Here is a 115,343-nt window from a genome sequence, read left to right as displayed (position 1 = left end):
TTGGATAGTGAGCGAGGTGGCAAGGATTCACTTCATGCTGTATGGGATGATGTAATGAAACACCTGATCGAATATCCACAAAACAGTGATGGCTTTATGATTGCCAGAGATGTAGCTTATGATGAATCGCACCGACATTATTCTCATCTGATGATGATCTATCCTTTTTATGATGTAAACTGGGATCAAAAGGAAAACAGGGCGCTCATTGAAAAATCTATCGCACATTGGCAGAGTAAAAAACAATTGCTTCAGGGTTATTCTTTCTCAGGGGCTGCCTCCATGTACGCTATGATGGGGCGCGGCGATGCTGCTCTTGCCTCGTTGGATATTTTGCTGAACAAGTATATTAAACCGAATACCTTATATGCTGAAAGCGGTCCAGTGATCGAAACTCCCTTAGCAGCCATGGCAAGTATTCAAGAGCTATGTTTGCAATATTGGAATGGGGTATTGCGGATATTTCCGGCTGTTCCCAGCAAATGGAAGGATATTTCGTTCAGTAATTTTTTGGCAGATGGTGGCAACTTGATTTCAGCTCAACGTAAAAACGGAAAGACAATAGCTGTAGAAATTACAAGTCAATATGGAGGGGTATTGAAAGTCAAACTGGATATGGTGGCGCCAATTGTTAAAATACATGGAAAGGGTAGTTACACAGAGGAAGCAGATGGTCTAATGATGTTGGTTTTAAACAAAGGAACTAAGGTCTCCATCAATGCGCGTAAATAATAAAGTTACGCACAGCAATATTAAAAATGATAACGAATAAAAGGGAATAAAAAATAATGAAACTTAAAAAGCAAATTTTTATGATTTTATGGGCTGCAATGGGGACGTGTACCCTGGCTCAGGCTCAAACGGCAAAACTGAAACTGTCGAATGATTTTGTACAACAGCAGCTTGACGCAGCCGCCAGACAGATTAAAGTTTTGGATAAGGAAACCCCAGCGGATAAGTTTCCGAAAACATTTGAAAATGGCAAGGAGGTTTTTTCGTCATCAAGCTGGTGGTGTTCGGGATTCTATCCAGGAACTTTATTTTATCTATATGAAGGAACCAAAGATCAGGACCTATTAAAGAAAGCGGAGGCTAAATTAACCTATCTGGAAAAGGAAAAGAATAACAAAGGGACGCATGATCTGGGCTTTATGTTATTCTGTAGCTTTGGAAACGCCCTTCGGTTGACTGGGAACACGCAACAATATAAGCCGGTTTTAACAACTGGGGCCAATTCATTGGCATCACGTTATAGTCAAAAGACAAAAACCATCCGTTCATGGGATCACGGCTCTTGGGATTACCCTGTTATTATAGACAATATGATGAACCTGGAATTTTTGACTCAGGTATCCAGAATAACAGGGGATAAAAAATACTATGATATTGCGGTCACCCATGCTGAAACTACATTAAAAAACCATTTCCGGAAAGATTATAGTTCTTACCATGTGATCGACTACGATAAGAATACCGGCAAAGTACGATCCAAAAAGACACATCAAGGTGCATTTGACGAGTCAGCCTGGTCCCGGGGACAGGGTTGGGCCCTATACGGTTATACGATGATGTACCGTGAAACCAAGAAAAAAGAGTTTTTAAAGCAGGCTCAGCAGATAGCGAAATATATTCTTGATAATCCAAATTTACCATCCGATCTGATTCCTTACTGGGACTTTGATAAGGATAAGATTGCAGCGTCTGATAAAATGTATCCGAATAAAGATCTAAGGGACGTTTCTGCTGCTGCGTTGTATGCTTCGGCCTTACTGGAGCTTTCGCAATATACTAAAGGCAGTGAGTCGGCACTTTACCTCGACAAGGGCGAGACAATAATTAAAAATCTATCGCAAGCACCTTATTTGGCTCCCTACGGACAAAACGGAGGCTATATTCTTCAGCATAGTGTAGGGGCGCTTCCTTTAAATTCGGAAGTTGATGTACCATTAACCTATGCCGACTATTATTATGTGGAAGCATTGATCCGTTATAAAAGACTCTTGGATGGCGAACCCATAATTAAAGAAATCGCTAAATAAATTCAATAAAGATTTAAGGTCATATTAACAGGGGAAGTCTAGTTCGGACGCCCCTGTTTTTTTTATTCGCGTTGCCCTAGGCTCTTTTCGGCTAGTGAATGTAATAGTGCCCTTATAGGCGCAATTGGTTTGCCCAATTTTGTTCATCCCTTTATTTTAGGGTTCGGTATTTTAGTTATCTTCGCGAGAATCGGCTAGCTGTTCCGAAGGGTTATACCCAAATTGTTTCTTGAACTCCCTGCTAAAATACTTTCGTTCAGAAAATCCAACAGCATAGGCGACTTCACTGACATTCATTGAGGACTTTAACAACTCCTTAGCTTTATTAAGCCGGTACATCTTGACATAGTTATTGATAGATAGGCTGGATATTGCGCGCAGCTTTCGGTAAATAATAGGTGTACTCATTCCCATCTTTCGGGAGATAAAGTTCACATCAAAGTCATCCGACTGCATATTATCTTCAATCAGTTTATCCAACGTTGCAATAAATTGGGCATCTAGTTCATTGTCGAAATCTGTTTTTTTAACCTGAAATTCCCTACTCTTTTTATGACTGATTGCGATGAGGTTCTGTACAGATAGGAACAGCAGTCTATTGTCAAAAGGTTTTGTTAAATAGATGTTAGCTCCATATTGCAGAGCCTGTGTCTGAGAGTCACTGTCTGTCACTGCTGTCAATAAGATAACAGGAATATGGCTGGTTGCGATGTTTGTCTTTACCGCCTGACATAATTGAGCTCCATTCATATAAGGCATCATTAGATCGGATAAAATCAGATCTGGTATATATTCTTGCGCTTTTGATAGGGCATCTTCTCCATTGAGAGCCGTGATGATGTTATAACTCTCCTGAAATAAATGGACGATGGTGTCGAGGAGCTCTTTATTGTCTTCTACAATGAGAAGAGTTTGTTGCAAAGATCTATCCAAGACAGCCGGTTCTGAAAAATTGGATTCATCAATTACGGTTACTGGGGAATCAGTAGGAGAGGATATGTGGGTTTTCGAGTGCTTTGGTAAGCGTAGGCTGAACACCGTCCATTCTTCTTTTTCATCTTCTAGCGTAAAGCAACGGATTTCACCCTGATGCTGTAGGACAATCTGTTTGGTTAAGGCTAACCCGATACCAGTACCTATACTGTCGCTTGCTTGTTCTTCCCGATAATATTCCTCAAAGATCTTGAATTGACTATCTGTGGCAATGCCGATCCCGTTATCAACAATGTTGATAATGACGCTGTCTCCGTTCTCCAGCAGTTCAAGATAAACTGTGCCATATTCAGGAGTGTATTTGATGGCATTTGACAATAGATTGAACATGACTTTGTCAAATTGAACAGCGTCTACAGACTGTAAACCTACTGCATCCAATTGTCGGATATAATAATTGATATGTTTATGCTGTGCAAGATCATTGAGGAGATAGAATGTATCTTCAATATATTCCCTGAAAGGGATATCGTTCCGTTTCAAGATAAAGTGTTTGTCATCAAATTTTTTGAAATCAAGCAGTTCGTTAACAACCCCCAATAGCTTAGCCGCATTCTTTTTAATCCGTTTTATTTTCGATTGAGTAGAGGATAAGTTGGCAGTTTCGCTGATGATTTCATCCAATGGCGCAGTGATCAGTGTTAATGGTGTACGTATCTCGTGCGAAATCTGTGTGAAGAATTTAATTTTCTTTTCCTGTTCCCGTTCTGAATTGATCAGCATTTGGCGTTCAACGACAAATTGAATAACAAAGTGCACTCCCAATGTAAAGATCCCTGCGTATAACAGGTAAGCCCACCAGGTTCTCCAGATAGGTGGTTTTATATCGATGTGTATTTGCAGCGGCGTGCTGCTCCAGATACCATCGTTATTGCTGGCATATACTGTAAGTGTATGTTGTCCTTCAGGTATATTGGTATACCTGACACTCGGGGTGCTCGTTTCTATCCAATCTTTATCAAAACCTTCTAGTTTATAGCGATATCTATTTTTCTGGGGCTTGATAAAATTGGAGCTTGAAAAATTAACGGTGATAAAATTCTCGTCATAACGCAATTGCAACTGATAATCATTGGGCTTATCACTTTTCTGAATACGGCCATAGTTTAAGGGAGTATCTTCAAGAAATATATTTCTAAAAAGCACACTTGGTTTTTTCTGATTGAAAGTGATTCTGCGGGTGTCGATCGAAACCAAACCGTTCAATGTTGTCACGAATAAAACACCAGCTTTGCTGCTATAAACCTTAGCTCCTTGCATATTTTTAACGGGAAGATCGTCGTACTGATTGAGAACAGTATGAAACTTTGTCGCTGGATCGAAGAAAATTAGCCCATTTTTGCTGCTGATCCAAAAATGTTTGTCGATTATAATAGGCCAGCCTAGCGTGTTATTGTGAAAATGAGCCAGCGGTCTGCTATCGCCCCAACGATACAATCCCGTTGCAGTTGTAAACCAGATATCACCATCAGGGTGGACATAAAATCCTTGAATGGATAATTTTGGATCGGTAAAAAGTCGAATCACTTTTGTCGCGGGATCTTGTTTGTAAATCTTCCCTCCTAATAGAAAATAAACACAATTCTTGTTATCCGCTTGGATATCCGTTAATGTAGTAGAAAGCTCTTTGATGGGATATGCGGGTTTCCCGGGAGGTACAATATATAAACCTGCATTTGTGCCCAGGTAAAGATAATTGTCTATTCCGGCGTAGATGCTATAGATATTATTTTTTAAATGAAGGGGATTCTTGTCCAATAGGAAATGGCGCGCAGTTTTGGTCGTTACATCAATGATGGAGTAGCCACCGCCATGTTGCGCCGCATAGAGGAGGTTGTTGCGTATGGACAGATCCTTGACCAGATTGGACCGTGATAGTTGAGGTAGGGACTGTATTGTTCCTGTCTTTTTATCCAAAAAATTTATTCCCTCCTCCTCGGTTCCAATCCAATAAGCATCTTGAGACTCTGCAAAACTACCAACAATATCACTATTTAGCCTGTTTTGAGACGAACCCCGACTTGAATATACATGCAGGGGAACCATGTTCGGATAAATAGCGTTGATCCCTCCAAAATAAGTGCCTAACCAAATAATTTGCTGATCGTCAACAAATATATCATAAATGGAATTTTGGCTTAACGAATGCGGCACCAAAGTGTTGTGTTTGTAATTAGTAAAAGTTGTACTACCCGTAAAAACAGAAAGTCCCTTTAGTGTGCCCAGCAACAAGGTGTTATTAGGGCCTTTATTGATTTTTCGAATATTATTACTCAAAAGGTTGCTGTTGGCCTCGTGAATATGCTGCCAGTGCTTGTTCGATAGTCGATATTGAAGTAAGCCCTGCAGTTTTGTTCCTATCCATAATAGGCCATTTTGATAATACAAAGAGCTGACAATACCCTGATCTTTTAGTGGTAATGAGATACGCTCGATGCGTATTATTTTATTCTCTTTGAGTGTACAGAATTCAATACCGCTATCGCTGGCAATTGCATATGTTGTCGAATCAATAGCTATAATAGCTTGGACATGGCTGCGGGTCAGGATCGGTTGTATGCTGTAGGAATTTCCTAAAGGTGTGACAAGATAAAGTCCCTTATTGCCACAGAGGATCGTCCGTTCATCTTGAACATAAATATCATGAATCACTAAAGGGGAAGTAAATGGTTTGTTTCGTTGGTAGACAGGTTTTCTTTTGTCGATATTAAAAATGAAGATCTTCGTTGCGGTTGCGATAAAAAGATCATTCCTTGCATTGATATTAATCTTATTGATGTAATCTACATTTTTGAAAATTGAATCAGAAACTAAGACATTCGTCACATTTCTGGAGTCGTATATAAATAGGTTGCTTCCCCCGCCAAACCAGAGTTTTCCCTGTCTATCCTGAGCAATTGTCAGTACCGCCTGTTTGTCCAGGACATTATCCTGTGTCAGTGTTTCAAAACTGAAGCTCTGGGCGAAACAGGACAAAAATGGACAAAGTAGCCATACAATAATGACCATGTTTTGGATCTGTTTTACTGGAAAATTCATAGATAAATAGGGTTTACAACATCAAATTTAAGATTTTACCCCTTAATATTTATAAAAATCACCCTACTAAATAGTTGTTCTTGCTCAATTTTGACATAGTTAAGTAACCATTTTTAATTATAAAACCAATTTCCTAAGTATGGCTAAGTTTTACGCAATTGGATTGTCCGCGATGACTTTGTTTTCTGTAGGTGCAGTTCATGCCCAGCAGAAAATAAATGTAACGGGACAAATCAAAGACAGTCAGGGAACACCATTATCAGGTGTTACAATTCGAGAGAAAGGAGGGACGATCTCGACCTCTACAAATGCATCGGGAACCTATTCCTTGTCCGTTAACCCTAATGCTACGCTAGTAATCTCTTATGTGGGCTATCAAAACCAAGAGATAGTGTTAAACAATCGCAAAATAGTTAATGTCACGATGGAGAGTGGCAATTCGGCACTTGATGAAGTTGTTGTTGTCGGATATGGGCAACAGAAGAAATCCAAACTATTGGGTTCTGTTGCAACTATCGATGGAAAAAAACTGGAGAGTAGGGCTGTGACGAATGTATCCTCTGCCTTGTCGGGGCTCGCTGCTGGTGTTCAGGTGAAAGTTGGTAATGGTAAGCCTGGTAGTGATGGAGCAACCATTCGCGTACGTGGCACAGGTACCATGAACAATAATGATGCTTTGGTGATTATTGACGGTATTCAGGGGGTAATGGACGCGGTAAATCCAGAAGACATCGAAACGATATCAGTATTAAAGGATGCTTCATCTGCAGCGATATATGGTGCGCGGGCAGCAAATGGTGTTATATTAATTACAACAAAAAAAGGAAAGGGTGGACAAGCTCCGCAAATAAAATACTCAGGTTTGTTTTCCCGTACGACACCGAGTGTCAAACCTGTATTTCAAAGCGATTATCTGAAGCATATGCTTTTGTTCCAAGAAGCGGCTGAAAATATTGGCGAAAAAGGTCCTTACACCCAAAGTGCTATTGATGCTTGGACAGCAGCTAACGCAGATCCAAATGGTTTGACTCCACAGGGTACGCCAAATTACGTCGCATACCCAAATACCAATTGGGGTGATTGGATTTATGAGAATGGCTGGCTTAAGAGTCATAATGTAAGTGTATTGGGGGGAAGTGATAAGATCCGATATAACCTGTCTGGAAGAATACAGGATAATCCTGGTATTATGCACAACACGGGAATGAAACGATATGAAGGACGGGTCAACTTGGAAACTGATATTACGAACTTTTTAACGGTTGGTACACAAACATTTGTTGTTAAAGAAGATCGTTCTATGGCTTCGGATGCGAACCTTTATAATTATTTGCGTCAAACTACCCCGGGAATTTATCCGATGTATGATGGGAAATTTGGAGGGGCAGTTCTGAGTTCGGGCGAATCCTCTCAATTAAATAACTTATTGACCTATCTTTATGATAATAAAGGAAGCAATGAACGTACGCGTTTGAATTCAACGTTGTTTGCCAATATTAAACTTTGGAAGGGTTTAACTTTTGAGACTAAATTTAACTATCAGAGCCGCTTTGATGAAGTGAAAAGCTGGTCAGATCCAGCTCCACGATATGATTTTTCTACAATGAATATCATCACCAGTCCTATTAATCTTGCGCAATCGACGACTGGACAATCCTATGAAAAAATTTATCGAAAATCCTTTGATAATGTTTTACGTTATAATTCCACAATTGATAAACATTCGATTAGTGCGCTAGTTGGCCACAATGAATTTTATTATAATGATTCAGGATTTAATGCTTCAACAAAGGGTTTGATAGACGCCACTATTACAAATATTGGTACAGGAACAGAAATGAACAGCATTGGAGGATTCGAATCTGACAATTCAATGCGTTCCTTTTTCGGGCGCTTTAGCTACGACTATGATGGAAAATATTTAGCCGAATTTAGTTTACGCAGAGATGGTTCTTCAAAATTTGGCCTTGGTAAGAAATATGGTACTTTCCCTTCTGCTTCGTTAGGGTATATATTGTCCAAGGAATCATTTATGAAGGCAGTAAATCCTTATGTGCAAGATATTAAAATTCGTGGATCATGGGGTAAACTGGGTAATGATGGAGGGGATGACCTGAACGTATATGGATGGCATGGTGTGTATGGTCAGGTAGGTTATTCCTTTAATGGAGCTCAGGCTAATGGTCTAAGACTGTCTCGATTTGGAAATAATGTATTGCAATGGGAAGACTCTGAAAACAAGGAGTTGGGTTTGGAATTTGCCACGTTAAATCGTCGTGTCTTTGTGGAGTTTAATTTATATGATCGTAAAACTTCAAACATCATTCGTACAGCACAGATGCCGATTACGGCTGGTACAGCTAGTCCGCCATATTATAATCAAGCTTCTATGCGTAACAATGGTATTGAGCTCAATTTGAATTGGCGGGATAATATTGGAGATTTCCATTATAATATAGGTGGCAACTTCGCATATAATAAAAATAGGGTTACGGAATATGAAGGTAAATTGATACAAGGGATGGTAGACGATGGATCTGGAAAAATGGTTTGGCAGACTAACTTAGGAGATGTATCTACTGGAGGGGTAAATCGTAGACTTGAAGATTATCGTTTAGATGAGTTTTACTTGCGTCAAGTGTACAAGGGTAATGGAACTTATTTTAATGCAGATGGCTCTGTTGATATCAATGGTGGGCCAACAACAGGTATGATCCGAACAGATAAGGATTATGAATGGGCAAAAGCAATGAAGGCTGCAGGTTATTCCTTTTTATCTTCCTCACAAGCAATTGGTGATAGCTATGGTACGACCAGAATGTATTATGGTGATTTGATTTATGCTGATTTAAATGGGGATGGTATTTATGGAAATACTGCAGATCAATATTTTACCGGAACGTCTACAAGTCCCAAATACATTTACGGCTTCAATTTAGGATTTTCATATAAAGGATTTGATATGTCTATGATTTGGGCAGGAGAAGCAGGTGGCCAGTATTATTGGACTGACCATGGCTATAATAGCAATATTTTAATAAGTGGAAACCAAGTGACAACACGAGTCGCGGAAAATCATTATTTCTATAATCCGGCAGCGCCCGATGACCCGCGCACCAATCAAAATGGCTATTTACCAAGATTAAAACTAGGCACCTCTGCTGAGAATATAAATAATCAATCAAGTGATTATTGGTTGTATAATGCAAATTTCTTAAAGCTTAGAAATCTACAAGTAGGTTATACGGTTGATAAGAGATTAACTGAAAAAATCAAAGTACGTAGTTTAAGGGTGTTTTTCTCAGGCGAGAATCTACTGATGTTTACAGACTTTCCAGGGTTAGATCCAGAAGTTGGGGCGGGTGCAGAATATCCAACAATGAAACAGTTTGCTTTTGGTTTGAATATTGGATTCTAAAAATAGAAAGATCATGAAAAATAATAAAAAAAAATATAATTTGTGGAGTAAAAAAATATTGCTTGGCCTGACTCTCGGTTCAGCAACATTATTTTCTGCTTGTCAGAAGGATTTATTGGATACCGTACCGAAAACACAGGTATTGACCAATAATATGTGGCTAACAGAAAATCTTACAGACCAAGGTGTGAATGGTGTATATCAAGGTTTGCGCCTCGGTCAAATGCTATATGTATACGATACCTATGTCACCCTACAAGGTAGAGACAATTCAACCTTGATGAATGCGACTGCAACAAGTTCATCGGGTATTTTCTCCTCCACTTGGCAAAATTTATATGAGGGGGTTCACCGCAGTAATAATGCGATCTATGGTATAACCAATGTGTCACCTGTGGGAGCAGAAAAGAAAGCAAGACTACTTGCAGAAGTCAAATTTTTGCGCGCGTTCTATTACTATCGGTTAAATCAGCTGTATAAAGGAGTACCTATTTATACCGAACCAATCGAATGGGATAAGGTCGATAAACCAAGAAGTACAGAACAAGAAGTTTGGGCCCTGATTATCAAAGATCTGACGGATTGTATCAATGAGCCGTTATTGCCAAACCGTTATGATAAAGGAAAAGCCGAGTTTGGTCGGGCGACTAAATCTGCAGCGTATGCGCTTCGCGGTAAGGTGTATATGTATACGCAAGAATGGGCAAAAGCTATTGCGGACTTTGAACAAGTCAAAAATATGGGACATACCTTATTTGGTAATTATGCCGATCTCTTTAAAGGAACTAACGAACAGAGCCCTGAAATTATATTCAGTATTCAAAATATAGCTTTGGCTGGGTATGGCTCCGATTATCAATTCAGATTTGGATCACGATCAGCTTTTGGATCCAATTGGAATACCTATTTGGTACATCCCGATGCAGTAGATCGCTATCAGCGTAAAGATGGGTCTAAGTTTAATTGGGATGATTACCTGCCAGGTTATAATCAGATGGCACCGAGCCAAAGGGAAGTGTTTTTCTTAAGGAATAATTTGACCCCCGCCGAAATATCGAACATTGAAAAACGGACTACAAATAAGCTTGATATGTCCTTGTATTTGCCTACGGGTAATGAAGAACGCCTTAAGAAAGCCTATGAAGATAGAGATCCGAGGCTAGTAAGCAACGTGATTTTACCTTATTCTACTTTTGTAGGAGCAAATGGTGCGACAGACCAAACGTTTACCTCTAGATGGCCGTATCGGCAAGAATTTGGAGGTGTGTTTGACTTGAGAACGGATATTGTCCCTAATTTTTACTATTACCCACGTAAGTTTGTTTACGAGGGAGCTAACCCAGGAATTCCCAATAGAGAGGCAGGCGCTTATGATTATATTGTGATGCGATATGCAGATATTCTTTTATTATGGGCAGAAGCACTGAATGAATCGAAAAAGCCTGGTGAAGCTGCGTTAAAAGTAAATGAGGTAAGAAAACGTGCCGGAGTTGGAGAATTAACGTTAGGGATAGGTGAGCAGGACCTCAGAAAAGAAATTCGTGAGGAACGCCGCCGTGAATTGATGTGTGAAGGTGTTATCTACTTTGATGAGTTGCGTTGGAAAACATTGAAAGAAACATCGTTTTATACAGGAAATGGTATTAGACAGGCATGGGGAGGAGTTGTTTCACCGTATGACTGGCGAGGTGACCAACTTTATACATGGCCAATCCCACAAGTGGAACGGGAACGAAACACATCTTTAACACAAAATCTGGGTTGGGATGATTAAAAAGTAGTGAAAGACTTTTATTCTTGTGTAAAGAAGCTGTTATCAATCGCTCGCGCAATCGTTTGCTAGAGCGATTGATTCTTTTTAGTTTGTTTTTCTGTATTAAAATAAAGATTTTTAATGTTTTGTGTGCATGTTGAGTACACATTATTTATAAACCATTATCGATGAAGAGAAGATCTGTATTAAAATTGTTAGGTGGTGCTGGTGTTGGCGCATTGTCGGCCTCGTTACCAATGAGCGCGAAGGCAAGTGTTTTATATGATGAAAGTATAAGCTATACAGGGAATGACCGTGCCTATTGGGTTTCAATACTAAGCAAGATGGCCACTCCTATACTGGATAATATAAGTAAGCAGCAATGGCGCAAAAATATGCCGATGGAAGTAAGTCCTACTTTTGATAGCAGAGATCCAGGGGTGGGTTACCTAGAGGCTTTTGGTCGATTGCTGGCAGGAATGGCTCCTTGGCTAGCTTTACCCGATGACGGCAGTGAAGAAGGAAAACTGCGTAAAAAATTACGTGATCAAGCTTTATTGGGTATAAAATATGGTGTGGATCCAAAATCTCCGGATTACTTTACATGGCGAGGTCCTTCATCGCAAACGCTGGTAGATGCAGCGCATTTAGCTTTGGCGTTTCTGAGAGCACCCAAAGCGCTATGGGAACCATTGGATCAGGTAACCAAAAAAAGGGTTATCGAAGAATTCAAACTATTGCGTAAGATCAAACCGAATGAAAGCAACTGGTTACTTTTTGCTGCAATGACCGAAACTTTCTTATATAGTGCTGGCGAGGAATGCGCGCGTGAGAAAATAGACTATGCGGTCAATAAATTTGATCAGGAATGGTATGTTGGCGATGGCTGGTATAGTGATGGGGCACGTTTTAGCTTTGATCATTATAACGGCTATGTGATCCATTGTATGCAAGTGGAATCACTACGCCATAATATCCTCGCTGGTGAGAAATACAAAGAAATGTATGAACGTGCCTATAAGCGCATGCAGCGCTATGCACATCATCTGGAACGTATGATATCGCCTGAAGGGCATTATGTGGTTGTTGGACGTTCATCTACCTATAAAAACGCCGCATTTCAGCCTTTGGCAACTGTAGCCTTAGAAAATAAATTACCTGACGATATTTCAAAGGGGCAGGTAAGAGCAGCATTGACTGCGGTACTCCGGCACATCTATATCGACAAAACGTTTGCTCCTTCTGGATGGCTTCGTATGGGTGTCGTTGGAGATCAACAGTCTAATTTGGCCGATTACTATACCAATGCCGGATCAATGTATGTGGCTTCACTGTCGTTCCTACCGTTGGGATTACCTGCTACAGATGAGTTCTGGACCTGTGCTCCACAAAAATGGACTTCGCAGAAATGCTGGAATGCGGAACAGTTTCCCAAAGATTATTACGTCAGTTACTAATCCCTTGTTCTTTTATTCATAATCTAAATACTAAAAAATTCAATACGCAAGTCTCAATACTAAATAGATAACAGATAGAATTTAAAAAAAATAGAGATACTAGGTAGGTCTTAGACGTGTATAAGTAAAATCTTGATACTCATATCTCAATACTCAATACTAATATGAAGCTACAACACTATATTTCAGGAGCATTAATGATCGGGCTTGGTCTACAGGCAATCTCATGTTCCAGTCAGAAGAATTTAACAACAGCCAAATTGGGACTTAACAAGGAATTTGTCCAAACCAATCTTGAAGATGCACATAAACAGATTACCTATCTGGCTGCGTCCATAAAGGAGTCGGATATTCCCACCACGTATAAAGATGGAAAATATGTCAATTGGGGTTCTAGTTGGTGGTGTTCCGGATTTTATCCAGGTACAGTGCTCTATCTTTATGAATATACAAAAGACGAGAAGTTGTTGGATGAGGCAAAGCGGAAACTAAATCATTTAGAAAAAGAGAAGAACAATAAAGGAACACATGATCTTGGGTTTATGCTATATTGCAGTTTTGGTAATGCATTGCGGTTGACAGGTGATTCTACAGCTTACAAAGAAGTGCTAAGTACTGGTGCGGCTTCATTGGCAACACGTTTTCACGAAGCTCCGAAAACCATCCGCTCATGGGACGGTGGTAAGAATTGGGACGGGCAACCGTGGACATATCCTGTTATTATCGATAATATGATGAACCTGGAATTTCTGACCGAAGTATCCAAAATGACGGGGGACAAAAGGTTTCGGGATATTGCTATCCAGCACGCGAATACGACCATGGTCAATCATTATCGAAAAGATTACAGTTCTTATCATGTGGTGGATTATAATCCGGATAATGGAAGCATAATCGCGAGAAAAACAGCGCAAGGAGCATTCGATGAGTCTGCTTGGGCAAGAGGACAAGCTTGGGGATTATATGGCTATACCATGATGTACCGAGAAACCGGTGAAAAGAAATATCTGGAACAAGCGCGGAACATCGCTAAGTTTTACCTTAATCATCCCAATCTTCCAGAGGATCTGATTCCGTATTGGGATATGGACCAAAATAAACTGACCAAGGAAAGTAAGTATTATAATCAAAAGGATCTGCGAGATGTTTCTACTGCTGCGGTTACCGCTTCTGCATTGTTGGAATTGGCGCAATATACACAGGGTAGCGAAAGTCAGTTGTACATTTCCAAAGCTGAGCAGATGTTAAAGTCGCTTTCTTCTAAACCTTACAAAGCAGATTACAAAGAAGCTGGTGGTTATATATTGAAACACAGTGTCGGTTCTATTCCGCATAAAACGGAGGTAGATGTACCATTGACTTATGCGGATTATTATTATGTAGAGGCACTGATCAGATATAACCGGATGCTCAATGGTGAAAAAGTGATCAAGCAATAGAGATATTATCTATGTGCAAGGAACTAGGTCAACTAGTTCCTTATCAAAATAAATACTTCCAGTCATATGAACTATAAAAAGTTAATCATTATCGCATTAATATTGCCACAGGTATTATTTGCTCAGAAAAAAGAGGTACATAGCGGTTTGCAGCAACGAGCATATTTGGTAAAAACGCTTACCAAAATTGCAGATCCTGTATTAACGTCATTGAGTAAAGGCGAACTGGTAAAAACAATGCCTGTAGAATCGCGCAATAATTCAGATCGTACAGGCGCTACTTATTTAGAGGCATTTGGAAGATTGCTGGCTGGAATGGCGCCCTGGCTCGAGCTAGGACCGGATGAAACACCTGAGGGTATGCTGCGTAAGAAATACATCGATTTGTCGGTTACTTGTATAAAAAATGCAACGGACCCCAATAACCCGGATTATATGAACTTTAGAAAGCATCCCAAAACACAGAGCCAAGCGTTGGTGGATGCTGCATTTTTGGCGCAGGCGTTCCTGAGGTCACCAAATCAACTTTGGGGTAAATTGGATGATCAGACAAAAAAAAACGTACTTGCCGCCTTCAATTTAACGCGTGAGATGGACGCATACAATAATAATTGGGTATTGTTTAGTTCCGAAATCGAGGCCTTTTTCTTAAAATATGATAAAGTTGTTGATAAAAGTCGGTTGGATAGAGCGATTGATCTGATGGTGAGGTGGTATAAAGGTGATGGCATTTATGGCGATGGGCCGAATTTTCATTATGATTACTACAATAGCTTTGTAATACATCCGATGCTTTTAGAAACTAGTCTGGAGCTGAAGAATGCTAATTTGGATACAGCAAACCTCTATTCGATATTCCTAGATCGCGCCAGAAGATATGCAACCATACAAGAACGTTTAATCTCTCCAGAAGGAACTTATCCGCCAATCGGACGTTCATTGAGTTATCGTTTCGGTGCTTTTCAGCTGCTGTCGAAAATTGCGTATATGCATGAATTGGAAAAAGGAATCGAACCTGCTCAAGTGCGATGTGCACTTTATACGGTGATAAAAAGACAGATTGAAATGCCGGGAACTTTTAATAGCTCCGGTTGGTTAAATATCGGTTTTGCTGGCCATCAACCAGAAGTGGGCGAGGCCTATATTTCTACCGGAAGTGAATATCTATGCTCAGAAGCTTTCATTATTCTGGGCTTACCACCAAACGATCCACTGTGGACTGCTCCTGATACAAGTTGGACAGCTAAAAAGGCGTGGAATGGTGAAACAATGATTATAGATCACACCTTGACGCCGGATATTATTGGAGCAGATGTTTACAAAGAACAGAAAAACAATGACTAGATATTATTTAACCGTCAATAGCTTATTAGAAAGACAAGCTTCAAATTTGAAACCATAGTAATGGTATTCGTGAACGTGAGAATAGCAATGATTGGCAGGGTAAATCAACGTATAAGAATGACTATTTACGCTGTATCCATGTAGGTAATAATAGAAGATACAATAAATTAATGGTTTAGTTTGGTGATAATCATGAGTCAAAAACAGAATAGCATATTATCTGCAATCCGTAGGGCAGCATTGCTTAGCATGCTAGGTTGTAGCGTTAGTTTAATGTCCTATGGGCAACAAAATAATCCATTCCATGGTAAAATGGAAAAGGTAAAATATAGCAATGGGTTTGCGATGGAGGATTATTGGGTGTGGTGTGGCTCAGTGATGAAAGATGAACAGGGTAAATACCAGCTATTTGCCTCACGCTGGCCGAAGAAATTTCCATTTCATCCCACCTGGATGGTCGCATCAGAGATCGTAAGAGCTGAAGCTGAAAAGCCGGAAGGCCCTTATGAATTTAAAGAAGTAGTCCTACCAGCCCGCGGGCCACAATATTGGGATGGTAGATCGACCCATAATCCAAGCATAACCAAATATGGAAATAAATATGTGTTGTTTTATATGGGCTCTACACATCCCTTTGATGATCCCTCAGATGCTGAACAATTGGGAGTGAACTCGGTCTATGCCACTGTAGGAAGGTCAAATAAGCGAATCGGCATTGCAACGGCTGATGCATTAACAGGTCCCTGGACGAGATACGATGATCCTATATTAAATACTAAGCCAAATACTTTTTATAGTTTCCTGACATCTAACCCAGCTCCATTGATTCGAAAGGATGGTTCTGTATTGCTAATTTTCAAAGGACGTAGCTATGGACAGAAATATCCTTTTCAGAGCAAGCAAAGGATCGGAATAGCCTATGCAAAATCTATTCAGGATACTTTTTCAGTCTTAAATCATAACCTTCCCTTATTTAGCGATCAGGAATATAGTGAGTTCGAAGATCCTTTCCTTTGGGAGGATGAAGGAGGACTACATCTTTTAATGAAAGATATGTCCAGCAAGATGACAGGGGAGCACCATGCGGGAGTTCTTTTTCACTCATCGGATGGTATTCATTGGGAAATGGACAAGGACAGGAAAGCTTATTCCCGGACATTAACGTTTGAGGATGATAAGAAAATAATAATGGGTCAATTAGAACGTCCCTTTGTGCTATTTGAAAAAGGAAAACCTGTCTGTATGTTTTTTGCAACCATGGACGGGAAAGGAGGATTTGAAAATGGGACAAAGTCCTGGAATATTGCTATTCCTTTGATAGATTAATGAATCAGAAGTGTTCTTCGCAACTGATCTACTCAATCTACACTGTTAGTAAAGATAAATTTAACAATAGGTGGCGGAATATCCATATGTCTTGGCCACCTTTTGATTCAATTATAAATAACCAATATAATAAATCTAACAATAATGAGAACAGCAAACAGTAAAATCAAATGGGCCTCAATCGTATATTTAGGCGTCATTTTGGCAATGACCGGTTGCCAAAAAGATTTGTTAAGGAAAGAAACTCTTTCGTCCGCTTTGACCAAGAAAGCTTTAGCAGCAAATATAGCAGAGGAAATTGATCTTGTTCCGGCGGGAGATGCTTATGTACAGGATGGGAGCAGTGCGGGTACAAACTATGGAGGTAATACTTGGTTGATCGCCAAAGATGATGCGCCCGGCTATCGGAGAGTTATTTATCTTCGTTTTGACCTTACCCCCTTGTCCGGAGCTTCAACTATTCAAGCCGCACGGATTGAATTGGTTGGAGGAGTTTCCAATGCCGCAGATACAGCTAATGCAAAATGGAGTTATTATACAACAACGGACAAAGATTGGGACGAAAAGACAATTAATTGGAATAATGCGCCAACGGCGGGTACTAAAATAGGGGAAGTGAATGGCAAGTTTAAAGTGAATAACAGTGTCGTTTATTTTGATATTCCGGCTTCGGTACTTCAGAATGCTTTGGATACTGATGGAAAGTTATCTATTAAAATCGAAGCGCAACGCAAAGTGGCTGGCACGCCGTCATTCTATTCTGATTTTCAATCAAAGGAAACACAGAATGTTGATCTTAGGCCCCGATTAAAAGTAAATTATATAGGGACGAGTTCGGGGTTCTATAGTAATCTTGTTATGGATAAAGTGACTTTTGACTCGATTCAGTTTGAATTGTCCACCTCAGCACAGGCGCAAGCCTTAATAAATGACCAGGTCACTTTGAAAGCAAATCAGGCATTGAGTGCGGCTCCAGCTCCTGTAACTAAAATTTCAGATCCCGATGGCAAAAATAAAGTGCAGACTGATGCCGCTAAGGTATATTCGTTGGCGCTACAATATTTTTTGTTTCAGGAACAGGCAAATGCAGGGCAATATGTTGATAAGGCGAAGGAATTTCTTCTTTCTTGGGCAGCCGTTAACGCAGCAACAAGCCAGACTCCCGATGAAAGTATATATCTTCCATTTCTTACTGGATATTCGCTTATTCGTGCAAAAATTGATGCTAATAGTAGGATGACGATCGACAATTGGTTACGGACAAGATATAACTTTTATAAAACTCAATCGGTCAGAACCAATAATTGGGAAACTATCCGTAATCTGTTGATGATTGATATCGCTTATATACTGAATGATGGAACGCTTATCAACCAAGCGACTTCAGATTTTAGTACTCATCATAATAAAAATTATCGTGCGGATGGGGCTAGCGTAGATTTTCTTGGCAGAGATGCCTTTGCCTATCATGTGTATGATATGGAGTTTATCGGACAGATTGGTCGCACTTTTTATATCAAACGCGGCCGGCATATGCTTGATAGTTTGGTAAATCACCGTGCTACAAAATGGGTGAATTTACGGATTAATCCCAATGATACGCCAGTCTTGGGTGGATCTATTAGGGACGCGGTCTCTTTTATGGCCCCTTATGTCTTGGATCCTGACAATAATGTTCATCTTGAATTTGTCAACACCGAATGGGCTCCTGACAAAACTAGATCTGATTATAATAAACCATTTAATGCAGCAGGATCCAGCTATGCTTTTGTTCAGATGGCATCGATTATGAAGAGCGAAATGTTCGGTTTCCTGAAAAAGTTAAATCCTAGTTTCAACAGATATACTGACTTGCGTTACTATATTAACTCTTATGGGCCATCTTTAAGTACTTCGCCTATGGCCAATGTGACATTGTACGGCGATATTCCTTTCCGTGGCTGGTATAAACAGCTTGGCATTGGAAGTTACAGTCTTACTGATTTGCAAGGACTGGGCGTTACGAACGACCAATTGAGCAGTATTAGTATTCCAAAAGGCTTTAAGGTTACACTTTATGAAAATGGAGATTTTACAGGAAATTCGGTGCTGTTAACTGGACATACCATTGATTTGTCAATCTTAAACTTTAACGATAAGACATCTTCGCTGTTGATTGAATATCTTTAGTCAATTCATCTGAATGAAAGGAGTCTCTTGTAATGATAGTATATTGTAAATAAGATATTTACAATATATTTCGAATTATGTTAAAAAATCACTTATAACAGCCTTTGTATTATTTATTGTTACTGGTTCGTCAGGCCAATTCCACATAAAACAGAGGTGGATGTACCTTTAACCTATGCTGATTTCTATTATGTAGAGGCCTTGGTACGGTATGACCGATTGCTCTGTGGAGAAAAAGGTAATCAAGCAGTAACGGTAGGTTTTTTGAGTTCTCAACAAAGTTATTAACATCCTGTGGAAAAAGTGAAGTGCAGACGTGCTTCACTTTTTTTGTTTATTAGGCTTGCGTTGTATTACATCTGTTTCGCTCAAAATGAGGTTAGTCATTTCGGGTTTGATTGTATTCCCTGTTGAAAATAATCGGCCTCGTCTAGTATACAAATAAATACCTGTTGGGTACCAATTCTTATATTAACAAGGAAATTATAGGGGAATAACTGGGGGATAGCAGGGGGTTAACAGGGGTATTACCCCTGTTAACCCCCTGCTATTACTTTATAAAAGTGATGTCACTCCTCTTTTAATAGGGAATTTGATATTAACTTAGTAATAAGTTATATACCATCAATTATAAATAAAAGGAGAAAAATAAGATATACCCCCCAGATAATGGGCAATACATTCATAGTTGAAACTTTATTTAAGGCGGAGCTGGATAAAGAGCTGCTCGCGAGTGAGCACCATTGTTTATGCTTTATAGCATTCAAACAAGAGCAAGCCCATATTGTGTATGCTCAAAGGCAGTTCATGTTTTACTATAGCACTATCTTACCTAACCTTCAAAATTTGCACACGGAGCGAGCTCAGTTGTGTGCGTTGACTGCGTTGTTGCGTCTGCCTATAATACTCAATTATGTGCAATCTATCGCTCTGTTACAATAACTAAAAAGTATTTGATGAGTAAAGGTAAAGGAGACATAATTGAGATTAAATCAGATGGTGGATTCTCTATTTTTCTTCGAAATTCTGAAGAACTTTTTTTTACAAAGAAATAATAATGGAGGATTACTTAATGATGTTCAACAATACGATTGAGTTCTTGAAAATAATAATGTAAAGTATGAATATATGAAATTTTCATTCATTTAGAAAGGTGATTAAAGCGTAGCTCGGTGTATTTTTTTGTCGTACCTTTATCCCTATGACCGATATTCAGAAAAGATTCGACCGTATTCTTGCTATTTATATGCATTTGCAGGCGAAACCTGTAGTGACAGCCGCTGCGCTGGCGGAGAAATATGAGGTAAGCTTGCGGACAATTTATCGCGATATCCGATCGCTGATGCAGGCAGGAATACCGATTTATGGGGAAGCAGGAAATGGCTATTCCTTAGTCGAAGGTTATAAGATGCCGCCATTGCAATTTAGCCGCGAGGAGGCTCTGAGTTTTGTCGCGGCGGAGAAATTGGTCGAAAAGTATACGGACAAGAATCTTGCTCATCATTTTGCAACTGCAATGCTTAAAATGAAGGCTATTTTAAGAGGGAATGAAAAGGAACATGTCGCCTTGCTGGGGGATAATTTTCTGGTGCGGGGCCAAAGGCATCAGTTCAATGAAAAATTAACCCATGGAACCAATACGCTTATTGAGAGTATCGCAGCAAAAAAATGTGTAGAAATCTACTATTCCAAGCCGTCAGACAAAAGCCCAGAAAAACGCGAAATCGAAGCTGTCGGCATTTTTGTGGAAAGTAAGTTCTGGTATGTACTCGCATTTTGTAAACTCCGGAAAGATTATAGGCAGTTTCGTCTGGACCGGATCAGCAATATCCGTATACTCGATGAGGGTTTTGGAAAAGAACATCCTGAACTTTCATTTTTCCTGAATAAGAAACATGAGCTGCCAACAACGAAGGTCGTGGTGCAGGTAGACAAGGAGATGGCGCGCTATATGGAATGGGATCGCCATTACTTCGGATTTCAAAAAGAGGTGGTGACCGATGATTATGTCGAAATGCATTTCGAAAGCATTCATGTTGAGGGCGGGTTTGCCCGTTGGTATCTGATGTTTGCGGATAAAGGAAAGATTATAGAGCCGGAATCATTGAAAGGTACCGTGAAGCAATTGCTTGCTGCCGCGATCGAACAGGTTTAATCTGGGGATAGGAGCCTTGGGTCTCCCCATCATGAGATTAAAAAATACTTGCCCGGTATCTGAGTTGAACCCGAACAAGTATCTTTATATTATATAAATTTTACGATGCCAGTGATAATAATGCGGCGGTCTCCAATATTATATCGTACGTCTTCGACTAGTAATACTAGAATCTCAAATCTCACATCTAATATCTCTCATATAACAACTAATCCCGCTCCCAAAAGAATGGAGGTTGGATGCCCAGCAGGCGTAAATAGACAAATCCCTGTCCGCGATGATGGATTTCATTGTCGATGAAATAGAGTATACTGTGGATAATCGGTGACTTGTATTGGCCGAATAGGTTAAATTCTTCGGAGAAGCGTTCTTCCGGAATTTTGTCAAATAGCGCGCTGATCTGCGGAGTAGCTTCATCCCAGGCTTGCAACAGTTGCGCTTTGGTTGTATAGTTGAATTTCTCGTTAAGTTCACCGCTTTCGTTAGCGACAATTTCCTGTAGACCGGGAACCGCGATACCCAAAAGTTCCTGGATCATTTCGGCGAATGTCCGCATACCTTCTACTTTATAATTGAAAAGCGCTTCTTCTGGAAATTTTTCGATTGCTTGTCTTGTTAAGTTTCTGTGACCTAGCCAATGTGCTAGGAGTTCGTTCTTGGAAATGATTTCTTTTTTCATGATTATCGTATTTAACTGTATTTAATTTTAGTCTATATGATATGCCTTTATCTTGCTAAGACAATTCAAAATTAAACCAGTCTATGACAGCTGTATGGCAGTATTAAGCTGGATATATATTTTTTTATTTTTTGTGAGGGCGGTGGTAATAGGGAAAGAGCGTCTTTAAATAGGGAGATCGAAACCCGGAGCAGAATAAAATAGAAAATAAAAAAAATAATTCACTAATTATTTGACAGTTATAAAAATGTTTGTAACTTTGCAGTCCCTTAATGGGAATAGTATGTCTTGAGCGAAGCCCTACTGCTTCGAAGGACTTTTAATTAATTAATTTACAACATGTCAGGTATTATTGGAAAAAAAGTAGGAATGACGAGCCTGTTTAACGCTGAAGGGAAAAATATTCCTTGTACAGTGATTCAGGCCGGGCCGTGCGTGGTTACGCAGATACGTACGGAAGAAAAGGATGGCTACTCGGCAATTCAACTTGGTTTCGACGAAGCTAAGGAGAAAAACACGACAGCTCCTTTGAAAGGGCACTTTGCGAAAGCAAACACAACGCCTAAGCGTAAGTTGGTAGAGTTTAAAACTTTCCCGGATGCAAAACAACTTGGTGACGTAGTTGACGTTACACTTTTCGAGGAAGGCGAATTCGTAGATGTAGTCGGTACTTCAAAAGGTAAAGGTTTCCAAGGTGTAATGAAACGTCATGGATTTGGTGGTGTAGGTGGTGCGACTCACGGTCAGCACAACAGATTACGTGCTCCAGGTTCATTAGGTGCTTCATCATGGCCTTCACGCGTATTCAAAGGTATGCGTATGGCTGGTCGTACAGGTGGTGACAGAGTTAAAGTTCAAAACTTACAGGTGTTGAAAGTTTACGCTGAGCAAAACCTTATCGTTGTTAGTGGTTCCATTCCAGGAGCTAAAGGTTCTTATGTAATCGTAGACAAATAGTAGAGATGGAAGTTAAAGTTTTAAATTTATCAGGTAAAGAAACAGGTGCCAAGGTGCAACTTCCTGAGTCGGTATTTGGGTTAGAGCCTAACGATCATGCGATCTATTTGGATGTGAAACAATACTTAGCGAACCAACGCCAAGGAACTCACAAATCTAAACAACGTAATGAAATCGCGGGTTCAACTCGTAAATTACACAAACAAAAAGGTACTGGTGGTGCTCGTGCGGGTTCTATCAAATCTCCATTGTTTAATGGTGGTGGTCGTGTATTCGGTCCTCAACCTCGTGACTACTCGTTCAAATTGAACAAAAAATTGAAACAAGTAGCTCGTAAATCAGCGTTGTCTTACAAAGCAAAAGATAATAACATTGTCGTATTGGATGAAGTAAAATTCGATGCGATCAAAACTAAAAACTATGTTGCTTTGATAAATGCGTTGAACGTAGCTGATGAGAAAACCTTATTGGTATTGCCAGCTTACGATGAAATTGTTTATAAATCAAGCAGAAACTTGAAAAAAGCAAAAGTTATTGTTGCTTCTGATTTGAATACATATGATGTATTAAATGCAACAAAATTATTGTTAACAACAGATTCTGTTAAAACTTTGGAGGAAGCATTAGCTAAGTAATATGGAAATTATCAAAAAACCTATCTTGACTGAGAAAGCTTCTATCTTAACGGAGAAATTAAACCGTTACGCTTTCAAAGTAGATCACAGAGCAAACAAAATCCAGATTAAATCAGCTGTTGAAGCTATGTTCGGTGTGACAGTTCTTGCTGTAAACACTGCAGTTGTAGCAGGTAAAGCGAAAAGCCGTTACACAAAAGCAGGTTTCGTATCTGGTAGAGCTCCTAAGTATAAAAAAGCTATCATTACTATTAAAGATGGCGAAACTATTGACTTTTACAGTACTATATAATTTAAGATGGCAGTTAAAAGATTCAAACCGGTAACCCCTGGTACTCGTTTCAGAATAGGCGCAGATTATTCTGATGTTACTACAAACGTTCCTGAAAAATCGTTAGTAGTAAAAATCAACAAGAAATCAGGTGGTCGTAATAACTCCGGTAAAATGACTATGCGTTATCTCGGTGGGGGACATAAAAAAGTATACCGATTAATTGATTTCAAACGCGATAAAAAAGATATCCCTGCAAAAGTAGCTACTATTGAGTACGATCCAAACCGTACTGCTCGTATTGCATTGTTGCACTACGCTGATGGTGAAAAACGCTACATCATTGCTCCAGCTGGTTTACAAGTTGGTCAAACTGTAGTTGCAGGAGATAAAGTTGCCCCAGAAGTTGGTAATACATTACCATTAGCAAACATTCCATTGGGTTCTATCATCCACAACATTGAATTAAATCCTGGTCAAGGTGGTTCAATTGCTCGTTCGGCTGGTACTTATGCTCAATTGTCTGCTCGTGATGGTAAATATGCCATCATCAAATTGCCTTCAGGCGAAACACGTATGATCTTATTGACTTGTGTTGCTACAATTGGTTCAGTATCGAACCATGAAAGATCTAACCAAGTGTTAGGTAAAGCAGGTCGCAAACGTTGGTTAGGTCGTCGTCCAAGAGTTCGTGGTGTTGCGATGAACCCAGTAGATCACCCAATGGGTGGTGGTGAAGGCCGTACTTCAGGAGGTCACCCACGCTCACGTACAGGTGTATTAGCTAAAGGCTTCAAAACACGTTACAAGAAGAAAACATCGAATCGTTACATCATTGAGAGAAGGAAAAAATAATGGCTCGTTCAATTAAAAAAGGTCCTTATATCGATCACAACTTAGAAAGAAAAGTTCTTTCTATGAATGAAACTAACAAAAAGTCAGTTATCAAAACATGGTCTCGTAGATCAATGATTTCACCTGATTTTGTTGGCCATACCTTCGCAGTGCACAACGGGAATAAATTTATCCCTGTTTATGTAACAGAAAATATGGTAGGTCACAAGCTTGGTGAATTCGCGCCTACGCGTACATTCAGAGGCCACGCAGAAAAGAAAAAATAATAGGTAATGGAAGCAACAAAAAAACTTAAAAAGTCTGTCTTAATTAGACAACGCAAAGAGCAAGAGAAAGCTCAACAAGGTGGAGCTTCGGATGCCAAATTATTGAACTGCCCTACTTCGCCTCGTAAGATGCGTTTAGTGGTAGACTTAATTCGTGGTCAGCGTGTTGAAAATGCATTATACATTTTGAAACACTCAAGTAAAGAAGCTGCTGCTCGTGTAGAAAAATTATTATTATCTGCAATCAAAAACTGGGAAGCCAAAAACGAAGGTAAATCAGTGGAAGAAAGCGAACTTATTGTAAAAGAAGTATCAGTAGGTGGAGGTCGTCAATTGAAAAGATTGCGCCCAGCTCCTCAAGGTCGCGGATACAGAGTTCGTAAACGTTCAAATCACGTTACGTTGGTAGTTGATAGCAAATTAAACGTTGAACAAAACTAATTTATTGAGAAATGGGACAAAAAGCAAATCCAATAGGTAGCAGATTAGGAATCATCAAAGGTTGGGATTCTAACTGGTTCGGAGGTAAAAACTATTCCGATAAATTAGTTGAAGACGAAAAAATCAGAAAATATCTTTCTGTTCGTATTGCAAAAGGTGGTGTAGCTAAAGTTGTTATCGAAAGAACTTTAAAACGTATCACTGTTACAATTCACACTGCTCGTCCAGGTATCGTTATCGGAAAAGGTGGTCAAGAAGTTGACAAGATCAAAGAAGAGTTGAAAAAACTGACTAAAAAGGATGTTCAAATCAATATTTTCGAGATCAAACGCCCTGAGTTAGATGCTAAGTTAGTAGCTGAAGGTGTCGCTAAGCAATTAGAGGCGCGTATTTCATTCCGTCGTGCAATGAAAACTTCAATCGCTTCTACGATGCGTATGGGTGCAGAAGGTATCAAAATCATGTGTTCTGGTCGTTTAGGTGGTGCTGAGATGGCACGTACTGAACAATACAAAGAAGGAAGAACTCCTTTACACACATTGCGTGCTGATATCGACTATGCTCTAGCTGAGGCATTGACTACATACGGTAAAATCGGTATCAAAGTTTGGATCTGTAAAGGTGAGGTTTACGGTAAACGTGACTTATCTCCAAACATTGGTCAGGCATCTGGTGTAAAATCACGTGGCAACCACGAAGGTGGTGGCGAACGTCGTGACAACCGTAACAAAGGTGGTCGCGGTGGGAATAACCGTGGTGGAAACAACCGTGGTGGAAACAACCGTGGTCCGAAAAAAGATTAATAGTTTTATTTAGATTACAACAAAAACCTGCTGAAGAAGCAGATTTAAAAAGTATACGAACATGTTACAGCCAAAAAGAACGAAGTTCAGAAAGATGCAGAAAGGCCGCATGAAAGGTAACGCTTCTCGTGGAGCGGAGTTAGCTTTCGGTTCTTTCGGTATCAAAACAATGGAGCAAGCATGGATCACTAGCCGTCAAATCGAGGCAGCTCGTATTGCGGTTACACGTTATATGAAACGTGAAGGTCAAGTTTGGATTCGTATTTTCCCTGACAAACCTGTTACGAAAAAACCTGCAGAGGTACGTATGGGTAAAGGTAAGGGTGCTCCAGAATACTGGGTAGCAGTAGTACGCCCAGGCCGTATGTTATTTGAAGCAGAAGGTGTGCCTTTGGAAATTGCCAAAGAAGCTTTACGCCTTGCAGCTCAAAAACTTCCGGTTCAAACTAAGTTTGTGATTCGTAGAGACTACGTTGAAGCATAAAAATCTTGGTAATGTCATCATTTAAGCGTTAGGGCCGTTACCCCTAACGCTATAAATAAACTGATGATAACCCAAATAACAACTGAAAAAACATGAAAAATTCAGAAATTTTAGAATTATCTAATGAGGACTTAGCAGCTCGTCTTGTAGAGGAGAAAGCAGCCCTTACAAAATTGAAATTTGCACATGCTGTTTCAGCTATTGAGAACCCTAACGTGATCAAAGCAGCACGCAAAACTATCGCTCGTATCAGTACAGAGATCAGTGCACGCAAAGCTGCAGCTAAGAATGAAACAGCCTCTGAGGCGTAAAATTTAAAGTCGAAATGGAAAGAAATTTAAGAAAAACAAGAATCGGCTTAGTAGTTAGCAACAAAATGGACAAGTCTATCGTCGTAGCTGTTGAACGTAAAGTAAAACACCCTATCTACGGTAAGTTCGTTAAAAAAACTACTAAATTCAAAGCTCATGACGAAACTAATACCTGCGGTATCGGCGATACGGTATTAATCATGGAAACTCGTCCGCTGAGTAAAACAAAAAACTGGAGATTAGTTGAAATTATAGAAAGAGCTAAATAACATGGTACAACAAGAATCAAGACTTAATGTAGCTGACAATAGCGGTGCTAAAGAAGTTTTAGTAATCCGTGTATTGGGCGGTACGCGCAAGCGTTATGCATCAATCGGAGATAAGATTGTTGTATCGGTGAAAAGCGCTTTGCCTTCTGGAAACGTGAAAAAAGGTTCGGTTTCCAAAGCAGTAGTAGTTAGAACTAAAAAAGAAATCCGTCGTAAAGATGGTTCTTACATCCGTTTTGATGACAATGCTGCTGTATTGTTAAATAATAATGATGAGCCACGTGGTTCACGTATCTTCGGCCCTGTTGCCAGAGAGTTGCGTGAGAAACAGTTCATGAAAATTGTATCATTAGCACCGGAGGTTTTATAATTATGGCACAGAAAACAAAAACAACTACGCACAAAATCAAAATTAAAAAAGGTGATTTAGTGAAAGTTATCGCTGGTAACTCTAAAGGTGTTCAAGGAAAAGTATTAACTGTTTTAGTGGATAAAAATAGAGCTATCGTTGAAGGCGCTAACATCGTAAAAAAACACACTAAACCAAGTGCAGCTAATCCTAATGGTGGTATCATTGAGAAAGAAGCTGGTATTCACATCTCTAATTTAGCTGTTATCGATCCTAAAACAGGTGAAACTACCCGTGTAGGTCGTAAGTTGAATGCAGATGGTAAATTAGTTCGTTACGCTAAAAAATCAGGGGAGGAAATTAAATAATGACTTACGTACCAAGATTAAAAGTGAAATATGCGGAGGAAATCCGTAAAGCACTTCAAGAAAAATTTCAGTATAAAAGTATTATGCAGGTTCCCAAACTTGAGAAAATCGTTGTTTCACAAGGTGTAGGAGCTGCAACAGCTGATAAAAAATTAATCGATAACGCTATCGCTGAATTGACTTTAATCACAGGTCAACAAGCCGTTGCTACAAAATCGAAAAAAGATATTTCAAACTTTAAATTACGTAAAGGTATGCCTGTAGGGGCACGTGTTACTTTGCGTGACAATAACATGTTTGAATTCTTGGATCGTTTGGTAGCAGTATCGCTTCCACGTATTCGTGACTTCCGCGGTATCAACGATAAAGGTTTCGACGGACGTGGTAACTATAACTTAGGTATCACTGAACAAATCATTTTCCCTGAGATCAACATTGACAAAATCAACAAGATCCAAGGTATGGATATCACTTTCGTGACTTCTGCTCAAAATGATGTTGAAGCTTTAGAATTGTTGAAACAATTCGGTTTACCATTTAAAAATCAAAATACAAATAACAATGGCTAAAGAAGGATTAAAAGCACGCGAAGTAAAACGCGCTAAATTGGTAGCTAAATATGCGGCAAAACGTGCAGAATTAAAAGCTGCTGGCGATTACGTTGCATTAGATAAATTACCTAAAAATGCTTCTCCGGTACGTTTACACAACCGTTGTAAATTGACTGGTCGTCCTAAAGGATATATGCGTCAATTCGGTATCTCTCGTGTAACTTTCCGTGAGATGGCTTTAGATGGCAAGATCCCAGGGGTGAAAAAAGCTTCTTGGTAATTTAAAAAAAATACTTAATTTTGCCCGGGCAATTCAATTTAGGATTGCCGGGGTTTTTGCATTTTAAAATTGTTTAACAGATAGTAGGTCCCATACCAATGGTTGGGAGGGAAACCGCTGTCACAAATTTTCATATATAATGACTACAGATCCAATTGCGGATTACCTTACACGAGTAAGGAATGCCATCAAGGCCAACCACAGGGTTGTTGAAATTCCTGCATCGAACCTTAAAAAAGAAATTACTAAAGTTCTTTTTGACAAAGGTTACATTGCTAATTACAAATTCGATGAGAATGGCGTACAGGGTACGATCAAAATCGCATTGAAATATAACCCAATTAGCAAAATTCCGGCTATTCGTACGTTGACACGTGTGAGTAAACCTGGTTTAAGAAAGTATGCAAGTGTTGAAACTATGCCTCGTGTTTTGAATGGTTTAGGTATCGCTATCTTGTCAACATCTAAAGGTGTAATGACAGACAAAGAAGCTAGACTTCAAAATGTTGGTGGTGAGGTTTTATGTTACGTTTATTAATCTAGGTAAAAACACAAAGAAATGTCAAGAATTGGAAAAGCGCCTATCGCTATCCCTGCAGGGGTAACTGTTACTATTTCAGACAAAAACTTAGTATCAGTAAAAGGTCCTAAAGGCGAATTAACACAACAAGTTGATCGTGACATCAATGTTGCTCAAGAAGAAGGTAACATCGTTGTAACACGTCCAACTGATCAAAAGAAACACAAAGCATTACACGGTCTATACCGTTCCCTGTTGGCTAACATGGTTCAAGGTGTGACTGAAGGTTACAAAACTACGCAAGAATTAGTGGGTGTAGGTTACCGTGCGACAAGTACTGGTAACGTATTAGAGTTAACTTTAGGTTTCTCTCACCAGATTGTCTTTGTATTGCCAAAAGAGGTTAAAGTATCAACTACTGCTGAAAAAGGTAAAAACCCTACAATCACTTTAGAATGTGCTGACAAACAATTGATCGGTCAGGTAGCGGCTAAAATCCGTGGCTTCCGTAAACCAGAACCTTACAAAGGAAAAGGTATCAAGTTTGAAGGTGAAGTGTTGAGAAGAAAAGCAGGTAAATCAGCTAAAAAATAATAATCATGGCAGGACAAAAAGCATCTCGTAGAGAGAGAATCAAAAAAGGAATCAGAAAAAACCTTGCTGGAACGTCTGAACGTCCACGTTTATCGGTTTTTAGAAGTAACAAAGGTATCTATGCACAAATCATTGACGACAATGCAGGTAAAACATTAGTTGCTGCATCTAGCTTGTCAAAAGAATTTGTTGCATCTGGTAACAAAGTTGAGCAGTCTAAAGCTGTAGGTAAATTGGTTGCTGAGAAAGCATTAGCAGCAGGTATTAATAAAGTAGTTTTTGACCGTAATGGGTACTTATACCATGGCCGTATCAAATCTTTGGCTGAAGGTGCTCGCGAAGGCGGTTTAGACTTTTAATCATAGAAAGAAATGGCATTAAGCAATATAAAAAGAGTAAAATCAAGCGAAATCGAATTAAAAGATCGCTTAGTAAGTATCCAACGTGTAGCGAAAGTTACTAAAGGTGGTCGTACTTTCAGCTTCTCTGCAATTGTTGTAGTAGGTGATGAAAACGGTATTGTTGGTTACGGTTTAGGTAAAGCTAAAGAGGTAACTGAGGCAATTACTAAAGGTATCGACGACGCAAAGAAAAATTTAGTGAAAGTTCCTGTAATCAAAGGTACTGTTCCTCACGAGCAATATGGTAAATATTCTGGTGGTTCAGTTTTGATTAAACCAGCTATCGCCGGTACAGGAGTTTTGGCAGGTGGTGCAATGCGTGCAGTATTGGAGTCTGCTGGTATCAAAGACGTATTGGCTAAATCATTAGGTTCTTCTAACCCACACAACGTGGTAAAAGCAACTGTAACTGCCTTAGCAAATATGCGTGATGCATATACAGTGGCACAACACCGCGGTGTCGATTTAAATAAAGTATTTAACGGTTAATTATCATGGCAAAAATCAAAATCACCCAGATAAAGAGCGTTATCGACAGAAGCGAGCGCCAAAAGAAAACTATTGAGGCATTGGGTTTGAAAAGAATCAACCACTCAGTAGAAGTTGAAGCTACTCCAGCAATCATTGGAATGGTACGTAAAGTAAACCATTTAGTAGCTATCGAAACTATTTAATATTAGCTTATGGAAAGGGTCTTTGGGCTCTTTCCATTACTTGTATTTATAATAATTATTTTTTAATCGCTAGTACCTGTTTAGTGAGAGCGAAGGGCTAGCACAATTTAGTTTAAAAATGAACTTAAGTAATTTAAAACCTGCAAAAGGTGCAGTAAAAAGTAGCAAACGTATCGGTCGCGGTACTGGTTCTGGTCGTGGTGGTACTTCTACACGTGGCCACAAAGGGGCTGGTTCTCGTTCAGGTCACTCTACGAAAATCGGTTTCGAAGGTGGTCAGATGCCTTTGCAACGTCGTGTACCTAAATTTGGTTTCAAAAACATCAACCGTGTTGAGTACAACGGTGTCAACCTAGATACTTTACAAGCGTTGATAGAGAAGCACAATTTGACAGCTGTAGATTTCGATGCATTGAAAGCTCATGGATTAGTGTCTAAAAATGACAAAGTAAAAATCTTGGGTCGCGGTGAATTGAAAGCTAAAGTTGAAGTAACAGCGCACGCGTTTACTGCTTCTGCTCAAAAAGCTATTGAAGCTGCAGGCGGTTCTATCGTTAAAATTTAATAAATGAAGAAACTAATCACAACCTTAACCAATATTTGGAAAATCGATGATTTACGTACGCGTATTCTAAATACCTTACTTTTTCTTTTGATTTACCGTATTGGATGTCACGTGGTATTACCAGGTGTAAATCCTCATGCTTTGGCTTCCGGTCAGAAAGAGGGTTTATTGGGCTTATTGGATATGTTTGCGGGGGGATCATTCTCTCGTTCGGCTATCTTTGCTTTAGGGGTAATGCCATATATCTCGGCATCCATTGTTGTTCAATTGTTGGGCATCGCGGTTCCTTACTTCCAAAAGATGCAGAAAGAAGGGGAAAGTGGTCGTCAAAAAATGAATCAGATTACTCGCTATTTAACATTAGGGATTACGCTGCTTCAGGCTTTTGCTTATGTACGTACTCAGATCGAGCCAAGTGCTAAGACAATTGCAGACCCATTGTTCACGATTCTGACTGCCATAGTTTTGACAGGCGGTACTTTATTTGTGATGTGGTTAGGGGAAAAAATTACTGATAAAGGTATTGGTAATGGTATTTCTTTGATCATCATGACTGGTATTATCGCTCAATTGCCAAGTGGTATCACTGCGGAATGGGTTTCTAGAATGGCGAAAGGTGGTGGTGGTCCAATTCCATTGTTGCTTGAATTTGTGGCTTTGTTCTTCGTTGTGATCTTTACGATCTTGATCGTACAGGGGGTTCGTAAGATTCCTGTACAATACGCGAAGAAAATTGTCGGAAACAAGCAAGTCGGTGGAGTACGTCAGTATATACCGTTAAAGGTAAATGCTGCAGGTGTAATGCCGATCATTTTTGCACAGGCGATCATGTTTGTGCCAATGAGTTTAGGACAGTTCTTCCCAAATCTTCAGTCGGAATTTTTGACTTCGTTGAGTAACTATACCTCTGTAGCGTACAACGTGACTTTTGCGGTATTAATTATCGCATTTACGTTCTTCTATACAGCGATCATGGTTAATCCGCAACAGATGTCAGATGACATGAAGAAAAACGGAGGTTTTGTTCCAGGTATTAAACCGGGATTGGAAACTAGTAATTTTATAGACCGCGTAATATCAAATATTACATTTCCAGGTGCAATTTTCTTAGCGATTATTGCTATTCTACCTGCTATTGCAAGTTTGTTTGGTATTAATAATCAATTTGCGCACTTCTATGGAGGTACGTCCTTATTGATTTTAGTAGGTGTGGTGTTGGATACTTTGCAACAGATCGAATCTCATTTATTGATGCGTCATTATGATGGATTGATGAAAACAGGTCGTATTAAAGGCCGTTCGGCTGCGTCTGTTGAGGGAATGGATCATTCGGCAATTTAATTTCTTTAGATGTCTAAAGTATTTTATAAGTCAGCAGATGATATAGAGCAATTGCGGAAGTCAGCAGATGTGCTTTCGCAATTGCTTGGTGAAATCGCAAAAGTGATTAAACCTGGGGTAAAAACTATATCTCTTGATAAATTAGCTTATGAGTATATTCACGATAACGGTGGAACGCCAGCGTTCTTAAACTATCATGGATTTCCATACTCTTTGTGTATCTCTGTCAACGATCAGATTGTACACGGTTTCCCAAGCGATTATGAAATTAAAGATGGTGATCTTGTTTCAGTCGACGGGGGTGTCAATTTAAATGGTTTTATCAGTGACTCAGCTTACACTTTCGGTGTTGGCGAGATTTCTGAGGAAGCGCAGTTGTTGTTGGATGTCACAAAGGAATCATTGTACAAAGGTGTTGAACAGGCTGTGGCCGGTAAACGTGTTGGGGATATCTCTTCTGCTGTTCAGGAATATGTAAGCAAGTTCGGTTTCGGAATTGTGCGCGAACTTGTGGGACACGGAGTTGGATATCATTTACATGAAAAACCAGAGGTTCCAAATTATGGAAAACGTGGTGCAGGCCCGAAATTGGAAGAAGGTTTGGTTATTTGTATCGAGCCGATGATCAATGCGGGACGTGCTGGTGTTCGTTTTTGGGATGATGGTTGGACAGTAAGTACAGTAGATGGGAAATTATCGGCGCACTTCGAACAAATGGTTGCTATCCGAAAAGGAGAACCAGATGTGTTGCTGACATTCGAACATGTAGAGAAAGTTTTGAGTAAAAAGTAGTTGGTTTTCAATTATTTTTATTTATCTTTGCACTCCTGTTCGCAGGCTTTTAAATTAAATTTAATCGAGAATATATGGCTAAACAAGCCTCAATAGAACAAGACGGTATAATTAGAGAGGCACTTTCTAATGCTATGTTTAGGGTAGAATTGGAAAATGGACATGAAATCATTGCCCATATTTCTGGTAAAATGCGTATGCACTATATCAAAATTTTACCTGGGGATAAAGTTAAATTGGAAATGTCTCCGTATGATTTGACTAAGGGAAGGATTACTTACCGCTATAAATAGTCGTAAGCCTTTTTACTTAGCGCAAGCTTTTGAAAAAATAAATATCATGAAAGTAAGAGCATCAATAAAAAAACGTAGCGCGGACTGTAAGATCATCCGTCGTAAAGGTAAAGTTTTTGTAATCAACAAAAAGAATCCTAAGTTTAAACAACGTCAGGGTTAATTCATTAAAAAAATAATAGCTTAATATTATATGGCAAGGATAGCAGGTATTGATTTACCTAAAAACAAAAGAGGTGTGATCGGCCTTACCTATATTTTTGGTATCGGTCGTACAAGAGCTCAATATATCTTGGAAAAAGCTGGTATCAGCGAAGATGTGAAGGTACAAGAGTGGAATGATGAACAATTGGCAGCAATTCGTAGCATCATCAACGATGAATTGAAAGTAGAAGGTGCATTGCGTTCAGAAATTCAATTGAACATCAAACGTTTAATGGATATCGGTTGTTACCGTGGATTGCGTCACCGTAAACATTTACCAGTTCGTGGTCAACGTACTAAAAACAACTCACGTACTCGTAAAGGTAAACGTAAGACAGTTGCAAACAAGAAAAAAGCTACTAAATAATAAATAAGAAATGGCTAAAACTAAAAAAGCTGCAAAAAAGCGTATCGTTGTTATTGAACCTGTAGGTCAGGCTCACATTAACGCAACGTTTAACAATATCATTGTAACTTTGACTAATAATCAAGGACAAACTATTTCTTGGTCTAGTGCTGGTAAAATGGGTTTCCGTGGTTCTAAAAAGAACACTCCATATGCTGCTGGTCAAGCTGCGCAAGACTGTGGAAAAGTTGCTCATGACTTGGGTCTACGCAAAGTTGAAGTGTTTGTTAAAGGACCTGGTGCTGGTCGTGAATCTGCAATCAGAACATTACAAACTGTAGGAATCGATGTGACTACTATCAAAGACATCACTCCACTTCCTCACAACGGTTGTCGTCCTCCAAAACGCAGAAGAGTTTAATTAATTTAAAGATAAGATTCATCGGCTATAGGCTGATAGATACTTTAATTGTAAAAGAAAATGGCTAGATATACAGGACCTAAGTCCAAAATTGCCCGTAAATTTAGAGAGCCGATCTTCGGCCCAGATAAAGCGTTAGAAAAGAAAAATTACCCTCCTGGACAACATGGAGCTTCTAAACGCAGAGGTAAACAATCTGAATATGCTATTCAGTTGTTAGAAAAACAAAAAGCAAAATACACTTATGGTGTATTGGAGCGTCAGTTCTCAAACTTATTTGTTAAAGCTGCCTCTAAACAAGGTATTACAGGTGAGATCTTCTTGAAATTATTGGAAGCTCGCTTAGATAACGTAGTTTACCGTTTAGGTATCGCTACTTCTCGTGCTGCTGCTCGTCAGTTAGTATCTCATAAACACATTACTGTTAACGGAAGTGTTGTTAACATTCCATCATATAGCTTGCGTCCAGGTGACGTTGTAGCAGTTCGTGAACGTTCTCAAACACTTGAAGCCATCACAAATTCAGTTGCAGGTCGTACTGTAAACAAATTTTCTTGGTTAGAGTGGAATGCGAAAGAATTGACAGGTACTTTCTTAAGCTATCCAGAAAGAGCTGATATTCCTGAAAACATTAAAGAGAACTTAATCGTTGAGTTATACTCTAAATAATAAATAAAATAGAAGTATGCATAGTCCAATTCTGGGTTATGCATCTTTCTATTGTATTACAATTATTATTACAAATAAAACATTAAAAGAAAATAAATGGCAATTTTAGCATTTCAAAGACCGGATAAAGTTATCATGCAGAAATCTACGGATTTTGATGGTACGTTTGAATTTCGTCCATTGGAGCCTGGTTTTGGTGTAACCATTGGTAATGCTTTGCGCCGTATTCTATTGTCCTCGTTAGAAGGATATGCAATTACGTCGATAAGGTTTTCTGGCGTTTCGCACGAATTTTCAACGATCAAAGGTGTTGTTGAAGACGTAACTGAAATTATCTTGAACTTGAAACAGATCCGTTTCAAAAAAACAGGTGAGATTGGCGACAACGAAAAGGTATTTGTAGTAATCAATGGTCAAGAACAATTCTTAGCTGGTGATATCACAAAATTCTCTAATAACTTTACTGTCTTAAATCCAGACTTAGTAATCTGTAACATGGATAACGCAGTGACAATTGAATTGGAATTGAGTATTGCTAAAGGTCGTGGATATGTAAATGCAGATGAGAATAAAGTGACTGACGCTCCAGTAGGTGTTATCGCTATCGATTCGATCTTTACTCCGATCAAGAATGTTAAATATACCATTGAGAATTACCGTGTAGAGCAAAAGACTGACTACGAGAAATTGTTGTTGGATATTTCTACAGATGGCTCAATTCACCCCGAAGAAGCTTTGAAAGAGGCTGCTAAGATCTTAATTCAACACTTTATCTTATTCTCGGATGAGAATATGCTTCTTGAGTCTCAAACAAAAGAAGAAACTAAAGTTGTCGATGAGGAGATCTTGCACATGCGTAAGATTCTGAAAACAGAATTAGTAGACCTTGACCTTTCAGTGCGTGCATTGAATTGTTTGAAAGCTGCTGACATTCGTACGTTAGCTGAGTTGGTAACTTACGACGTTGCGGATATGTTGAAATTCAGAAACTTCGGTAAAAAATCGTTAAGCGAAATCCAAGAATTGGTTAAATCGAAAGGTTTATCATTCGGAATGAACTTAGCGAAATATAAATTAGACGAAGAATAATAATTTATTAAGCGACCACTATATGTAATTCCTCTTGAAACGGACAGCCGGATGATACGGGCAGTTGCCTTTGAAAAATCTGACAGTTTAGGTAAAGCAAGAACGGTATATATAGTATAATAAAATCAAAATGAGACACGGAAAAAAAGTAAATCACTTAGGCCGTACGGATAGCCATAGAAAAGCAATGTTGGCTAACATGGCAACATCATTAATCCTACACAAACGTATCACAACTACTTTGGCTAAAGCTAAAGCATTGCGTACATACGTTGAGCCGTTGATTACTAAATCTAAAAACGACACAACACACTCTCGTCGTACAGTATTCGCTTATTTGAAAGATAAAGACGCAGTTTCTATCTTGTTCCGCGAAATTTCTGAAAAAGTAGCTAACCGTCCAGGTGGTTACACGCGTATCATCAAAATGGAAAACCGTTTAGGTGATAACGCTGAAATGGCTTTCATCGAGTTAGTTGACTACAACGAAATCTACGGTAAAAAAGCTGCTGCTGCTGAGAAAAAAGCTACTCGTCGTCGTGGTGGTGCTAAAAAAGCTGCTGCTCCTGCTGAAACTGAAGCTCCTGCTGAAGTAAAAGCTGAAGTAGAAGGTGAAGAAAAAGTTGACGGAGAATAATATTGTTCCCGTTATCATAGAAAAAGTCCTCTTTTTAAGAGGACTTTTTTTATTTTATGACCATTCCTACCGTTATAACTGATATATTTGTAATGCTAAAATCTGATAGCTTTTTCTATTACAAGCTATTTCGTTTATCAATCTATAATTCATTAAGATGAAACCATTTGATGTTTATCCCATTAATCCTATTAACATAGTTAAAGCTAATGGATCTACGGTGTGGGATGCCGAAGGAAATGCTTATTTGGACTTGTATGGTGGCCATGCCGTGATATCGATCGGACACACGCATCCACACTATGTACAACGTATTACAGAGCAATTGAATCGTATCGGATTCTACTCTAATTCTGTTGAAATTCCAATTCAGCGTGAACTTGCACGATTGCTGGGCGAAGTATCTGGTAAGGTTGATTATGACTTATTTCTCTGTAATTCTGGTGCTGAAGCAAACGAAAATGCTTTGAAGCTTGCTTCTTTCTATAATAAGAGAAAGAAAATCATCGCATTTTCTAAATCTTTTCATGGTAGGACCTCATTAGCGGTGGCTGCTACAGACAATCCAAGTATAGTTGCACCTGTTAATGAAACCGAGAACGTTGTTTTCCTTCCGTTCAATGATGAGACAGCTTTAGAAGAAGCATTTGCTGCTTATGGCGAAGAAATCTCTTCTGTTATTATCGAAAGCATTCAAGGGGTAGGCGGAATCAGAGAGGCGTCGATCAGTTTCCTCCAGCTGATCCGTTCGCTTTGTGACCAATATAATGCTGTATTTATTGCGGACGAGGTCCAATGTGGTTACGGAAGAACAGGTCTGTTTTATGCCCAGGACTATTCCGGCGTAAATGCAGATATTTATACGATGGCAAAAGGGATGGGAAATGGTTTTCCTATCGGAGCAATCAGTATCTCCCCTAAGTTTAAAGCTTCACATGGTAGTTTGGGGACAACGTTTGGAGGTAATCACCTGGCTTGTGCCGCTGCGCTAGCTGTATTGGAGGTCATTCAACAAGATCGCCTGATGGAGAATGCACAACTTGTAGGACAGTACCTAATTGACGAACTGAAGAAAATCGAAGAGATCGTAGAAGTAAGAGGGAGAGGGCTAATGATCGGAATAGAACTTCCAGCTTCATTAGCGCATGTGAAAAAAGATCTTCTGTTAAAGAATCGTATTTTTACAGGTGAGGCAAAACCGTACGTTATTCGATTGCTACCAGCATTGAATATAACCAAAGAACATGCTGATCAATTTTTATTGGCATTAAAAGAACATATAAAAGCGGTTGCAATCGCCTAAGATAATAGATGAAATAATAGCAATGATTGATCCCTGATATCATAGCGGATCAATCATTGTTATTCCAACAGCATACATGAACAAAGTGGGGAGCACGGCGCGTTGTGCCATAGTAAAAACCCACATAAATGATTTATATAGATGAAAAAGTTTTTCTCTGTAAAGGACGTATCCAGTGTAGCAGAGGTTGTCCAAGAGGCGTTAGCTTTAAAAGCAGCACCATATGATAACCGAGATCTTGGTAAAAATAAGACCTTGGGTCTTGTGTTTTTAAATCCTAGTTTGCGTACACGTCTAAGTACCCAAAAAGCAGCAATGAACTTGGGTATGAATGTAATGGTCATGAATATGGACAAGGATGGCTGGGCCCTAGAAACGCAAGACGGTGTCGTGATGAATGGCAGTACTGTTGAACATATCCGCGAAGCAGCAGCAGTCATGGGAGAATATTGCGATATCCTTGGCTTACGATCCTTTCCGAAATTAAAAGACCGGGAGGAGGACTACAGCGAGGATTTATTTAATAAATTTATTCAATACTGTGGTGTACCTGTAGTTTCTTTGGAAAGTGCCACCCGTCATCCATTACAGAGTTTGACGGATATCATTACCATCACTGAGCATAAGAAGACCGTGAAACCAAAGGTGGTATTGGCTTGGGCCCCACATGTGAAAGCTTTGCCACAAGCAGTACCGAATTCTTTTGCGGAATGGATGTGTAAGGCACAGGAAGAAGGTCTTGTGGAGTTTACCATTGCACAGCCTATGGGGTATGAGCTCAGCAAGGATTTTACGAAGGGGGCGACAATTTCAACAAATTTAAATGAAAGTCTAAAAAACGCTGATTTTGTTTATGTGAAGAACTGGTCATCCTATCAAGAATATGGTGAGGTGTATACGGTAGATGAAGATTGGATGATGGATAATGAAAAGTTGTCTTTGACAAATGATGCCAAGGTCATGCATTGTTTGCCCGTAAGACGGGATCTGGAGTTGTCATCTGAGATTTTGGATGGACCAAACTCATTGGTTATTAAAGAGGCTAGTAATCGTGTCTGGGCGGCACAGGTTGTTTTAAAGCGAATGCTGGAAGATCTGGTATAAGTTCGGTCTTCGATTATTGAGAAACTATTTTTATTTGGGAAAAGTTGCGTAATGGCTAATAGTGTATTAAATATTATAAAAATTGGCGGAAATATTATCGATGATGAGGGTCTGTTAGATTCTTTTTTAGAGAAGTTTTCCGCATTGTCCGGGAAGAAGATCCTCGTCCATGGCGGAGGTAAAATTGCAACACGTTTGGCGAGTGAGCTTGGTTTGCAGGCGCAAATGGTAGAAGGCCGCAGGGTAACTGATGAGGATATGCTGAGGATAGTGACAATGGTATATGCTGGACTAACAAATAAGACCATAGTTGCTAAATTACAAAAATTGAAATGCGATGCTGTTGGCTTATCGGGGGCAGATGGGGATGTGATTAAGGCTATAAAACGTCCCGTTAAAGATATTGACTATGGTTTTGTTGGAGATTTATTGCATGATTCGGTAAATACATTGGCGATAAAGAAGTTTTTAGAAGCAGGATTTGTTCCGGTATTCTCTGCTATCACACATAATGGTTTGGGACAGTTGCTCAATACCAATGCAGATACCATCGCATCTTCTTTGGCAGTCTCTCTGTCCTCATTATATGAAACTTCATTGGTTTATTGCTTCGAAAAGAATGGTGTATTACGGGATGTAACGGATGAGAATTCAGTGATACCAACGATTAAATACGAGGAATTTGAATATCTTAAAGATTCGGGCGTCGTCAACGATGGTATGATACCAAAACTACAAAATGCATTTAATGCAATAAATAAAGGTGTACAAGAGGTGTATATTGGTCATGCCAATAATTTACATCTATTTCAACAAGGGCAGTTTGGCACCTGTTTGACATTAAAATAATCATGTAATCTAAATCTAAACCCCACTATGAAAAAGGTCACTATTATCGGAAGTGGCAATATCGGTCTCTCCTTGGCAAAAGGGCTTGTAAAAAGCGAATTTGCCAGTGCTGCCAATATTACATTGACCCGCAGAAATCTGAACGCACTGTCTGAGGAGGCAAGCCAGGGTTTCTCTGTAAGTAATGACAACAAAGCTGCTGTTAAAGGCGCTGATATTGTTGTTTTTGCAATATTACCACAGCAATTAAAAAAGGTACTGGTTGAGGTCGCTCCCGAAATAGACAAGAAAAATCAGATTTTTGTTTCTATCGTATCTGGTGTTTCCTGTGCTGACCTTAAAGCGGTATTGGGTGAGGATGCGACGGTAGTACGTGCTATGCCAAATACGGCAATCGCTATTGCTCAATCGATGACCTGTATCGCAAGTGATCACGCTTCAGATGGTAGTCTTGCTGAAGTAGAAAAGATGTTTGAGACCGTAGGATCGGTTGTCATTATAAATGAAGACCTGATGACTTCAGCAACTGCCTTGTGTGCTTGTGGAATAGCCTTTTTCCTGCGTGCTATACGCGCTGCGTCACAAGGTGGGGTTGAAATAGGTTTCCATGCGCATGACGCCTTAAAAATGGCTGTTCAGACCGCTAAGGGAGCTGCAGATTTATTGTTGCATACAAATGCGCATCCGGAAGGGGAGATTGATAAGGTAACATCGCCAAAGGGATGTACCATTGCTGGGTTGAACGAAATGGAACATAATGGTTTTAGTTCAGCTTTTATTAAAGGGATAAAATTGTCTGCGGATAAAGCAGGAGGATTATATCATGAAGGATAAGGATAGCTTATTCAAAGATAGCTTAGTTTTATTGAAAAAGTTGATCGCTCTTTCCTCTCTAAGCCGTGAGGAAATACGAACAGCTGACCAGATTGAGGAATTTTTCAAAGAACGGCTCGTCAAAACCTTTAGAAAGGGCAATAATGTTTGGGTATATAATAAGCATTACGCGGTGGATAAGCCAACTATCCTGCTTAATTCGCACCATGACACAGTGAAGGCTAACCCTGGTTACACCCGCGATCCATTGGCTCCGACGGAAGAAGAGGGGAAGCTCTACGGCTTGGGTAGTAATGATGCTGGCGGATGTCTGGTCTCACTGATTGCAACCTTCTTACATTTTTATGAACGGGCTGACCTAAACTATAATTTTTGTCTGGTTGCGAGCGCCGAGGAAGAAATCTCGGGCAGAAACGGCATTGAATCTGTACTCGAGGATATCGGACCTATAGATTTTGCCATCGTCGGCGAGCCGACCCTGATGGATTTAGCTATTGCGGAAAAAGGTTTGATGGTATTGGACTGTAATGCGATCGGAATTGCAGGCCATGCTGCACGTGATGAGGGGGATAACGCAATTTATAGAGCGATAAGTGATATTCAATGGTTCAAAGATTATGCTTTTGAAAAAACATCCGCGACTTTGGGTCCCATAAAAATGTCCGTGACAATGATTCAGTCGGGTTCACAGCACAACGTAGTACCTGCTAGCTGTAATTTTGTCGTTGATGTGCGCACAACGGATGCTTATACCAATGAGGAAACCCTAGCGATTATCAAATCTCATGTATCTTCGGAAGTTTCGGCTCGATCTACTCGTTTAAAATCTTCTTCTATTCCCGAAGAACATCCTATTGTACAGGCGGGAATTGCGCTGGGCCGTAAATTATATGGATCCCCGACGATGAGTGATCAAGCGCTTATTCCGGTTCCTTCGTTAAAACTGGGGCCAGGGGATAGTGCAAGATCGCATATGGCGGATGAATTTATCTATATTGATGAAATTAGAGAAGGAATTGATTTGTATATAGCTATGCTACAAAAGATCGTATAAAAAAAGCTTCCAACTGTTGGAAGCTTTTTTTATACTAGACTAAGCTGATCTGACGCTTAATACTTTCTTCAAGGGAGATAATTGTCTCTGTACGCTGGATACCAGGTACAGATTGGATATCTTCGTTCAATACTTTTCTGAGGTGGACAGTGTCCCTACAGATAATTTTTGCAAAAATACTGTATTGGCCAGTACAATAATGTAACTCAACCACTTCTTTGATTTCTTTCAGTTTATCTACCGCATCTGCATATTGTGAACCTTTTTCTAGATAGATACCGAGAAAGGCAGTGATGTCAAATCCAACTTTTTGGGGATTGATAATGAGATTTGAACCTCTGATGATACCTAACTCTTCCATCTTCTTCATTCTAACGTGGATGGTACCACCTGATACGATTAGTTTTTTCGCTATTTCAGTATAAGGAATAGAAGCATCGTTCATTAGAATAGACAGGATTTGGATATCCAAATTGTCTAGATCATAGTTTGCATATTGATTTTCCATTAACAATGGGTTTTGTGTTTCATTCATTGGTCATACATCAAATCTGACCAACAGCTAAAATAATTAAATTTATTTCAAAATTACTAAGAATTTTCGGTTTATAGATGTAAATTTAATAAAAAATACTTATTGATATTGATAATGTTATATGTTTTTGATTGAAAGTGCTTATAATTGTTTTGGAGGTGATTTTATTGTAAGGTTATCAGATCGTTTCGTTATCTTGTTATTCATGTCATTGAGACGATAAAGATGTAGGATAAAGATCAAAAACAAAAGACAAGTAAGCAAGCGACAGGTGTATGTTAAACCAAAGTCTCAGTACGCATATCTAATATCTCAATATTTCAAGACTAAAATAAAGATGGAAGAAGTTCAGGATGTAAAGATTTCGAGGAAGAAGCCGATCTTTGAAGTGGGAGAAGGGCTTCATAAATATCTTAAGCTATATCAACGGGATGAAAAGTTACCCATCGGTTATAAGGATCTATTGAATTTTACAGAGACCGTACCGGTCATGGACAAATTTGGTAATGATACATTTTGGGAGACACCACTCTATCCTCAGTATCTCATTGATCAGCTATATGACGGGTTAAAGGTCATCTATGCAAAGCTTAAAGCTTCGGGCAACACACGTATTGTACAGCACAAATATATCGACCGCGTGGAGTACTGTGGTTTTGGTAATACAAGACCATTTCGGATCCGTATCGTAAACCGATTAAATGACGTTTATGATTATTTTTATATCAAACAGGCGGATGCATCACGGATCTACGGATTGGAACTGGAGGAAATATTATCTCCGAATCAGGTCAATTATATGGTGGATCAGGATACATTGGTAGAAGAACATATTGTTGGTATTCCCGGCGATATATTTTCCCAAACAAGGATGTTCACGCCGGATTACAATTTGACACGGATTTCGAAGGAATTTGTCAAGTTTAATGAGCGTTGTATCATCACCTTGCTGGGGGATATGCGGGCTTATAATTTTGTCATGCAGATTACGCCTGACTTTGATGATTTTCAGTTTAGGATCAGGGCAATCGATTTTGACCAACAGTTTTATGAGGGGAACCCAAAAGTATATATGCCCCAATTTTTTAAAGAGAACTATCCATATGTTAAGCTCGCGATGGAGCATTTGACCGAAAAAACGGTATTGCAATACCAACAGGAGGAGCGGTCTTCGATTGTGCATAGGGTACGGAGTGAGCGGCACCGGATCGCTGACCTTAGAGATGCTTCGCAGATGCAGGTTCTCTCAACTCCAGAAAATATTAAGCAATTGCGTGAGGGTTACGCGGAGTTTTATCAGAATAATTCTTATTTGAAATGTAAGACAATGACTGATATTGTCGAATTAAATGTGAAAAATGTCATCCGGCAGGTGCAGATGTAACTACTTAATCCGGTCTTTGTTTTCTTTGATAAAAGAGGACCAGCCGGAATAGGATTTTCCGCTACCAGTAGCACTATTTTTTTGAAACGAATGGCAAACAGCAATTGCCAGTCCATCTGTCGCATCAAGAAACTGAGGTGTTTCCTCAAATTTTAATAGATTTTTGAGCATGGCAGAAACCTGTTCTTTCGTAGCATTTCCATTTCCGGTGACTGACTGTTTTATTTTTCTGGGTGAATACTCAAAGATCGGAATATCCTGGGCCAGTGCAGCTGCCATAGCAACCCCCTGTGCCCTTCCCAGTTTGAGCATAACCTGAATATTTTTGCCATAGAAAGGAGATTCCAGCGCGACACAATCTGGATTATATTCTTGCATTAATGCAGAGGTCTTTTTGAAGATACGTTGCAATTTTAATGCATGGTCATCGAGATGGCCCATTTTGATGACACCCATTGAAATAAGGGAGATGGTATTGCCAACTTCTTTGATAATTCCATATCCAAGCACTACTGTCCCTGGATCGATCCCTAGTATGATTCTTTCTTTCGCCTTTTCCTTCTGCATGTACAATATTACAAATTTTGCTTTTTATAAGTGGATTGCTGCACACAAAACTTAATCATTTGGCTAAAATTTAGTAACATTGCTCTCTAATTATCAAACGTTGACTGGGAGACAAAAAAAATACATCAGTCTTTTATTGAAGATACTGGTTTTTGCACTTGCCACATGGTATATCATTACCAAGGTATCCGATAAGAGCAATATCGATAAATTTAAGACACTGATCACTGGATTAGAACAACATTCTGTTGTCTGGACATTGATATTGATCGTTGTTTTAATGCTCGTAAACTGGCTACTGGAAGTTGTCAAATGGCGTTATCTCGCCTCTAAGTTGGAGCATATATCTTTTTGGAAAGCGTTTCAATCCGTTTTTTGTGGACTTACATGGGCGATTTTTACCCCAAATAGGATTGGGGAGTATGGAGGTAGGGTATTATTCCTTACGCCGCAGAACAGGGCCAAAGGGGCTGTAGCGATGGGAGTTGGGTTGTTTGCCCAATTGGTTTTGACAAGTGTTGCAGGCTCACTGAGTATAGCCTGGTTTGTCTGTAAATTTTTATCTACGCCTTTATCTGTCCAATTTGGAGTATGGTTGCTCGCCCTTATTTATGCTGCTGGATTTGTCATCTTGTATTTTAATGTGAGATGGGTGGATATACTTGTGGGGCGAATTAAGTTTTTGGCGAAAATCAAACCTTTTTTTGAAGTACTTGAACATTATTCCACGGCGGAACTGAGTATTGTTTTGATAAACTCACTAGCAAGGTTTATTATTTTCACTTCGCAATATATTATTTTGATGAAGCTGACCTTACCAGAGTTGCCTCTTGTCTCCATGGTTTTGATGATCTTTATCCTCTTTTTCGTTCAGGCGGCCCTGCCCACCTTGGATATTTTTGATTTTAGTGTGCGGAGTTTTGTGGCAAGTAATCTTTATAGCTATATTACAACACAGGAAATTGCGGTGATGGCTATTGTATCGTGTATCTGGTTTGTCAATTTGATTCTCCCGGCGATATTTGGTTCTATTTTTGTTTTTAAGATTAATTTTTTCGGTGATACAAATTCTTAGTTATTTATTGATCAGTTTTGCCTGTGTCTATGGTATTCTCGTATTGTGGATGCGGAGGGGCTGGGCTCAGATCCAAGCGCCTCATGGTAATTTAATTCCCACCAAAATGGTATCCGTAATTATTGCCGCCCGTAATGAAGAATTAAATATTCGAAGAACGATTGAATGTATCTTAAATCAGGCTTTTCCAAAAGATCTTCTCGAACTTATTATTATTGATGATCATTCGGACGATAACACCTCAGCAATTGTGAAAGAATTTACCGAACGAGGAGTCAAGTTAATTCAGTTAAATGAGAATGGCCGGATGAATTCCTATAAAAAGCTGGCGATTTCAAGGGCAATTGACTGCTGTAAAGGGGAGATTGTTATAACGACTGATGCAGACTGCAGGATGGGGCCAAACTGGCTAAAGACTGTAATCGGAACCTTTGAAAAAGAGGATGTTTACTTGCTGTCTTCACCGGTGCTGTATTCCGAGGAGAAAAGCTTTTTCGAACGCTTGCAGACATTGGAGTTCCTATATCTCATTGGTCTTGGCGCTGCGGGTATAGGTAATAGAAAGCCAACAACCTGCAACGGCGCGAATTTAGCTTATCGAAAAGATATATTTAGGGAAATGGGCGGGTTTAGAGGCATTGATGAACTTGCTTCTGGGGACGATGAGCTATTTTTGCATAAGGTGGCAGAGAAATATCCTGAACGGATCGCATTTTGTAAATCGGAGGATGCTATTGTGTATACAGATGCCAAACCTGATCTTCGCTCATTTATAAGCCAAAGAAGACGTTGGGCCTCTAAAAGTACCAAGTATAAAAACAAGGGAGTTATCGCTTTGGGAATCGCAATCTGGCTGTTTAATGTGCTTTTATTGGTTGGAGTAGCCCTTGCTATCGCTGGCATTAAAACACTTGGATGGGTCGTTTTCTTCGCATTATTACTTAAAGTAGTCGTGGAATTCCTATTTATCCAACCCTTAACTACTTTTGCGAGGCGCACTACTTTGCTTTGGTATCTCCCAATATTGAGTCTGGCCCATATTCTATATTTAACTTATATTGGAATATTAGGGAATATCGGGAAATACGATTGGAAGGGCAGACAAGTCAAATAAACCCGGTTTAATTTTCTACTTTTCGCTTAATTGTTTCCTCAGCTAATTTTACGATTTCTTCAATATTTTTATCCGTTGTATCCAAAGGGTCCAATACCTCCCATGTCATATGTAAAAAAGGAGTTAGCGGATACATACCATACTGTACCATTTCGTAAGATCCTTTAATCGCAATAGGGACAACCAATGCATTTGGATTTTTCTTTAATAATGTTGCAATTCCGCCAACGTGAAATGCTTTCATCTTGCCTGTTTTTGATCGGGTCCCCTCTGGAAAGATAAAGGCGGACCAGTTCTTTGTTTTCATATTGTTGGCAAGTTTGAGGATCTCAGCTATAGACTGTTTGGGGTCATTCCGATCGATATTGGCTGCACCACCATGTTTTAGGTTGAACGAAATACTGGGTATACCACTGGCCAGTTCAATTTTCGAAATGAACTTACCATGAAACCTCCGTAAAAAATAGATGAGCGGCGGAATATCAAAAGTACTTTGATGATTGGCAACAAATATAATTGGCTGCCCCAATGGGATGGATTTATTGTCGATAAAAGTGACCCTATTGAATAAGGTATAGTAGCAAGCAACCAAACATGCATTTAAGATGTCAACACTTTTTTTATGCGCACTATAGCCACCTAATTTTAGGCATAGCCATTGGATAGGGTGGAATATAATTAAAGATAAGCCAAAACAGAACCAAAATATAATAGATAGGATATAGCCTAAAAACTTTTTCATACACTTTATTTATTGTTTACAAATATATCATTAAGCAACGATTTTTGGAAGATATTCATAATATTGTATTTCATTTTAATAATATTAATATTATATTTAACATTATTTACTTTTGTTTTGTGGAATGAAAAAAATACCTGTAAATTGTCCATGTTGTGATGCGAAGTTAAAAGTCTCCAAGCTGGTCTGTGATTCCTGCGATACTGAAGTTGTTGGTAAGTTTACTTTACCCTTACTCATGCAACTGACAGTCGAAGAGCAGGAGTTTGTTCTGAATTTTCTAAAGTATTCAGGTAGCTTAAAAGAGATGGCCAACCAGATGGGTAAATCTTATCCTACTGTTCGCAATATTCTAGATGATCTGATTCATAAGTTAAATACGTTTATCAATGAAAATTAAGCAGTTGTTATTAAATCCTTTTGTGGATTTTTCTGAACGGGTACTGTTTGTTGTAGGTATCGCAGGCTTTTTGTTTTCCAGTTATCTTGTTTATCTGTCTGGGGAGCAGTTTAATGGCTTTATGCATTTCTTTAGACCCCATGTACCGGTTTCCTTTATTACGGTGTTAAAAGTACATGTTTATATGGTTTTGGCTCCTTTAATTTTATTATATGTAGTAGGGAGGATATTAAACCATAGGACCAGAATCATCGATGTATTGAATGTCATTTTGATTGCACCATTTCCGCTTTACTTGGTTCTGCTACTGGGTAAACTACTGAATCAGGATGAATTTACCAAACAGATTGATGAAGCCTTAAAAAATGGTGATCATACTTTATCGACTATAGATAAAGGCCAAATGATATTATTTGCTGTATTTGGAATATCTGCGCTATTTCTGCTGTTTTATCAATTCTATTTATTGGTCAAAGGAATGAATGTTGCCGTAAACAATAAAAAGATTTGGATAAGCATATTGTTTGTGGCATTATATTTTATGCTTGATTTAGGTATACAGTATTATTTTTGATAGCAAAGAAATGATGAAGAAAATTCTCTATTTATTTTTGATCTGTTTGCAGTTCTCATGTGCGGATGCACAGACCTTTGATGGTTCATGGAAAGGTGAGGTGAGCGTGTCTGGGCAGAAATTACTTTTGGTATTCAATCTAAAGCAGGATAGCAATGATAATTGGGCTGGAACTTTTGAAAGCCCCATGCAGACCTCCCTAAAGTTTCCTATTAATGCAATAAAAGTGGACAAGGACTCGATATATATCGATGTCAAAGCAATAGGTCTATATTATACTGGCTACCTGGATCGGGATAAAGATGTGTTGAAAGGTGTAATGAAACAGGGAAGTTTTGAATCTCCTATGTTATTGGTCCGCAGTGAGAGCGAGCAAAGTGGGCTTTCGCGTAAGCAGGATGTCTTTCCTCCATATGATTACATTGAAAAGGAGGTTATGTTTCAAAATGTGAAGGGCAATGCTACCTTAGCGGGAACACTTACTTATCCCAAAGCAGGAGGACCTTTTCCGGCTGTTATTCTGGTTAATGGAAGTGGACAACAAAATAGAGATTCGGAAGTTTTTGGTCATAGACCATTTAAGGTACTGGCCGATCACCTCAGTAAAAACGGTTTCGCGGTGTTGCGTTACGATGACCGCGGTATCGGTGGCTCCAAAGGGGAGGTTAACTTGGCAACAACAATTAACTTCGCATCAGACGCAAATGCCGCCGTGGATTTTATGAGCACGCAGCAGATGGTCAGAACCGATAAAATAGGCGTCATTGGACATAGTGAAGGGGCTTTGATAGCAGACATGGTGGCAGCGGAGAACGATAAAGTCAACTATATTGCTTTACTGTCTGGTCCTATCCTCAAAGGAGACTCTCTATTGATCCTACAAAGTTACGCTTTGGGAAAAGTGGCTGGATTAGCTGAGCCTGCTCTAGAAGTAAATAAACGCAATAACAGAAAGCTATATGACATTCTATTAAGGGATGAGCCGCCGAAGGTTTTGGCAGAATCATTGGAAACAGAACTTATCCGTCAAAACAACGGGAATGCATTAACAGCTGACATGAAAATTAAATTGAGTCCTATGCTGATTCCATGGTTTAAAACTTTTATACGTATCGATCCAGCTTATTATCTGAAACAGGTGAAAGTGCCTATTTTTGCTTCTTTTGGAGGAAAGGATATTCAGGTTCCTGCAAATGAAAATATCTACGCACTTCAACGCCTGCATTTGAATACGACAGATGTCACTATCAAAAACTATCCAAATCTGAACCATCTTTTTCAAAATGCACAAACAGGAAAAATCGAAGAATATTTTGAAAATCCGGAAAGTTTCAACGTGCAATTGATGAATGATCTCACCAATTGGCTTAAATTGAAAGCAAAGTAATTGGATCAAAATATTCGTATGAATGACAGCGATTGTTTAATAACCTTAAACAGCAGCTGTTTATTAAAAGTTCAGCGTCCTATCTAAAGATCTATATCCGATAGATCTTTAGATAGGACGCTGATAAGTGAATATTTTAGCAATAGGTTACTTTCTGCTCGCTACTTATTAGGGAGTTGTATTGGCAACAGGAAGGATTTTGCCATTGAAATATTTATGCCCATTCTGTGCAAAATCAGCAATATATCTGCCCATTTCAAACGCTAGCGTACCAGCCTCCATGCCTGGGAATGCAGCTTCAAACATTTCAGTTTGTGACGATCCCAAAGCTAAGCAGTTAACCTTGATCCCTCTTTCCTTAAATTCTTCCGCCAGGCATTCCGTTAAAATAGCCAATGCGCCTTTACTGGCAGAGTAGGCTGCTAGACCGGGGAACTTCATCGAGCCCTGAAAACCGCCCATACTACTGATGTTAACAATATGGGAACCTTCATGCATGAATGGAACAACCTGTTGTATCATATTGACATGACCGATGATATTTGTCTGAAGCATCTCTGCAAAGTCCTGCCCACTTGTCTCCATAAATGGTTTATTCACTAAAGCACCGGCATTGTTAATCAGGATATCAACAGTATCGAATTTGGATTGTATAAAAGGTACTAATGTTGCGTAGTCATCATAAACAATATCAAATTGAGCAGGGAAGAGTGTTCCGCCATCATAATTGAGCTGACTTGCGATTTCGTGAAGTTTCCTCAATTTGTCTGCTGATCGGGCCAATGCGATAACCTTGTTGTCCTTTTTTGAGGTCAAATCAAGCACTGCCTCGAATCCGACTCCACTACTTGCTCCTGTGATAATAATATTCGCCATGTTTATTCTTCTAGTTTTTGACTTTGTTCAACTTCCTCTGCAGACGGTAGTTTATCCTCTCCGATTGCCTTCGGATTGAAGATAAAATAAATTCCTGAGAGTGCGACGATCGCTGAGATAATATAAAATAACAACGTGATCAATACGGCATTGTGTGAATCTACATGAAATATGCCCGCTCCCCACATGATGACCAGCTCCCGCATACCTAATCCACCTACTGAAAAAGGAATGATAGATACTAACGAAGATGCGAGAAATAGAAATAAATATGGTGAGAACTTCCCATTGAACCCTAATGCATAAAGGATCAGAATTGCGGCAATTACTTGCATGGATTGTACACCTATAGCTTTTAAATGTGCCTTTAAAAAAGTTGCCTTATATTCTTTGAAAAATTTTGTGACGATAAAATAATAAAGGATACTACCCAATATAAATAATATGATCGTTAAGTAATTTGGTATGCCCAACTGCGGCATGTAGGTAATTAAAGCTGCAATGATTAGGCATAAGGCCCATAGACCACTTAGCCGATCTAAGAATAGGGCTGTAAATAATTTCCTGCCTTTGATACTGAACCTTTTCCGAAGAAAGAATATCTTGTAGCCATCTCCACCTACACCTCCTGGTAGAATAAGGTTGTAGAATAGACCCAATTGGTAGAGCTTTAAATTATATTTCTCTGATACATCCAGGCCGATTGCCCGTAGAAAAGTCAATAAGCGGGAAGAGGAGATAAAAATTGAGACACTATAGGCTAAGAGCGCTAGAAATAAATAGATGGGATTTGAATTAATGACAGCTTCTTTGAGATCTTTGAGTGAAACTTTGCTGAAAACCCAATATAAGGCTCCTACAGTAACGACAATCTTTAGTATGTTTTTTAGGATTTTTAAACCTTTTTTTTTATCCATAGAAGTTTATTTTTCCAATCTTGATCGATTATACGATTTTGGAAAATTCAAAGTTAGGAACTTTGTCGAATTGTGCAATTTAACTTAGGCAATACTTGGGTAAATTCTTGAATACAATAAGATCAAATATAAAATACCAAATATAGTAGCCAGGGAAAATAGCCAATTTAGGTCAATTCTATTATATTTGTGCTTAAGCACGGCAATCATTAATCCAACGATAAAACAAAATAATAAAATAGGGGCAATGAATGAAACCTTATTTGTAAAAGCGAGACTGATTTGGCTTAATTTTGCTTTCGCTTCTTGTCCCAGGAACAGGGGATAGGCAGCGAAGGCCAGGAGGATAATGAATAACCTCAAAAGAGTTTTTGCAATTATTTTGCTTATGGTATGATTTTTGGCTGTAACCTTCATGAGCTGTGGATTAATTTACCCCAAAAATACAATTTGAAATTAAAATTTAAACATATGAATCGATTCGTTTTATCATTAGCAACTGTTTTTGCTACGGTGACTTTGTTTTCTTGTGGTGCACAAAAGCAAGGTACATCATCTGGAAACCCTGGTAATGGTTCTTCCAATACAAGTGCAGCGTCTGGACCGAGCGCCTCAGAGTGGAAATCTGCTGTGAAAGGAACCTGGACACTAAATTCAATCGATAGAGAAAATTTGCCTTCTACTTTCACGATTAAAAGTGTCTTTGAAGAAGCTCCGGCTGAGTGTTTTGTTGGTAGTAACTGGAATTTTATTGGCAATGGGAAGGGATCAATCACGTTCAATGCTCAAGGTACGCTATGTGCTCCGGGCGCATCACGTGAGATTTTTTGGTCTATATATAATCCGGGAAAAGGTCTAGGTGAGCCGCAATTCCAATTTAAAAAAATCTACGCAGGAGACAAAGCTAAGAATGTAACAACAGGTTACCGCCTGGATTTGTCTTATTCTGATGGGAACAAATTGGTCATGAAAATGCCGTTGACAGTCGCCAATGGTGAAGCTTATTTAGTATTTAATTTCTCGCGTGTAAACTAAGGTCAAACGAGAAAAAATGAATAACAAAAAGCTATAGGAATTCCTATGGCTTTTTTTGTTGAAAATTTAATACTTTTACAGTCCGAATCCGTCCTGATTTATTCAAAGTGGAAGCGAGCGAGTTGATGGATGAGACTGAAAAGCAAGTTCTGAATGGATAATCGCTTTTTGAAGTCCATAAATCGGATTGCTTCATTACCTTGTAAAAACAGATTGATCGGATGCTAACAGTATGATACCCAGGATTAGGAGGGGAGATGCTTAATATAAAATAGAAATATGGCTGAACAAAACACGAAAACTGCATTGATAACAGGTATTACAGGTCAAGATGGTGCCTATTTAGCAGAATTCCTATTGAAAAAAGGTTATAAGGTTCATGGGCTAAAGCGCCGTAGCTCCCTGTTCAATACTGATCGTATAGATCACCTTTATCAAGATCCCCATCTTGACAATAGAAATTTTACATTGCATTTTGGTGATTTGACAGACTCAACCAATTTGATCCGTGTTATTCAGGAAACTCAACCGGATGAAATTTATAATCTTGCTGCCCAATCCCATGTAAAAGTAAGCTTTGATACACCTGAATATACAGCTAATGCTGATGGTATCGGTACGCTCCGTATATTGGAAGCAGTCAGATTGCTTGGAATGATTGAGAAGACACGTATTTATCAGGCATCGACCTCCGAGCTATATGGTTTGGTGCAAGCGGTACCGCAAAGTGAGACAACTCCCTTTTATCCAAGAAGTCCTTATGCCGTTGCCAAAATGTACGGCTATTGGATTACGGTAAACTATCGTGAAGCTTACAACATGTATGCCTGTAACGGAATTTTATTCAATCACGAAAGCCCGGTCAGAGGGGAAACTTTTGTGACCCGTAAAATAACGCGGGCAGTGGCAAAGATTGCATTAGGACTACAGGACAAACTTTATCTTGGAAACCTGTCTGCTCAGCGCGACTGGGGACATGCAAAAGATTATGTTGAAGCAATGTGGCTGATCCTGCAACAGGAAAAACCTGAGGATTTTGTAATCGCAACGGGAGTTACTACAACGGTTAGAGATTTTGTTCGTTTGGCTTTTGCCGAATTGGGGATAGAAATAGAATTTAGTGGGAAAGGTGAGCAGGAAAAGGGTGTTATAATTGATGTGGATGAGGAGCGTCTAGCCGCATTAAATATTGATAGATCATTGATTAAATTCGGACAAACCGTTGTTAAGGTAGACCCCGCTTATTATCGGCCAACCGAGGTTGATTTACTTATTGGAGATCCAACAAAAGCAAATACCAAACTGGGCTGGACACCTAAATATGATCTGCAAATGTTGGTAACGGATATGGTACAATCCGATCTTCATTTGATGAGGAAGGAAGAATACCTGAAACAAGGTGGTTTTGAGACCCTGAACTATTTTGAATAATTCATAATTAATAAAGAAAAAATAAAACTGGAATAATTTTTGTTTAAACATTCAAATGGTATGAATCACTAAGTTCATATGATGAAAATGACAGTGCATGTATTATGATGAATTCAGAAGTTGTTTCGAGTAAAAAGGAAGACGAAAAGAAGAAAGATTCTTCTAAGGTGTATTTCTTCATCATCGCGATAGCGGCATTACTCGCAACGAATATATATTTTTATGTTAAGTTTAAGACGAACGGAGAAAAAGTCTATGCCTTAACAGTGGAAAAAGAAAACCTTCAGGTACAGATCGATCGGATAGAAGCCGAATTGGATAAGATTGATATTGAAAATGTTCAATTGACTCCAGAAATGACTGTACAAAAAGAGGATTCGCGAGCAGAGATTGCAGAGCTCCGTAAGAAACTCGAAGATAAGAGTATAAATTCTAAGGATATTGATGACGCTCAACGCAAAATAAACCTGTTAAAAAAGCAGGTTGATAACTATCGCGTAGATGTTCAGCGATTGATTCAAGAGAATCAGATTTTATCGAAGCAAAATTCGAATTTGAATGAGTCTGTAGTCGAGAAAAATAAACAAATTAATTCTTTGACCACGACTAATTCTGAATTGAAGGAAAAGGTGACCACAGCATCTGCGTTGAAAGTGTCAAATATAAGTATCAACGGGCTTGAAATTAAAAGAAATGGAAAGGAATCTGTTGAAGAACGTGCGAAGCGCGTAGATAAATTAAAGATCAATTTTACTGTCGCAGACAACCCGCTTGCTAAAATTGGAGAACGTGACATTTTCATAAGAATCATCGACCCTCAAGGGAATCTTGTCGTGCAGGGAGATAATATTTTCTTGGTGCATGGCGAAAAACTACAGTATACGTTTAAGCATAATATTTTGTTTACGAATAAGGGTGAAGATTATGTCGTATATTGGGCTGCTGAAGATGGTTTTGCTAAAGGAGCATATACCGTATTGCTTTATGAGGATAATGCGATCATGGGTAGATCAGCTGTCGTATTACGCTAAGGATATACTTTACTAAATTAAAAAAGCGGCAGTCCAAATACGGGCTGCCGCTTTTTTAATTTAGTATAGGCACTTTCCACAGAAATTTTAAATATTCATTGCTGGGCCTAGTGCTACATTTTGCTGGCTTCCATTATTCTGCAAATCAATTTCATATCGGTCTTTCACCCTTGTTTGCTTGAGGAATCGAACTAACCGAGACTCGCGGACTAAGCTTCAAAATAGATCACAACGGATAGAATTATTTGCTTAATCAAGTTTTCCTGGCAATTCTTGTTTTCTCGGGATCTCGCTTCCTATAGCCCTCAGCGCAAAGGGACTAAAGGCATGCGGAACATATAAGCGATGTAATTTCTATAAATAAGGATTTACGGAAGCTTTTGATGGTATTCCTTGCCCTTGGATCATGGTTTTTCGATAAATACCCAGGGCTCTTTATGAGGAAAGTTTTGATCGTGGATATTCTAAAATCCACGATAACTAAGACTCTATTTGTTGCAGGGGCAGTAAAATATGGAATGTCGTGCCTTCACCCTCCGTTGTCTCAAAATATATCTGCCCATTACTCGCTTCAATAGTTTTCTTCACAAGCACCAAGCCAAGACCATTTCCAGAACTTTTTGTCGTAAAGTTGATCTGGAATATTTTATCTTTCATTGCTTCAGGAATGCCATAGCCATTATCTTTGACATCTATTTTGACAAATTTATCGGAGTATCGTTCGATAGAGATGTCTATCTTCATGTTTTTTCGTCCATAACCTCCTTCAATGGCATTTTTTATCAAATTATTGAACGTGCGCAATAACTCATTTCCATCTGCCTTAACAATTAAGGTTTTCTGATCAGCGTTATTTATTAATCGGATATTGACATTTGGTGTGTTATCGTATACTGATATCGACTTCGTTATCTTCTCCACAATATTAATATTTTCCATTACTGTCGTTGGAAATTTTGCAAAATGAGAAAACTCCGAAGCGATTTGTGTTAAAGCATCGATTTGTTCAATAAATGAAGTTGAGAATTTATTGAAGCGATCTGGGAATCTCGGATCATCATCTTTGTATGATCTTCTGAGCTGCTGTATGCCTAATTTCATTGGCGTTAGCGGATTTTTGATCTCATGTGCAATCTGCTGAGCCATTTCCCGCCAGGTCGATTCACGTTCGGTATCCTTTATTTTATTGGCGTAGTCTTCCAGCTTGATGATCATGAGGTTGTACTCTTTGATCAATGTACCTATTTCGTCATTTCGTTGCCAGAATAAAGGTTCGTTGGGTTGTCCTAATCGTAATTGGGATATTTTTTTACTGATTATACTGAGTGGATTGGTAACACTATTGGCCACGAAAGTTGCATAAAAACCAAAGCCAATGATAATGAGTGAATAAATATTGACAATGGTGTTTAATAATAGATTTTTATTGATATTCTCTTCTTTTTGAAGGGAGAAGTTCGGGATGCCGATATAGGCCAATGTACTATAATCTTTGTCTCTTATTGTGGCATAACTCGTCTCAAACTGGAACGTTCCGATACGCTCATCTTCTATTGTTTCTGATTTTTTGAGTAGGGAGAGGTTTTTGAGCGCTGCCGGATTAATAAATGTGGAGAAAAGTTCCAGATCATAAATTCTGCGCTGGGAACTATAGAGTAACCTGCCCGATTTTGAGTATAAGTTGAAATCCTTGGATATTGTTTCCGATAAAGTCTTTAGAATACTAATAAGCTGATTTTCATTAGAAACCTGGTCGGTATAAGTCAACATATTTTCCATCCGTTTACCTAGCTCGATGATAAAGCGCTCTTTGCTATTTCTGTTATTGTTGTAAAGCTGTTTATTTATGCTGATATATGAAATTACAGCTGATATCAGAATGGCTAATATAACCGAAGAAATAATAGAGGTCTGAATACGTGTAGAATACTGTATTTTGTTGATGATTTTATAGAACTGATATTTTAAGTTACGGACGGTAAGTTTCGTATTCTTGAGAAAGATATAAAATGATGTCGCATAATGGAAAACCATGAAGATCATGAAAAAAATCAAAAACAGAAAGGAGGTTGTAGCTATATAATCCCAGAAAGAAGGCTTTTGTTTACTAATGATATAAGTTGAAAAGCTATTAGCCACATACGCAATGTGCAGGTACGAATCTCGATCCAGTATTTCAATATATTTTCCTGGTGTAGCATTTAATCCCCGGAGGTTATTTTCATACGTATATTTTCCAAACTGGGTAACCAACGAACCACCCTTATACAAAGCAATCGAATAGTCGTCCTTATTATAGTATTGCGAATTATTAATCCGCATATCTGTTAATATCTCGGGATAGGGTACCGTGTAGCTAAAATCCTTATTTGAAAGATTGATGATTACGTTGATGATCCTATTTTGATCAATTGCCACTGGAATGATCGAAAAGTATTCATGGGTTCCCAGTTCAGCACTGGCACGGTAGAAATTTTGAGTAACTTTTATCGACTTGTTGATTACTTTTTCCCTATACTCATTAATTCTGTTTTGATCATTTGGATTTATTGGAATATTATTCTGATTATAGTAATAGGCCTTAAATTCATATTTGGAGAGGTATCCACTAAAGTATTTCTTCTTGATGAAGTCATTGATTCCCTCTGTATTGGTATTGGGAAGACTGATGTTAAAGAGGTGTTTTAATTCTTTATCATTGGAGATACCACTTTCAATGTCCGAAAATAGTGAAACAGCATTTAGATCGTCTTCTGACTGTAGATTGTTCAATAATATCTTCATGTCAATAAGATCCCGTTCTTGGTAGAAACGTGCATGAGTAATTGTACTTATGATAGCCCAAAGAATCAAAACAGCAATGTAGTTCGTCAATATATGCCTGTCGAAATATTTCTCGCCAAAGGATTTTATTAGAATAATTAAAGCTAAAAGCAGATTAACAAGGCTGTTTTTTTCAATGTAGATTGAAATAACGAGAATGACAAAAATGACACTTGCTAATTGAATATTTAATAGTTGGGTGGGCTTTAATTCTAACTTTTTAAGAAAGAATAATACGAGGTCAATATAAATACTCAATGCTAAAATCCCCATGCCAACGATACCAAGATCCACCCAGCTTAGGAAATGTAGATCAACGAGTTTGGTAAAGTCAAAATAGATATTATTTGAATGGGTAATTAACGTACCGGCTATATCATATAAAAGCGCAAAGAATAAGTATATACTTAGGACAAATCCAATCGCAATAGGGAGTTTAAAGATCCGGAGGGCTTTTATTTTATCGAAATTGAGTTCTTTACGAATAGAATAGATAAATAGTATGAGCCAGAGGATCAATATTGTGGTTGATAAAACGGACCAAATATTAGGGAAGAAGCTATTGTAAGCATAGTTGCGGGAATCGAATATAGCGAACGTCGCATTTTCAGAAAGCAAATTCCATTTCAGATCCGCGAATTTGACAAGAATAAATACGCCTGCGAGTAGTGCTACCGCTGCCCAAGCTCTTCTGGTCTTAGCCATGTGTAGACAGAGGCTATTGAAGAATATCAATAGAGCAATCCATGCCAGTAACCAGCAGAAGAACTGCAAAATGGTATAGATATTTTCGTGATCACCTTCTTTGAGCTTAACGGAAAACAGATAGGATCCCTCCGAACTATAGATATTTTTGATTGCAACCGTATCGGTATAAGATGCAATGTCAATATTTCGTGTGTCGAAGAAATTTCGTCGTAAAGAAGAGTTTAAATACGGATTATTGTTATTGGTATAAGGCTTAACAAGGACATAGGCAAGTATACTTATATTTCCAATTGTTTTTTTACGAACGATGTAGGAACGATTATCATCCTGTACAAAATTGGACTTTTCCAGAAAACCCTGATCAGTAATGGGAACAAATAAATGTGTGCTCCACATTTTCGGTTCGTGATCCTTAAATAGGAATAGATAAACCTTTTCATCATTTTTATACCTTTCAAAAGCTTGATAGACAGCTATAGGATATTGATCGTAATTCTTGAATGTTTTTAGCAGCAGTGAGTCCTTAAAAATGCGGTCTACTTTTTTCTCTTGTTCGGTTATATAATCATTGAGCGATTTTGTATCAATATCAAGTATTTCTTTATTTGTAACAGATTCTTTGATGGTGATCGCTGTTCCTATAAAGCAAAGTGTTAAGATCAGTAGTAGTAAACGAATTTTTATACCAGAATTCACGTGAGTCAATTTACATTATTGTAAATATAAAAAAAAGTCCTTGCTTTCTTAGGGCAAGGACTTTTATATTATTTTATGCTAAACGCGCTATTATGCGTGTGGTTCTTCTTGTCTGAAGATTTTAGCAGTCAAATACTCGCGGTTTAAACGAGCGATATTCGTTAATTTAATACCTACCGGACATTCTGCTTCGCAAGCACCGGTATTCGTACAGTTACCAAAACCTTCAGCATCCATTTGATCTACCATTGCTTGTGCACGTTCGTAACGCTCAGTTTGACCTTGAGGTAACAATGCGAATTGAGATACTTTAGCCGAAACGAATAACATTGCAGAAGCATTTTTACAAGCTGCAACACAAGCACCACAACCGATACATGTAGCCGATTCGAAAGCTTCATCAGCAATACGTTTAGGAATAGGAATTGTATTGGCGTCAGGAACACCACCTGTATTGATATTTACATATCCACCTGCTTGTTGAATGCGGTCAAAAGCCGTACGATCAACTGCTAGGTCTTTCAACACTGGAAATGCCGCAGCTCTCCAAGGTTCGATGACGATCGTCTGTCCATCGTGGAAGCTACGCATGTGTAATTGACATGTTGTCGTACCTTCTTTAGGACCATGTGGACGACCGTTGATAACTAATGAACACATTCCGCAGATTCCTTCACGACAGTCGTGATCGAAATATACAGGGTCTTCACCTTTACGTGTCAATTCCTCATTCACAATATCAAGCATCTCTAAGAAAGACATATCATCAGCGATGTTATTTGCCTGATAAGTTACAAATTGACCTTTATCTTTATCATTTTTTTGACGCCAAACTTTCAGCGTTAAATTCATATGTTGTGCCATGATAATTTTCCTTCTTATTTATAACTTCTTTGTGTTAACTGAACGTTTTCGAATACCAAGTCTTCCTTGTGTAATTGCTCTGGTACATTGTCTCCTTTGTATTCCCAAGCAGATACATAAGCGAATTCCTCGTCATTACGTTTTGCTTCACCTTCTTCAGTTTGGCTTTCCAGACGGAAGTGACCACCACAAGACTCAGCGCGTTGCAATGCATCCACAACCATTAATTCACCCAATTCCAAGAAGTCTGCTACACGGCCAGCTTTCTCTAAAGAAAGATTTAATTCTTCGTTTTCTCCAAGAACTCTAACATTCGTCCAGAATTCTTTTTTCAATTCCTGGATCAAACCTTGTGCTTTTTGTAATCCTTCAGCTGTACGAGCCATTCCACAATATTCCCACATGATGTGGCCTAATTTTTTGTGGATATCATCAACAGTTTGTGTACCATTTAATGATAACAATTTGTTGATTTTTGCTTCGACCTCTTTACGTGTAGATTCGAATGCAGGATGGCTGTGATCTACTGGTGCGAAAGAACCTAATTTAGCAAGGTAATCACCCACAGTGTAAGGAATAACGAAATAACCATCAGCAAGACCTTGCATCAATGCCGAAGCACCTAAGCGGTTCGCACCGTGGTCAGAGAAGTTACACTCACCTAATGCATACAAACCAGGGATTGTCGTCATCAAGTTGTAATCAACCCATACACCACCCATTGTATAGTGAACCGCAGGGTAGATACGCATTGGTTGTTTATAAGGGTTTTCGTCAGTGATCTGGTAGTACATGTCAAATAAGTTACCATATTTAGCACGTACAGCATCTTCGCCTAAACGACCGATCGCTTCTTTGAAATCCAAGAATACCGCGAAACCAGTTTTACCAACACCACGACCATCATCAACAGCTTCTTTTGCATTACGTGATGCTACGTCACGAGGCACTAAGTTACCGAATGAAGGGTATTTACGTTCCAAGAAATAATCTCTGTCGTCTTCTTTGATATCATTGGCTTTGATTTCGCCTTTGCGCAACTTCTCAGCCATTTCCTGAGTCTTAGGAACCCATACACGGCCGTCGTTACGTAAAGACTCAGACATCAATGTCAATTTGGATTGATGATCTCCAGTTACAGGAATACAAGTTGGGTGAATTTGCGTGTAACAAGGGTTAGCGAAGTAAGCACCACGTTTGTGCGCTCTCCAAGCTGCTGTAACGTTACATCCCATTGCGTTTGTAGACAAGAAGAATACGTTACCATAACCACCAGTACACATCAATACAGCATGTGCTGCATGTGTTTCAACCTTACCCGATACCAAGTCACGAGTTACGATACCTTTGGCATGACCGTCGATCATGACCAAATCCAACATCTCATGACGCGTATATGATTTTACTTTTCCTTTTTTGATTTGACGGTTTAATGCTGAATAAGCACCCAACAATAACTGTTGTCCAGTTTGACCACGTGCGTAGAATGTACGGCTTACCTGTGCACCACCGAAAGAACGGTTGTCCAATAAACCTCCGTATTCACGCGCAAAAGGAACACCTTGTGCAACACATTGGTCAATGATGTTTACAGATACTTCGGCCAAACGGTAAACGTTTGCCTCGCGTGAGCGGTAGTCACCACCTTTGATTGTATCGTAAAATAAACGGAATACAGAGTCACCATCATTTTGGTAGCTCTTTGCCGCATTAATACCACCTTGAGCCGCAATAGAGTGCGCCCGACGAGGTGAATCTTGGTAACAGAAAGTAATTACATTATATCCTAACTCAGCTAAAGATGCTGCCGCGGATGCACCAGCAAGACCTGTACCAACAACGATAATGGTAAATTTACGTTTGTTAGCAGGGTTAACCAACTTAAGATTAAATTTATGATTTGACCACTTTTGGGCTAATGGGCCCGCTGGTACTTTTGAATCTAACATATCTCTTAATTTTATATTGAATCATAAGGCCTAAACCTTATCTTAAAAGATTCTGAATTATTTAAAGAAGAAAAACAATGGCATTATTGCAAAGCCAATTGGAATTAATACTCCAAATACCCAAACTCCGATTGCTCTGATAATTCCAATATATCTTCTGTGGTTAAAACCTAAAGTTTGGAACGCGGACTGGAAACCGTGAATTAAGTGGAATGCCAAAGCCGCCATTGCAATAATGTATAAAGCGACTAAAGCTACATTTTTGAAGGCAAAGTCAACTTGTTTGTACAAATCTCTTGCTTTCAAGATTTGAACATTGTTTTCTACCGTTTCTTGGTAGTCGTGGAATTCAGAAGCTTGAAGTTCTCTCGCTGTTGTCTGTCCAGTTGCCAAATCAGTACGGTATTCGATGTAAGGTACCTGATCATTGTGAAACTTCCACCAAAAATTTGACATGTGCGTCGCTAAGAATACTAAAATGACAGTACCTAAGATACCCATGTTGCGTGAATTCCACTTACTGTTTGCTTGACCATCATATTTGGCATAACCAATAGGACGGGCGGCTTTGTTTTTCATCGACAATGTAATGGCGTAGATGACGTGAACGATGACCGAAGCGTACAATAAGTAAGAAACAACTTTGATTGGTGTAAAGTGAGTCATGAAATAAGCGTATTTGTTGAACGCTAGACCCGCATCATCTTTAAATAATTGCAAGTTACCAACCAAGTGAACAACTAGGAATAAACATAGGAAGATTCCTGTTAAGCTCATGATTAGCTTCTTCCCAATCGAAGAACTGAAAACTGGCTTTGATTTACTCATTATCCTTGTAATTTAATTTTAATTAGGCAAATCTACTATTTGCTATTAAATATGATACCATTTTGACAAGAAAAAGCAATAATTTAGAACGGTTCTAAAGTTTTTTAAAATAAAAAGTCCGTTTTGAATAAAAACGGACTTTTTTGCTCGTATATGTACTCGAGTTAGCGTGCTATAGAATACTGAATAATCTATAGCCTAAACCGATACTCCACATGTTGATTTTTGGATTTGCCTGGCTTTCGTTATTAACTTTGTTTAAACCCATTTCATAACGTAAGTCTACACGCAAGCTTGAGATATCAGCACCAACACCAAATGCCCAAGATGTGCCACTTTTCTTGTAGTTATTTGGGTCTAAGTTAGCAATTACCTTATCTTGTTTATCATCTACTTTAAATGAAAAGATTGGACCGGTTTGGATTCGCGCGCCAATCGGGCCTAAACCAAAACGTTTACCTAATAACACAGGAATATCAACAGTTGTAAATTTAACGTCAGTTGATTCTCCTTCAGCATTAGTTACTTTTGTATTTTTTCCTGTTAAATAGACCTCAGGCTGAACGTGAAATCCTAAAACGCCAACACGGCCATAAAGACCTGCCTGATACCCTGCTTTATTGTCGGAATTGAAATATTTGCCATCACTTTTAAACTTAGAGAAGTTTAAAGCTCCTTTTAAACCGACCTCAAAGCCAGGTAAAAGCTGTGCTTGAGCAGTTGCTATGCTACCACAAATTAAGAGTAATGCTGGTAAAATCTTTTTCATAATCTTTTATTTATGTATATATTGTATCTTTAAACAAACTTTTACAAGTTTGGTAAAGATATACAAATTTTATACCTAAATCATAGTTATGCTGAAAATTAACGAAGACCAATGGCAGGTTGCCAAAGAAAAACTCCGTCGCAAGTACAACCATCTAAGTGATGAGGATCTGGCTTTTCAGGCAGGTGAGGAAGATAAATTGATCAATAGACTCTCGTCGCGTTTAAGACGCAAGCCCTCTTATATAATATTTACAATTGGTAAGGAAATTCAAGATATCAATAGCAATAGGTTATGAGTGATACCATTAGTTGGGCAGATTTTGAAAAAGTAGATTTACGGGTCGGAACCATTTTGGAGGTGCAGGATTTTCCAAAAGCTAAAAAGCCGGCTTATCAATTAAAGCTTGATTTTGGAAGTGAAATTGGTATATTACAAAGTAGTGCCCAGATTACAGTACATTATAGTAAGGAAGAACTGGTCGGAAAACAGGTTGTCGCAGTGGTGAATTTTCCAAGGAAACAGATTGCCAATTTTTTCTCCGAGTGTTTGGTAACGGGTTTTGCAGATGAAAACGGGGATATTATTTTGACTTCTGTGGACAGAAAATTACCAAATGGGTCGAAACTTAGTTAAGTTTGTGGCATGACATTTATAGATTTTGAAGGAACACAATTAATCGATAGCGACGAGTCATTTATGCGCATGGCGCTAAATGAGGCAAAGAAAGCTTTTGAAGAGGGGGAGGTTCCTATTGGTGCTGTTATCGTTCATAAAGGACGTATTATCGGTAAAGGGCATAATCTCACACAGCGATTGAATGATGTAACGGCTCATGCTGAAATGCAAGCCTTTACAGCAGCAGCAAATTATCTTGGTGGAAAATATCTGGACGACTGCACGTTATATGTGACCATAGAACCCTGTATCATGTGTGCTGGTGCAGCATATTGGACACATATCAGTAAAATTGTCTATGGTGCCAAGGATGAAAAGCGGGGTTATTCTCATTTCCATGATAAAATATTACACCCCAAGACCGTCGTTACCCAAGGTGTTTTGCAGGATGAATGCGCCGATTTGGTAAAATCATTTTTTCGTCAAAAACGTTAACGAAATATAGAATTTATTGTAACACATAAAAACATAACAGGCTATATTGTGTTATATTTGTATATATAAACGAAGTAATAAACATTTAAAATAAAATAGATATGGCATTTGAATTAGAAGCGTTACCATACGCAGCCGACGCATTAGAACCACATATTGACAAGACTACAATGGAAATCCACCATGACAGACACCATCAGGCATACGTGGACAACTTAAATAAAGCTATCGCAGGAACAGATGCAGAGAACTTATCTTTATTGGATATCATCAAGAATGTAAGTAAATATTCTGCAGCGGTTCGTAACAATGGTGGTGGCCACTATAACCACTCTTTATTTTGGAAAGTTTTGGGGCCAAATGCTGGAGGAGCTCCAACAGGTGAATTGGCAGAAGCAATCAATGCTGCTTTTGGTTCATTTGATGAATTGAAAAAACAACTTCAAGCTGCAGGTGCTACACGTTTTGGATCGGGCTGGGCATGGCTGATCGTAGGAGCTGATGGTAAATTAGCGGTAACTTCTACACCAAATCAAGACAATCCATTGATGGATGTTGCTGAAGTAAAAGGAACACCAATTTTAGGTATTGATGTTTGGGAACATGCATATTACTTGAAATTCCAAAATAAACGTCCAGCTTATTTGGAGGAAATCTTTAATGTAATCAATTGGGATGCCGTAGCACAAAATTATGCTGCCGCAAAATAATTGACCATTTTGATAAGTACAAAAGGAAGCGACAATAAGAATTTATTGTCGCTTCTTTGCTTTAAGGGATATAGGGGTAATACGGTATGTGTTTTTGCAATTTATTGCCGGATATATGAAATACAGAGGTTTACACACAAATCGCTGTCAGAATCCTTTATCTATCCGCAAAGTAATGATATATGTCCATGAAAGATATTATTATAGTTTTTACAGCTATTTTTTTGTTGAGTTCCTGTCGTGCTCAAGAGCCGAAGGCTGCGAAATCAGATTTTTCTAAATTACCGGCGAAAAGTGTAGGAAGCTTAGATACAGCAACATTTGCTGCAGGTTGTTTTTGGTGTACCGAAGCTCAGTTTAAGGAGTTGAAAGGTGTGCAGCAAGTTGTTTCCGGATATACAGGTGGATGGGTATCCAATCCCAGCTATGCTCAGGTTTGTACAGGCAATACGGGGCATGCAGAGGCGACCAATATTATTTATGATCCGAAAGTGATCAGTTACGACAAATTATTGGAGGCCTTTTTTGTCGCGCACGATCCCACGCAGCTCAACCGTCAGGGGAATGATGTGGGAACACAGTACCGCTCAGCTATATTCGTCCATAGTAAGGAGCAGCTGGATAAAGTACAGTTTTATATCGCGGCTCTAAATAAGGAGAAAGTTTATAACGAACCGATTGTAACTGAGGTTACGCCAGCAGTGGTATTCTATCCCGCAGAGGACTATCATCAAGATTATTATAGGTTAAATGGTAAGGAACCATATTGTCAATTGGTTATTAAACCGAAATTGGAAAAATTTAAACGTATCTTTTCCAAGGTGCTCAAAGAAGGAGAGTAACTTTGGGTATTCGTAAAATTTAAGGTAATTTTACTCTTGTTAGCATCATTTAGTGTGATTCTAAAAAGTTGAATAATAAATAATTGTAATATGTCTAAAGGATTTTTTACAGTTCCTGTTCCTGCAAATGAACCGGTGTATACTTACGCTGTCGGAACGAAAGAACGTAAATTGTTGAAAGCAGCAATTGATGAAGCACGTTCGAAACAAATCGATATCCCAATGTATATTGGTGGTAAAGAAATCACTACTTCTAAAAAAGTAAATATAGCTCCTCCACATGACCATCAACATATCTTAGGTCAATACAATCAAGGCGACAAATCTCATGTAACAGACGCAATCAATGCCGCTTTGGCAGCTAAAAAGAACTGGGAAAATCTAGCATGGGAAGATCGTGCAGCGATATTCTTGAAAGCGGCTGAATTGATTTCAGGGAAATACCGTTATGAGTTAAATGCAGCGACAATGTTGGGTCAGTCAAAGAACCCATATCAAGCTGAAATTGACTCTGCTTGTGAGATTGTGGATTTCTTGCGTTTCAATGTACAATACATGAGCGAAATCTATAAGCAACAACCTCCAGTATCGGGAAAAGGTGTGTGGAACCGTGTTGAACAACGTCCTCTTGAAGGCTTTGTGTTTGCATTGACACCGTTCAACTTTACTGCGATCGCAGGTAACTTGCCATCTTGTGTTGCGATGATGGGAAATGTTGTGGTATGGAAGCCATCCAATACACAAATCTATTCTGCAAATGTGCTGATGAAAATCTTCCGTGAAGCCGGGCTTCCTGATGGGGTCATCAACTTAGTGTATGTTTCGGGACCAGATGCTGGTGATGTGATTTTCCAACATCCTGATTTTGCCGGTATCCACTTTACGGGTTCAACAGGCGTATTCCAAGATATCTGGAAAACGATCGGTGATAATATCCACCGTTATAAAACCTATCCACGTATCGTCGGTGAGACAGGTGGTAAAGATTTTATTGTTGTACACCCTTCGGCGGATCTAAAAGCTGCGAATACGGCTTTGGTTCGTGGAGCATTTGAATATCAAGGTCAAAAATGTTCAGCAGCCTCGCGTGCGTATATTCCTAAATCATTGTGGCCAGCATTGAAAGAGTCAATGACTAATGATGTGAAGTCATTTACAATCGGTGGAACTGAAGATTTTACAAACTTTATCAACGCAGTTATCGACGAGAAATCGTTTGATAAATTAGCGAAATACATTGACCGTGCGAAAGAATCCAATGAGGCAGAGATCGTAGTTGGCGGTACTTATGATAAGTCCAAAGGCTATTTCATTCACCCAACGATCATTGAAGCTTCGAAGCCGGATTACGAAACTATGGTTGAAGAATTGTTCGGTCCCGTATTGACCGTATATGTTTATGAAGACGCTAAGTTTGAGGAAACATTAGATATCGTTGATACAACTTCTATCTATGCATTGACTGGTTCAATTATCGCACAAGACCGCTATGCCATTAATTTAGCTACTGATAAATTAAGACATGCAGCGGGTAACTTCTATGTGAATGATAAATGTACCGGTGCCGTAGTAGGACAACAACCATTTGGTGGTGCGAGAGGTTCAGGTACAAACGACAAAGCTGGATCTATGATCAACTTATTGCGTTGGGTGTCTCCACGTACGATCAAAGAAACGTTCAATCCAGATACGGATTACAGATACCCTTTCTTAGAAAAAGGCGAATAAAATAACCGAATTACGCTGCGCGGAAGGTTATTGTAGCTTGCTTTTAAGCTTTGATCGACGATAGCAGATACATTCAACATAATAAAGGCACTCCACATAGCGGAGTGCCTTTGTTATTTTTTAAACTGTCCCAGCTCAGTCCCATCGTCTCGGGTCATCCGGATAGCCAGTGATTTGGCAGATCCCGAAATATCGATAACGGTTCTTTTTCCAGCTTTTGGACCACCGCCTATAAATACGGGATAATTATGGTCTTTATCCGCCGGATAGTATCCATATTGGTGCGTATGGCCGGAGATCATGGCATCTATTTTATACTTCTGAAATAATGGATGGAAGCATTCCCGGTTATGCAATGTACCATGCCATTCGTCTGAATGGAATATGGGAATATGGCTGATCACCACTGTATGTTGAGCAGACTTTCGTTCTTTGGATTGTAATACGGTTTCCAACCACTTCGCCTGTTCTTTTCTGTAATTGTCGTAATCTACAGTACCCGCATATACCTCATGGCTGTCAGGTTTATCCTCACCACTATCTAGCATAATCCAAAAAATAGGTCCCCTTTTGAACGCTTGGTAGTATTTATTGTTGGGATAAGCGAAATACCGTTTGAAATTGCGGGCAAAGGAACCTCTCGTTTCATGGTTTCCACGGTTCATAATGAATGGTTTGCTTGTCGCAATGAATTCGATAGGCTTCAGTAGTTTTTCTGTAATGTCCTCCTGATTGCTCACATAATGAAAAGAGTCTCCATTTAAGACAAAAAAATCATAGATTGAACTGTCTTGGTTAGGGACAAGGTCGCGGTAGCTGCTTTTTTCTTCGTGCACATCATTGTAAACCAGGCAACGTATTTGTTCCTGGTTGTTTTTTGCCAGTTTTGCCTCAAAGATGGGCGTTTCGATTTCTTGCGCATAGACGATCTTATAGGGATCGAATTTTTGAATTTCTTTTGCTTTGATGCGATAGCGGAATGATCGGGGAGCCTCTTCGACAGTAAAATGAAAGAAATCTGTATTTGCATTAACCATACCATCTTCGGATTGGTGGATCGTTTGCTGTACATTACCTGCACTGTCAAGGATTTCCAGCCAAGCTAGCGCTGGTTTGCTCAAGATCGTAAAGATGCTGATTCCTTTCTCCGTCTGATTCTGTAAATAAGCCGGTACTATAAAATTAAAATCTCCTTCCAGATTTTCTTTTTCTTTAGCGACGCCTATATTGGGTAATGTAATTCCGGCCAGTGCTAGCGCTTCTAAAAATCTTCTTCTATTAAAATTCATAATGGGTTATTTAATGTCGATTTCAACATATAAAGGTCGATGGTCACTCGCATATTTCTCTTCAATCACACGGTGGTTGAAGAATTTTGGATGTGATGATGTATTGACCATAATATAGTCTATTTCAGTACTAGGCCTGTCCTGTGGAAAAGTAAAGCCGTTTTGGCTACTCGTTTTTGTGAATAGCATGCCAAGCTCTTTAATCGCGGGGTCGGTGGGTTTGGAGTTTAAATCGCCGACCAAGATAATAGGTCGTTTTTCATTTTTGAAGCGGGAAGTAATGAACTTTGCCTGAGCAATTTTGTTTTTATCTTTTAGATCCAGGTGGGTATTTGCGAATAAGATCTTCTTATTGTTGATACGTACTTCAACAATGGATAAGCTTCGGCGTTCGCTTTCGACAGGAGAGGGTAGAAAATGTTTTTCTACCCTTTCTATCGGATATTTCGATAATATTGCTGTTCCATATTCACCTTGTTCGAGATCTATTCCTTTTGAGAAGATGTAGTGCATTCCCGTCAATTCAGCTAGTTTTTTTGCTTGATCCTCGTTGTAGGAACGCCCTAGGTTGACATCAATTTCCTGCAAACCGACCAGGTCAGCGCTGCTATGTTTTATAATTTGAGCGATGGTATCGAGATTGACTACAGATTCCTTTTCTGAAGGTGGATTCCCATGGTGAATATTGAAGGAAAGTACGCGGATTTTTTGTGCACTGAGATGGAATACTGATCCAAAAAGGATCAAAAGAAATGCAATTAGCTTACGGTTCATTTTTCAAAGTTAAGTTTAGAATGAAGTCAGCGATTTATGTTCGCTCGGCTAAAAATACTAAAATCTTAGCGTACAAACTTGAAACTTTGTACATGTAACAAAATAATCATTTAAATTTAAACGGAGCTTGTTGAGGGGGAGGGGTAAAAAAATAGCCATCCTAAAAAGGATGGCTACCTACATTATACTAATTTTTACAGCAACTAGTCTTCATTTTCCTCTACGTGAAGCATAGGATCTTCGCCTGTTACTTCCGCACGGATTTTTGCCTCTAGTTCATCCATTAGATCTGGATTGTCAAACAATAGGGCTTTTACAGCATCTCTACCTTGTCCTAATTTGGTTTCACCATAGCTAAACCAAGAACCCGCTTTTTTGATGATACCATATTCAACACCCAAGTCGATGATTTCACCAACTTTTGAGATACCTTCACCAAAGATGATATCAAATTCCGCAATACGGAATGGAGGTGCTACTTTATTTTTTACAATTTTAACTTTTACACGGTTACCAGATACCTCATCAGAATCTTTGATCTGTGATGTACGACGGATATCCAAACGTACAGAAGCGTAGAATTTTAATGCGTTACCGCCAGTTGTTGTTTCTGGGTTACCGAACATTACACCAATTTTTTCACGCAATTGGTTGATGAAAATACAACAACAGTTTGTTTTGGCAATTGTTCCGGTCAATTTACGTAACGCTTGAGACATTAAACGGGCTTGAAGACCCATTTTTGAATCACCCATTTCCCCTTCAATCTCACCTTTAGGTACTAATGCTGCTACAGAGTCAATTACAATGACATCAATTGCACCAGAACGGATTAAATTGTCGGCAATTTCTAACCCCTGTTCACCATTATCCGGTTGAGAAATTAATAAGTTCTCAACATCAACGCCTAGCTTTTGTGCGTAATATTTATCAAAAGCGTGTTCCGCATCAATAATTGCTGCAATACCGCCTTTTTTCTGTGCTTCAGCAACAATGTGTGTTGCTAATGTCGTTTTACCCGAAGATTCAGGTCCGTATATTTCAATGATACGTCCTTTTGGAACACCGCCAATACCCAAAGCAATATCCAATCCTAATGACCCTGTTGAAATCGCCTCAATAGGCTCAACAGCTGTATCTCCTAATTTCATAATTGAACCTTTTCCAAAGTTCTTTTCTAATTTATCTAACGTCAGCTGTAACGCTTTTAATTTATCTGTGTTGCTCATATTTTTAGTATATATTTATCAAAATTAAAAATAAAAAATAATAAACCAAATATTTTCACTAAAAAAATTAGTTTTTTATTTCTACTGCGCTTGGGGCACCTTTTATGTGGTGGGTTTTCTCGAAGTATTTACACATGTAGGTAATCGGGCATTTTTCGCAAAGCGGCTTTCGGGCCAAACAAATATATCGTCCATGCAAGATCAACCAATGGTGCGCCACGGCAATAGTCTCTTTTGGAAGGTTTTTGACTAATTGTTTCTCTACCGCCAATGGCGTCGTTGCACGATAGGTGAGGCCAAGCCGGTTAGCCACACGGAATACATGTGTATCCACGGCCATTGCAGGATTATGATATACAACTGAGGAAATGACGTTAGCGGTTTTTCGGCCGACGCCCGGCAGTTTGATCAAATCCTCAATCTGCTCCGGTACGATATTGTTAAATTTTTCAATAAGCATCTGTGCCATACCCACTAGATGTTTGGCTTTGTTATTTGGATAGCTTACTGAGCGGATATAACTAAATACTTCATCAATGCTGGAGGCAGCTAAAGTATGAGCGTCCGGGTAACGTTCAAATAACTTTGGCGTTACCTGATTAATTCTCTTGTCTGTACATTGGGCCGATAGAATAACAGCGACAAGCAATTCATACGGATTACTGTAGTTGAGTTCTGTCTGCGCATCGGGACTATTTTTGGAAAAATATTCCACAAAAGCTTTGTATCGTTCTTGTTTTAACATCACTTCAAAACTAGCCAAAATTTCCATTAAAAAAGAAAATTTGAGCGCTGCTTAATACGTACCAAACTGAATTTTTTATTGATAAATAGAGCGTAATACTTATTCGTGTAACTGGGGGTCCAGTGGTTGTTTTAAGGACCCTACAGCGCTATTTAGCGACTTAAATAGGAAGGATAGGCTTGAATTTATGCCAATAAATAAGGCCTAATCTCAAGATTAGGCCTTTCTTTTTTCCATCTGTTTGGAATATGCCATGATATTCGCAATACATTGTTTGCTTGGGTTAAGCAACATTTTGGGTAATTGAAGTCTCAATTCATTTTCTATATCCTCATCAGTCATTACTTTCTCGTTTTGGGTTAGTAAATTTTGAACTTCGTTTTCTGATTGGGTAAAATTTTCTACCATAAGCGTCTCTAGTTTTGTCTCTGTAAGTTAATTAATTAAACGGACAAAAGATAGTTTTGGTATATAAAAAATGAGAATATTATTTATTTTTTCTTTTTACTACTAAATTCTTCGGCCTTTAAGATGGCATTATACGCGTTGACAATTCCTCCAGTGACAGAAATATCCGCAAATCTGACTGTTTTTGTGGCCTCTTCATTAATTTTTACCTGGACAGTTTGTTCTGGTTTTACAACAGATTCCAGAATAATCTGTTTGGTTTCCGCGGCAGAGAGCTTAGGATAATAGGAGCGTATCATAGCCGCTAATCCCGCAACCACAGGGGCTGCCATACTCGTACCCTGTTCTTCTTTATATTTTGAGTCCGGAATAGTAGAATTAATCCGAACCCCGGGAGCAAAAACATCAACTGTTTTTTTTCCATAATTGGAAAAATCTGCCAGAAGTTCGTTGTCCGGATGTAAACCACTCGCACCAACAGTGATCCAGTTATTTGCTATTCCTGTGGTGTCCCCCTTCGCATTCGTATAGTATTTCATTGGAAAATTGGGCTCCACATCATTATCTTCACTATCATTTCCAGCTGCATGTACCATCAAAACATCTTTCGATTCGGCATATTTAACAGCATCATCCACGGTTTGCTTGTTGTGTGAATAGCTCTTTCCGAAGCTCATGTTGAGTACTTTCGCTCCATTATCTACTGCATAACGGATTGCATTTGCGACATCTTTGTCCCGTTCATCGCCATCCGGAACTAAGCGTACTGTCAGTATCTTGACATTGTCTGCAACACCGTTTATACCAATATTATTGTTGCGTTTAGCACCGATGATACCCGCAACATGGCTTCCATGGAGCGCGTCAGGTCCTTTTACATCCGCATTTCCGTAATGACGTTCGGAAGCATCTTCGTAATTGTCGCCAATAATGGGACGGGAGTCATACTCTTTATTTAAATGGTAGTCAACCTGATTGTTGAAATACTTCGCCCCCTCGGTGATATCATCAAAAAATTTGACAAAACCATTCGTTTGAATTTCGTCTTTTGCATAACCCAGAGCGATACGTTGATTGTTCGATTTTGGGTTGAAGCTTTCCAGATCAGCCAATGTGATTTCTTCTGGTTTTTTACCTATTTCACGAACGACAGCGTCTAGATTTCGTTTAAGCGCATCATAGGAAAATTGACCCATTTTAGCCTCTTCTAACTTGTTCTTGTATTTTGCCACCATTTTTTGATAGGACAAAAAAGCTTTTCTGTCGGCTTCATTCAGTTCAGTCGTTGGTGTAACACCGGCAAACTTTTTATCTAAAGTCCTCAGTTGCCTGGTTAGCTCTAGATTGTCAAATTGAACATTTTTTCCATCGGCGTTACCAATAAAATTCCAGCCATATTTGTCGTTGATGTAGCCGTTGCCATCATTATCTTTCCCATTAGAAAGACTGTCTTTTGAATTGATCCAGACAATATCCTTGAGATCCTCGTGGAAAACATCCACACCACCATCCAATACACCAACAATAACAGGAGTTGATTTTTTCCCTTTTAATAATGTTTTGTACGCTTTCTCTGTACTGATGCCCATTACGCCATCCGTGTTGTAATCTAAATTATACCAGTTCTGTGGAACAGCCTCAGCCTGGGCAAACAAGGTCATTGGTAAAACACCTAAGGCGATAAGATATAGTGATTTCTTTAAATTCATAAAATTTTCTCCTAGCACAGTAGCAAATATAATATTATTGGACCTGTTGAATTGTTAATTTTTATTAAAAGTGATTTTTTATATAGATAATGAAGGATAAAGAATAGATCAGCTAATAATATATATCAAAATGAACGGCATATTTACAGTTGATCTTTTCCTGTTTATATATAGTTTTGCTATTTCTCTAGAAATGCATTAAATTCAATGTTCTGGGGGGTGATGACGATAGCAAAGTACAGGTCGTATTTGTTTTTATTAAAAAAGAGATTTAGCGCATTCATATTATTTATGCAACATAACAAAAATATACAGTGGCCGGAAGCTTCGGCTCCGATAGCTGCAGTGCATCCAAATAAAAGACAAATTCATGGAGATACTGTCATTGACGATTATTACTGGATGATTGACTATTTCAAAAAGGGACCAAGATCAGCAGAAGTGATCGACTATCTGACTGCGGAGAATACCTATACTGCCGCGATGTTAAAGGAGACAGAATCTTTTCAAGAAGACTTATTCCGGGAAATGAAATCCCGTATCAAGGAAAAAGATGAGTCGGTACCCTATTTTAAAAATGGTTACTATTATTACAGTAGAACAGAGGAAGGTAATCAATATTTCAAGTTTTGCCGTAAGAAAGGGACCTTGGATGCTAACGAAGAGCTCTTATTGGATATCGACCATCTCGCACAAGGTTATGCCTATTACGCCGCAAAAGGCTTTTCGATCAGTCCTGACAATCGCTTGTTGGCTTTTAGTGTGGATACGGTTTCCCGAAGGGAATACACGGTATATATCAAGAATCTGGAGACAGGTGAGATCTACCCCGATCGGATCGCTAATACCGAAGGTGCTGCAATTTGGGCTAATGATAACCAGACTTTATTTTACACTGCTAAGAACCCGATAACATTACTGAGTGAAAAAATTATGCGACATACACTTGGTACAGACGTTTCAACGGATGTATGCGTATATGAAGAAAAAGACAATACAAATTATATCGCGGTTGGTAAATCAAAAAATGGTAAACACATTATCATCAGCTCAGAAGGAACCTTGTCTTCTGAGGTTTGGTTGTTGAATGCCGATCTTCCCAATACTGATTTTAAGGTTTTTCAACCACGTCGAAATGATGTGCTTTATAATATAGTTCCTCTGGAAGATCGTTTTTTGATATTGACCAATGATGAGGCGATTAATTTCCAGATTATGCAATGTCCATTGGACAAAACTGATCGGCAACATTGGACAACATTTATCGCGCATCGACCGGATGTACTGGTGAGCGATATTGAGGAATTCAGGTCATTTTTGGCAATAGCGGAAAGAAAAGATGGATTGACTCAGCTGGCAATTTATGATTTGAATAATCAAGACCAGCATTATTTGGATTTTGGTGAGGTCGCCTATACGGTATATCCAGGAATAAATGTTGAATACAATACCACAAAACTGCGGTATGGATATACCTCATTGGTGACGCCAAGTTCGGTCTATGAATATAATATGGAGAATAGGACGAAAACATTGTTGAAGCAACAGGAAGTTTTAGGTGGCTATGACCAAAGTGCCTATAGGACCGAACGCATCTATGCCATAGCGAGGGATGGCGTAAGGGTACCTATTTCCCTTGTTTATAAAAAGGGAACACAATTAGATGGCACCGCTCCTTTATTGCAATATGCTTACGGCTCCTACGGTGCATCGATGGATCCCAATTTTTCCAGTAATCGATTGAGTTTATTGGACCGTGGTTTTATATATGCGTTGGCCCATATTCGTGGGGGTGAAGAAATGGGGCGTCAGTGGTATGAGGATGGGAAAATGATGCGTAAAATGAATACATTTTATGATTTTGTGGATTGTGGTAAGTATCTTATTGAGCAGCGCTATACATCGTCAGACCATCTTTATGCGCAAGGAGGGAGCGCAGGCGGACTCCTTATGGGAGTTGTTGCTAATATTGCCCCCGAACAATATCATGGCATGATAGCCCAGGTACCCTTTGTAGATGTTGTAAATACCATGCTGGATGAGACAATTCCGCTGACGACCAATGAATATGATGAATGGGGAAATCCCAATGAATCGGAAGCTTTTTTTTACATGAAAAGTTATTCGCCCTATGAAAATATCGAGCCGAAAGAATATCCGAATTTACTGGTCACAACTGGATTGCACGATAGTCAGGTTCAGTATTTTGAGCCTGCCAAATGGGTCGCGAAATTACGCACGGTCAAAACCGGCGACTCTATTTTGCTCTTGAAGACGGATATGGATTATGGACATGGGGGAGCTTCAGGCAGATTTGACTACTTGAAAGAAATTGCGATGGAATATGCTTTTCTGTTTAAGCTGGAGAGAATCGATCACTAAATATGAATAAAATCAAAATCGTATTTCTATTTTTTACCCATAAAAATGCCCCAAAGAGTCAGACAATTTTGGGGCATTTTTATCTGCTAATTTTTTATTGTTGAGCGTGATTAATACTGTCTTGCTGTTTCTGTAGACGTTCTTCACGTTCGATTTCTCTGGAATCGATCTGATGTTGCTGATAATTGTCCATGGCAACTTTGCTTGCCTTCTGGGACACATAGATTGCAAGTATAGCAACCACAGTAATGATTGCGAGCCCCCAAGCATACTTATGTTTGTCCTGTTTGACAAGCCAATACATAAAGATGATATAGGGTACAGCAAAAATAATATAGAAAATTAAACTTGGTGACATGCTATTTTCCGCTAAATGATGAATACAAAAGTATCGTTTTTGTCTAAAAATAACGAACATGTCGAAAAAACTCTCTTTTTGCATTGATAAAGCCTTAAACCTTTATCAGTTTTATTGTCAAATTAATATCGCGTTCAGTGTAGGGGCATGCCCCCATTGCTATTGATTAATTGCTTGAAAATGAAGGTTGCAGGCCTATTTTGAAGCTTAATTGTAATTTTTTGATTTTTGCAAAAAATCCATGATAATATTGTGGAAAAGAAAAAAATATTTTTATACATTTGCAACGTCAGAAACAATTGACAGAGAAATAAAATGAAACAGAGCAAAAAGAACGGCTATTCTTATACGCAAACTTTTGAAAAGTTTATGAGAAAGGTATTCTGTGCTTTCATTTTCGTAGAAATACCTGTTTTACGCTTCCGACGACCCATACTACCTCGGGCTTGATTTGAGGTAGTGAATCTTTCCAAACAAGACCATGATTGTCCGATGGTTTTGAATCCATTATTTTAATTTATTCAGTAACAAAACACGACAGTAGTTGTTGTTTTATTATTAGGGTCGTAAGTCAATGACTATATCAGATTTTTTAATTATTCCGGCTAAACCTGAGCATGCACACTATGCAGAGGTTATTTGCAACGAAATGTTCGAGTCTGCAAAGGCTCGTGGTACTGGTATTGCGCGTCGTAAACCAGAGTATGTTGCCAACAAAATGAATGAAGGTAAAGCAGTGATTGCTTTGCATAGGGACGGCCGATGGGCAGGGTTTTGTTATATTGAAACTTGGGGCCATGGTGACTACGTTGCAAATTCTGGACTTATTGTCAATCCCGAATTTCGGAAAGTAGGTTTGGCAAAAGCCATTAAAAAAAGGGTGTTTGATTTGTCCCGGGAAAAATACCCAAAAGCAAAGATATTTGGCTTGACCACAGGTTTCGCTGTCATGAAAATCAATTCAGAATTAGGATACGAACCAGTGCCTTATTCAGAACTGACCAACGATGACGAATTCTGGAAAGGCTGTCAGAGCTGCGTGAATTATGAAATTTTAATGAGCAAAGATCGCAAGAATTGCATGTGTACAGCTATGCTTTGGGATCCAGAGGAAAAAGAGCGTGAACTGAAAGAAAAGATCCAGCGTAAACATGAAGCAAAGGAACGTTTGGAAAGAATTACACAAAAACAATCGCTGCTAAAGCGTATACAGGCAAAGTTCTGGAAATCGGCCAATAAATTCATTGCAGTCAATTTTCCAAAGCATAATAAAGTTGCAAAAGGATTTTAATAAAATCATATAGCGCATGTCAACTGGCTGCATAGCCATAGAAAATAAATAATGAACAGACGATGAAACGGTCAGACAAACAATCGTTTCACCACAATAAAAAACAATTTATCTCAATGAAAAAAGTAGTTTTAGCATTCAGCGGAGGATTAGATACTTCGTTTTGTTGTATTTATCTTACGCAAGATTTAGGGTTAGAGGTTCATTCCGTCGTCGTAAATACAGGTGGTTTTTCGGATGAAGAATTGAAGAATATCGAAGCACGCGCCTATGCATTAGGTGTAAAATCACATACCACGATTGACGAAACAGCAGACTATTACCGCGAAACTATAAAATACTTGATCTTCGGAAATGTGCTGAAAAATGCGACCTACCCATTGTCCGTATCTGCTGAACGTGTATGTCAGGCTACCGCCATTGCAAATTATGCAAAGAAAATCGGCGCTGAATGTGTTGCACATGGGTCTACAGGAGCGGGAAATGACCAGGTGCGTTTTGATATGATTTTCCAGACCTTGATTCCAGGTGTTGAGATTATCACACCGATCCGTGATCTACAGTTGTCCCGCGAAGCAGAGATTGAATACTTAAATAAACATGGTGTTGAATATTCAGCTGAAAAAGCAAAATATTCAATCAATAAAGGTCTGTGGGGAACTTCTGTAGGTGGAGCTGAGACATTGACATCCAACCAATATTTGCCAGAATCAGCATGGCCAACACCTGTGACCTCTTTCGAACCTCAACAGATCACCGTAGATTTTGAAAAAGGTGAGCCCGTTGCTTTAAATGGTGAGAAAATGGAATCTGTGAAAGTCATTCAGGAGTTGCAAGCTATCGCACAACCTTATGGTATCGGCCGTGATATTCACGTAGGTGATACGATTATCGGTATTAAAGGTCGTGTCGGATTTGAAGCTGCCGCTTCGGTAATTTTAATTAAGGCGCACCACACCTTAGAAAAACACACTTTGACGAAATGGCAATTGTCCTGGAAAGATCAAATTGCTGCTTTCTACGGAAATTATATGCACGAAGGACAGATGCATGATCCTGTCATGCGCGATATTGAAGCATTCTTGCAGTCTTCACAAGAAACTGTAACAGGTCGCGTAATCGTTGAACTACATCCTTATCGTTTTGTAGTGATTGGTATTGAATCCGAGCACGATTTAATGTCCAATAAATTCGGTAGCTATGGTGAGATGAATAAAGGTTACACGGGTGACGATGTAAAAGGATTCTCCAAAATTTTTGGAAACCAGACCATTATCTGGCATAAAGTAAATCAAAAATAAAAAATTAGGATGCTTCTGTAAGCCATAGGCTTGCAGAAGTAAAGTCTTAATATTTATACTAGCTACTCAATACGAAATAGAAATATGATAAAAGTAGGAATCGTTGGTTCAGCAGGATATACAGGCGGAGAATTATTACGGGTATTGATCTATCATCCTGAAGTAGAGATTGTATTTGCTAATAGTGCGTCTAACGCGGGAAACAAATTATATGAAGTTCACAATGATCTGTTCGGTGATACAGAACTGACTTTCTCATCCGATTTTCATAGTGATATTGATGTTTTATTTCTGTGTGTAGGACATGGTGATGCCCGGAAGTTTTTAGAGGCTAATCCGGTTGCAGCAGCGGTTAAGATTATTGATCTTTCGCAGGATTATCGTCTTCGGGCAAATACAATGTATCAGGGACAGCCGTTTGTATACGGGCTTCCGGAATTAAATAAGGAAGCGATTCGATCGGCGCAATATATTGCCAATCCAGGTTGTTTTGCTACTAATATCCAATTGGCATTATTGCCATTGGCGAGTAAGGGGCTATTGCCCGATCAGATCCATGTCAATGCAACGACCGGATCTACCGGTGCTGGACAGAAACCGGGGGCGACCACGCACTTCTCCTGGCGTAACAACAATCTTTCTGCATACAAATCTTTCGAACATCAACACCTACAGGAAATTTCGGAGTCCTTGGATCAATTGCAAAATGGATTTTTACCAGCATCTGGCGATTCGTTGTTAGCGCGCGCTGCTGAAAAGATAAATTTCGTTCCACAACGTGGTGACTTTACACGTGGTATTTTCTCGGCAATTTATGTCGACTCAAATTTGACCGAGGAGCAAGCGTATGAGTTGTATCAAGCGTATTATGCAACACATCCATTTACGCACGTTAGCCGGAGCAATATAGACCTCAAACAAGTCGTAAATACCAATAAGAGTATTATTCACTTGGAGAAACATGGAAATAAATTGCTAATCTTAAATGCCACTGATAATTTGTTGAAAGGAGCATCCGGTCAAGCCGTACAAAATATGAATCTTATGTTCGGTTTGAATGAGCGTACAGGGTTGAATCTTAAAAGTGTTGGTTTCTAGATACTTGCGATTTAATCAACAGCTGTATTAACAGAATGTGAATAATAGAAGCAGGTAAAAACCTTATAAAATATAGTTATCAACATAATTGTTAACACTGTGTGGAAAAGTGAAGGGGACACGCTCTTCACTTTTTTTATATCCACTAATGGTTGGTGAAGTGATGGGGTACTCTATATGTTTCAAAGTATTGGCTGGTATCAACGTTTGTTTGACTAATTTAATACTTAGTTTACCAGATTGTATTGTTCCTGCATGTTTCTTAACTTCGTATCAATAATGGAGGCGAAATTGTCTTATTTCACTATTTCTAAGCAGCGTTAACCAATTTTAGAATGGAAGAAAGACCCCAGATACAACCTGAGCTTACCTTGGGAGACAAATATTGGAATTAATCGGCTACCTGTCCTTATTCGCACTATGGTGTCTGATTGCGATCAATTATAATAAGTTACCCGAGACTATTCCCGTACATTATGATGCCGCGGGCAAAGCAGATCATTTCGGTGGCAAAGAGACTATTTTAGCTTTACCGCTTTTAGCTACAATACTATTTATTGGGATGACCATCCTAAATCGATTTCCACATATTTTCAATTATTCGGTTAAGATAACAGCAGAGAATGCTTTTCGGCAATATACAAATGCATGCCGCTTGATCCGGTATTTGAAATTTATTATTGTAGTTATTTTGGCTGTAATCACTTTCAAGACTATTCCAAATTCGGCCGGAACTTCAGATGGGCTGGGCAAATGGTTTTTTCCGCTGACACTGGGATTTATTTTTATTCCGGTAATCTATTATGTTGCACAAGGATTCCGGAAAGCTTAGTACCTATATTAGTATCACATCCTATGTACTATATTCATTCCATAAAAAACACAAAACCAATCGGAGATCGAATCGCCTATCCGTTTAATATTGCTTCAATATTGAACCTGAGTGAGTTGCGGTTTAGATCCCCTGTAACCTTTATCATTGGAGAGAATGGTTCCGGGAAATCTACATTAGTTGAAGCCATTGCAATTAATGCTGGCTTTAATCCCGAAGGAGGAACTAAAAACTTTAATTTTCATACGAAAGATTCCCATTCCGAACTTTTTAAAGATCTGCAGGTCATAAGAACAGCCTTCCGTGAAAACGATGGATTTTTCCTAAGGGCCGAGAGCTTTTATAATGTGGCGACTGAGGTTGATGATATATTTGAAGGAGATCAGGGAGCTCTACAGAAAAGTTATGGCGGCTCATTACATGAATGCTCTCATGGGGAGAGTTTTCTTAATTTAATGCATAGACGCTTTTCGGGACGTGGCCTGTATCTGCTTGATGAGCCTGAATCAGCACTTTCCATCAATAGTCAATTACGGCTCTTAACAAGGATGAATCAACTGGTGAATAATAAATCCCAATTTATTATCGCCACCCACTCACCAATTTTGTTGGCCTATCCGGACGCGGAGATTTACACCGTGTCGGAACTGGGCTTGCAACAGGTGGACTATGAAGAAACGGAACAGTTTAAACTTTATAGGTATTTCCTGAATAACTATCAGAAGATGGTTGCCGAACTCGGTTTACATGAATAGGCATTGATTTATTACTATTTTTTTTACACAATCGATTGATATACATTTCCTTTCTTTTTCTGTCAATCTAAGCCTTATCTTCATCAAAATAATACAGTTTTCAAGAACCAATATAAATTCACGCTTATATCAACGGAATTGCTATAAGAAGGTTTATGTTCGATAAGTAGGATTGATATCCTTCAATTCCTATAAAACCCTGGTAGCTTAGGTAACATAAGTAGCCACGGTAACAGACAAGAGATGAAAAAATTTAAACAGATGAAAAGAAAATTCTTTATCAAGCACCTCTTCATAGGTGCCTTATCTTGCCTTTCATTAGGTGTTAACGCGCAAACTGCTATAAAATCCTATGCCGTACCGCTTGCGGGCAATGCTTTTATTACTACCGGCCAAGATGGTGGTGCGGAAATTTCCGGACGCAATGGATTGGTAAAATGGTCAAGTGATCAAAGCATTGCATCGGTATATTTCAGAACGGAGAAAACGGGGAACCTCGAATTAAGACTCAAAGCAAAAGCTCATGCCGGAAATTCCTCCAAAATAGAGATTTCTGCTTTGGGCAAAAAGAGTTCTTTGGATATCAAAGGGACTGAGTTAGTCGAAACAGCGGCTTTGTCTATTGATGTCAAAACGCCGGGCTACGTACAGGTGAATTTAAAAGGATTAAGTAAGTCGAGTGATAGGTTTGCCGATGTAACGGAATTAATCGTTAGTGGAGAAGCTGCATCTGAAGGACTTACCTACTCAAATGATCCTGATTATTACTATTGGTCACGTCGTGGTCCTTCCTGTCACTTAAATTATACGATACCGAGTGAGGGAAATGTCAGCTATTATTACAATGAGGTAACTGTCCCAAAAGGTGAGGATAAAGTCGGCTCATATTTTATGGCAAATGGCTTTGGAGAGGGATATTTTGGTATACAGGTGAATTCGGAAACCGAACGACGTATTTTATTTTCGGTTTGGAGCCCTTTTCATACAGATGACCCGAAAAGTATTCCAGATGAACAAAAGATCCATTTATTGAAGAAAGGAAAAGACGTGCATACAGGAGAATTTGGCAATGAGGGATCCGGTGGACAGAGTTACCGTAAATATTTCTGGAAAGCGGGTGAAACCTATAAATTCTTGTTGAAAGGCGTTCCGGATGGAAAAGGAAATACCGACTATACTGCCTGGTTTTTTGTGCCGGAGGAAAATGCATGGAATGTAATTGCTAGTTTCAAACGTCCGCAAACAAATACGTATTTAAAGAGATTTCATAGTTTCTTAGAGAATTTTAGTCCCAATCAAGGGTATTTAGGTAGACAGGTGGAATTTAAAAATCAATGGGTTTATGACGGTCAATGGCGCGCCGTTCAATCGGCTTCATTTAGTGTCGATAATACCTACCGCGCTCATCAACGTATTGATGCGATGGGGGGAAGAACAAAAAATGGCTACTTTTTAAGAAATGGCGGTTTCTTTAATGAGATTGTTAAACCGGGCAGCAAATTTGAGTTTGTCAATAAAAATACGGCTCCGAAAATTGATTTTGAGAAATTGCCATAAAGATAAAAAACAAATTATTTAGGCATAACGATCGGTAATAAAACAAGAGAGTCGCATCCAAATGCGACTCTCTTGTTTTTAAATGACTATTTTTCGGAGAGTTTAATATCTCGTTCTATCGATACGTTATCGCCGGTAACGGCATTTCCCTCTTTATCTACCAAGGTTAATTTTACTTTGTTATTTCCCATAGGTAAGCCCTTAATCTCATAGGGTCCCCATTTATCCAATGTAAATGTCTGTCCGTTGATATCTGCTATCACCTTATTTCCGTCTGGGGCAATATTGGTATTGACCAGATAAAAATCTAAAAGGACATTTTTGGTTTCATCTCCTTTGTATTCTCCTTTTGGACGAGAATAGAATAAGGATGCTCCTTTGGGCGCTGGCTCCTGTGTCAATTTTCCCGTTGCATCTATCTTGAATTTAATCAATTTTGAGGCCTCCGTTGTTTTAATGGATTCGTGATAAGAGCGGGACAAAAACGACAAGAGATAATGTTCTGAATTTAAAGCCAAAGTGACACTATGCTCCGGTTTATATAATGCAGTATATGGTTTGTTGTCCAAAATAAAGTGGATATGCTGTCCATCATGCGAGTTGGCCATGTGAGCTGCATGCTCGTCCGTTGTCATTTGAGTAAGCTTAAAGTTGCTGACATTATATTTCACTGTAACTTTTGCAGAGTCTGTGCCTACTTTTTCAGCGCTTACCGAAGCGATTCCTAGACTCGCTCCAGGAAATTGTTTCGAATCTGAAATTGGACTAACCGAAATGGAATCCATTTTCTGTGCAATACTTGTATCAGCATCAGTCATTGAATCTGTATGGTCGGTGCTCTTCTTGGTTGAATTATTACATCCAATAACCCCCATTAGCAAACTTAATGCGGCGGTAATGCCTGTAATTCTGTAGTACTTCATGATTTTTTTGTTTAAATTTTTAACACTCAGCATTTTAAATAACAAGTGTACAGGACCTTTTGTTTGTTAGCATGGAGAAAACAAGCTTTTGATTGTAAAAATATATTATATTCAGCTGGAACAACACTTGATTAATTGTTCTTGAAAGCAGATAAGAACCCAGAACAAGCAGGACCTATAATTTGAAGAAATAAATATTTAAAAAAATATTCATATTAGATGTAATAAATAGGACGCTTGAGATGTCTTGCTTATATAGAATGCAAAATGATAAAGGAAATGAAATAGCGCGTATTTAAAACGAATAGAGAAAAAGTAGGTAAGCAGGTTTGTACAATCAAAATCTCAAAGCTATCATCTCATACCAAATATTAAAATGAACCAAGAGCAATTTAAAAATACCGTTTTCGTCCATAAGGATAAGCTATTTCGCTTTGCGAAACGGATCTTGGTTGATGATGATGAAGCCTTTGATGCGGTGCAAAATGTGATGATGCGTCTATGGCAGGCGAAAGATAAATTGTATCAATATAGGAATTTGGAGGCCTTTTGCATGCAAAGTGTTAAAAATGAAGCGCTAAACCGGATAAAAAGAGATAAGGTCCGTACAGATTTTGCCGAACAACATCAGATTATTTCAACAACAGAAAATGCTGTTGGAAATACGAAAGAAATCATTTTGGAAATGATCAACTCATTGCCCGAGAAGCAGCGTCTTGTGATGCACCTGCGCGACGTGGAAGATTATGATATAGAGGAGATCGGTGAAGTATTGGAAATGGGGGAGTCTGCCGTCAGAGTGAATCTGATGCGGGCTAGACAGAAAGTAAAGGAGCAGCTGACAAAGCTATTTGATTATGAAAGCTTCCGGATTTATTCAAATAAAAAATAGATCTAATAGCTTCATTAATAGTGAAACTCAAATTTGTAATGATGAAAAACAGAAGATTAGCGGAATTGAAAGATAAGTACTTTGATGGCAAGTCGTCATCGGAGGAAGAAAGGGAACTGAAAAAATCGGATGAACTGTTTTTTCAGCTATTAGATCAGGAAAAGAATGTGAAAATGGACTGGTCGTTTGAGGATTTTGAAAATCAAGTCAAAGCAGATAAGAAAATCATCAAATGGCGAGACAATATCTGGATAAAATATGCTGCTGCGGCAATTCTCCTAGCGGTTATGGGATTAACCTTTTATCTGAATCAAGAGCCAGCAACACAGCCGTCGGTACTTGCTAATAAAGAGCTGAAAGAACCTCAAAGACCGTCGACAACGGAGCTGACGGAGCACAGTGAAGCAACAGTTCATTCGGACGTGGAGACCATAACAAGCGGGGACAGGAAACGAAGTGCAATGCTCATGGCAAATACTTCGACGCATTCCAATCAGCAGGTGCAATCAAAGCGAATGATGGCGAAAAAGAAGAAGGCTGTCCAATCTTTAAAACAAATGGAGGAAGGCTATCAAGCGGATTATGTTGTATTAAACGGTAAACCTGTTGCCAACGAAGAGGAGGCTGTAGAACTGACGCTCCGTTCACTGGGATTATTGGCAAATAATCTGGAAAATGGTGTAGATAAAGCAATGAATATAAAACAAATGTCAATATCGATTAACTAAAATAATATGAAAGGATTATTAATAGCTTGCCTATTACTTGTAGCAAGTATGGCAAACGCACAGATTTCCAAGTTAGATAAACTTTTCGAGCAATATCAAGGGAAAAAAGGAGTAACGACGCTTAAAATTGGCGCCCCTATGTTCAAATTGTTGGGAAACTTAAAAATTGATGATGAGGATATGCAGACGATTACACCGCTACTCAAGAATGTTAAATCTTTACGTATGTTGATTGTAGAAGATGGCGAAGATAAGGACTTGACGGGTATTATTCGTGGAGCTGTTTCAAACTTAAAATACGAGGAACTTATGTCGCTCAATAATGAAGGTCAAGACATCCGGTTCATGGTTGAAAATATGTCTGCGAATGCGGATATCCTAAATAATTTGTTGCTGACAATAAATGGAGATGGGCAGAACTTATTTATGATTCTTGACGGGGCAATTCCTTTGAAAGACGTGACTAACTTGGTCAATGAGGGAAGCAACAAAGTAAATAAAGACAAACAGAATAACAATAAAAAGTAAACGTTATGAAGAGATTACTAACATTGTTATGCCTAATTGGAGTGCTATTTTCATTGCAATCCTGCATCATTAAAAAAGGCTCCAACATGGATTTCGTCAGGGGATCCAATGTTTCGAATAATGCAGAGATCGTTGCCATCAATTTGCCGATGTGGTTGACAAAACCATTTATCAAAAAGGCCTTGCAGGATGAGAACGATGAGGATGCAAAGGTCATGGCGGATATCGTCAAAAAGTTGAAAAAATTCAGGATGATGACGTTATCAAATAATGATCAGGAAAAGAATGCGTTGATTCTGGAGGATTACCATAAGTTTTTAAAGAAAAATAAATTTGAGGAGCTACTGGTGATTAACAGTGAAGGGGAGGAGATCTCAATTAATGCGCGCATTGATAAAGATAATGTGATCAGCCGGGTTTCGCTATTGGTCCATGACGAAGGAGATGAAAGTGTATTTATGGATATAAAAGGTAAGTTTTCGCTGGATGAGCTTGTTCAGGGATTGAATAAGATAAAATCGAAGGATAAAAAGCGCACTACTAAATTGGCTGATACCCATACTGTAGTTCAACAGGAGCTTTAGTTCAGACAGAGATTCTTGATTAAACAGCATATAAATGCCCCAAAAACTATTTTAGTTTTTGGGGCATTGTTGTATTATACTTTCCTTTTATGGATGAAAGACGATGTCCAAAGCATCGAAAATATGCTTCTTGGCGGTACTTAAATCCGCGTCGGTATGCGCCGCAGAAACAAAACCAACTTCATAGCCCGAAGGACCGAAATAAACCCCTCTATTTAAGAGTTCGCGGTGCATGATTTTATAGGATTCCATGGAAGCGGGATCAATTTCACTTGCTTTCTTAATATCTTCTTGCTCAGTAAATGCAAACCAGAAAATAGAGGCAACGTGGAATAATTGTACTTTATAGCCTTTTTCAGCGATATAATCGCGCAGATTCTGTACGAATGCTGCAGTTTTCGCATTTAAGTTTGTATAGAAATCATCTTGCGCTAAAATAGTTAAGGCTGCAATACCTGCTGCCATGGCCACAGGATTCCCTGATAAGGTACCAGCCTGATAAACGGCACCATCAGGTGATATACAGGCCATAAGCTCTTTGGATGCTCCATAGGCTCCTACTGGCATACCACCGCCTATAATCTTACCATAGGTGATAATATCCGGCTGTATTTCGTAGTAAGCAGACGCTCCTTCAAAACCGATACGGAATCCGGTAATGACCTCATCCATGATTAGCATACTGCCATTTTCTTTTGTGATATCACGTAGGAAATGCATGTATTCTTTGGATTGCATCAATAGACCATTGTTGGCTGGAATACCTTCAATGATCACTGCAGCAATCTGATCTTTAAATTCTGTAAAAGCCGCTCTCAGCGCCTCTTTGTCATTTAACTCGATGACGATTGTTTCATCTGCAAAAGCTTTGGGAACGCCAGCCGAAGAAGTTTCTCCGAAAGTAACCAGTCCAGAACCAGCCTTCACTAAAAGCGAATCCGAATGACCATGGTAACATCCGTCAAATTTGATGATCTTATCGCGTTTGGTATATCCTCTTGCCAAGCGGATTGCGGACATCACAGCCTCGGTTCCTGAACTGACGAAGCGGATTTTCTCAATATATTTATTTTTTTCAATAATCAATTCGGCGAGTTGATTTTCCAGCGCAGTGGGGGCACCAAAACTCAATCCTTTACTTAATTGTGCGGCAACGGCCTCGCGAACTTGATCGTTATTGTGTCCCAAAATCAAAGGACCCCACGAACAGCAGAAATCGATGAACTCATTGCCATCGGCATCCCAAAGATGTGCTTTGTCGCCTCGTTCTATAAATAATGGGGTGCCAAATACGGATTTAAAAGCCCGAACCGGAGAGTTCACACCGCCTGGGAAATATTGTTTTGCTTTTTCAAATAATTCAGCAGATTTTGCTCTTGAAATATCAGGTGCTTGCATAGTCATTATATTTGAATGCGAAGTTATCTTTTTTTGCGAAGATAAGTCTCATGGAAACGTAAGGAATCAAGAATTGCCTAAATAAAGCCCTTTTCCAAGACTTCTTTCGAGTGGTACGATAAAATCGCTGTTGCGCCCGCGCGTCTGAAGCTTAATAAAGTTTCCAGGATTACACGTTCATCCAGCCAGCCATTTTGTATGGCTGCTTTTAACATGGCATATTCGCCACTGACATTATACACCGCAATTGGAAGATCAAAATTATCAGCCAGAAGTTTCACTATATCTAAATAGGGTAGTCCCGGTTTGACCATTAGAAAATCCGCACCTTCTTGGGAATCTAGTTGTGCCTCGATAAGCGCTTCTTTTGCATTAGCAGGATTCATTTGGTAGGTTTTCTTGTCACCATGTTTTGGAGCTGAGCCCAAAGCATCCCGGAAGGGTCCATAATAGGCCGACGCATATTTAGCAGTATAGGACATTAGAGATACGTTTGTGAAGCCATTATGGTCCAATAGTTCACGAATATATCCGATGCGTCCATCCATCATATCCGATGGTGCAATAATATCAGCACCAGACTGCGCATGTGCGAGTGCCATCTTGCCCAATACTTCCAGCGTTTCATCATTTAGGATCTCGCCATTCTCAACAATTCCATCATGACCATCGCTACTGTAAGGGTCCATCGCCACGTCGGTGACAATACAGGCTTCCGGAAAATTTTTCTTTACTGCTTCAATGGCCCGTAAATACAAGCTTCCGTCGCGGTAACTCTCTGTTGCGTATTTGTCCTTCAATGATTCTTCGATATTGGGAAAAAGGTCAAATGAACGTAAGCCTAATTTGAGGCAGCTCTCCACTTCTTTCAATAAATTATCTATTGAATAACGGTAGATACCCGGCATGGATTTAACCTCGGTTTTTTGATTTTGGCCATCTACAATAAAAAGTGGAAAAATCAAATTCGACGCGTCTAAACGTGTCTCTTGAATCATGTCGCGAATCACGGCAGATTTACGATTTCTTCTCGGACGTTGTAACATTATATTTAATTTATTTATGATCCAGTAATCCAGTGTTGCTCAGTGACCAAGACTAAAAATTTTTTTGCCAACTTCTCAATACTGGATACTAACTACTCAATACGATTAATATTCCAAGCCAAATACAGCCTCTGAAAGACCGATCTCATCTGGAGAATATGGAAGTGTGTAGGGAACATTCATCTCATCAAACTTCGCCCCGGTTGAACGACCGATACAGATGACCTTTTGTCCCGGTTCTAAAAGATTGTCCGCAAAATAGGCCTCAACATTGCTAGGACTGGTAAATACGAGGACTTCAGCATTGGACGGATCCACATCCTCCTCCAATACAGTCTCATAGACTGGGATATTAATGATTTTAGTCTCTGGACTTAATGCTTTTTGAATCGTCTCAAGCGATTCTTTTGCACGCGGGATAAGTACCGTTCCACCATTTGCCAATTCGGCAAATTTCTTAGCGATTTCATCCATGTTAATCCCTTCACTGTCACCGGAAAAATCCGCTACGCGATCATACTTGCGTAGTATTTCCTCTGATCCACGACCGATCACGCCTATTTTGGTCTTTTTACTTAACCGAGGCTCCAGATTGAAAAAATGCTCAATCCCGTTTTTGCTTGAAAATATAATCCAATCAACATGCTTTAGGATAAAAGGATCCAGTTTGTTGATGATCGGAAATATTTTGATCAATGATCGGCCTTCGATGGAAATATTGTGTTTAGCCATTGCCCGTGCGAAATAGGAATTTTCATCTACCTCTCTGGAAATAAAGACAGATCGAGGTAACTTACGGTCTTTGGCGTACTTGCTGAAAATACGCTCCGCCAGTCGGTCCGGATCAGCATCTTTCAAGTATACACGATCCGGAAAATCTTCACTTGTATCGGCAATGGAAGCCCAAGCTTCATATTCATCACCGCTTTTGCGGCAATAACATCCGAGTGGTGCATGACATCCTGCATCAAATTTGTTCAGTACCAAACGTTCCACAGCAATGGTTTTGGCAACTTCATCATTATTAAGCGGTTGTAATGCTTCAAAAAGTTCTTTGTCGACTTCACGGATCTGAATGGCTAATACACCTTGTGCCGGAGCAGGGATAATTTCGACCGGTGGAATTTCTTCGACATGAAAATCAGAGATATCCATTTCAATACGGCTGATACCCGCCTTTGCAAGCACGATCGCATCGTATTGTTCATCCCGCAGTTTTTGCATTCTTGTTTGTAGATTGCCCCTTAGATCGTCGAATTCCAGGTCGGGACGCAATGCCGATATCTGCGCCTTTCTACGGTTAGAAGATGTTCCAACAGTAGCATTATGTTTTAACGATAGGCGTTTCTTGATATCAACGCAATCCTTGTGAATAATTAATAATTCGGAGGGGTCTTCCCGTTCAGAAACCGCCGCAATAATTAATCCTGGCGGGTTGATCGTAGGTAAATCTTTGTGTGAATGTACGGCTAAATCGATGGTTCCATTTAAAAGCTCTTCCTCAAGTTCTTTCGTGAAAAATCCTTTTCCTTCCAATTTATCCAGACGGAGATGTTGAATGATATCGCCTTGAGTTTTGATGACTTTTAACTCTGCTTCAATACCGATTTCATGTAATCGGTCTTTCACAAAATTTGCCTGCCACATGGCAAGAACACTTCCCCGGGTGCCAATAATTAGTTTTCTATTCACGTTATTTTACTTTACCTATTAAAATGTGTTTAATACCATTTATCGAAGCAAAAATAAATAAATAGGTGGAATATGTTGACACGTTACTGTCATTATCTAGTAGGAAATGATTGATAAACCGAAAATTAAGAAAAGCGAAGGAAAATTTTGACAAAAAGGAAACTGCGTACGAACATTATTACGGCCTGCACGTCAAAAAGTGGGAAATATATTTTGTTAGGAAACTATTGCTGCGATACGATTGCAACTAGTTTTTCTCGGTCTCCGGTGTTTTAACCAGGATCTCTTTTGCCATAACCATGGGAACTTTGATGTATTTCTTTTCCATATAGTTGATGACTTTTTCCAATACTTCTCTTGCTTCGGGTGTTAATGCCTGTACTTCCTGAGCAAAGACCTCGTTTAAAGCAAATGATTTGATTTCTTTGATCTTTTCAGGAACTTCACGCATGGCAACTTCCACACGTCTTTGCTTGATCAGTGGTAAAAACTCCTGGATATTGTCTTGGATGATTTTTTCAGCACTGTCCAGTTCATTATAGCGTTCCTGGATATTTTTTTCCGCGATAGCCTGCAAGCTACTGACTTCGATGTAATGGATGGGGTTATTTTTAATTACCTCGGCATCAATATCATTTGGAACAGCCAAATCAATGATAATTTTCTTATCTGTTTCGCCGTTTAATAGCGATTGGTACAGGGAATTGTTAATGATCGACGTAGGTGCACCAGTACAGGTAATTAGAATATCGAATCCGCCTTTGTATGCGCCGATTTCAGCAAGAGGATAAGCCTCTGCATGGAGTTCCTCTGCTAAAACTTTTGCGTTTTCAAGAGTACGGTTAAAAACAACAAACTTCGCTTTTTGATTTTTCTGGAAATATTTTGCTAGGTTTTGATTCGTTTCCCCTGATCCGATAATAAGTATTCTAGGGTTTTCAACCAACTTTAATTCACGTAGTTTGCGGTAAGCAAGGGAGACAACAGAAATCGGATTTCTGGAAATTTTAGTGTAGGTATAGACTTCTTTTGCTGTCTTTACAAGACGATCCATCATTAAACGAAGGAAATCACCGGTAAATCCCGCTTCTCTACAGCGGTCATAAGCTCTACGCACCTGAGCCAGGATTTCTTTTTCACCGACAACAAGGCTTTCGAGTGAACAGGACATACGAAGTAAATGATGCAAAGCATCCATTCCTTCATATTTGTTGACCTGACCCAAATAACATTGAAGGCGCTCTTGCGGAACACAGAAATTCAATTTTCCCATAAACTCCGCAATAAATTCGTTGGTCAATTCGTGAGCTCCGTAAAATACAAACTCTACTCGGTTACAAGTACCAATGTAAAAGATCTCCGGAATATCCAGGCTGTGTTTCAAGTTAATGAGGCGACTTTCTAAATCCTCATTGCAGATCACTAGATTACCTAGATCTTTTAGTTCGACATGTTTATGAGTAAACGCTAATACTTTAAGATTTTTCAAAGCTCTAATCCCTCGCTTATATTTAACGGTACAAATGTAGCTTAAATGCTTTGTGCTTGTGTCAAAAATCTGTCAAACGGATTAATTTAGAAAGATTTTAAATAATTGGTTTTTATATGTAAGGTGTTGTTTTTTAATGTTTTAACCTTTGTTTTTTGACCGAGTGATTTTCATCACGCTGATGCGTGATGAGAATTTCAGTTTCTCCAAGGTATTAAACTATTCATTATTGCCTGTATTTGTTTGCGCTGAGTCAACCGTTATATCTTCCAGTTCCTCTACATAAGGGCCTTCTTCGGAAGTGGTTGCCTCCTGGATTTCATCATCACTATACTGGTAATAAGTATCAAAAGTTTTTGTTCCCTTATTATAAATCAAAGCGTATTTGGAACTTTTGTTTTTGACAATAATGCCATCAGCTGGAGCTGGTACTAATTTCATCTCATCCATAAAAATCTTCTGCCCTTTTTTAAAGCTATTGATCAGAGGAAGCTCACTGGAATATTCTTTCCAGAATAAGATATCCCCTTTTGCTGATATAATCCAGATTGCACTGCTTTGGTAGTCGTTCTTTTCCACAAGAAAAGCCATTTCTTTGTTCCAATTGTCCGCGTCAGGGCGATCTGTGAAATTACCATAGCAGAAAACCGACTTTGCACGATCCTTTATGCGGGTAAATTTATAGATCGGTTTATCACCGGACGGCTCCAGGTAGCTATTTTCCATAAAAATTTTTGTAATGCCTCTGCGATAACGCAATGGAATGTTGTCATATTCAGGAATTGTAAAGATGGCATTGTTCCAATGGGCGTAGTCTCCAATGCTACTCCAGCCATCAGCCTCTTCGAGATCTTTAGGATCCGCATTCTCAAATCCGTCTACAGCTGTTGCGCTGCTGTCTAAAGGAATAGTATCAAGATCTTGTCGCTGTACATAATTATAATATCCACCACCTGAAAGCATAACCAATAACAAGACAATCCCAATAATGATGTATGTTTTTTTCTTTGATTTCGGCTGAGGTACCTGCTCCGATGCAGTTTCTTCAAATACTCTTTTCATGTCCAATATCTGGCTTAAATTTAAAATAAACTTTCAAGTAAGAATTCCTTTCAGAGAGGTGCTATTATGCACTTAATTTTTTCACAGGCTACTGTGAGCTTCTGAGGTATCGTCTTTTGACCGGAATTCTGTACGAGAATTTCGTTTTAAAAATAGATTAATTTTTCAAAAAATAGAAGACAAGTTATATAAGTGGCAATATTCAACTTATATTCGTGTCAGTTTTAAAGTTATTTGAACCATGCTTATCATAAGGAAGTATTTTGCCATTGTTGGACTTGTCATTTGTTTTCTGTCCAGTATGACTCCATTCTTAAAAGTTCCTATCAAAGGTAATTGGAACCTTTATCAGGTGGATGCCTATCTATTTTTTATTACCATGTTGATTTTGGGGGTAACAGCATTGCTATTTTTTGTTCGTGCAGTGCGTGCCTATCAGTGGATGAGCCGATTGGCAGCAAGTTGGTATCTTATCAGTATTGTCGCTGTATGGTTTAAAATCAACAACTATTTTGGCTGGGGCTTTGCCGACAAGCTGCTTTCAAAATCGCTGCACATGCGCTGGGGATGGATAGTTTACTTTGTAGGGATCCTACTATTACTTTTGAGCACAAAGAAGATTGTTTCAACAGAGGAGTAAGCATTTAAAAAATAAGCTAGATTAAATATCTAGCTTATTTTTTATTGGGACGATGTGGTATAAAATGAGCTTTTAATTTATCTAAGCCCAGATCTTCCTCAATTTTGTCTAACTCATAGGACCAGATTTTCTCATCTAAAATTTCATGCAGCACTTTTGGATTGGTCAGGTCCACTGGACGTACGCGCTGTTCTTTATTGATCGGATTTGTCAGTTCCTGTAAACTGCTGCTGTGTCTGATGATCTGAAAACGGAAAGTCGGCCATTTGCCTACATTTGCGAAGTTTCCTGTATAAAATTGAATCGAATCATGTGGCGGTATTTTATTGCTAAAAAGACCTTTCACTTTATTTGCAGTCGCTTCGGAAACTGATACCAGGAGTTCGTAACTTGTTTCATTGATGATATGTAACTTGGCCAATCCATCTTTGTGATCTCCGGAAATGGCCAATAAAATCCCTTTTTCTATAAAACGATGGGGAGTCAATGGAGCTGCATGCTGGTCAAGCTCGTCGTCCGCCCGTCTCATATTTCCAAAAACGAGTGTGATCTTGTCCATTGGAACAGGTATTTCAAATCCTGTCTCATCGGTTACTCCGACAATATCGTTGGCTTGCATGGAAGTGATGTGCCCTTCTATGGGTTCATCTACAAACCTGACTAGGTCGCCTATTCTAAATTTCATGATTAATTTACTTTTGTATCTATAATATGTAATAGTTTTTCAAGATCTGTATGATCATTGTATAGGTGGAATCCTACTCGGATACCGGATCCGCGAGGGAAACATTTTATACCCTCGTCCATCAGAAGCTGAAAATTTTTGGGGTCGATCTGTATATTGAAGATGTTACTCTGCGGACGTCTATTGGTAATGCGATCCAGGAGCAATCCTCTGTTGGCCAGTTCAGCCCGGGCCTGCGCCACCAGATCCTGTGTATACGAGACAGTAGCGGCATAGCCCCATTGCTCAAGTTGTATTAAAGACTGTTGTAAGGTCCCCTGGGCCAAAGTGTCCAAATGTCCTGGTTCAAAACATAACTGTACCACAGACTTATTCATCCATTGATTGTTGAGGTAACTGTAGTTTTTCTGAATATCAGCATAGAGGAGTTCTTTCAGTCGATCATTAAGCAGGATAAAGCCATTTCCAAATCCGGCCATTAACCATTTATATCCACTACTAATAACAGCATCAAATCCTGAAGCATTAAAATCAAATAAATCGGTTCCTAAAAATTGTGTTCCATCGCCAATGATTAACAAATCTGGATGCTGGTGTTTTAATTCCTGTATAAAGGATAGGTCAATTTTTAAACCAGAGATATATTGAACAATGGAAAGAATCAGTACGTTGGGTTTAAAGGTCGCTATGGCATCCAATATATTTGCTTCAAGCTGTTCATCCATATTGACGAATCTATGCTCAAAGCCAGTTATTATCGTCGGGAAATTTACAGACGGGTAATCATTGTCCAGAAGTAGAACCTTATAATGCTTAGGTAAGCCTGCTAACAGCGCGTTGAAGGCAAAAGAAAAGCAGCTTGATAGAAACACATTGCCCTTTGGGCAATGGAAGAATCGTTCAAGTGTATTTCTGCAGGAATCCAAAGCAGCACCCTGTTGTTCACGGAGTATCGTATCGGTAGTATGGAATTCTTGATCGCGCTGTGCCCGCCATTGCTTTGTTTCACGTGAAAGTAGACCTGAGCCAGGTGTGGTTAAGTAGGTTACTGCTCCATCAATATCAAAATATTTGCTATAGGGACTGTTCATATCTTGGGTCTTTTGTTAATATTGCTAAATAATCAGGCAAGGAAATGTATTCGCCGCCCATACTTTCCAAATGAGACGTATGAAATTGACAGTCTATCAGTCGGAGGTCTATTTCCTGTGCGAGAAAGATGAGTGCAGCTTTGGACGCATTGGGTACTTTGGAAAACATGCTTTCACCACAAAATACACCATTGATCAGTACACCATAGAGTCCACCAACAAGTGATCCTTCTTGCCATACCTCCACAGAATGTGCGTAGCCCATTTCATACAGCTTCGTATAAGCCTTGATCATGTCGGTTGTAATCCATGTTCCCTCTTGGTCCTTTCTATGGATCGAAGAACAAGAGCTGATAACATCATTGAAGTTTTGGTCTATAGAGATAGAAAACGTATTTTTCCGCATAAAGGAAGCCATACTTTTGCTGATCTTTATCTTGGATGGATAAATGACAAACCGGGGATCGGGTGCGTACCATAATATTGGGGTATCGTCACTAAACCAGGGAAAAATACCATTGCTATAAGCCAATAGCAGGCGATCAGCCGAAAGATCTCCGCCGATGGCCAATAAGCCATCTTTTTCGGCGTAGCTAGGATGTGGAAATTCCAGTTTTTTGCTATCCAGTTCAAATACCATTGATTCTTAGATAAGCCAATTTAAAGTACATTATTCTTCTGGTTGACGGGGCTCTTTACTGATTTCTTCAAACAATTTGTCCATGTGCTCCACGTACTCGTTGGTATCGTCTAAGAAAAATTCCAGCTGTGGGACAATTTTTACCTGGTTTTTAATTTTTGAGCCCAACTTATATCGTATCTCGGATGTTTTGGTACGGATAGATTTGATATCATCCTGTGCGGTCTTTGTGTTTAAAAAACTCAAATAAACCCGTGCAATCGCCAAGTCCGGAGTAACTCGAACACGTGTAACTGTAATGAATGCCCCTGGAGCCCATGCGTTACCTTCCCGTTGAAATAATGCTGCTAAATCCTGTTGAATGACTCCAGCAAAACGTTGCTGTCTCTTGCTTTCTGTTCCCATCGTATACGTTTTATGTTGAATATTCTCAATATGATAAACAAAGATAAGTATTTTAGGCAAGAATATTATGCTCGCAGATTGACTAAGGCCGAACTGTAGCGGAGGAAAAGGCATGAAAAAAGGCACATCTTGGTTTGACGTGCCTTTAAATTTCGATTCACAATTGGTTAGGTAATTTCTTGCAAGTTTTAAGACGTTGGGGTCTATCATATTTGGTTCTAAAATTCGGTGTATTTAAAGTGGTAAGTATTTACTAACCTTACCAACTTCTAATTTTTCATCTCCCTTACACTACAAACATAGGAATACTTAAAAAACTGACAAAATAAGTTTTAAAAATAAAGTGAGTGGTTACTTATAAAATGTGTTTATTGCGATTTAACAAACTTTTAACATTTGATTTTTTTTGTAACACTGTTTTTCGGGCCTTAAAAATTCTGCTTTTAGCCCTCCCATGAATAATGTTGCACCTAAAACAGCTTGGCATTGATATAACCATTTGCAATTGGTATTTTTGTCCTGTTAATATTGTAAGTATATATCCGTAATCAAATCGGTCGTTTTAGAACGGAAGATAGATATGGCTTAGGATTATTTGACGCGCTAAACAGCAAATCCGGTATCGCGTAGGGCAGAGTAAAGGATAAGAAGCTTTTTCGCTTGGGGCATATAGCGAAGTGTTCAATGGAAAGACATAATAGATGTACTAATAAATATTCTGATGAAATTATTCTGGGCCATGATCAGCCACTAAACCGAAATGCAGAATCGGCTCATTTTAATTTCGTTATCAAAAAACAAAAAATATATTAATGAAAATCTGGCAAAAAAATATAGATGTTGATTCATTTGTGGAATCATTTACTGTAGGTAATGACCGTGTAATGGACCTGCAACTAGCAGCAGCGGATGTATTGGGCTCTTTGGCGCATACACGAATGTTGAATAGTATCAATCTCATGACTGATGAAGATCTTGTTGTGGTACAAAAGGAATTGAAAAATATCTATAAGGAAATTTTAGCAGGAGATTTTCAGATTGAAGATTCGGTAGAAGATGTGCATTCTCAGGTTGAGATGTTATTGACACAACGTATTGGCGAAGCTGGGAAAAAAATTCATTCGGGACGATCCCGCAACGATCAGGTACTCGTAGATCTGAAATTATATTTCCGTTCCGAAATCCAAAATATTATTCATAATACGGAAGCTTTTTTCAATGAGTTGATTCAACTTAGTGAACGTTATAAGCATATTTTAATTCCGGGATATACACACCTTCAGATTGCTATGCCTTCCTCTTTTGGTTTGTGGTTTGGCGCCTACGCAGAAAGCTTGGTAGATGACCTTGAAATGATGAAAGCTGCGTGGAAAGTCTGCAATAAAAATCCATTGGGATCTGCTGCGGGCTATGGTTCATCTTTTCCATTAAACCGAACGATGACAACGCAATTATTGGGTTTTGAAGATTTGAATTATAATGTGGTTTATGCCCAGATGGGAAGAGGAAAGACCGAGCGTATTCTGGCGCAGGGGATGAGTGCTATTGCGGCAACCCTGGCTAAATTCGCGATGGATGTCTGTCTATATATCAATCAAAATTTTGGTTTTATTTCATTTCCGGCACATCTGACAACCGGATCGAGCATTATGCCGCATAAGAAAAACCCGGATGTTTTTGAATTGATTCGTTCCCGTTGCAATAAGATTCAGGCTTTGCCAAATGAGATTGCCCTGATGACAACAAATCTTCCTTCAGGTTACCATAGAGATCTCCAATTATTAAAGGAAAATTTATTCCCAGCTTTTAAATCGCTTAATGAATGTCTTGAAATCGCCACCTTTATGTTGGAAAATATTTCCGTAAAGGACAATATTCTTGATGACCCTAAATACGATTATCTATTCTCGGTAGAAGTCGTAAACAATGAGGTACTCAAAGGCGTGCCTTTCCGTGAAGCCTATCGGAAGATCGGTATCGATATTGATGAAGGACGTTTCAAACCTTCGAAAGAGGTAAATCACATGCATGAAGGTAGCATCGGAAACCTCTGTAATGATCAGATTCAACGGATGTTTCAGCAAGTAATGGCGACTTTCGGGTTCGAGAAAGTAGAAAAAGCGCTGGAAGAACTGTTAAAATAAGATTGGAATGTGACGTTGATGCCGCGGATGAAACTGAGAGTTGGGTGTCGAATGGAATAACAAAAAAGAGCTGTGGGAAAGTAACCACAGCTCTTTTTTGTTATTTTTTTATTGAAAACTTAAAGTGCGTCTCCGAATCAAATTGCGCTCCGGCTTTTAGCAATGTTGAAGGAAAGTCAGCTTGATTGGGGCTATCTGGGAAATGCTGTGTTTCCAGACAAAATCCGGCATAAGGTAAATATTTATTGCCTCTTTTACCGATGTCATTTCCTGTCATCCAATTCCCCGTGTAAAGTTGAACACCAGGCTCGGTAGTGTATACATCTAACTGAATCCCCGTGTTTTTGGAATAGGCTGTTGCACAGGGTTGGGAAATCGGTTTATTGTTGACATAACAATGATCATACCCTTTAGCCAAGATGAGCTGCTCATCATTTTCTGTAATATCCTGCACAATCTTTTTGGGTAATCTAAAGTCAAAGGGAGTGCCTTCTACGGGTACGATGGCAGTGGGTATTTGATGTTCATCTACAAATAGCACCTCGTCTGAATTTATCTGAAGCACCTGCTGTAATATATCCCCACTTCCTTCTCCATCAAGATTGAAATAGGTGTGGTTTGTTAAATTTATAGGGGTGTCCGCATCGGACTGCGCATGATATTTGATGATGATCTCGTTGTTTCTGGTCAGGGTATAAGAGACCATTGTTTTTAGGTTTCCAGGAAAGCCTTCTTCACCATCTTTTGAAACATAATAAAATTCTACATGAGATTGATAGGTTACTCTGCGGTCCCAAACTTTATCGTGAAAGCCAGAGATACCTCCGTGCAAACAATTGATCCCATTATTTTGAGGAAGTGTATACTGTTTTCCATTAAGCTCAAATTTGCCATTTGCAATACGGTTTGCAAAGCGGCCGGCAGTACAGCCATGGTATTTTTCGTCCGCTTCCAGATAGCCCTGAATTGAATCAAACCCGAGTGCAACGTCCACCAAATTGCCTTTGTTATCCGGGACTAAGATACTGACTATACGAGCACCATAATCCGTTAAGAGCACCTGCATACCACCCTCATTTTTTAATAAAAGTAAATGGGTGTTTTTTCCTTCTATTACGCTGTCAAAATACTTTGGAATAAGTGATTGATATTTAGTCATGATTGTTCCTATTGGTATTGAAAGTTAAAGATACAGAATATAACCTGTATATAAATGCCCCTGGTAACACCTCCCTGTAAAATTTGTCATTTTGAGATTTGGTTCAAACCAATTATTGGAGAAATGGTATATTTGCGCTATGTCTGAAAAAATGAACTGGAAAGATTTGCTTTCTGCAAAACGTTGGGGTTATGAAGATAGAACAGCTGACAGCTATCTTGTGGCCCGGTCGGAATTTCAACGGGATTATGATCGGTTGATCTTTTCTTCCCCATTTCGAAGATTACAGAATAAAACCCAGGTTTTTCCGCTTCCGGGAGCTGTGTTTGTCCACAATAGACTGACACATAGCTTAGAGGTCGCCAGTGTAGGTCGTTCACTTGGGCGCATGTTTTACGCCCAGTTAAAGGAGGAAAACCCGAATATAGATGCTGAATACCCATTCCTACAGGAGGTCGGAAATATTATTTCAGCAGCCTGTCTGTCCCATGATCTGGGTAATCCCGCATTTGGACATTCCGGTGAGTCGGCAATATCTACTTACTTCACAGACGGAGATGGGCGGAAATATCAGGAACAGGTAACAGCCGAAGAATGGGCAGATCTGACCCATTTTGAAGGTAATGCCAATGCTTTACGGATTTTAACCCACGCTTTTCAGGGAAAGGATCCAAAAGGATTTGCATTGACGTATACCTCATTGGCATCTATCGTGAAATACCCCTGTTTAGCGATTGATGGGCATGTCAAAAAAAGCCATCATCGCAAAAAATATGGTTTTTTTACTGAAGAGCAAAAGGCGTTTGAGAAAATTGCGAACGAGTTAGGCCTATTACGAGATCCTTCCAATCCCAAGGGCTATCTGAGGCACCCCTTGGTGTACCTCGTCGAAGCTGCCGACGATATCTGTTATAATATTATTGATTTGGAGGATGCCCATCATTTAAAAATATTATCCTACCAGGAGGTAGAGGAACTTTTGTTACCGTTATGCGGTTCGGAGGATCTTCGTGAACGATTGGATGGCTTGCTTGATACCCCGAGCCGTGTAGCGCTTTTACGCGCCAAGGCAATTAATACACTGATCAAAGGTTGCGTCGATGTATTTGTTCGTGAGCAAGAACAGTTTTTATCGGGAACTTTTTCGTCCGCATTGATGGATGCCTTGGATGAGAATATCGTAAAACAAATGAACAAGATTTCGAAAATTTCCATAGCGAAGATCTATAATGCCCCCACAGTGGTACAGATCGAGATCGCTGGTTATCGTGTCATGGATGCGCTCTTAAAAGAATTTGTGCCTGCATACCTCAAAAAGAATAAAAATAATTACGATAAAAAATTAGTTGCGCTGATTCCGGAACAGTTTTATACCGATAAACAGGATTCCTATTCCAAAATTCGCTGTGTGCTGGATTTTGTTTCTGGTATGACCGATGTATATGCCATCGAACTTTATCGTAAAATTAAGGGAATAACAATTCCTAGTATTGAATAAGTTGCTGAACCATGTACTTTATTCGCTAGCGACCTTGCCTAGTTAGGTTAATTTCTAAATTATCTGGTCAAAGTAAAAATGCAAGTAGGTCAAGAGATCTTTAATAAGTACCGTCTCAAATTTCAATACACAAATTGCAATACGTTAAAATGAAAGTTGTAATCGCTGAAAAGCCCTCTGTGGCTCGTGATCTGGCCCGTGTGATGGGAGCGAAGGAAGTCAAAGACGGCTATATCGCCGGAAACGGCTACGCCTTTACCTATGCTTTTGGTCATTTGGTTCAATTGTGCACACCTCAGGCTTACGGTTATAATAGTTGGACCATTTCCAATCTTCCTATCATACCTGCAAATTTTAAACTGGAATCGAAGAAAGTAAAGCGGGATGGAAAGCAGATGGATGACGCTGGTGCCGTCAAACAGCTCAATACAATAAAATCACTGTTAGAGCAGGCTGAAGAAATCATTGTAGCAACGGATGCGGGACGTGAGGGGGAATTAATCTTTCGTAATATCTATTATTTCTTGGGTTCAAAGGTGCCGTTTAAACGGCTTTGGATTTCAAGTCAGACGGATAAGGCCATCAAAGAAGGTTTCGCGAATCTGAAAGAGGGAACGGAATACGATAGTTTATATATGTCTGCCCGTTCAAGGTCAGAATCGGATTGGTTGATCGGGATCAATGCTACACAGGCAATCACCCTGGCAGCTGGTAACAAAGGACTTCTTTCTTTGGGCCGAGTTCAGACACCGACCCTGGCAATGATCTGTTCTCGATATCTCGAAAATAAAGATTTTAAACCTCAGGCATTTTATAAAATCCAGGCAGGCTTTGAAAAAGATAATATCAGCTTTAAAGCCACTTCAAACAAAATAGATAAAAAAGATGTTGCTGAACAGACAATCGCCCGGTTGACAGTTGGGACAAATGCACGCGTTGCAAAGGTTGAGGCGAAAGAGACAAAGGAGCAACCCCCTTTATTGTTTGACTTAACTTCCCTGCAGCAGGATGCCAACAAAAAATATGGTTACTCAGCCGACCAGACGCTGAGTATTGCGCAGACACTTTACGAGAAAAAGGTCATTACCTATCCCCGTACTGGATCCCGTTATATCGGTGAGGATGTTTTTGAACATATTGAGGAGCTTTTTCAGCACCTCTCGGATCATGCGGAGGAATCTATTGCTTCCATTGCGAAGAATTTAATTGGAGCAAAGTTAAATAAGCGTTCCGTTGATGATAAAAAGGTAACAGATCACCATGCATTATTGGTGACTGATGAGAAACCGGGGCACATGTTGAAAGAACAGCAGAATATTTACAACATGATTGCTAAGCGTATGATCGAGAGTTTCTCGGAAGTCTGTATCAAAGATATCACTACGGTCTCAATAGATGCAGAGGGAGTCGAACTTATTGCGAAGGGGACGGTCATCAAACAGTACGGCTGGCGTCTTTCTGCCGAGCAGATCGAAGCACCAGATGAAGATAAGAACAACGATGACCAAGACAATGAGAATGCGCAGTTACCTAAATTACTGGCAGAGGAATTACTGCAAATATTGACGTTGGAACTTGCTGAGCGTTTTACCAAGGCACGTCCGATTCATACCGAAGCTTCCCTCCTAAAAGCAATGGAAACATCCGGTAAAGAAATTGAAGACGATGAAATGCGTCAAGCGATGAAAGACTGCGGTTTGGGAACACCAGCTACCCGTGCGGCCACGATAGAGACACTTTTTCAGCGCGATTATATCAAGCGCGATAAGAAAAAACTAATTCCAACGGAAAAAGGACTAGCCGTATATAACCTCGTCAAAGATCGTTCGATAGCAAAGGTGACACTGACAGGAAAATGGGAACAGAAGTTAGAGGAAATGCGGGCCAATAAAGTTTCTTATGATGTTTTTATGAAACATATTAAGGACTACACGGCGAAAATTACCAAAGAATTATTGGCATTGCGAATATCATTGGCGCAAGAGGAAGTTAAACCACAGCAAAAGGGGAAGATCAAATGTCCTAAATGTGAGAAAGGCTTAATCCTTCTCTATGATCGGGTGGCACAATGTGATCATTATGCCCGGGGCTGTGATTTTAAGATCTGGCGAACATTGAACGGCATTTTTCTGGAAGAAAAAGAGATGAAGAATCTTTTGGAAAAAGGGAAGACCTCGGAGTTTAAAGGAGTTAAAAACAGTGAGGGCGCTATTGTAAATGCTCCGCTGGTATTCGAAAACTTTAAAGTTAACGTGGGATAGGTCGGCCTACCCCACGTTGTTGCTAACATCGTAGCTGTTTATTTCAGGATTAGAATATCGTCTAAAGCCTTTCCAATCGTTGGAAATTGAAATGTAAACCCAAGTTCCGTTAATCTTTCCGGTATTACCCAGCGACTTTTTAACAAGAGCTCAGTTTCCGTCCCGATCAATAAAGCACCTATTTCCAACAACCATTTCGGTGCCGGGAGACCAATTTTTCGATGCATGACGCTTCGAAAAGTCTCCATAAAAGTTTTATTCCTAATCGGATTGGGGGCCGCACAATTGATGATCCCCTCTATTTTACGATTTTTTTGGATAAATAAGATAATCTGGAAAAGATCCTCAATGTGTATCCAGCTAAAATATTGATTGCCATTCCCCTGTATTCCGCCTAAACCAAAGCGAACAAGATTTTTAAAAGGTTGTATCACACCGCCATCTGCGCCTAGCACAATTGCCATCCGGAGAGCAACCTGTCTGGTATGGGGTAAGTGGAAATCGAAAAATGTCTGCTCCCATTTTTTTGCGACCTCGACAGAAAAACCCCTTCCGATCTCGCCATTGCTTTCTGTCATTGGTCGATCTTCGGCATGGCGGTAGATTGTGGCAGTACTTGCATTTAACCAAAGGGCAGGGGGCTGGCTGCAGTTTTCAATTGCCTTACCTAAAATACTTGTGGTCTCTGTTCTTGAAGAAAATATCAGCGCTTTGTTGCGGGCATTGTAGCGACAATTGACTGACTTGCCCGCGAGGTTGATCAACATTTCAGCATGTTCAAGCGCGGCCAAAATACCATCCGTATCAGTCCAAGATATATTTTCTTTCTGCCTACCAATAAGGATGACCTGATATCCCATTTTTTGGAATCTTTTGGAAAGATATTGTCCGACAAAACCTGTTCCACCTGCAATAACTATTTTAGGCATGATAGTACCATTTTTAGAAATTGGTTTTACTCGTTAATTGTTGCTGGCATATTTCTTCTCTGCTTTGCAATTCTTTTGCCCCGGAAGAACAGGAACATATTCAGAAAAAGCATAGCGCCCAAATAAATGCTGAATCCACCGATTTTATAACTGAGGCGCTCAATGAGCTCCTGTACACTGGGCTTATACAAACTGATTTCTAGAATATACAAGGCAAATCCCAGGTTCATCAGGTAAAAGCCAATACGGAATAGATTGTTTGTCGCATTGGCAACTTCCGGTCGTCCCGCAAAAATATCATTCATGTACACGATGCTATTTTTGAAAAGCACATACGCAACATAATAGGTCAGTGCAATTGCAATGGGCAGATAGATAAAATACCCGATAACTGTTAAATTTCCCATGATATTATGATTTAATAGTGAATGAATTTGTCTTTTTAGCGAAAAAATAAATGCCAAGCATATTAAAGTAGTGCATGCAGACAAGAACAAATAGTAATGTTCCTGTTTTTAATGCAATACTGCTGATCAGATCCCCAAATGTTTGTATTTGTTTCCAGTAACTGAATTGAATGACGGCATAACCAATATTGAGCAAATAATATCCTATAAGCAATAAGTTGTTTGTCGTGTCTGTTAGTGCAACGTTGTTCTTAAACAACGAAAGAATAAAAATACGACCATTTTTGTGAAACAAGCGACCTACCCAAAGGATAATGTAGCAGGTTAGCAAGCCATATATCGCGTATGCAAGGATATTAAAGTTCATAAGATCACATCATTAGTTTGATCAATTTTAGCAACAGATCCCCGCCGCTGGTATTGAATAGTTTGTTGGCGATGGTTTCGAGTTGATCCGTTAATACCTGGATATCTTTTACAGTCTTATGAAACTCCTTGCCTTCTGGCGTTTTATCTTTTTCGGTATTTTTGCTGATTTCTTTGAGAATATCCATGACCGGGTCAAGTTCTTTTTGTTTGCGCATAACAGCAATTTTCATGGCCCATTTTAATACGTCTTTCTCCGCAACGAAATATTCCTTTCGGTCTCCTGCAATATGTTTTTTGTAAACAATACCGTAATCGACCAATTGACGGATACTCATGTTGGCATTACCTCTAGAGATAACCAGCTTCTCCATAATTTCGTCTGTAGACATGGGGTTGCTCGCAGAAAGGAGTAATGCATGTACCTGAGCAACGGATTTGTTGATCCCCCATTCGGAACCCAACGCTCCCCAAGTATCTATAAATTGCTGTTTTGCTTCTTGTAATTCCATCTTCATTTTTATTTCTTACTCAAATTTAAATATAGTTTTTTAGTTTTCAAAAATTTCTGAAAATAAAATAAATTCAATAAGCAAGTCACCCTAGCGTAATAAGAGTTAGCTTTTCTTGTGTCCTTTTTGATTTGTATTAACTTTGCTGACATTATGGCAACAACTTTGTATAATCCCTTCAAACAATTTCAGTTTGATCCAGCTATTTGTTTTTTAACAGGCAATAAACTTCAGTCTGAAGAGGAGCGTATTCAGGTATTTCCTGTCTGGATGATGAAATCTTTTCAATTGGAAGATAAACCTTTCAAAATGTTGGACGAAAATCTGGTGACTTACAAGTCTCTAAAACTGCCGTGCTCGATCCATGCAGCTGAAGCAATAGAACAGATGGAACGTGCCGTGGAACAAGCATTTGAACAAGGTTATGATGCAGTGAAGCAGTTGGATTCATTATTATTGTTTCAATGGATGTCAAAGATCATCTATGGTGTTGTCTACAACGAGATCCTGGCTGGAATCCGGCAACAGAAAGCCTCTGGTGAGGAGATGAATTTTTCCCAGGCGTTGGCTCAACGTTTTACCAATTTACATGCAATGTTGCAATCGTTGGTCGTTCCGATGGAATTTGAGAATACATTTCCATTTTCGCTGGTTGTGGTTCCCGTTAATAATGCCTCTGATACCTTTATGTATCGTGATGAAATCAATACCTTGATTTTTTCTATTCGAATGAAGGATTTTGCAGTCATTGCCTGTCTCCAGGATAATGCGACGAATAATATCTATCATGAGGACATATTAAAAGTAATTGCTGGGAAGACGTTGCATCCCATCCAGTTTGAAGAGCTATGTGCGCGCTATTTTTATTCTGCTTACCTTTTTAATCGTTTGCCAGATTACACTTATCTAAATACACCGCAGAAGGTTTATGTTGAACCTATGCCTTTAGCGGACATGTCGATGAAGCCAATATTTGATCATTGGCAGAATAAAACGTATGGACAAGTGCTGGAAAACTTCTGGAAACCCTGGGGTTTAACCCTGTTCGAAATTATTAAAAATCCAGAACAACCAATTAGCTTTTTACTGGATGATCAAGGAGCTTTTATCACGGATGTTGATATGCCCCTAAATTGAATCTGAAGAAAATAAAGTAATAAGTTGCTCCAAATACGCGTTAAAATGGTATGATTATGGATAGGATCAGGTATGTATTCACCAAGATTTAAAATTACTATTTCGACAGCCCTGCTTTTTATCGTTTGTTTGACTTCACGGGCGCAGACTGCAGTTGTTCGTAACATACCTGCAGATAGTCTAGCCCAAAAGGTAGATGATTTTCCTTATTTTAAGGGCGGGGTGGTGGCCTGGTCCAGATTTTTACAGAATAATCTCGATTTGACACGAACTGTCGGAGCTATGGATAGTGTTGCGTATGCAAAATATGGCTCCAAACAGACTGCGATTCTTAATTTTATCGTTTGTGAGGATGGGGCTATTTGTAATATTGAAATTGAGAATCGGGAGAAGGTAAGCCCCGAATTTGCGAAAGCCGTATTGGCGGCAATGCGGAAATCACCACAGTGGATGCCAGCATTAGTTAAGGGAAAGCCTGTCAAAACAAGGTTTAGGCAACCAGTAGTCGCTGTTATTGAATAATTGAAATGCAAATATAATTTAGGAAATTAACCATTTATTCACTTCATATGTCATTTTGGGATAAAGTCAAAAAAATCATGAGCGGAGAAGATGACGAATCTTCTACCGAAAAGAAAGATGTTGAAATTACTGCCGGAGGTTCGACTGTGTATCGTTATGAAAATCAGCCGGAGGAAAAAGATCCAAAAGATTTATTCCCTGAGGTGCAGTGTGTTTATCTGGATGAGATCGAGGATCATTTGGCAAAGTATATCGCTGAACCCGATCTGGTCTTTCACGAAATTATATCTGAACTTGTACATATCGATGTACATTGGATCAAGCCTACGGCGAATTATCCGTACAATATCCTGGTAACTTCTGGTATGAGTGATCTGCCGATGAACGTTCCGGAGGAAATAGATGATAAGCAAGCTTACGAGCGTGCAGAATTAATGGTTGTACTTCCCGCGGATTGGAAAATAGGAGAGGAGGAGTTTCAGGATGATAACAATTACTGGCCAGTCTATTTTTTGAAAAGGTTGGCGCGTTTTCCGCATGAGTATAAAACATGGCTAGGCTATGGCCATACGATCCCCAATGGGATGGAGGCCGAAGAAATAGCAAATACCGGTTTCGGCTGTATGCTCTTATTGCCGCCGATGTTGAGTTTTAATGAAGAATTTTTGGAGCTTCAAACAAAAGATGGGAATATCATTAATTTCTATGCGATGATTCCGGTTTATAAGGAAGAGATGGATTTCAAACTAGAGGAAGGAACGGATGCGCTACTGGATCTTTTTGATGAATATGGGATCTCGGAACTTGTGGATATAGACCGTCCAAATGTTTGTCGAAAATAGTAATCTCGGTTATTCTAATTGAAAAATGCAGTATTGTTAGCGGTTAATCCTCCAATCAATACTGCATTTTATGTATTATAAGCTCTTGTTGATAATTGTTATTGTTTTGTCGATATCCTCCTTACTGACATTCAGGTGCGGCCTGAAGCGAATGCTTTTCTCGCCACAGCCCAACATAATCAATTTGTTAGAATAAGCTCGTTTGATAAATTCATTACGGGAGTCTGCCGACTCAAAATCTAGGGCAATAAATAGCCCTTCTCCCCTTAAGTTACTGAGCTGCGGTCTATTTTTTATAACTTCCTGTAGCCTAGTTCTAAGATAGTTTCCTTTTTCCGTCGCATTGGCCAGAAGATTTTCTTGTTCGATAACTTCCAGGATGAGTTTAAAGCGGAGCATGTCCATAAAATCTCCGCCAAATGTTGAGTTTATACGACTGGATTCTTTGAACACATGATGTTCAACTTGATCAAATTTTTCCTTATTCGCTAATATACCACAAACCTGCGCTTTTTTACCAAATGCAAGAACATCTGGTATAACGTCATAATGTTGATAAGCCCACATTTTCCCGGTAATTCCCATGCCTGTCTGTACTTCATCGAAAATAAGTAGAATTTCATTCTTGTCACAGATTTGACGCAGTTGCTGAAAGAATTCTTTACGGAAGTGATTGTCCCCGCCTTCGCCCTGTATTGGTTCAATGATGATGCAGGCAATATCGTTGGGATTGTTGTGGATAGCTTGATTGATTTCGGCGATTGCTTTTTCTTCCAGGCTTACTGTCCGGGCGAGACTTTCTGCTGTCAAAGGGTATGAAAGTTTAGGATTAGTTATCCGTGGCCAGTTAAACTTTGGAAAATACATGTATTTTCTGGGATCTTGTGTATTTGTCAAAGAGAGTGTATAGCCTGATCTACCATGAAAAGCCTGTTTAAAATGGATGACCTGGCTCGCTTCTTTTTGTATACCCTGGGCAAAATTAAGTCTTGTTTTCCAATCAAAAGCCGCTTTGAGTGCGTTTTCCACCGCCAGTGTGCCGCCAGAAATAAAAAAGGCATAAGGGAGTTCTTTTGGTATAGCCACACGGTCGAAGGTGTCCACGAAATCTGCGAATTCCTTTGGATATACATCCGATATCGCCGGTTTGTTGACCGCCATCTTCCCTAGAAATTCACGGTGCTTAACTAAATGGGGATGGTTATAGCCAACGGCCATGGAGGCAAACATGCTAAACATATCCAGATATTCATCTCCATTTTCGTCGACAACATAAGATCCGTGCGATTTTTCCATATCCATGACCAATGGAAACCCATCTGCCAATATATGTTTACTTAGTCTTTCATGTACGTTGCTCATAATTTCGAATCTGAATGGTTTATAAATCAAATTTTATACCCTGTGCCAAAGGTAAGTCTGTAGTGTAATTAATGGTATTTGTCTGGCGACGCATATACGCTTTCCATGCATCCGAACCAGATTCTCTACCACCTCCGGTATCTTTTTCTCCGCCAAAGGCCCCACCGATTTCTGCACCTGAGGTGCCTATATTGACGTTTGCTATGCCACAATCTGATCCGGCAGCGCTGAGAAATAGTTCAGCTTCTCTCAGATTGTTTGTCATTACAGCGGAGGATAGGCCCTGGCTGACGCCATTTTGCAGTGCGATAGCATTGCCGATGTCACCCTGATACTTTATTAAATATAGAATGGGAGCAAAAGTTTCATGTTGCACGATCTCATAATGATTTTCGACCTCTGCAATAACTGGTTGTACATAGCAACCACTTTCATAACCTTTACCTTCCAGTACTTTGCCTTTAATAAGCAATTTTCCTCCTTGTGTTTTGATTTTGTCCAGTGCGTTTAAGTATGACTTTACGGCGGCTTTATCAATCAATGGGCCTACATGATTTTTTGTGTCCAAAGGGTCGCCAATTTTTAATTGCCCATAGGCTTTTGTCAGTTGTTTTTTGACTTTGTCGTAGATACTCTCATGGATGATAAGTCGTCTTGTGCTGGTGCAGCGTTGTCCTGCTGTGCCCACAGCGCCAAATACGGCACCGATGATTGTCATGTTGAGATCTGCATCTGGGGTAACAATAATCGCATTGTTTCCACCAAGTTCCAGTAGTGTTTTGCCCAGCCGTTGTGCGACGGTAACAGCAACTTCTTTTCCCATCCGTGTTGATCCTGTTGCCGAAACCAAGGAGATGCGGTTGTCAGCAGCAAGCCATTCACCGACTTCTTTGTCGCCCATGACCAAGTTGGAGATGCCTTCAGGTAATCCATTGTGATGGAGGATTTCTGCTAATAGTTTTTGGCAGGCAATGGCACATAGTGGCGTTTTCTCACTGGGTTTCCATACGACTGTGTTTCCACAGATCAAAGCGATGGCTGTATTCCATGCCCACACTGCTACAGGGAAATTAAAGGCGGTAATAATACCAACTACACCCAAAGGATGGTATTGGTCATACATGCGATGGCCGGGACGTTCAGAATGAATGGTGTTGCCGTAGAGTTGTCGGGATAGTCCTAGCGCGAAGTCACAGATGTCAATCATTTCTTGTACTTCACCCATACCTTCTTGATAGGATTTCCCCATCTCATAGGAGACTAATTTTCCGAGTGTTGCTTTCAATTCTCGTAATTTATCGCCTAGTTGACGGATAATGTCTCCTCTCTTGGGAGCGGGGATAAGTCGCCATGCTTTGAACGCGTTTTGGGCATTACTGATGACCGTCTCATAATCCTTCTGGCTGCTAGCTGACACTTTTGCAATGAGTTTTCCATCTACAGGAGATAGGGATTCGAATACCTCACCACCAGAAAACCACTTTTGGCCTGTTGGCGAGCCTAAATTCTGGGATATTATGCCGAGTATTTTAAGTTCTTTTTTTATCATAATGGTTTATTTTATTCGTGGAATATGTTAAATATAGGGAATAAAATTCTGTTAAACAAGATGTGTGTGAATATTGTTCAGTTTGAAAATATTTTATTATCTTAGAGAAGCTAATGTAGACTATACGATTATGAAACAAATAAATGTTGATTATTTTCAAGTGGATGACCTTTTATCGGAGGAGCACAAACTTGTCCGTCGTGCTGTTCGGGATTTTGTTCGGTCAGAGATAAAACCAGTTATAGAAGATGCAGCACAGGCTCATCAGGCCATAGAAGGCTTGATGCCCAAACTTGGTGCAATAGGCGCTTTAGGCCCTTATATTCCAGTAGAATATGGTGGTGCGGGGTTAGATCAGATCTCTTATGGTTTGATTATGCAGGAACTGGAGGCCGGTGATTCTGCCGTTCGTTCGGCTGCTTCCGTGCAATCTTCTTTGGTGATGTATCCAATATATACCTATGGTAGTGAGGAGCAACGCCGTAAATATTTGCCGGGACTAGCTTCCGGGGAACTTGTAGGCTCTTTTGGTTTAACCGAACCGAACCACGGTTCTGATCCCGGGGGGATGGAAACGCGATTGACAGCGAGCAATGGTGGTTTTTTATTGAACGGTGCCAAGATGTGGATTACAAACTCACCAGTATGTGATCTTGCTGTAGTTTGGGCGCGCGATGAGGCTGGAAAGGTGCGGGGGGTAATTGTTGAACGTGGAATGGATGGTTTTGAAACACCGGAAACATTACATAAGTGGTCTTTACGAGCTTCTAAAACAGGCGAACTGGTTTTCCATGATGTCTTTATCCCTGCTGAAAATGTATTGCCTGAGGTAAACTCAATGCGTGGGCCGCTGTCTTGTTTGAATTCTGCGCGGTATGGAATATCTTGGGGTGTTATAGGAGCGGCGATCGACTGTTATGAAACGGCTGTTCAATATGCGCTGGAGCGCCAACAATTTGACCGACCAATTGGCGGGTTTCAGTTGCAACAGAAGAAATTGGCTGAATTTCTGACTGAAATTACGAAGGCTCAGTTATTGTCTTGGCGCTTGGGACTTTTAAAGAATGAAGGGAAAGCAACCCCACAGCAAATTTCCATGGCCAAAAGGAATAATGTGCATATGGCTTTACAGATTGCGCGTGAATCCCGCCAGATTTTGGGAGGAATGGGGATTGTCGGAGATTTTCCAATTATGCGGCATATGATGAATCTCGAGTCGGTTATTACATATGAAGGAACTCACGATATTCATTTATTGATTACTGGCCAGGATATCACAGGGCTCAATGCGTTTTCTTCTTAATGCTGTTTCTATCTTAAATTATATTTGAGCTACTCTTCAACGCTATTAGTGGAGATTGTGCACTTTTGTCGGTGTTCGCATTTTGCTTTTTATGGAAAGTAATCTGCTGAATTTATATTTTGTTATCCGCAATTTTTGAATGCTTTTACTTTACAAAAACGGCGATTCCAGCCAATGAGTCCGAGTGTTTGGCCTATTTTGGATTATTTTTCGGCTGTAATTCGGGTACTGTCCGGGACAGAATCGGGCTTTAAACCAGCCTGAGTGCAGATGTGTGCATGCTGCAGCCGTACTGCTACAGCTGTTTTAGCATGCTAAACACGGACTCAACACGGACTCAGCATGGACGCACCACGGCTTCATCCCGAAGCTGTCCTAACTGAGGTGTGAAGCAGCCCCGACTGATGCATGAAGCAGCTCAGATGGGAAAGTGCCCGCGTCTCGTTCGCCCCCGCTTCGCCCCCTGTTCGGAAATTCTCTATCCATTCTCTATCCGTTCCCTATCGTCCACCTATCTAAATGATAGGGAATGGATAGGGAAACGATAGGTAAAAGATAGGTGGAAGCCGAAGGAAGGGCGAAGCAGGTACGGACAGGTGACGGAGAAAGGCCGAACCAGCCTCCCTTCGGTTCGCCATTGCGCTAGGGGACCCGGCGAAAGCCCCTTTGCGGTCCGTGGTATCCCTGCCCGTACCGTATTCCCGGCACCATCCTTCCGCTTCCGGAGCCTTTCCTCCGGAGCGCCACCCCCAATCCCGCCGCAGATCCGGTACTAACCCACCATCTGTCTTTACCGGTACTCCCTTGGCCGCTTCGGCCCCCACCGAAGCCTCCCGGGCCCCTTTGGGATCCCGTTTCACAAAAACAATCCCCCACCGTTCCAGCCAGTTAGCAGAAAAACAAAAGAAATAAGAACAAAAAGCTTGGAAGTTTGTTAACAAACTCCCTATCTTTGCACCACTCCGCAAGGGAGGGACGGTTGCCGCGAGAGCAGGCAGCCATGAAAAAAGAAAGGTTTAAGAGAGCCTGGCAGGATTTAAAATCCCGTTCAGCTTATTTTAAACGCGGAAATCAGAAAAGAGAAAAAGAAAAAAAAACTTCAAAAGTTTTTTGGAAGTTCAAAAAAGATTTCTACCTTTGCAGTCCCAACGGAAACGGAGGGAAACAGAAAAAGATAAAGAGGGATGCAATGTCCATCGGAATAAAGCGGATACGGAAGTTGAAGCGCAAAAAGTTCTTTAAGAAAACACAATCATGTAGCGTGACGAGTAGACAAACGAAAGTCATGAACAAATTCAAGAATTAGTTCAATTCGATCCAAGATCAGAGATATAAAAAAAGAATTCTGATTATGTAAATAGTTAGAATCAAAAACTTCATTT

The 115,343-nt window shown here is 39.4% G+C and carries 116 protein-coding genes (1 of these 116 running past the window's edge); 79 read left to right on the top strand and 37 right to left on the bottom strand.

Annotated elements, in window-relative coordinates:
• Both BWD42_RS19800 and BWD42_RS19795 read left to right on the top strand, forming a co-directional pair.
• Positions 1-732 carry the end of a glycosyl hydrolase family 95 catalytic domain-containing protein gene (locus tag BWD42_RS19800; RefSeq protein WP_139351221.1) on the top strand. The gene continues 1,413 nt to the left of window position 1, outside the view, so only the last 732 of its 2,145 coding nucleotides appear in the window; its start codon lies off the left edge, out of view; its stop codon occupies positions 730-732.
• A gap of 80 nt (positions 733-812) precedes the next feature.
• A complete protein-coding gene (locus BWD42_RS19795) occupies positions 813-2,039 on the top strand; it encodes a glycoside hydrolase family 88 protein (protein WP_254846283.1) in 1,227 nt (408 codons plus the stop codon).
• A 171-nt stretch (positions 2,040-2,210) separates the two neighbouring features.
• Here the strand turns inward: BWD42_RS19795 and BWD42_RS19790 are convergent, their stop codons facing one another.
• Complete coding sequence (locus tag BWD42_RS19790; protein ID WP_077438135.1) at positions 2,211-6,071, bottom strand: hybrid sensor histidine kinase/response regulator transcription factor; 3,861 nt, start codon at positions 6,069-6,071, stop codon at positions 2,211-2,213.
• A 139-nt stretch (positions 6,072-6,210) separates the two neighbouring features.
• On the opposite strand from BWD42_RS19790, the gene BWD42_RS19785 reads away from it, so the two are divergent.
• From BWD42_RS19785 to BWD42_RS19745, 8 genes are all read left to right on the top strand, one after another.
• Complete coding sequence (locus BWD42_RS19785; RefSeq protein ID WP_077438134.1) at positions 6,211-9,489, top strand: SusC/RagA family TonB-linked outer membrane protein; 3,279 nt, start codon at positions 6,211-6,213, stop codon at positions 9,487-9,489.
• 13 nt (positions 9,490-9,502) lie between these two features.
• The gene (locus BWD42_RS19780; protein ID WP_077438133.1) at positions 9,503-11,263 is read left to right on the top strand and encodes a RagB/SusD family nutrient uptake outer membrane protein; all 1,761 of its coding nucleotides are present in this window, start codon (positions 9,503-9,505) and stop codon (positions 11,261-11,263) included.
• A gap of 167 nt (positions 11,264-11,430) precedes the next feature.
• Positions 11,431-12,699, top strand: a complete 1,269-nt coding sequence (locus BWD42_RS19775) for a DUF2264 domain-containing protein (protein ID WP_077438132.1) — start codon at positions 11,431-11,433, stop codon at positions 12,697-12,699.
• Between the two features lie 164 nt (positions 12,700-12,863).
• Positions 12,864-14,138: a glycoside hydrolase family 88 protein gene (locus BWD42_RS19770; protein WP_077438131.1), complete on the top strand. Its 1,275-nt coding sequence runs from the start codon at positions 12,864-12,866 to the stop codon at positions 14,136-14,138.
• Positions 14,139-14,204: 66 nt separating this feature from the next.
• Entirely contained in the window at positions 14,205-15,482 is a 1,278-nt protein-coding gene (locus tag BWD42_RS19765) for a DUF2264 domain-containing protein (protein WP_077438130.1), read from the top strand.
• Positions 15,483-15,674: 192 nt separating this feature from the next.
• Entirely contained in the window at positions 15,675-16,808 is a 1,134-nt protein-coding gene (locus BWD42_RS19760; RefSeq protein WP_254846282.1) for a glycoside hydrolase family protein, read from the top strand.
• Positions 16,809-16,952: 144 nt separating this feature from the next.
• Entirely contained in the window at positions 16,953-18,977 is a 2,025-nt protein-coding gene (locus BWD42_RS19755; RefSeq protein WP_077438128.1) for a DNRLRE domain-containing protein, read from the top strand.
• 1,201 nt (positions 18,978-20,178) lie between these two features.
• Positions 20,179-21,132: a helix-turn-helix transcriptional regulator gene (locus BWD42_RS19745; protein WP_077438126.1), complete on the top strand. Its 954-nt coding sequence runs from the start codon at positions 20,179-20,181 to the stop codon at positions 21,130-21,132.
• A 208-nt stretch (positions 21,133-21,340) separates the two neighbouring features.
• Here BWD42_RS19745 and BWD42_RS19740 read toward each other — a convergent pair whose 3' ends face one another.
• Positions 21,341-21,811, bottom strand: coding sequence for a DinB family protein (locus BWD42_RS19740; protein ID WP_077438125.1), 471 nt, complete (start codon positions 21,809-21,811; stop codon positions 21,341-21,343).
• 339 nt (positions 21,812-22,150) lie between these two features.
• On the opposite strand from BWD42_RS19740, the gene rplC reads away from it, so the two are divergent.
• The 34 genes from rplC (at position 22,151) to BWD42_RS19570 (ending at position 42,341) form a co-directional block, all read left to right on the top strand.
• Complete coding sequence (gene rplC, locus BWD42_RS19735) at positions 22,151-22,768, top strand: 50S ribosomal protein L3 (RefSeq protein WP_077438124.1); 618 nt, start codon at positions 22,151-22,153, stop codon at positions 22,766-22,768.
• Between the two features lie 5 nt (positions 22,769-22,773).
• The gene (rplD, locus tag BWD42_RS19730) at positions 22,774-23,403 is read left to right on the top strand and encodes a 50S ribosomal protein L4 (RefSeq protein WP_070570413.1); all 630 of its coding nucleotides are present in this window, start codon (positions 22,774-22,776) and stop codon (positions 23,401-23,403) included.
• Between the two features lies 1 nt (position 23,404).
• Positions 23,405-23,695, top strand: a complete 291-nt coding sequence (rplW, locus tag BWD42_RS19725) for a 50S ribosomal protein L23 (RefSeq protein WP_077438123.1) — start codon at positions 23,405-23,407, stop codon at positions 23,693-23,695.
• Positions 23,696-23,701: 6 nt separating this feature from the next.
• Positions 23,702-24,529: a 50S ribosomal protein L2 gene (gene rplB, locus BWD42_RS19720; RefSeq protein WP_077438122.1), complete on the top strand. Its 828-nt coding sequence runs from the start codon at positions 23,702-23,704 to the stop codon at positions 24,527-24,529.
• Positions 24,529-24,795 (top strand): 30S ribosomal protein S19, encoded by a 267-nt coding sequence (gene rpsS / locus BWD42_RS19715; protein ID WP_002997495.1) that lies wholly within the window; start codon positions 24,529-24,531, stop codon positions 24,793-24,795. The genes rplB and rpsS overlap by 1 nt, the downstream gene beginning before the upstream one ends.
• A gap of 6 nt (positions 24,796-24,801) precedes the next feature.
• On the top strand, positions 24,802-25,236 hold the full coding sequence (rplV, locus tag BWD42_RS19710; protein WP_077438121.1) for a 50S ribosomal protein L22: 435 nt from the start codon (positions 24,802-24,804) through the stop codon (positions 25,234-25,236).
• Positions 25,237-25,247: 11 nt separating this feature from the next.
• A complete protein-coding gene (gene rpsC, locus BWD42_RS19705; protein WP_077438120.1) occupies positions 25,248-26,039 on the top strand; it encodes a 30S ribosomal protein S3 in 792 nt (263 codons plus the stop codon).
• A gap of 61 nt (positions 26,040-26,100) precedes the next feature.
• Complete coding sequence (gene rplP / locus BWD42_RS19700; RefSeq protein ID WP_046674870.1) at positions 26,101-26,523, top strand: 50S ribosomal protein L16; 423 nt, start codon at positions 26,101-26,103, stop codon at positions 26,521-26,523.
• Positions 26,524-26,615: 92 nt separating this feature from the next.
• Complete coding sequence (gene rpmC, locus BWD42_RS19695; protein WP_077438119.1) at positions 26,616-26,834, top strand: 50S ribosomal protein L29; 219 nt, start codon at positions 26,616-26,618, stop codon at positions 26,832-26,834.
• A gap of 14 nt (positions 26,835-26,848) precedes the next feature.
• The gene (rpsQ, locus tag BWD42_RS19690; protein WP_028071573.1) at positions 26,849-27,103 is read left to right on the top strand and encodes a 30S ribosomal protein S17; all 255 of its coding nucleotides are present in this window, start codon (positions 26,849-26,851) and stop codon (positions 27,101-27,103) included.
• Position 27,104: 1 nt separating this feature from the next.
• Positions 27,105-27,473: a 50S ribosomal protein L14 gene (rplN, locus tag BWD42_RS19685; protein ID WP_028071572.1), complete on the top strand. Its 369-nt coding sequence runs from the start codon at positions 27,105-27,107 to the stop codon at positions 27,471-27,473.
• Positions 27,474-27,475: 2 nt separating this feature from the next.
• Positions 27,476-27,820: a 50S ribosomal protein L24 gene (rplX, locus tag BWD42_RS19680; protein ID WP_077438118.1), complete on the top strand. Its 345-nt coding sequence runs from the start codon at positions 27,476-27,478 to the stop codon at positions 27,818-27,820.
• Positions 27,820-28,389, top strand: coding sequence for a 50S ribosomal protein L5 (rplE, locus tag BWD42_RS19675; protein ID WP_046674875.1), 570 nt, complete (start codon positions 27,820-27,822; stop codon positions 28,387-28,389). Before rplX ends, rplE begins: the two co-directional genes overlap by 1 nt.
• A complete protein-coding gene (gene rpsN, locus BWD42_RS19670) occupies positions 28,382-28,651 on the top strand; it encodes a 30S ribosomal protein S14 (RefSeq protein ID WP_028071569.1) in 270 nt (89 codons plus the stop codon). Before rplE ends, rpsN begins: the two co-directional genes overlap by 8 nt.
• A 136-nt stretch (positions 28,652-28,787) precedes the next feature.
• A complete protein-coding gene (rpsH, locus tag BWD42_RS19665; protein ID WP_245971333.1) occupies positions 28,788-29,189 on the top strand; it encodes a 30S ribosomal protein S8 in 402 nt (133 codons plus the stop codon).
• Positions 29,190-29,210: 21 nt separating this feature from the next.
• Entirely contained in the window at positions 29,211-29,765 is a 555-nt protein-coding gene (gene rplF / locus BWD42_RS19660) for a 50S ribosomal protein L6 (protein WP_077438116.1), read from the top strand.
• A complete protein-coding gene (rplR, locus tag BWD42_RS19655) occupies positions 29,762-30,124 on the top strand; it encodes a 50S ribosomal protein L18 (RefSeq protein WP_175992110.1) in 363 nt (120 codons plus the stop codon). Before rplF ends, rplR begins: the two co-directional genes overlap by 4 nt.
• Positions 30,125-30,136: 12 nt before the next feature.
• On the top strand, positions 30,137-30,655 hold the full coding sequence (rpsE, locus tag BWD42_RS19650) for a 30S ribosomal protein S5 (RefSeq protein WP_028071565.1): 519 nt from the start codon (positions 30,137-30,139) through the stop codon (positions 30,653-30,655).
• A 5-nt stretch (positions 30,656-30,660) separates the two neighbouring features.
• Complete coding sequence (gene rpmD / locus BWD42_RS19645) at positions 30,661-30,840, top strand: 50S ribosomal protein L30 (RefSeq protein ID WP_045753985.1); 180 nt, start codon at positions 30,661-30,663, stop codon at positions 30,838-30,840.
• Positions 30,841-30,958: 118 nt separating this feature from the next.
• Positions 30,959-31,405: a 50S ribosomal protein L15 gene (rplO, locus tag BWD42_RS19640; protein WP_070570400.1), complete on the top strand. Its 447-nt coding sequence runs from the start codon at positions 30,959-30,961 to the stop codon at positions 31,403-31,405.
• Between the two features lie 3 nt (positions 31,406-31,408).
• On the top strand, positions 31,409-32,746 hold the full coding sequence (secY, locus tag BWD42_RS19635; protein WP_046674882.1) for a preprotein translocase subunit SecY: 1,338 nt from the start codon (positions 31,409-31,411) through the stop codon (positions 32,744-32,746).
• Positions 32,747-32,755: 9 nt separating this feature from the next.
• On the top strand, positions 32,756-33,538 hold the full coding sequence (gene map / locus BWD42_RS19630) for a type I methionyl aminopeptidase (protein WP_077438114.1): 783 nt from the start codon (positions 32,756-32,758) through the stop codon (positions 33,536-33,538).
• 74 nt (positions 33,539-33,612) lie between these two features.
• A complete protein-coding gene (gene infA / locus BWD42_RS19625; RefSeq protein ID WP_002997456.1) occupies positions 33,613-33,831 on the top strand; it encodes a translation initiation factor IF-1 in 219 nt (72 codons plus the stop codon).
• Positions 33,832-33,877: 46 nt separating this feature from the next.
• Entirely contained in the window at positions 33,878-33,994 is a 117-nt protein-coding gene (gene ykgO, locus BWD42_RS19620; RefSeq protein WP_013665024.1) for a type B 50S ribosomal protein L36, read from the top strand.
• Positions 33,995-34,024: 30 nt separating this feature from the next.
• The gene (gene rpsM, locus BWD42_RS19615) at positions 34,025-34,402 is read left to right on the top strand and encodes a 30S ribosomal protein S13 (RefSeq protein WP_077438113.1); all 378 of its coding nucleotides are present in this window, start codon (positions 34,025-34,027) and stop codon (positions 34,400-34,402) included.
• Positions 34,403-34,412: 10 nt separating this feature from the next.
• Positions 34,413-34,802: a 30S ribosomal protein S11 gene (gene rpsK / locus BWD42_RS19610; protein ID WP_046674885.1), complete on the top strand. Its 390-nt coding sequence runs from the start codon at positions 34,413-34,415 to the stop codon at positions 34,800-34,802.
• Positions 34,803-34,862: 60 nt separating this feature from the next.
• On the top strand, positions 34,863-35,471 hold the full coding sequence (rpsD, locus tag BWD42_RS19605) for a 30S ribosomal protein S4 (RefSeq protein WP_077438112.1): 609 nt from the start codon (positions 34,863-34,865) through the stop codon (positions 35,469-35,471).
• 96 nt (positions 35,472-35,567) lie between these two features.
• Entirely contained in the window at positions 35,568-36,560 is a 993-nt protein-coding gene (locus tag BWD42_RS19600; RefSeq protein ID WP_077438111.1) for a DNA-directed RNA polymerase subunit alpha, read from the top strand.
• A gap of 130 nt (positions 36,561-36,690) precedes the next feature.
• On the top strand, positions 36,691-37,197 hold the full coding sequence (gene rplQ, locus BWD42_RS19595; protein ID WP_077438110.1) for a 50S ribosomal protein L17: 507 nt from the start codon (positions 36,691-36,693) through the stop codon (positions 37,195-37,197).
• A gap of 157 nt (positions 37,198-37,354) precedes the next feature.
• Positions 37,355-38,500 (top strand): aspartate aminotransferase family protein, encoded by a 1,146-nt coding sequence (locus BWD42_RS19590; RefSeq protein WP_077438109.1) that lies wholly within the window; start codon positions 37,355-37,357, stop codon positions 38,498-38,500.
• A gap of 141 nt (positions 38,501-38,641) precedes the next feature.
• Positions 38,642-39,604, top strand: a complete 963-nt coding sequence (locus tag BWD42_RS19585) for an acetylornithine carbamoyltransferase (RefSeq protein ID WP_077438108.1) — start codon at positions 38,642-38,644, stop codon at positions 39,602-39,604.
• Positions 39,605-39,655: 51 nt separating this feature from the next.
• The gene (gene argB / locus BWD42_RS19580) at positions 39,656-40,453 is read left to right on the top strand and encodes an acetylglutamate kinase (protein WP_077438107.1); all 798 of its coding nucleotides are present in this window, start codon (positions 39,656-39,658) and stop codon (positions 40,451-40,453) included.
• A 27-nt stretch (positions 40,454-40,480) separates the two neighbouring features.
• The gene (gene proC, locus BWD42_RS19575; protein ID WP_077438106.1) at positions 40,481-41,287 is read left to right on the top strand and encodes a pyrroline-5-carboxylate reductase; all 807 of its coding nucleotides are present in this window, start codon (positions 40,481-40,483) and stop codon (positions 41,285-41,287) included.
• Positions 41,277-42,341, top strand: coding sequence for a M20 family metallo-hydrolase (locus BWD42_RS19570; RefSeq protein WP_077438105.1), 1,065 nt, complete (start codon positions 41,277-41,279; stop codon positions 42,339-42,341). The genes proC and BWD42_RS19570 overlap by 11 nt, the downstream gene beginning before the upstream one ends.
• Positions 42,342-42,375: 34 nt before the next feature.
• Here BWD42_RS19570 and BWD42_RS19565 read toward each other — a convergent pair whose 3' ends face one another.
• Positions 42,376-42,849 (bottom strand): Lrp/AsnC ligand binding domain-containing protein, encoded by a 474-nt coding sequence (locus BWD42_RS19565; protein ID WP_046674894.1) that lies wholly within the window; start codon positions 42,847-42,849, stop codon positions 42,376-42,378.
• Positions 42,850-43,213: 364 nt separating this feature from the next.
• Between BWD42_RS19565 and BWD42_RS19560 the strand changes: the two genes are divergently transcribed.
• On the top strand, positions 43,214-44,260 hold the full coding sequence (locus BWD42_RS19560) for a hypothetical protein (RefSeq protein ID WP_077438104.1): 1,047 nt from the start codon (positions 43,214-43,216) through the stop codon (positions 44,258-44,260).
• Here BWD42_RS19560 and ruvC read toward each other — a convergent pair whose 3' ends face one another.
• Positions 44,261-44,827, bottom strand: a complete 567-nt coding sequence (gene ruvC, locus BWD42_RS19555) for a crossover junction endodeoxyribonuclease RuvC (protein ID WP_077438103.1) — start codon at positions 44,825-44,827, stop codon at positions 44,261-44,263.
• A 100-nt stretch (positions 44,828-44,927) separates the two neighbouring features.
• Between ruvC and BWD42_RS19550 the strand changes: the two genes are divergently transcribed.
• Positions 44,928-45,902 carry a lysylphosphatidylglycerol synthase domain-containing protein gene (locus BWD42_RS19550; RefSeq protein WP_077438102.1) on the top strand — a complete coding sequence of 325 codons (975 nt, stop codon included), beginning with the start codon at positions 44,928-44,930 and terminating at the stop codon, positions 45,900-45,902.
• Positions 45,886-47,016, top strand: coding sequence for a glycosyltransferase (locus BWD42_RS19545; RefSeq protein ID WP_254846281.1), 1,131 nt, complete (start codon positions 45,886-45,888; stop codon positions 47,014-47,016). Before BWD42_RS19550 ends, BWD42_RS19545 begins: the two co-directional genes overlap by 17 nt.
• 7 nt (positions 47,017-47,023) lie before the next feature.
• Here BWD42_RS19545 and BWD42_RS19540 read toward each other — a convergent pair whose 3' ends face one another.
• Positions 47,024-47,758 carry a lysophospholipid acyltransferase family protein gene (locus tag BWD42_RS19540; protein ID WP_077438101.1) on the bottom strand — a complete coding sequence of 245 codons (735 nt, stop codon included), beginning with the start codon at positions 47,756-47,758 and terminating at the stop codon, positions 47,024-47,026.
• Positions 47,759-47,882: 124 nt separating this feature from the next.
• On the opposite strand from BWD42_RS19540, the gene BWD42_RS19535 reads away from it, so the two are divergent.
• The 3 genes from BWD42_RS19535 to BWD42_RS19525 are packed head-to-tail and all read left to right on the top strand — an operon-like array spanning position 47,883 to position 50,119.
• The gene (locus BWD42_RS19535; protein ID WP_077438100.1) at positions 47,883-48,158 is read left to right on the top strand and encodes a DUF2089 family protein; all 276 of its coding nucleotides are present in this window, start codon (positions 47,883-47,885) and stop codon (positions 48,156-48,158) included.
• Positions 48,148-48,732 carry a YIP1 family protein gene (locus BWD42_RS19530; protein ID WP_077438099.1) on the top strand — a complete coding sequence of 195 codons (585 nt, stop codon included), beginning with the start codon at positions 48,148-48,150 and terminating at the stop codon, positions 48,730-48,732. Before BWD42_RS19535 ends, BWD42_RS19530 begins: the two co-directional genes overlap by 11 nt.
• A 10-nt stretch (positions 48,733-48,742) precedes the next feature.
• Complete coding sequence (locus BWD42_RS19525; protein WP_077438098.1) at positions 48,743-50,119, top strand: alpha/beta hydrolase family protein; 1,377 nt, start codon at positions 48,743-48,745, stop codon at positions 50,117-50,119.
• 168 nt (positions 50,120-50,287) lie between these two features.
• Here the strand turns inward: BWD42_RS19525 and BWD42_RS19520 are convergent, their stop codons facing one another.
• Together BWD42_RS19520 and BWD42_RS19515 are read right to left on the bottom strand one after the other, a co-directional pair.
• Positions 50,288-50,995: an SDR family NAD(P)-dependent oxidoreductase gene (locus BWD42_RS19520; protein ID WP_077438097.1), complete on the bottom strand. Its 708-nt coding sequence runs from the start codon at positions 50,993-50,995 to the stop codon at positions 50,288-50,290.
• Between the two features lie 2 nt (positions 50,996-50,997).
• The gene (locus tag BWD42_RS19515; protein ID WP_077438096.1) at positions 50,998-51,912 is read right to left on the bottom strand and encodes a lysylphosphatidylglycerol synthase transmembrane domain-containing protein; all 915 of its coding nucleotides are present in this window, start codon (positions 51,910-51,912) and stop codon (positions 50,998-51,000) included.
• A gap of 471 nt (positions 51,913-52,383) precedes the next feature.
• On the opposite strand from BWD42_RS19515, the gene BWD42_RS19505 reads away from it, so the two are divergent.
• The 3 genes from BWD42_RS19505 (at position 52,384) to BWD42_RS19495 (ending at position 55,409) form a co-directional block, all read left to right on the top strand.
• Positions 52,384-52,947, top strand: a complete 564-nt coding sequence (locus tag BWD42_RS19505; protein WP_077438303.1) for a lipocalin family protein — start codon at positions 52,384-52,386, stop codon at positions 52,945-52,947.
• A gap of 279 nt (positions 52,948-53,226) precedes the next feature.
• Positions 53,227-54,378 carry a GDP-mannose 4,6-dehydratase gene (gene gmd, locus BWD42_RS19500; protein WP_077438094.1) on the top strand — a complete coding sequence of 384 codons (1,152 nt, stop codon included), beginning with the start codon at positions 53,227-53,229 and terminating at the stop codon, positions 54,376-54,378.
• A 104-nt stretch (positions 54,379-54,482) separates the two neighbouring features.
• On the top strand, positions 54,483-55,409 hold the full coding sequence (locus BWD42_RS19495; protein ID WP_139351219.1) for a hypothetical protein: 927 nt from the start codon (positions 54,483-54,485) through the stop codon (positions 55,407-55,409).
• A gap of 480 nt (positions 55,410-55,889) precedes the next feature.
• Here the strand turns inward: BWD42_RS19495 and BWD42_RS19490 are convergent, their stop codons facing one another.
• The 5 genes from BWD42_RS19490 to BWD42_RS19470 form a co-directional block, all read right to left on the bottom strand.
• Positions 55,890-59,636 carry a HAMP domain-containing sensor histidine kinase gene (locus BWD42_RS19490; RefSeq protein WP_077438092.1) on the bottom strand — a complete coding sequence of 1,249 codons (3,747 nt, stop codon included), beginning with the start codon at positions 59,634-59,636 and terminating at the stop codon, positions 55,890-55,892.
• Between the two features lie 90 nt (positions 59,637-59,726).
• The gene (locus BWD42_RS19485; RefSeq protein ID WP_175992101.1) at positions 59,727-60,500 is read right to left on the bottom strand and encodes a succinate dehydrogenase/fumarate reductase iron-sulfur subunit; all 774 of its coding nucleotides are present in this window, start codon (positions 60,498-60,500) and stop codon (positions 59,727-59,729) included.
• A gap of 14 nt (positions 60,501-60,514) precedes the next feature.
• Complete coding sequence (locus BWD42_RS19480) at positions 60,515-62,449, bottom strand: fumarate reductase/succinate dehydrogenase flavoprotein subunit (protein ID WP_077438091.1); 1,935 nt, start codon at positions 62,447-62,449, stop codon at positions 60,515-60,517.
• A gap of 57 nt (positions 62,450-62,506) precedes the next feature.
• A complete protein-coding gene (locus BWD42_RS19475; protein ID WP_077438090.1) occupies positions 62,507-63,277 on the bottom strand; it encodes a succinate dehydrogenase cytochrome b subunit in 771 nt (256 codons plus the stop codon).
• A gap of 172 nt (positions 63,278-63,449) precedes the next feature.
• Positions 63,450-64,046: a porin family protein gene (locus BWD42_RS19470; protein ID WP_077438089.1), complete on the bottom strand. Its 597-nt coding sequence runs from the start codon at positions 64,044-64,046 to the stop codon at positions 63,450-63,452.
• Positions 64,047-64,134: 88 nt separating this feature from the next.
• Here BWD42_RS19470 and BWD42_RS19465 point away from each other — a divergent pair, with 88 nt between their 5' ends.
• The 6 genes from BWD42_RS19465 (at position 64,135) to pruA (ending at position 68,439) form a co-directional block, all read left to right on the top strand.
• The gene (locus BWD42_RS19465) at positions 64,135-64,344 is read left to right on the top strand and encodes a hypothetical protein (RefSeq protein WP_077438088.1); all 210 of its coding nucleotides are present in this window, start codon (positions 64,135-64,137) and stop codon (positions 64,342-64,344) included.
• A complete protein-coding gene (locus BWD42_RS19460; protein WP_077438087.1) occupies positions 64,341-64,682 on the top strand; it encodes a tRNA-binding protein in 342 nt (113 codons plus the stop codon). The genes BWD42_RS19465 and BWD42_RS19460 overlap by 4 nt, the downstream gene beginning before the upstream one ends.
• A 9-nt stretch (positions 64,683-64,691) precedes the next feature.
• Positions 64,692-65,159 (top strand): nucleoside deaminase, encoded by a 468-nt coding sequence (locus BWD42_RS19455; RefSeq protein WP_077438086.1) that lies wholly within the window; start codon positions 64,692-64,694, stop codon positions 65,157-65,159.
• A gap of 101 nt (positions 65,160-65,260) precedes the next feature.
• Positions 65,261-65,869: a superoxide dismutase gene (locus BWD42_RS19450; protein ID WP_077438085.1), complete on the top strand. Its 609-nt coding sequence runs from the start codon at positions 65,261-65,263 to the stop codon at positions 65,867-65,869.
• A gap of 188 nt (positions 65,870-66,057) precedes the next feature.
• The gene (msrA, locus tag BWD42_RS19445) at positions 66,058-66,711 is read left to right on the top strand and encodes a peptide-methionine (S)-S-oxide reductase MsrA (RefSeq protein WP_077438084.1); all 654 of its coding nucleotides are present in this window, start codon (positions 66,058-66,060) and stop codon (positions 66,709-66,711) included.
• A gap of 90 nt (positions 66,712-66,801) precedes the next feature.
• A complete protein-coding gene (gene pruA, locus BWD42_RS19440) occupies positions 66,802-68,439 on the top strand; it encodes an L-glutamate gamma-semialdehyde dehydrogenase (RefSeq protein WP_077438083.1) in 1,638 nt (545 codons plus the stop codon).
• A 113-nt stretch (positions 68,440-68,552) separates the two neighbouring features.
• On the opposite strand, the gene BWD42_RS19435 is transcribed toward pruA, so the two are convergent.
• The 6 genes from BWD42_RS19435 to BWD42_RS19410 form a co-directional block, all read right to left on the bottom strand.
• Positions 68,553-69,728, bottom strand: a complete 1,176-nt coding sequence (locus tag BWD42_RS19435) for a metallophosphoesterase family protein (RefSeq protein ID WP_077438082.1) — start codon at positions 69,726-69,728, stop codon at positions 68,553-68,555.
• 6 nt (positions 69,729-69,734) lie between these two features.
• Positions 69,735-70,502 carry an endonuclease/exonuclease/phosphatase family protein gene (locus BWD42_RS19430; protein WP_077438081.1) on the bottom strand — a complete coding sequence of 256 codons (768 nt, stop codon included), beginning with the start codon at positions 70,500-70,502 and terminating at the stop codon, positions 69,735-69,737.
• A gap of 203 nt (positions 70,503-70,705) precedes the next feature.
• Complete coding sequence (gene recA / locus BWD42_RS19425; protein ID WP_077438080.1) at positions 70,706-71,731, bottom strand: recombinase RecA; 1,026 nt, start codon at positions 71,729-71,731, stop codon at positions 70,706-70,708.
• Positions 71,732-71,798: 67 nt separating this feature from the next.
• Positions 71,799-72,476, bottom strand: coding sequence for an endonuclease III (gene nth / locus BWD42_RS19420; protein ID WP_077438301.1), 678 nt, complete (start codon positions 72,474-72,476; stop codon positions 71,799-71,801).
• A 216-nt stretch (positions 72,477-72,692) separates the two neighbouring features.
• Positions 72,693-72,884, bottom strand: coding sequence for a hypothetical protein (locus BWD42_RS19415; protein WP_077438079.1), 192 nt, complete (start codon positions 72,882-72,884; stop codon positions 72,693-72,695).
• A gap of 83 nt (positions 72,885-72,967) precedes the next feature.
• Positions 72,968-74,593, bottom strand: a complete 1,626-nt coding sequence (locus BWD42_RS19410) for a S8 family peptidase (protein ID WP_077438078.1) — start codon at positions 74,591-74,593, stop codon at positions 72,968-72,970.
• A gap of 291 nt (positions 74,594-74,884) precedes the next feature.
• Here BWD42_RS19410 and BWD42_RS19405 point away from each other — a divergent pair, with 291 nt between their 5' ends.
• Positions 74,885-76,975: a S9 family peptidase gene (locus BWD42_RS19405; protein ID WP_139351218.1), complete on the top strand. Its 2,091-nt coding sequence runs from the start codon at positions 74,885-74,887 to the stop codon at positions 76,973-76,975.
• Between the two features lie 94 nt (positions 76,976-77,069).
• On the opposite strand, the gene BWD42_RS19400 is transcribed toward BWD42_RS19405, so the two are convergent.
• Positions 77,070-77,333 (bottom strand): hypothetical protein, encoded by a 264-nt coding sequence (locus tag BWD42_RS19400; protein WP_077438077.1) that lies wholly within the window; start codon positions 77,331-77,333, stop codon positions 77,070-77,072.
• 574 nt (positions 77,334-77,907) lie between these two features.
• Between BWD42_RS19400 and BWD42_RS19395 the strand changes: the two genes are divergently transcribed.
• The 6 genes from BWD42_RS19395 to BWD42_RS19370 all read left to right on the top strand — a co-directional run bounded on the left by BWD42_RS19395 (position 77,908) and on the right by BWD42_RS19370 (position 84,167).
• Positions 77,908-78,624 carry a GNAT family N-acetyltransferase gene (locus BWD42_RS19395; RefSeq protein WP_077438076.1) on the top strand — a complete coding sequence of 239 codons (717 nt, stop codon included), beginning with the start codon at positions 77,908-77,910 and terminating at the stop codon, positions 78,622-78,624.
• A 116-nt stretch (positions 78,625-78,740) separates the two neighbouring features.
• On the top strand, positions 78,741-79,925 hold the full coding sequence (gene argG, locus BWD42_RS19390) for an argininosuccinate synthase (protein WP_077438075.1): 1,185 nt from the start codon (positions 78,741-78,743) through the stop codon (positions 79,923-79,925).
• Between the two features lie 84 nt (positions 79,926-80,009).
• Complete coding sequence (gene argC, locus BWD42_RS19385) at positions 80,010-81,023, top strand: N-acetyl-gamma-glutamyl-phosphate reductase (RefSeq protein ID WP_077438074.1); 1,014 nt, start codon at positions 80,010-80,012, stop codon at positions 81,021-81,023.
• A gap of 385 nt (positions 81,024-81,408) precedes the next feature.
• The gene (locus BWD42_RS19380; RefSeq protein WP_217700106.1) at positions 81,409-81,855 is read left to right on the top strand and encodes a DUF1648 domain-containing protein; all 447 of its coding nucleotides are present in this window, start codon (positions 81,409-81,411) and stop codon (positions 81,853-81,855) included.
• A 23-nt stretch (positions 81,856-81,878) separates the two neighbouring features.
• Entirely contained in the window at positions 81,879-82,610 is a 732-nt protein-coding gene (locus BWD42_RS19375) for an AAA family ATPase (RefSeq protein WP_077438073.1), read from the top strand.
• Between the two features lie 261 nt (positions 82,611-82,871).
• A complete protein-coding gene (locus BWD42_RS19370; RefSeq protein ID WP_077438299.1) occupies positions 82,872-84,167 on the top strand; it encodes a DUF3472 domain-containing protein in 1,296 nt (431 codons plus the stop codon).
• 86 nt (positions 84,168-84,253) lie between these two features.
• On the opposite strand, the gene BWD42_RS19365 is transcribed toward BWD42_RS19370, so the two are convergent.
• Entirely contained in the window at positions 84,254-85,090 is an 837-nt protein-coding gene (locus BWD42_RS19365; protein WP_077438298.1) for a hypothetical protein, read from the bottom strand.
• 376 nt (positions 85,091-85,466) lie between these two features.
• Between BWD42_RS19365 and BWD42_RS19360 the strand changes: the two genes are divergently transcribed.
• From BWD42_RS19360 to BWD42_RS19345, 4 genes are read left to right on the top strand one after another with little or no spacing between them, the layout of a single operon-like run.
• Positions 85,467-85,982, top strand: coding sequence for an RNA polymerase sigma factor (locus BWD42_RS19360; RefSeq protein WP_077438072.1), 516 nt, complete (start codon positions 85,467-85,469; stop codon positions 85,980-85,982).
• 38 nt (positions 85,983-86,020) lie between these two features.
• Entirely contained in the window at positions 86,021-86,710 is a 690-nt protein-coding gene (locus tag BWD42_RS19355) for a hypothetical protein (protein WP_175992100.1), read from the top strand.
• Between the two features lie 6 nt (positions 86,711-86,716).
• Positions 86,717-87,238, top strand: a complete 522-nt coding sequence (locus BWD42_RS19350; protein ID WP_077438070.1) for a DUF4252 domain-containing protein — start codon at positions 86,717-86,719, stop codon at positions 87,236-87,238.
• A gap of 5 nt (positions 87,239-87,243) precedes the next feature.
• Complete coding sequence (locus tag BWD42_RS19345) at positions 87,244-87,822, top strand: DUF4252 domain-containing protein (RefSeq protein WP_077438069.1); 579 nt, start codon at positions 87,244-87,246, stop codon at positions 87,820-87,822.
• Positions 87,823-87,909: 87 nt separating this feature from the next.
• On the opposite strand, the gene hemL is transcribed toward BWD42_RS19345, so the two are convergent.
• From hemL to BWD42_RS19320, 5 genes are all read right to left on the bottom strand, one after another.
• A complete protein-coding gene (hemL, locus tag BWD42_RS19340; protein WP_254846280.1) occupies positions 87,910-89,220 on the bottom strand; it encodes a glutamate-1-semialdehyde 2,1-aminomutase in 1,311 nt (436 codons plus the stop codon).
• 77 nt (positions 89,221-89,297) lie between these two features.
• The gene (hemB, locus tag BWD42_RS19335; protein WP_077438067.1) at positions 89,298-90,266 is read right to left on the bottom strand and encodes a porphobilinogen synthase; all 969 of its coding nucleotides are present in this window, start codon (positions 90,264-90,266) and stop codon (positions 89,298-89,300) included.
• A 105-nt stretch (positions 90,267-90,371) separates the two neighbouring features.
• On the bottom strand, positions 90,372-91,958 hold the full coding sequence (hemC, locus tag BWD42_RS19330) for a hydroxymethylbilane synthase (protein WP_077438066.1): 1,587 nt from the start codon (positions 91,956-91,958) through the stop codon (positions 90,372-90,374).
• A 247-nt stretch (positions 91,959-92,205) separates the two neighbouring features.
• Positions 92,206-93,447 carry a glutamyl-tRNA reductase gene (gene hemA, locus BWD42_RS19325; protein WP_077438065.1) on the bottom strand — a complete coding sequence of 414 codons (1,242 nt, stop codon included), beginning with the start codon at positions 93,445-93,447 and terminating at the stop codon, positions 92,206-92,208.
• Between the two features lie 219 nt (positions 93,448-93,666).
• Entirely contained in the window at positions 93,667-94,509 is an 843-nt protein-coding gene (locus tag BWD42_RS19320; RefSeq protein WP_077438064.1) for a hypothetical protein, read from the bottom strand.
• Positions 94,510-94,750: 241 nt separating this feature from the next.
• Here BWD42_RS19320 and BWD42_RS19315 point away from each other — a divergent pair, with 241 nt between their 5' ends.
• Entirely contained in the window at positions 94,751-95,149 is a 399-nt protein-coding gene (locus tag BWD42_RS19315) for a hypothetical protein (protein ID WP_077438063.1), read from the top strand.
• Between the two features lie 34 nt (positions 95,150-95,183).
• On the opposite strand, the gene BWD42_RS19310 is transcribed toward BWD42_RS19315, so the two are convergent.
• Genes BWD42_RS19310 through rbfA form a run of 4 tightly spaced genes read right to left on the bottom strand, consistent with a single transcriptional unit; the run spans position 95,184 to position 97,970 of the window.
• Positions 95,184-95,834 carry a hypothetical protein gene (locus BWD42_RS19310; protein ID WP_077438062.1) on the bottom strand — a complete coding sequence of 217 codons (651 nt, stop codon included), beginning with the start codon at positions 95,832-95,834 and terminating at the stop codon, positions 95,184-95,186.
• Positions 95,835-95,836: 2 nt separating this feature from the next.
• Positions 95,837-96,925 (bottom strand): aminotransferase class V-fold PLP-dependent enzyme, encoded by a 1,089-nt coding sequence (locus BWD42_RS19305; RefSeq protein ID WP_077438061.1) that lies wholly within the window; start codon positions 96,923-96,925, stop codon positions 95,837-95,839.
• Positions 96,909-97,565 (bottom strand): leucyl/phenylalanyl-tRNA--protein transferase, encoded by a 657-nt coding sequence (gene aat, locus BWD42_RS19300; RefSeq protein WP_077438060.1) that lies wholly within the window; start codon positions 97,563-97,565, stop codon positions 96,909-96,911. The genes BWD42_RS19305 and aat overlap by 17 nt, the downstream gene beginning before the upstream one ends.
• Positions 97,566-97,595: 30 nt before the next feature.
• The gene (rbfA, locus tag BWD42_RS19295; RefSeq protein ID WP_077438297.1) at positions 97,596-97,970 is read right to left on the bottom strand and encodes a 30S ribosome-binding factor RbfA; all 375 of its coding nucleotides are present in this window, start codon (positions 97,968-97,970) and stop codon (positions 97,596-97,598) included.
• 812 nt (positions 97,971-98,782) lie between these two features.
• On the opposite strand from rbfA, the gene argH reads away from it, so the two are divergent.
• A complete protein-coding gene (gene argH / locus BWD42_RS19290) occupies positions 98,783-100,114 on the top strand; it encodes an argininosuccinate lyase (RefSeq protein ID WP_077438059.1) in 1,332 nt (443 codons plus the stop codon).
• Positions 100,115-100,214: 100 nt separating this feature from the next.
• Here the strand turns inward: argH and BWD42_RS19285 are convergent, their stop codons facing one another.
• Entirely contained in the window at positions 100,215-101,273 is a 1,059-nt protein-coding gene (locus BWD42_RS19285) for an aldose epimerase family protein (RefSeq protein WP_077438058.1), read from the bottom strand.
• Between the two features lie 139 nt (positions 101,274-101,412).
• Here BWD42_RS19285 and BWD42_RS19280 point away from each other — a divergent pair, with 139 nt between their 5' ends.
• A complete protein-coding gene (locus tag BWD42_RS19280; RefSeq protein ID WP_077438057.1) occupies positions 101,413-102,771 on the top strand; it encodes a deoxyguanosinetriphosphate triphosphohydrolase in 1,359 nt (452 codons plus the stop codon).
• Positions 102,772-102,920: 149 nt separating this feature from the next.
• Positions 102,921-105,032 (top strand): type IA DNA topoisomerase, encoded by a 2,112-nt coding sequence (locus BWD42_RS19275; RefSeq protein WP_077438056.1) that lies wholly within the window; start codon positions 102,921-102,923, stop codon positions 105,030-105,032.
• 38 nt (positions 105,033-105,070) lie between these two features.
• On the opposite strand, the gene BWD42_RS19270 is transcribed toward BWD42_RS19275, so the two are convergent.
• From BWD42_RS19270 to BWD42_RS19255, 4 genes are read right to left on the bottom strand one after another with little or no spacing between them, the layout of a single operon-like run.
• On the bottom strand, positions 105,071-105,961 hold the full coding sequence (locus BWD42_RS19270; protein ID WP_077438055.1) for a TIGR01777 family oxidoreductase: 891 nt from the start codon (positions 105,959-105,961) through the stop codon (positions 105,071-105,073).
• A 26-nt stretch (positions 105,962-105,987) separates the two neighbouring features.
• The gene (locus tag BWD42_RS19265; protein WP_077438054.1) at positions 105,988-106,368 is read right to left on the bottom strand and encodes a hypothetical protein; all 381 of its coding nucleotides are present in this window, start codon (positions 106,366-106,368) and stop codon (positions 105,988-105,990) included.
• A 4-nt stretch (positions 106,369-106,372) separates the two neighbouring features.
• Entirely contained in the window at positions 106,373-106,735 is a 363-nt protein-coding gene (locus tag BWD42_RS19260; protein WP_077438053.1) for a hypothetical protein, read from the bottom strand.
• Between the two features lie 4 nt (positions 106,736-106,739).
• Complete coding sequence (locus BWD42_RS19255; RefSeq protein ID WP_077438296.1) at positions 106,740-107,246, bottom strand: GbsR/MarR family transcriptional regulator; 507 nt, start codon at positions 107,244-107,246, stop codon at positions 106,740-106,742.
• 153 nt (positions 107,247-107,399) lie between these two features.
• Between BWD42_RS19255 and BWD42_RS19250 the strand changes: the two genes are divergently transcribed.
• From BWD42_RS19250 to BWD42_RS19240, 3 genes are all read left to right on the top strand, one after another.
• The gene (locus BWD42_RS19250; RefSeq protein WP_077438052.1) at positions 107,400-108,383 is read left to right on the top strand and encodes a hypothetical protein; all 984 of its coding nucleotides are present in this window, start codon (positions 107,400-107,402) and stop codon (positions 108,381-108,383) included.
• A 72-nt stretch (positions 108,384-108,455) separates the two neighbouring features.
• Complete coding sequence (locus BWD42_RS19245; protein WP_077438051.1) at positions 108,456-108,905, top strand: energy transducer TonB; 450 nt, start codon at positions 108,456-108,458, stop codon at positions 108,903-108,905.
• A 77-nt stretch (positions 108,906-108,982) separates the two neighbouring features.
• A complete protein-coding gene (locus BWD42_RS19240) occupies positions 108,983-109,747 on the top strand; it encodes a suppressor of fused domain protein (RefSeq protein WP_217700105.1) in 765 nt (254 codons plus the stop codon).
• 75 nt (positions 109,748-109,822) lie between these two features.
• On the opposite strand, the gene lat is transcribed toward BWD42_RS19240, so the two are convergent.
• Positions 109,823-111,109, bottom strand: a complete 1,287-nt coding sequence (gene lat / locus BWD42_RS19235; protein ID WP_077438049.1) for an L-lysine 6-transaminase — start codon at positions 111,107-111,109, stop codon at positions 109,823-109,825.
• A 19-nt stretch (positions 111,110-111,128) separates the two neighbouring features.
• Complete coding sequence (locus tag BWD42_RS19230; RefSeq protein ID WP_077438048.1) at positions 111,129-112,658, bottom strand: aldehyde dehydrogenase family protein; 1,530 nt, start codon at positions 112,656-112,658, stop codon at positions 111,129-111,131.
• 130 nt (positions 112,659-112,788) lie between these two features.
• On the opposite strand from BWD42_RS19230, the gene BWD42_RS19225 reads away from it, so the two are divergent.
• The gene (locus BWD42_RS19225; protein ID WP_077438047.1) at positions 112,789-113,961 is read left to right on the top strand and encodes an acyl-CoA dehydrogenase family protein; all 1,173 of its coding nucleotides are present in this window, start codon (positions 112,789-112,791) and stop codon (positions 113,959-113,961) included.
• A 515-nt stretch (positions 113,962-114,476) separates the two neighbouring features.
• Here the strand turns inward: BWD42_RS19225 and BWD42_RS19220 are convergent.
• Complete coding sequence (locus tag BWD42_RS19220) at positions 114,477-114,902, bottom strand: hypothetical protein (RefSeq protein ID WP_139351216.1); 426 nt, start codon at positions 114,900-114,902, stop codon at positions 114,477-114,479.
• Positions 114,903-114,961: 59 nt separating this feature from the next.
• On the opposite strand from BWD42_RS19220, the gene BWD42_RS19215 reads away from it, so the two are divergent.
• Complete coding sequence (locus BWD42_RS19215) at positions 114,962-115,267, top strand: hypothetical protein (protein WP_139351156.1); 306 nt, start codon at positions 114,962-114,964, stop codon at positions 115,265-115,267.
• Positions 115,268-115,343: the final 76 nt, after the last annotated feature.

The organism is Sphingobacterium sp. CZ-UAM (assembly GCF_002000245.1).
Taxonomy (GTDB): Bacteria; Bacteroidota; Bacteroidia; order Sphingobacteriales; family Sphingobacteriaceae; genus Sphingobacterium.
The sequence above is the reverse complement of the archived record's forward strand: the minus strand, read 5'-3'. Positions and strand labels throughout refer to the sequence as shown.

Excerpts from the sequence above, each read along its gene's own strand:
- BWD42_RS19275 (WP_077438056.1), top strand. The coding sequence starts at position 102,921 with ATGAAAGTTGTAATCGCTGAAAAGCCCTCTGTGGCTCGTGATCTGGCC.
- BWD42_RS19395 (WP_077438076.1), top strand. The coding sequence starts at position 77,908 with ATGACTATATCAGATTTTTTAATTATTCCGGCTAAACCTGAGCATGCA.
- BWD42_RS19255 (WP_077438296.1), bottom strand. The coding sequence starts at position 107,246 with ATGGAATTACAAGAAGCAAAACAGCAATTTATAGATACTTGGGGAGCG.
- rplP (WP_046674870.1), top strand. The coding sequence starts at position 26,101 with ATGTTACAGCCAAAAAGAACGAAGTTCAGAAAGATGCAGAAAGGCCGC.
- BWD42_RS19775 (WP_077438132.1), top strand. The coding sequence starts at position 11,431 with ATGAAGAGAAGATCTGTATTAAAATTGTTAGGTGGTGCTGGTGTTGGC.
- BWD42_RS19795 (WP_254846283.1), top strand. The coding sequence starts at position 813 with ATGATTTTATGGGCTGCAATGGGGACGTGTACCCTGGCTCAGGCTCAA.
- BWD42_RS19525 (WP_077438098.1), top strand. The coding sequence starts at position 48,743 with ATGATGAAGAAAATTCTCTATTTATTTTTGATCTGTTTGCAGTTCTCA.
- BWD42_RS19305 (WP_077438061.1), bottom strand. The coding sequence starts at position 96,925 with ATGAACAGTCCCTATAGCAAATATTTTGATATTGATGGAGCAGTAACC.
- BWD42_RS19435 (WP_077438082.1), bottom strand. The coding sequence starts at position 69,728 with ATGAATTTTAATAGAAGAAGATTTTTAGAAGCGCTAGCACTGGCCGGA.
- BWD42_RS19270 (WP_077438055.1), bottom strand. The coding sequence starts at position 105,961 with ATGCCTAAAATAGTTATTGCAGGTGGAACAGGTTTTGTCGGACAATAT.
- BWD42_RS19410 (WP_077438078.1), bottom strand. The coding sequence starts at position 74,593 with ATGAATTTAAAGAAATCACTATATCTTATCGCCTTAGGTGTTTTACCA.
- rplV (WP_077438121.1), top strand. The coding sequence starts at position 24,802 with ATGGAAGCAACAAAAAAACTTAAAAAGTCTGTCTTAATTAGACAACGC.
- BWD42_RS19600 (WP_077438111.1), top strand. The coding sequence starts at position 35,568 with ATGGCAATTTTAGCATTTCAAAGACCGGATAAAGTTATCATGCAGAAA.
- ruvC (WP_077438103.1), bottom strand. The coding sequence starts at position 44,827 with ATGCAGAAGGAAAAGGCGAAAGAAAGAATCATACTAGGGATCGATCCA.
- rpsM (WP_077438113.1), top strand. The coding sequence starts at position 34,025 with ATGGCAAGGATAGCAGGTATTGATTTACCTAAAAACAAAAGAGGTGTG.
- BWD42_RS19415 (WP_077438079.1), bottom strand. The coding sequence starts at position 72,884 with ATGGTAGAAAATTTTACCCAATCAGAAAACGAAGTTCAAAATTTACTA.
- BWD42_RS19455 (WP_077438086.1), top strand. The coding sequence starts at position 64,692 with ATGACATTTATAGATTTTGAAGGAACACAATTAATCGATAGCGACGAG.
- BWD42_RS19400 (WP_077438077.1), bottom strand. The coding sequence starts at position 77,333 with ATGTCACCAAGTTTAATTTTCTATATTATTTTTGCTGTACCCTATATC.
- secY (WP_046674882.1), top strand. The coding sequence starts at position 31,409 with ATGAAGAAACTAATCACAACCTTAACCAATATTTGGAAAATCGATGAT.
- BWD42_RS19565 (WP_046674894.1), bottom strand. The coding sequence starts at position 42,849 with ATGGAAAATCAATATGCAAACTATGATCTAGACAATTTGGATATCCAA.
- BWD42_RS19250 (WP_077438052.1), top strand. The coding sequence starts at position 107,400 with ATGGCAACAACTTTGTATAATCCCTTCAAACAATTTCAGTTTGATCCA.
- proC (WP_077438106.1), top strand. The coding sequence starts at position 40,481 with ATGAAAAAGGTCACTATTATCGGAAGTGGCAATATCGGTCTCTCCTTG.
- BWD42_RS19590 (WP_077438109.1), top strand. The coding sequence starts at position 37,355 with ATGAAACCATTTGATGTTTATCCCATTAATCCTATTAACATAGTTAAA.
- rplD (WP_070570413.1), top strand. The coding sequence starts at position 22,774 with ATGGAAGTTAAAGTTTTAAATTTATCAGGTAAAGAAACAGGTGCCAAG.
- BWD42_RS19260 (WP_077438053.1), bottom strand. The coding sequence starts at position 106,735 with ATGAACTTTAATATCCTTGCATACGCGATATATGGCTTGCTAACCTGC.
- rpsQ (WP_028071573.1), top strand. The coding sequence starts at position 26,849 with ATGGAAAGAAATTTAAGAAAAACAAGAATCGGCTTAGTAGTTAGCAAC.
- BWD42_RS19280 (WP_077438057.1), top strand. The coding sequence starts at position 101,413 with ATGTCTGAAAAAATGAACTGGAAAGATTTGCTTTCTGCAAAACGTTGG.
- BWD42_RS19495 (WP_139351219.1), top strand. The coding sequence starts at position 54,483 with ATGATGAATTCAGAAGTTGTTTCGAGTAAAAAGGAAGACGAAAAGAAG.
- BWD42_RS19515 (WP_077438096.1), bottom strand. The coding sequence starts at position 51,912 with ATGGATAAAAAAAAAGGTTTAAAAATCCTAAAAAACATACTAAAGATT.
- BWD42_RS19320 (WP_077438064.1), bottom strand. The coding sequence starts at position 94,509 with ATGAAAAGAGTATTTGAAGAAACTGCATCGGAGCAGGTACCTCAGCCG.
- BWD42_RS19485 (WP_175992101.1), bottom strand. The coding sequence starts at position 60,500 with ATGGCACAACATATGAATTTAACGCTGAAAGTTTGGCGTCAAAAAAAT.
- rpsE (WP_028071565.1), top strand. The coding sequence starts at position 30,137 with ATGGCATTAAGCAATATAAAAAGAGTAAAATCAAGCGAAATCGAATTA.
- BWD42_RS19475 (WP_077438090.1), bottom strand. The coding sequence starts at position 63,277 with ATGAGTAAATCAAAGCCAGTTTTCAGTTCTTCGATTGGGAAGAAGCTA.
- BWD42_RS19315 (WP_077438063.1), top strand. The coding sequence starts at position 94,751 with ATGCTTATCATAAGGAAGTATTTTGCCATTGTTGGACTTGTCATTTGT.
- BWD42_RS19585 (WP_077438108.1), top strand. The coding sequence starts at position 38,642 with ATGAAAAAGTTTTTCTCTGTAAAGGACGTATCCAGTGTAGCAGAGGTT.
- rplN (WP_028071572.1), top strand. The coding sequence starts at position 27,105 with ATGGTACAACAAGAATCAAGACTTAATGTAGCTGACAATAGCGGTGCT.
- BWD42_RS19375 (WP_077438073.1), top strand. The coding sequence starts at position 81,879 with ATGTACTATATTCATTCCATAAAAAACACAAAACCAATCGGAGATCGA.
- rplE (WP_046674875.1), top strand. The coding sequence starts at position 27,820 with ATGACTTACGTACCAAGATTAAAAGTGAAATATGCGGAGGAAATCCGT.
- rplX (WP_077438118.1), top strand. The coding sequence starts at position 27,476 with ATGGCACAGAAAACAAAAACAACTACGCACAAAATCAAAATTAAAAAA.
- BWD42_RS19560 (WP_077438104.1), top strand. The coding sequence starts at position 43,214 with ATGGAAGAAGTTCAGGATGTAAAGATTTCGAGGAAGAAGCCGATCTTT.
- rpsC (WP_077438120.1), top strand. The coding sequence starts at position 25,248 with ATGGGACAAAAAGCAAATCCAATAGGTAGCAGATTAGGAATCATCAAA.
- BWD42_RS19570 (WP_077438105.1), top strand. The coding sequence starts at position 41,277 with ATGAAGGATAAGGATAGCTTATTCAAAGATAGCTTAGTTTTATTGAAA.
- BWD42_RS19285 (WP_077438058.1), bottom strand. The coding sequence starts at position 101,273 with ATGACTAAATATCAATCACTTATTCCAAAGTATTTTGACAGCGTAATA.
- hemB (WP_077438067.1), bottom strand. The coding sequence starts at position 90,266 with ATGTTACAACGTCCGAGAAGAAATCGTAAATCTGCCGTGATTCGCGAC.
- rpmD (WP_045753985.1), top strand. The coding sequence starts at position 30,661 with ATGGCAAAAATCAAAATCACCCAGATAAAGAGCGTTATCGACAGAAGC.
- BWD42_RS19365 (WP_077438298.1), bottom strand. The coding sequence starts at position 85,090 with ATGAAGTACTACAGAATTACAGGCATTACCGCCGCATTAAGTTTGCTA.
- BWD42_RS19460 (WP_077438087.1), top strand. The coding sequence starts at position 64,341 with ATGAGTGATACCATTAGTTGGGCAGATTTTGAAAAAGTAGATTTACGG.
- BWD42_RS19470 (WP_077438089.1), bottom strand. The coding sequence starts at position 64,046 with ATGAAAAAGATTTTACCAGCATTACTCTTAATTTGTGGTAGCATAGCA.
- rpsS (WP_002997495.1), top strand. The coding sequence starts at position 24,529 with ATGGCTCGTTCAATTAAAAAAGGTCCTTATATCGATCACAACTTAGAA.
- BWD42_RS19450 (WP_077438085.1), top strand. The coding sequence starts at position 65,261 with ATGGCATTTGAATTAGAAGCGTTACCATACGCAGCCGACGCATTAGAA.
- BWD42_RS19480 (WP_077438091.1), bottom strand. The coding sequence starts at position 62,449 with ATGTTAGATTCAAAAGTACCAGCGGGCCCATTAGCCCAAAAGTGGTCA.
- BWD42_RS19370 (WP_077438299.1), top strand. The coding sequence starts at position 82,872 with ATGAAAAGAAAATTCTTTATCAAGCACCTCTTCATAGGTGCCTTATCT.
- map (WP_077438114.1), top strand. The coding sequence starts at position 32,756 with ATGTCTAAAGTATTTTATAAGTCAGCAGATGATATAGAGCAATTGCGG.
- argH (WP_077438059.1), top strand. The coding sequence starts at position 98,783 with ATGAAAATCTGGCAAAAAAATATAGATGTTGATTCATTTGTGGAATCA.
- BWD42_RS19745 (WP_077438126.1), top strand. The coding sequence starts at position 20,179 with ATGACCGATATTCAGAAAAGATTCGACCGTATTCTTGCTATTTATATG.
- BWD42_RS19230 (WP_077438048.1), bottom strand. The coding sequence starts at position 112,658 with ATGATAAAAAAAGAACTTAAAATACTCGGCATAATATCCCAGAATTTA.
- BWD42_RS19765 (WP_077438130.1), top strand. The coding sequence starts at position 14,205 with ATGAACTATAAAAAGTTAATCATTATCGCATTAATATTGCCACAGGTA.
- rplQ (WP_077438110.1), top strand. The coding sequence starts at position 36,691 with ATGAGACACGGAAAAAAAGTAAATCACTTAGGCCGTACGGATAGCCAT.
- BWD42_RS19740 (WP_077438125.1), bottom strand. The coding sequence starts at position 21,811 with ATGAAAAAAGAAATCATTTCCAAGAACGAACTCCTAGCACATTGGCTA.
- nth (WP_077438301.1), bottom strand. The coding sequence starts at position 72,476 with ATGTTAAAACAAGAACGATACAAAGCTTTTGTGGAATATTTTTCCAAA.
- BWD42_RS19530 (WP_077438099.1), top strand. The coding sequence starts at position 48,148 with ATGAAAATTAAGCAGTTGTTATTAAATCCTTTTGTGGATTTTTCTGAA.
- BWD42_RS19215 (WP_139351156.1), top strand. The coding sequence starts at position 114,962 with ATGAAAAAAGAAAGGTTTAAGAGAGCCTGGCAGGATTTAAAATCCCGT.
- BWD42_RS19225 (WP_077438047.1), top strand. The coding sequence starts at position 112,789 with ATGAAACAAATAAATGTTGATTATTTTCAAGTGGATGACCTTTTATCG.
- BWD42_RS19345 (WP_077438069.1), top strand. The coding sequence starts at position 87,244 with ATGAAGAGATTACTAACATTGTTATGCCTAATTGGAGTGCTATTTTCA.
- BWD42_RS19760 (WP_254846282.1), top strand. The coding sequence starts at position 15,675 with ATGAGTCAAAAACAGAATAGCATATTATCTGCAATCCGTAGGGCAGCA.
- rplF (WP_077438116.1), top strand. The coding sequence starts at position 29,211 with ATGTCAAGAATTGGAAAAGCGCCTATCGCTATCCCTGCAGGGGTAACT.
- lat (WP_077438049.1), bottom strand. The coding sequence starts at position 111,109 with ATGAGCAACGTACATGAAAGACTAAGTAAACATATATTGGCAGATGGG.
- BWD42_RS19240 (WP_217700105.1), top strand. The coding sequence starts at position 108,983 with ATGAGCGGAGAAGATGACGAATCTTCTACCGAAAAGAAAGATGTTGAA.
- rpmC (WP_077438119.1), top strand. The coding sequence starts at position 26,616 with ATGAAAAATTCAGAAATTTTAGAATTATCTAATGAGGACTTAGCAGCT.
- BWD42_RS19535 (WP_077438100.1), top strand. The coding sequence starts at position 47,883 with ATGAAAAAAATACCTGTAAATTGTCCATGTTGTGATGCGAAGTTAAAA.
- argC (WP_077438074.1), top strand. The coding sequence starts at position 80,010 with ATGATAAAAGTAGGAATCGTTGGTTCAGCAGGATATACAGGCGGAGAA.
- BWD42_RS19505 (WP_077438303.1), top strand. The coding sequence starts at position 52,384 with ATGAATCGATTCGTTTTATCATTAGCAACTGTTTTTGCTACGGTGACT.
- BWD42_RS19520 (WP_077438097.1), bottom strand. The coding sequence starts at position 50,995 with ATGGCGAATATTATTATCACAGGAGCAAGTAGTGGAGTCGGATTCGAG.
- hemL (WP_254846280.1), bottom strand. The coding sequence starts at position 89,220 with ATGCAAGCACCTGATATTTCAAGAGCAAAATCTGCTGAATTATTTGAA.
- BWD42_RS19465 (WP_077438088.1), top strand. The coding sequence starts at position 64,135 with ATGCTGAAAATTAACGAAGACCAATGGCAGGTTGCCAAAGAAAAACTC.
- BWD42_RS19790 (WP_077438135.1), bottom strand. The coding sequence starts at position 6,071 with ATGAATTTTCCAGTAAAACAGATCCAAAACATGGTCATTATTGTATGG.
- gmd (WP_077438094.1), top strand. The coding sequence starts at position 53,227 with ATGGCTGAACAAAACACGAAAACTGCATTGATAACAGGTATTACAGGT.
- rpsD (WP_077438112.1), top strand. The coding sequence starts at position 34,863 with ATGGCTAGATATACAGGACCTAAGTCCAAAATTGCCCGTAAATTTAGA.
- argG (WP_077438075.1), top strand. The coding sequence starts at position 78,741 with ATGAAAAAAGTAGTTTTAGCATTCAGCGGAGGATTAGATACTTCGTTT.
- ykgO (WP_013665024.1), top strand. The coding sequence starts at position 33,878 with ATGAAAGTAAGAGCATCAATAAAAAAACGTAGCGCGGACTGTAAGATC.
- BWD42_RS19430 (WP_077438081.1), bottom strand. The coding sequence starts at position 70,502 with ATGAACCGTAAGCTAATTGCATTTCTTTTGATCCTTTTTGGATCAGTA.
- BWD42_RS19245 (WP_077438051.1), top strand. The coding sequence starts at position 108,456 with ATGTATTCACCAAGATTTAAAATTACTATTTCGACAGCCCTGCTTTTT.
- BWD42_RS19355 (WP_175992100.1), top strand. The coding sequence starts at position 86,021 with ATGATGAAAAACAGAAGATTAGCGGAATTGAAAGATAAGTACTTTGAT.
- rpsK (WP_046674885.1), top strand. The coding sequence starts at position 34,413 with ATGGCTAAAACTAAAAAAGCTGCAAAAAAGCGTATCGTTGTTATTGAA.
- rplC (WP_077438124.1), top strand. The coding sequence starts at position 22,151 with ATGTCAGGTATTATTGGAAAAAAAGTAGGAATGACGAGCCTGTTTAAC.
- BWD42_RS19785 (WP_077438134.1), top strand. The coding sequence starts at position 6,211 with ATGGCTAAGTTTTACGCAATTGGATTGTCCGCGATGACTTTGTTTTCT.
- rpsN (WP_028071569.1), top strand. The coding sequence starts at position 28,382 with ATGGCTAAAGAAGGATTAAAAGCACGCGAAGTAAAACGCGCTAAATTG.
- rplO (WP_070570400.1), top strand. The coding sequence starts at position 30,959 with ATGAACTTAAGTAATTTAAAACCTGCAAAAGGTGCAGTAAAAAGTAGC.
- BWD42_RS19360 (WP_077438072.1), top strand. The coding sequence starts at position 85,467 with ATGAACCAAGAGCAATTTAAAAATACCGTTTTCGTCCATAAGGATAAG.
- infA (WP_002997456.1), top strand. The coding sequence starts at position 33,613 with ATGGCTAAACAAGCCTCAATAGAACAAGACGGTATAATTAGAGAGGCA.
- pruA (WP_077438083.1), top strand. The coding sequence starts at position 66,802 with ATGTCTAAAGGATTTTTTACAGTTCCTGTTCCTGCAAATGAACCGGTG.
- BWD42_RS19540 (WP_077438101.1), bottom strand. The coding sequence starts at position 47,758 with ATGAAAAAGTTTTTAGGCTATATCCTATCTATTATATTTTGGTTCTGT.
- rplW (WP_077438123.1), top strand. The coding sequence starts at position 23,405 with ATGGAAATTATCAAAAAACCTATCTTGACTGAGAAAGCTTCTATCTTA.
- aat (WP_077438060.1), bottom strand. The coding sequence starts at position 97,565 with ATGGTATTTGAACTGGATAGCAAAAAACTGGAATTTCCACATCCTAGC.
- BWD42_RS19770 (WP_077438131.1), top strand. The coding sequence starts at position 12,864 with ATGAAGCTACAACACTATATTTCAGGAGCATTAATGATCGGGCTTGGT.
- BWD42_RS19310 (WP_077438062.1), bottom strand. The coding sequence starts at position 95,834 with ATGAAATTTAGAATAGGCGACCTAGTCAGGTTTGTAGATGAACCCATA.
- msrA (WP_077438084.1), top strand. The coding sequence starts at position 66,058 with ATGAAAGATATTATTATAGTTTTTACAGCTATTTTTTTGTTGAGTTCC.
- argB (WP_077438107.1), top strand. The coding sequence starts at position 39,656 with ATGGCTAATAGTGTATTAAATATTATAAAAATTGGCGGAAATATTATC.
- recA (WP_077438080.1), bottom strand. The coding sequence starts at position 71,731 with ATGAGCAACACAGATAAATTAAAAGCGTTACAGCTGACGTTAGATAAA.
- rplB (WP_077438122.1), top strand. The coding sequence starts at position 23,702 with ATGGCAGTTAAAAGATTCAAACCGGTAACCCCTGGTACTCGTTTCAGA.
- BWD42_RS19780 (WP_077438133.1), top strand. The coding sequence starts at position 9,503 with ATGAAAAATAATAAAAAAAAATATAATTTGTGGAGTAAAAAAATATTG.
- BWD42_RS19405 (WP_139351218.1), top strand. The coding sequence starts at position 74,885 with ATGCAACATAACAAAAATATACAGTGGCCGGAAGCTTCGGCTCCGATA.
- BWD42_RS19265 (WP_077438054.1), bottom strand. The coding sequence starts at position 106,368 with ATGGGAAATTTAACAGTTATCGGGTATTTTATCTATCTGCCCATTGCA.
- BWD42_RS19350 (WP_077438070.1), top strand. The coding sequence starts at position 86,717 with ATGAAAGGATTATTAATAGCTTGCCTATTACTTGTAGCAAGTATGGCA.
- BWD42_RS19755 (WP_077438128.1), top strand. The coding sequence starts at position 16,953 with ATGAGAACAGCAAACAGTAAAATCAAATGGGCCTCAATCGTATATTTA.
- rbfA (WP_077438297.1), bottom strand. The coding sequence starts at position 97,970 with ATGGGAACAGAAAGCAAGAGACAGCAACGTTTTGCTGGAGTCATTCAA.